The sequence below is a fragment of the Amycolatopsis sp. NPDC104587 genome (assembly GCF_055583645.1).
Genome location: NZ_JBVJNO010000017.1, coordinates 1 through 97405 on the forward strand (window position 1 = coordinate 1; position 97405 = coordinate 97405).

Below are 97405 nucleotides of genomic sequence, written 5' to 3' on the forward strand. Positions count from 1 at the left end.
GGCTGCACTTCTACAATCAACACCGACCCCACAGCTCAACCGGCGGCAAGCCGCCGGTCACCCGGCTGACCAACCTCCCTGGACATCACATCTAGAACAGCGTCAGGGGGTCAGTGGCGCTTCGAGCAGCGCGGCCGCAGCGGCACCCTCGGCATGCGGAGCCGGGCCGGTGCGCTTCCACAGCCGCAGCAGGAGGTCCAGCGCGGGAGCTTCGACGCTCGCGGCGTCGCCGGCGGCCGGGCCCAGCGCGGGCGGCTCTCCGGGGTGGACGGTCCAGACGTCGCCGGTGTCGGTCGCACGCAGCGTGACGGGCCCGGGCAGCCGCGGCGAAGGGTGCCAGCGCGTGACGCGGGGAAGCATGACGGCGAGGACCTCGTCGACGCCGTCGGCGGCCACGGCCGGGTCGAGCGTGAAGCCCGCGCCCGCGGCCGCACGCGCGTCGGCGAGGTGGACAGCGGTTTCGTGGACCTGACGGCGGTACCAGAACGCCTTGGTCTTCTCGGCGCCGCCGAAGTGCCAGCACTGGTCGCCGGGGTCCGCGGCTTCCAGCGCGGCCAAGAGCTCTCGCGCGGTTTCGGCGTACCAGGACGCCGGATCGCCACCCGGGCCGTCGGCGAAGCTCTGCCGCTGCGCCTGCCCGGTCGTGACGATCGAGGTGGCCCAGCGGTGGACGTTCCCGAGGTGCGTGCCGAGGTCGGCCAGCGTCCACGCGCCGCAGTCCACGACCGGCGCGGCCGGGTCGGCGGTGCGCAGCACCTCGGTGAACCCGGCGATCAGCTCCCGCAGCACGGGGAGGTAGTCGCGGGCCGGGAACGGCATCGTCGTCACGGGTGCTCCTGGGGAGAACCGGGGCCACGCGCGGGCGTGGCCCCGGCGCCGGTCACAGGTCGGGGAACCAGAGCTTCAGCTCGCGCTCGGCCGACTCCGGCGAGTCCGAGCCGTGGACCAGGTTGAACTGGGTCTCCAGCGCGAAGTCGCCGCGGATCGTGCCCGGAGTGGCCTTCTCGACCGGGTCGGTGCCGCCGGCCAGCTGCCGGAAGGCCGGGATGGCGCGCGGGCCCTCGACCGCGAGCGCGACCAGCGGGCCCGACGTGATGAACTCGAGCAGGTCGCCGAAGAACGAACGCTCCTTGTGCTCGGCGTAGTGCTCTTCGGCCAGGGCCTGGGGCACGGTGCGCAGCTCGAGGGCGACGAGCTTGAGGCCCTTGCGCTCGATCCGCGAGATGACCTCGCCGACGAGGCCGCGCGCGACGCCATCGGGCTTGACCAGGACCAGCGTGCGTTCAGTCACGACGGAATTTCTCCTTGGTACGGGTTGAGTGTCGGTGCGCGTGAGCGTAGCCGACCTCTTCAGCGGCCCTGCGGGTGCAGCTTCTTCGACCACAGCGACGCGCCGGTGGCGTCCCGCAGGTCGACGGTCAGGTCGCCGCTCGCGCCGTCGACGTTCAGCTCGCCGAAGTGCTGGAAGCCGTCGATCGGGGCCGTGTTCGCGACCGGTGGGGCGTGCACGAACACCGCCTCCGGGCCGAACGTCGGGTCGAGTGCGTTCGGCCCGAACGCGCCCGCGTTCAGCGGTCCGGACACGAACTCCCAGAACGGGTCGAAGTCCTGGAAGGCCGCGCGGTCCGGCGAATAGTGGTGCGCCGCCGTGTAGTGGACGTCCGCGGTCAGCCAGACGACGTTGCGGACGCGGCGGCGCTGGATCTCCCGCAGCACCCAGGCCAGCTCCGTCTCGCGGCCACCGGGTGCGCCCGGCAGGTTGTTCGCCACCGCCTCGATCGCGGTGCCGTCCGGGACGACCAGGCCGAGTGGCATGTCCGCCTGGACGATCTTCCACGTCGCCGTGCTGCGGCCGAGCGCGTCGGCCAGCCAGCGGGCCTGGCGGTCGCCGAGGATGTAGCCGGGCTTGGTCTGGTCGGCGGTGTTGGCGTTGCGGTAGGTCCGCATGTCCAGGACGAAGATCTCGACGCGGGAGCCGTAGGTGAAGCTACGGTAGACCCGCCCGTCGACCGCGCGGCGCGAGTCGATCGGGTGCCACTCGTGGAACGCCTGGTACGCCCGCGGCGCGAGCACGTCGACGCGCTTTTCGGTGTAGGCCGGGTTGTCGAGGATCTTGCCCGGGTACCAGTTGTTGAGGACCTCGTGGTCGTCCCACTGGACGTAAGCCGGCACCTGGGACACGAACCGCTTGAAGTTGTCGTCGAGCCGGTTGTAGGCGTGCTGGCCGCGGAACTCGTCGAGCGTCTCGGCGACCTTCGCCTTCTCCGTCGTCATGACGTTGCGCCAGGTCCGGCCGCCGGGCAGCGCGACGGTCTCGGTCAACGGGCCGTCGGAGTACACCGTGTCGCCGCTGTGCAGGAACAGGTCCGGGCACCGAGCGGCCATCGCCGAGAAGATCGTCATGCCGCCGAGCGCCGGGTTGATCCCCCAGTTCTGGCCCACGACGTCGCCGGACCACAGGATCCGGGCGTCGCGGCGGCCCACCGGCGCGGTGGCGAAGCGGCCGGTCAGCGGCCGGCTGGTGGCGCGCCCGTCCAGGGACTCCGCCGTGACGCGGTAGTGGAACTCGGTGCCGGGCGCCAGGCCGGCGACGCGCACCTGGCCGGTGCCGCCGGTGGCCGGGCCGACGACGGGGCCGGTGATCCGGCGGGCGTGCCGGAACGACGGGTCGCGGGCGACCTCGACGACCAGGCGCGCGGGCTGGTCCGCGCGCGACCAGACGATCGCGGACCCGGGCGTGACGTCGCCGGACTGGACACCGTGGGTGAGCACCGGCCGGTCACGGCGGACCAGCGGTGTCGCGGCGAAGGCCGTCGAGGGCAGCACGAGACTGGCGGCGGCGCCGGTCAGGCCGGCCTTGAACAGCGTGCGGCGGGAGTGGTGGGTCGGTTCGGTCATGCGCGGATTCAATCCCGCCCCGGCCAACGCCGGATGGCGCGCGGGTGAACGGATCCCGGGGGGTTTTCCCCCATGTCCGCGGGGCTCGCCGTCGGTAGCGTGGTGATCACGACAAGGGGGTCAGATGAGACCAATCAGGAGAACCCTGGCGGTTCTGACGGCGGCGCTCACCATCACCACGCTGGGCACCGGCGTCGCGGAAGCCGGCGAAGACGGCGCGAAGGCCGTCCTTCGCTACACCGAACACGGCGTCCCGCACATCATCGCGAAGGACTTCGACGGCCTCGGGTACGGCTACGGCTTCGCGGCGGCGACCGACAACGTCTGCGAGCTCGCGAACATCTACCTGACGGTGAGCGCGCAGCGGTCGAAGTACCTCGGCCCGGAAGGCGACGGTTACCCGTCGCTGTCCGACGCGGGGAGCAACCTCCACAGTGACCTGTTCTTCCAGCGGATCAACGACTCGGGTGTGGTCGACCGGCTGGCCGCGGCGCCCGCGCCGCAGGGCCCGCGGCCCGAGGTGCGGCAGCTGGTTTCCGGGTACGTCAAGGGGTTCAACGCCTACCTGGCGCGCACCGGCCGGTCCGGGATCTCCGACCCGGCCTGCCACGGCGCCGCCTGGGTCCGGCCGATCACCGAGCTGGACTTCTACCGGCACTACTACGCGATCGCGATCACCGGCGGCCAGGGCGTCGTCACCGAAAGCCTGTTCACGGCGCCGCCGTCCGGTCCGACGCCGGCGCCGGGCACCGCCGGGCAGCTCGGGGCGGGCCTGCGCCGGGCGCTCGGGAGCGGGGGCCTCGGCAGCAACGGCATCGCGATCGGCGCGGACTCGACCCGGGCGGGCCAGGGCAGTGTGCTGCTCGGGAACCCGCACTACCCGTGGCAGGCCGGCCGCCGGTTCTGGCAGAGCCAGCTGACCGTCCCGGGCCGGTTCGACGTCGCCGGCGCGAGCCTGCTCGGCATGCCGTTCGTCCAGATCGGCCACACCGCCGACGCGGCGTGGACGCACACGGTGTCCACTCCGGTCACGTTCGGCTTCTTCGAAGTGCCGCTGACGGCGGGCGACCCGACGACCTACCTCGTCGACGGCAAGCCGGAGAAGATGACCTCCCAGGACGTCACCGTGCAGGTCCACCAGGCCGACGGCTCGGTCAAGCCGGCGAGCCAGCGGTTCTGGTCGACGCGCTACGGCTCGGTCATCGGCGACTTCCAGGGTGTTCCCCTGCCGTGGTCGGCCAAGTCGGCGTACGCGGTTCGTGACGCCAACGCCACCAACCTGCGCGGGCTGAACACGTGGTTCGAGCTCGACCAGTCGCGCAGCACGGCCGACGTCGTCCGGGCGCTGAGCCGCACGCAGGGCGTGCCGTGGGTCAACACCGTCGCCACCGACCGCGCGGGAAACGCGCTGTACGCGGACATCCAGGTCGTCCCGCACGTCACCGACGAGCTGGCGAGCCGGTGCAACACACCACTGGGACAGCAGACTTTCGCGGCGTTCGGACTGTCCATCTTGGACGGCTCGAAGACGGCGTGCGGCTGGGGTGCCGACCCCGGCGCGGTCGAACCGGGGATCTTCGCGCCCTCGCGGCTGCCGCAGCAGACCCGCCGCGACTACGAGCTGAACGCGAACGACAGTGCGTGGCTCGCGAACGCCCGCGCGCCGATCACCGGGTACCCGCACATCGTCGGGGACATCGGCACCGAACGCTCGCCGCGCACGCGGGAAGCGCTGCTCACCGCCGAGCGGGGCGGGTTCACCACGGACTCGATGAAACAGCTGCTCTTCGCCGACCACAGCCTGGTCGCCGACCTGGCCGCGGGGGACCTGGCGAAGCTCTGCGCGTCGTTCCCGGATGGCCAGGCGCCTTCGGCGAGCGGCCCGGTGCCCGTCGGGCCCGCGTGTGACGCGCTCGCGAAGTGGGACCACCGGTACTCGCTCGACAGCCGGGGTTCGCTGCTGTTCCAGCGGTTCGCCGCCCGGCTCGCCGACCTGCCGCGCTTCACCGTGCCGTTCGACCCGAAGGCGCCGCTCACCACGCCGAACACGCTCAACACCGCGGACGCCGGGGTCCGGCAGGCGTTCGGGGACGCGCTGGTGGAGCTGCGCACGGCCGGGCTCGCCCCGGACGTGCGGCTGCGTGACGGCCAGGCCGTCACGCGCAACGGCGAGCGCATCCCGATCCACGGCGCGCAGGGTTTCCTCGGGGTGCTGAACGTAATGACGACGCAGTGGGACCCGGCGCGCGGGAACGTCGAAGTGGCGCACGGTTCCAGCTACATCCAGGTGGTCGGCTTCCACGGGCGCGCGTGCCCGGACTCCTCGACGCTGTTGACGTATTCGCAGTCGGCGAACCCGAGGTCGCCGTACTTCAGCGACCAGACGAAGCTCTACAGCCGGGGTGAGTGGGTGAAGGAACGCTTCTGCGAACCCGACATCCTGCGCTCCCCCGCGCTGCGGATCGTCGTCCTGCGCTGAGGTGCCCGGCGGGGGCGGGCGCTCAGCCCGCCTCCGCCGCCAGGACGCGCAGGTCGTCGAAGGCTTCGGTCAGGTGCTCCGCCAGGCCGCGCCCGGAGTCTTCGAGCCACGCCACGACGGCGTGGTGGAAGGTCGCCCAGCCGGTCTGGGCGGCCAGCGCGGCGAGCCGGTCGGCGACGCCGCGCTCGCGCAGCGCCTCCGCCAGGGCGTCGGTCATCGCCGCGGCCTTGGCCAGATCGCGTTCGCGCAGCGCCGGGGTCGCCGCGATGACCGCGAGCCGCGGCTCGGCGAACGGCCGGTTGCCCTCGATGATCCGCGCGGCCTTCCGGAAGGCCCGCAGCAGGACCTCCAGCGGCGGGAGCCCGTCGCGCGCGTCGGCCACCGACCGGGTCAGGTCCGCGCGCAGGGTCGCTTCGCCGTCGAAGAGCACTTCGCGCTTGTCCGGGAAGTGCCGGAAGAACGTGCGCTCGGTGACGCCGGCCCTGGCCGCGATCTCGGCCGTGGTGGTCTGGTCGAACCCGCGTTCGGCGTACAGCTCCAGCGCCGCCTGTTGAAGGCGGCGGCGCGCTTCTTCTCCGCTGCGTGGCACCCCGCCAGCGTACCCGTAGTGACAGTTACTGACACTACGAGGTACGGTTCGTAGTGTCAGTAACTGTCACTACCTCGGGAGCACGTCCATGCACGTCTTCGTCACCGGCGGTTCGGGCCTCACCGGCCCGGCCGTCGTCACCGAACTGATCGAGGCCGGCCACAGCGTCACCGGCCTGGCCCGCTCGGCCGCGGCCGCCGACCGGCTGACCGCGCTGGGCGCCACCCCGCACCCCGGTTCCCTGGAAGACCTCGACAGCCTGCGTCGCGGCGCCGAGGCCGCCGAAGGTGTCCTGCACATGGCCTTCGGCGGCGACTTCGCCGATCCGGACGACATGGAACGACGCGACCGGACGGCGATCGAGACCCTCGGCGCGGTGCTGGAGAACACCGGCAAGCCGTTCGTCAGCACCTCGGGCACGCTGGTCATGCCCGCCGGGCGCGAGAGCACCGAGAAGGACGAGCCGGACACGGCCGGGCTCGCCGCCTTCCGGATCGCCGGCGAGCGCGCCTGCCTGGAGTTCGCCGCCCGGGGGGTGCGCGCGAACGTCGTGCGGCTCGCGCCGACGGTCCACGGTCCCGGGGACCACGGCTTCATCCCCATGCTCATCGACACCGCGCGCAAGACCGGGAAGTCCGCCTACGTCGGCGACGGCGCCAACCGGTGGCCCGCCGTGCACCGGCTCGACGCGGCCGTCCTGTTCCGGCTGGCGCTGGAGGGCGCGCCCGCGGGCAGCGTGCTGCACGGCGCGGCCGAGAACGTCCCCTTCAAGGACATCGCGGAGACGATCGCCGACGGCCTGGGCCTGCCCGCGGTCTCACTCACCCCTAAGGCGGCCTCGACGCACTTCGCCAGCCCGTTCTTCGCGCTGGCCTACGCCTTCGACGCGCCGGTCAGCAGCGGGTTCACCCGCGAGCTGCTCGGCTGGGCGCCGACCCGGCCGGGCCTGCTCGACGACGTCGCGACCGGCGACTACCTCTAGGCCTGGGGTTGCTGCTGGCTCGCCAGGGTGCCGGCCGCCATCCGGCGGGCGACGTCCTTGCGCAGCCACAGCAGCCACAGCCAGACCGCCAGGAAGATCACGCCCAGCACGGCGATCGCGGGCAGCCAGAACACCAGCGCGATCAGCACCACCTGCAGCGCGAGCAGCAGCGGCACCGCCCACGGCCGCTTCACGAACCCGCAGGTCACGATGAGCAGAACGGCCACCGCGATGACCGTCCACCCGGTGCCGGTGCCGATCCCGCCGCCGAGCTTGTTGACCACCGGCAGCGCGAGGGCGACCGTGATCGCCTCCATGATCAGCGTTCCCGACATCACGCCGCGGAAGCCCTTCATCGGGTCCTTCGGCTTGGGAGTCGCTTCCGTCATGCCGGCTCCTTCCCGAACAGCGTGCGCGCTTCGCCCACGGTGACCACCGAGCCGGTGACGAGCACCCCGCCACCGGCGAGCGGCTCCTCGGGGTCGTCGCTGGTCTCCACCAGCGCGATCGCCGTTTCGATCGCCGTCTCCAGGTCCGTCTCGGCGACGACGCGGTCTTCGCCGAACACCGAGATCGCCAGCTGGTTCAGCTCCTCCAGCGGCATCGCGCGCGGCGAGGAGTTGCGCGTCACGACGATGTCGGACACCACCGGCTCCAGCGCGTCGAGGATGCCGTGGGCGTCCTTTTCGGCCATCACGCCGACCACCGCGACCAGGCGGCGGAAGGCGAACTCCTCGGCCACGGTCGTGGCGAGCGCGCGGGCGCCGTGCGGGTTGTGCGCGGCGTCGATCATGACCGCGGGCGCCGAGCGGACCCGCTCGAGCCGTCCCGGCGTCTCGACCTCCGCGAACGCCTCGCGGACGGCCTCGAGGACCAGCTGCTTGTCCTTGCCCGCGCCGAAGAACGCCTCGACGGCGGCGAGCGCGAGGGCGGCGTTCGCGGCCTGGTGGGCGCCGTGCAGCGGCAGGAAGATCTCGTCGTACACCCCGCCGAGGCCCTGCAGCCTCAGCAGCTGCCCGCCGACGGCGACCTCGCGCTCCAGCACGCCGAACTCGCTGCCCGCGCGGGCGACCGCGGCGTCGACCTCGACGGCGCGTTCGAGCAGCACCTTCTGCACCTCGGGGTCCTGCTCGGCGATGACCGCGACCGAGCCGGGCTTGATGATGCCCGCCTTTTCGCGCGCCGCGCCGAGGATGTCCGGACCGAGGTACTCGACGTGGTCGATGCCGATCGGGGTGATGACCGCGACGTCGGCGTCCGCGACGTTCGTGGCGTCCCAGGCGCCGCCCAGGCCGGCCTCGATCACCGCGGCCTCCACCGGCGCGTCGGCGAAGGCGGCGAAGGCCATGCCGGTGAGGATCTCGAACTTGCTCATCGCGACGCCGTCCGCGGCCGCGCCGTCCACCATCGCCACGTACGGCGCGATGTCGTGCCACAGCTCCGCGTACCGGGCGGCGGAGATCGGCCGGCCGTCGAGCGCGATCCGCTCGGTGACCAGCTGCAGGTGCGGGCTCGTGTAGCGGCCGACGCGCAGGCCCATCCGGGTCAGCAGCGCGTCGATCATCCGGGCGGTGGAGCCCTTGCCGTTCGTGCCGGCGACGTGCAGCACCGGGTAGCCGCGGTTGGGCTCGCCCAGCAGCTGCGTCAGCGCCGAAATGCGGGTCAGCGACGGCTCGATCTTCGTCTCCGGCCAGCGCTGGTTCAGCTCGGCCTCGACGGCCATCAGCTCCTGGCGCGCCTCGGGCCCGTCCGGGCTGCCGTACACCGCGGGCTCGCCCTGGTCGTCGAGCTCGTGCAGCTCGGTGTCCTCGGGCACGCTCAGGTCGGGCACCGGGCCGGTCGCGAGGTTGTCGCCGAGCTGGCCGACGCCGCCGATCCCGCCGCGCGAGCCGCCGCCCACGTCGAACGCGGTGTCCCGCGCGTCCAGCTCCGGGTCGTGGTCGTCCGAGTCCTCGTACCCCTCGGCACCCAGCTCGTCGACGCCCGCGAAGCTGTCCAGATCCGACAGGTCCGGCCTGCGACCTGTCTCATCCTGCGGCACTGAATCTCCTCCGGCCTGGGGTTTTGGCACTTGCTTGCGAGTCTACGTGCGTGACAGGTGGCACTCTCGACCCATGCCGTTCAACCACAACGACCACTACCACCCGCTGCTGCTGGACCAGCTGCCGCCCGGGCCGGGGATCGCGCTGGACGTCGGGTGCGGCACCGGCCGGTTCGCGCGCCGGCTGGCCGCGACCGGCATGGCGGTGGAGGCGGTCGACGTCTCGGCGGCGATGGTCGAAGCGGCGTCGGGCCTGGGGTCGCCCGGGCCGGGCGAGATCGTGTACCGGCAGGCCGACATCACCACCGACACGCTGCCCGAGCAGCACTACGACTTCGTTTCGTGCCTGGCGTCCCTGCACCACATGCCGCCCGGGACGCTCACCAAGCTGCGCCGCGCGCTGGTGCCGGGCGGGGTGCTCGTCGTGCTCGCCCTGGCGCGGCCGAGCACACCGGTGGACTGGGCGCGGGCGGCCGCGGCGGTCCCGTTCGACGCGCTGGCCCGGCTGGTCGTCTACGCCGGCGAGCGGCTGAACGGCGGCGCGGAGGACGGCCCGCGCGCCCCGGTCGTCGACGACTACCCGACGCTGGCCGAGCTGCGGCGCGAGTCGGCCCGGCTGCTGCCCGGGAGCACGGTCCGGCCGTTGCTGTTCTGGCGCACCTTGGTCACTTACCGTGAACGTGAAGACGGTGACCCGACAGGCGGGTGAAGTCCGGCCCCGAAGCGCTCCGCGCTCGCTAGATCTGGAAGGAGTGTTTCCGGAACCAGAACGGGGTCTTCATGCGCAACACCCGGCTGCTCCTCGCGGTCGTCTCGGCAGCCATGCTCCTCACCACCACCGCGACCGCCGCGTCGGCGGCCCCGCGGATCCACCACTACGTCGCCCTGGGTGACTCCTACACGTCGGGCCCGTTCATCCCGGTCCAGCGGACCGACCCGCTCGGCTGCGGCCGCTCGACGGCGAACTACCCGTCCGTGCTGGCGGACACACTGAACGTCGGCGACTTCGACGACGTCAGCTGCGGCGGCGCCGACACGACGAACATGACGCGGCCCCAGGCGGTCCCGTTCAACGGCACCAACCCGCCGCAGCTGGGCGCGCTGCGCGTCGACACCGACCTGGTCACCCTCGGGATCGGCGGCAACGACTTCGGCGTGTTCGGCAGCATCGTGTCGACGTGCCCGGGGCTGCGCGCGAGCGACCCGACCGGCAACCCGTGCGAAGAGCACTTCACGACCAACGGCGTCGACACGATCCAGAAGGCGATCACCCAGACCGGCGCCCGGGTCGAGGCGGTGCTGACGGCGGTCCACGAGCGCTCGCCGGGCGCGCGGGTGCTGGTCGTCGGCTACCCGCGCATCGCGCCGGAGAGCGGTTACTGCCCGGACGTCCTGCCGTTCGCGGACGGCGACTACGCGTGGCTGAACCAGGTCGAGCGTGAGCTGAACCAGGCCCTTTCGGACGCGGCCGACGCGGACGGCGACACGACGTTCGTCGACACGTTCGGCCCGTCCCGCGGGCACGACGCCTGCGCGCGCGGCGGGTCGGCGTGGATCAACGGCAAGGACCAGAACGTGTTCGTCGCGGCCGCCTACCACCCCCTGAAGGCGGGGATGGCGGGCGTGGCCGCGGTGGTGCTCAAGTCCGTGCGCTGACGAAGTCCAGCACCAGCCGGGCGAACTCGTCCGGCAGCTCGGCCGGGGCGCCGTGCCCCGCGTCGATCCAGGCGGCGCGCGCGTCCGGGATCGCGGCGAGCAGCGCACGCTGCTGCTCCGCCGTGACCACCCGGTCGTGCGCGCTCCCGAGCACCAGCACCGGCGCGGTGATGGCGCCGAGGACCGGCCGCAGGTCGACGGCCCGGTCGGCCTCGACCTGCCGGCCGGCGCCGGGTTCGATGACCGATTCGAGCGTCTTGACCAGCTGTTCGTTGCTCTCGGCGGTGGCCTGGTCCCAGTAGCGCGGGCCGAAGGCCATCAGCGGGAGCATGCGGGCGAAGGTGCCGGTCACGAGCAGGTCGAGCCAGTAGCGGAACTCGGCGTCCTGCCGGACGTCGGTGACCGGCCACGCCGCGTGCAGCACCGCCGACCGCACCCGGCCGGGCCGCGTGCCGGCCAGCTGCGCCGCCACCACCGCGCCGAGCGAGTGCCCGACGACGTGCGCGCTGTCGATTCGCGCGTGGTCCAGCACGGCTTCGGCCTGGGCAGCGAGGTCTTCGACCCGGATCGGGCCGCCGTCGTCGGTGGTCAGCCCGGAGCCGGGGAAGTCCGGGGCCAGCACGGTGTAGCCCGGTGCTTTCGCGGTCAACGGGCCCCACTGCTCGCGGGAGGCGGCGGTGCCGTGCAGCAGGAGCAGCGCCGGACCGGCTCCGGTCCGGTCGTAGTGGACGACGGTGTTCCCGGCTTCGACGTTCGGCATGGTCGCCCCCTCAGACGATCTCGCGGAGGGCGGCGGTGAACGCGCGCGGGTCCTCCTGCTGCGAAAGGTGCCCGCAGCCGGCGATGACGTGCACCCGGGCGCCGGGCGTTGCCGCGGCACAGGCGCGCGGGACCTCAAGGGGGATCTCGGCGTCGAGCTCGCCGTGCAGGTAGGTGATGGGGACCTCGAGGTCCTTGAGACGGGGGCGCGGGTCGTAGGTGGTGCACTCGGTGAACAGCTCGTCGATGTAGGTGCCCGAGTCGAGCAGCTGACGAACGGTCCAGGCGACGAGCCCCGGCCGGTTTCCCGCGACCCAGTTGGGCACCCAGTCCTCGAAGGTGCCGACACGGTCGTCGACCAGCCGTTTGCGCAGGTCGAAGACCTTTTCCCGCATGCCGGCGCTCGGCCAGTACCCCGGGCTGTCGACGGCGACGACCGCTTCGACCAGATCGGGCCGGGCCAGTGCGAGTTCGGTGGCGAAGACACCGCCGATGCTCGACCCGGCAACAACGGGCTTGATCTTCAGCGTCTCGATGACGGCCGCGAGGTCGCCGGCGACTCCGGCGATGGTGTTGCCGTCCGCGGGCCGGTCCGACCGGCCGCAGCCACGCCAGTCGAGGGTGACGACGCGGTGGTCCCGCACGAGGTCCGGCAGGCACGACTGCCAGACGCGGCCGCTGGTCCCCCAGCCGTGCACGAACAGCAGAGCCGGGCCTTCGCCGGCGTCCTCGCAGTAGAGCCGGGTGTGGTTGACGTCCAAGTAAGGCATGGCTCGAGCTTCACGTCCGGGCGCGCGCGGTTCGAGGGGCAACCGGCTCCTACACTCATCACGAACGCTGATGAATGGGGCTTCGGTGGAACTACGGCAGCTGCGCTACTTCCTCGCGGTCGCGGAGGAGCTGCACTTCGGCCGCGCGGCGGAGCGGCTGCACATCGTCCAGCCCGCGGTGAGCCAGCAGATCCGGCGGCTGGAGCGGGAGCTGGGGGTGTCGTTGTTCGCGCGTTCGACGCGTTCGGTGGCGCTCACCGAGGCGGGGCAGCGGTTCTTGCCACACGCGCGGGCGGTCCTGGCGGCGGCCGACCGGGCCTCGGATTCGGTGGCGGAGTTCCGCGCTGTCTCGTCGCTGGTCCGGTTGGGCACGAGCGAGGGTCTGGGTGACCGCCTGGACGTGGTGTTGAGCGCTTTCGCCGCGCTCGCGCCTTCGGCTTCTTTGGAGCTGCTCCACGCGCCGACTGCGCAACGCCTTCAGCGAGTCCGCGACGGTTCTTTGGACGCGACGATCGTGCGGGGTTCCTGGCCTGGTTCCGGGCTCGACTTCACTCCCTTGTGGACGGACGAAGTGATGGTGGCGTTGCCCGCTTCGCATCCGCTGACTGCTTCTGCCGAGGTTTCCTTCGCGTCCTTGGCTTCCCTGCCGGCGCGGTTGAGCCCACCTTCGCGGAACCAGCCGTTGTACGACCTGGTGGTTTCCTGTTGCCGTTCGGCGGGGTTCGAGCCGGTGCTGGGTCCCGACTTCACGACGGCTCAGGACACGTTGGGAACGCTGGGTTTCGGCCGTCCACACTGGACGGTGTTCTACCGTGCGCACGCCAACTTGCTGCCGGTGCCGGGAGTGGCGTTCCGGCCACTGCGCGACCCGTCACCGGTGATGCCGACGTACCTGGCGACACCTTCGGACCGGCGGTTGACTCCGGAGCTGGTGGCGTTGATCGAAGCGGCGCGAGCGACTGAGGCTGGCTGAGGAGCCTTCGCGGCGCGTTGCCCTGACCCCGGGTCGCGGATGGGCCATCATGTCCAGGTGGCCGACGCCGAGCCGAGCAGCAAGCCTGCCGAAAAAGAGCAGAAGCCGCCAGAGGGCTTGTCCCAGTTCATCGGCAAGGTGCTCGACCAGCTGAGCCTGAGCGCCTGGATGCCGGCCGCCATGCTGGTCGGCTGTGGCGCGGTGCTGCTCCAGCTTCGAAGCCGGGGAGACTTCAACCTGGGGAAGGCAATCGTCGACTTGACCTACAAGCCACTGGGCATTCTCGTCGTGCTGCTGTTCGCCCTCGTTTTGGCGGCGCTGGTCAGTCAGGCCTTCTCGTTCTCGGCGATCCGGTTTTTCGAGGGCTACTGGAAGGGGCCACTGGTCTGGCTGGGTGTCTACCGGCTCATGGTGCGTCGCAAGGCCGGAAAACGAGCCAAGATCGCCACAAAGCTGGACAAGCAGACCCAACGGGCGTTCCAGATCGCCCGCCCCCAGCTGCTCAAGCACGGCGTCAGGCGATCAGTGATCGACGCGGCCGAGGATGAGGCCTACTCAAGGCCACTCACACCCCGGCGCGAACAACTCGCCGCCGAGTCCCTGTGGCAGGAATGGCTTCCGCCGGACGTGGCCGGACGCCTGTCGAGGATCGACCAGGCGCAACACGACTACCCACCTCCGCATCTGATGCTGCCCACCAAACTGGGCAACATCCTCCGCGCCACCGAGGACGAGATCACCGGCGATGGCCAAGACCCTCAAGACCTCGTGCTGCGGCGGGGAGACACGATCCCGGCCCGGCTGCGGCTGCACCACGACCAGTTCCGCACCCGGCTCGACATGTATTGCACGCTGATCTTCGTTTACTTGGCCTTGGCAGGTCTGAGCCTGACCCTGCTGGGGTCCGGCGGCAACCCGGTGACCGGTACCGCGGTGACGACGGCGGCGTTCCTGGTCCTGGCCGTGACCAGCTACTCCGCGGCGATCGCCAGCGTGCGCGGGTACTGCACGACTCTGAGGGTGATCTTCTCGACGGAACCTGATTCAGCGCCCCAGGGATGACGAAGACAGTCTCATCGGCAGCTTGTGCTTGGGGCAGTCCGGCTTGCCGAAGGAGCTCTTCCGCTCCTTGCAGCCTGGCAGCCTGCACTCGTACTGCTTCATGTGCGGCCCAGGTGCGCCAGGAACCCGGTCTTCGACCACCGACCGACTCTGCTCCGATGCGGGCCGAGTTGTCAACGCGCCGATCGGCGGTAATAACTGCCCTGCACACCGCACGCCCGGTGTGAGGTTCACAAACGAAGCCCGACACCCCCGAAGGAGCGCCGGGCTTCGTTCGCCACCAACTTCACGAAGCCGGCAGAGCCGCCAGCCTCGCCGTGATGCGGTCGATGTCGGACACCGCCGTTTCCTTGCGCAGCTTGATCTTGTCGATCACCGGGGCCGGGGCCTTGGCGATGAACGCCTCGTTGCCCAGCTTCGCCTCCGTCTGGGACAGCTCCTTCTCCGCCGCCGCCAGGTCCTTCTGCAGGCGCTTGCGCTCTGCCGCCACGTCGACCGTGCCCGACAGGTCCAGCTCCACCGTCACCACGCCGGCCGCCAGTGCGACCTCGAGGGACGCGCTCGCCGCGAACTCCTCCGACGGCGCCGTCAACCGGACCAGCGACCGGACCGCCTCCTCGTGGCCGCCCGAGTAGCCCGCCAGGCGGGCCGCCACCTTCTGGCCCGGCTTCAGCCCCTGGTCCGCCCGGAAGCGGCGGATCTCCGTCACCAGCTTCTGGACGTCCGCGATCCGCGCGTCCGCGGACGAGTCCGCATAGCCCTCGAAGGGAGCGGGCCAGGCCGCGACCACCAGCGACGCACCGCCGGTCAACGCCGTCCAGAGCTTCTCCGTGATGAACGGGATGAACGGGTGCAGCAGCCTCAGCACCGTGTCCAGCACGTGGCCCAGCACCGACCGCGTCGCCGCGACCCGAGCGTCATCGCCTTGGTACAGCTGGACCTTCGCCAGCTCCAGGTACCAGTCGCACAGCTCGTTCCAGGTGAACTGGTAGAGCGCGCCCGCCACCTTGGCGAACTGGAAGTCCTCGAACAGGCCGTCCACTTCGGACACCAGCGCGCCGAGGCGGCCGAGGATCCAGCGGTCGGACTCCGTGAGAGAAGCAGCGTCAGGCAACGGCGAAGCGACCGAAGCGCCGTTCATCATCGCGAACTTCGTGGCGTTCCACAGCTTCGTGCAGAAGTTGCGGGAACCGGCCGCCCACTCGTCGGCCAGGGCCATGTCCGCGCCCGGGTTGGCGCCGCGGGCCAGGGTGAACCGGGTGGCGTCGGCGCCGTACGCGTCCATCCACTCCAGCGGGTCGATCACGTTGCCGCGCGACTTCGACATCTTCTTGCCCTGCGCGTCGCGGATCAGCCCGTGCAGGTAGACGTGGTCGAACGGCTGCTTGCCGTCCATCTGGTGCACGCCGAACATCATCATCCGGACGACCCAGAAGAACAGGATGTCGTAACCGGTCGACAGGACGCTCGTCGGATAGAACTTGGCCAGGTCCTCCGAGTCGGACGGCCATCCCAGCGTCGACATCGGCCACAGGCCCGAGGAGAACCACGTGTCGAGCACGTCCGGGTCCTGCGTCCAGCCCTCACCCGTCGGCGGCTGCTCGTCCGGGCCGACGCACACCACTTCGCCGTCCGGGCCGTAGTACACCGGGATCCGGTGGCCCCACCACAGCTGGCGCGAGATCGTCCAGTCGTGCATGTTGTCGACCCAGTCGAAGTACCGCTTGCCCAGCTCCGCCGGGTGGATCTTCGTCCGGCCGTCGCGGACCGCGTCGCCGGCCAGCTTGGCCAGCTCCTCGACCTTGACCCACCACTGCAGCGACAGCCGCGGCTCGACGACCGTGTCGCACCGAGAACAGTGGCCGACCGCGTGCACGTACGGGCGCTTCTCGGCCACGATCCGGCCGGCCTCCCGCAGCGCGGCGACGACCGCCGGGCGCGCCTCGAACCGGTCGAGGCCCTCGAACGGCCCCGGCGCGGTGATCTCGGCGCGCTCGTTCATGATCGTCAGCATCGGCAGGTCGTGGCGGCGGCCGATCTCGAAGTCGTTCGGGTCGTGCGCCGGGGTCACCTTGACCGCGCCGGTGCCGAACTCGGGGTCGACGTGCTTGTCGGCCACGATCGGGATGCGCCGCCCGGTCAGCGGCAGCTCGACCTCGGTGCCGACCAGGTGCGCGTACCGCTCGTCGTCCGGGTGGACGGCGACCGCGGTGTCGCCCAGCATCGTCTCGGCGCGGGTCGTCGCGACCACGATCGCGTTGTCGCCGTCGCCGTAGCGGATCGACACGAGCTCGCCGTCGTCGTCGTTGTGGTCGACCTCGATGTCCGAGAGCGCCGTCTGGCAACGCGGGCACCAGTTGATGATCCGCTCGGCGCGGTAGATCAGGCCCTCGTCGAAGAAGTTCTTGAACACCGTCTGGACGGCCTTCGAGAGGTTCTCGTCCATGGTGAACCGCTCGCGCGACCAGTCGACGCCGTCGCCGAGGCGCTTCATCTGGCCGAGGATCTTGCCGCCGTACTCGGCCTTCCACTCCCAGACGCGCTCGACGAACTTCTCGCGGCCCAGGTCGTGGCGCGAAAGGCCCTCGCCGGCCAGCTGGCGCTCGACGACGTTCTGCGTCGCGATGCCCGCGTGGTCCATGCCCGGCAGCCACAGCACCTCGTAACCCTGCATGCGACGGCGACGGCTCATCGCGTCCATCAGGGTGTGGTTGAGCGCGTGGCCCATGTGCAGCGAACCGGTCACGTTCGGCGGCGGCAGTACGATCGAGAACGGCGGCTTCCCCGACGAGGCGTCGGCCGTGAAGTACCCGGCCGCTACCCAGCGGTCGTACATCGGTGCTTCCTCGGCGGCCGGGTCCCAGGCACCCGGAAGGTCGGTGGTCTGCTGCGGAGCGTTCTCGGTCACAATGGACAAGTCTACGAACCCGTCACGGCGGGTCACCCAGGGGGAAGGCACTCGGGATGGCAGAGCCCCAACAGCCGCAGGATCCGGACGACCGGCGCCTGGAGACGCACCCGGACCTGGCGAACCCGGACTGGCAGCGCTACGCCGAGCGGGACGCCTGGCTGGGCGCGAAGAAGGAGCTGAAGAAGCGCCGCAAGCGGGAGCGCCGCGCGGGCGGCTTCCAGCAGCCAGGGCAGAGCCGCTGGCCCGGTGTGCTCGCCCTGCTCCTGGTGGCCGGCCTGGTCGCCGCGGCGATCATCGTGCACCAGATCCAGGGGATCGGCGTCAACGAGTTCGTCTTCTTCGGCTGAACCCGTAACGCTCGTCCCCCGCCGTCGATGATCAGGCATCGACCCTGGGGGAAGCACGTGGACGACGACAACCTGCTCGACTCGCACCCGGACCTGATGGACCCGGAGTGGCGCAAGCACGCGCAGACCGACGCCTGGCTGGGCGCCAAGAAGGACCGCAAGCAGCTCCGGAAGCAGCAGCGCAGACGCGGCTCCCGGAAGCCGCGCACCCGCTGGTGGATCCTCGCCGTCTTCGTGGCGATCCTCGGCCTGACCGTCGCGGGCATCGTGCTGGCAGGCCGTCCTCCGGCGCGTGAGGCGATCCCGGAGACGCCCAACCCGACCCAGGTGGCGCAGTTCGCCCACGTCGACCTGGCCCACCCGTACGCGAACACTCCCGCCCAGGACTGGACCAAGGGCCTCGGCGGCATCACCTCGCCCGCCGCGGCCGCGATCGGCTCGTTCAAGGCCGAAGCGGTCGCGGACGCCTACGCGCGGGCCCGGCAGGCCATCACCGCGGCCCATCTCGACCCGGCCGTGCTGTTTTCGCACGACCCGAAGGCGTTCCTCGCGCTCCTCGCCCCGGACCAGCGCGGGCAGATGACACCCCGGCTCGCGGCGAAGCCGTCGAAGGACCAGGCCGGCTTCAACGCCTACCTGACCGAGATCGCCGACGGCTACCACCTGCTCGACGCGGGCCCCCGCACGTTCGGCACGCTCACCGCGCACGCCGGCGAGAAGCCCGGCGAACTGGCCGTCGACGCGAAGTACGTCGTCGCCTACGCCTTCGACAACGTCCACCCCGAGGGGCTGACCAGCCCGAACGAGATCGTCAGCTTCCTGCGCGTGGACGAGACGTACGTGGTCGCCACCGGTTCGAGCGTCGCGAAGTCGAGCCACGGACTGTGGCTGGACGGCGGCCAGAGCGCGACGTGGTCGGTCGGGTGCGCCGCCGCCAACGAGGGCTTCCTGGCGCCGGACTACGCGAACCCGCGGACCGGCCCGTCGACCGGCGGCCACGACGCGCCCGGCTACTACGACCCGAAGTACCCGGTGCCGACCTTCGACGACTGCCACTGACCCGAGCGCACTCCCGGACGGGGGTGCGTCACATCCAGATGCACAGTCTGAGCTGTACAGTTAACCTGTGTGCATGGGCGAAGTACCTGCGCACGTGGCCGAGACCGCCGGCTGGCTCCGCGGCGTGGTCGCGCAGCTGCACCGGCGGCTGCGCCAGGTCGACAACGCGGGGATCCTGACCCCGTCGCAGTCGGCCGTCCTCAACCGCCTCTACCGCGAAGGCCCGGCCACCCAGGGTGAGCTGGCCGCGGCCGAGCACGTCCGGCAGCAGTCGATGGCCGCCACCCTCGGAGTCCTCGACGAGCTGGGGTACCTCGCCCGCAACGCCGACCCGGCCGACCGGCGCCGCGTGGTCATCGGCCTGTCCGAGGCCGGCACGGACACCGTGCGCGGCGTCCTCCAGCACCGCGACGAGTGGCTCGCCCAGGCGCTGCTGGACGAGCTGACCCCCGCCGAGCTCGAGGTCGTCACGCGCGCGCTGCCACTGCTGCAGCGCGCTGCCCAACACTGAAACCGAAGGAGTCCTGACGAGCACCGTCACCGCACCCGCCAAGTTCGGCGCCCGCCTGGTCACCCCGCTGGTGGCCGGCGCGGTGCTCAACCCGATCAACTCCACGCTGATCGCCGTCGCGCTCGTGCCGATCGGGCAGAGCTTCGGCGCCGGCCCCGGCCAGACCGCGTGGCTGATCTCGGCGCTGTACCTGGCCACCGCGGTCGGGCAGCCGGTGGTCGGCCTGCTGGTGGACCGCTACGGCGCGCGGCGCGTCCTGCTCGGCGGGGCGACGCTGGTGATCATCGCCGGGATCGCCGGCATGATCCCGCTCTCCGTCGGCTGGCTGACCGGGGTGCGGGTCGTCCTGGGGCTCGGCACGTGTGCCGGGTTCCCGGCCGCGATGGCCGTGCTGCGCCACCACGCCGAAGCCGGCGGCCAGGGCGTGCCAGCGCGGGTGCTGTCGGTGCTGTCGATGTCCGCGCAGACGGTGATGGTGATCGGCCCGACGCTCGGCGGGGTGCTGATCGGCCTCTTCGGCTGGCCCGCGATCTTCGCGGTGAACATCCCGCTCGCCGGGCTCTCGCTGGTGCTGGCGCTGTTGTGGGTGCCGAAGGACGACCGCGGCGCGCGCACGGCGAAGCCGATCGACGTCCTGGGCATCACGCTCTTCTCCGCGACGCTGCTGGCGCTGCTGTTCTTCCTGATGAACCCCGGCGCCGAGGCCTGGCTGCTCGCCGTCGTCGCCGCGCTCGGGATCGCGTTCGCGCTGGTCGAGCTGCGGCGCGCGGACCCGTTCCTCGACCTCCGGATGCTCGCGGCCAACCGCGCGATCCTGCGCACCTACCTGCGCCAGGCGCTGAGCTTCATGGCCATCTACGCGATCATGTTCGGCTACGTCCAGTGGCTGGAGACCACGCGGCAGCTGTCGGAGGAGGCTGCCGGGCTGATGCTGCTGCCGATGTCCGGCACGGCGGTGTGCGCGGCGGCGTTTTCCGGGCGCGCGTCCGGGATCAAGGCCCGGCTGGTCACCGTCGCGGTGGCCCTGCTCGGCGGGTCGGCGCTGCTGCTGCTCGTCCATGACGGCACCTGGGTCGGCGCGCTGCTCGCCCTGGCCGCGTTGTTCGGGCTGGCCCAGGGCCTCACCAGCGTCGCGAACCAGACGACGCTCTACCGCGAGGCGCCCGCCGAGCAGATGGGCACGGCCAGCGGCCTGTTCCGCACGGCCCAGTACCTCGGCGCGATCGTGGCCTCGACGCTCATCGCGCTGTGTTACGGCCCGCACGCCGATTCGGCCGGCCTGCACCGGCTGGCGATCGCACTGGTCGTCATCAGCGTGCTGCTGCTGGCCGTCACGGTCGCCGACCGCGGCCTGCGCGCCGCAGTGAATTCCGCGTGAGGTGACGCATCTTTCTCTGAGAAAGTGGCGTTTGGTTGGCGTGAGGTGACGCATCTTTCCTAGGGAAAGTGGCGGGTTGGTGGGGTGACGCACCCCAGGTTCGCGCGCACGGTCCTCGAGGCGCACGATGGAGGCATGACCCGTGAAGCGCCGGCGCAGGACGTGGACGAAGCCCGCCTCGAGGTGGGCAAGCCGAAGGGCTGGGCGGCCGGGATCCCCGGCGTGGCCGTGTCCCTCGCGCGCAGCGTCGAGCAGATGGGCACCGGCCGGACCGTCAAGGCGCTGCGGCTGCTGAACCAGCGTGAAGGCTTCGACTGCCCCGGGTGCGCGTGGCCCGAGCCCCGCGAGGTCGACGGCGAGAAGCGCAAGCTGGCCGAGTTCTGCGAAAACGGCGCGAAGGCCGTCGCCGAAGAAGCCACGAAACGGCGGGTGGGCCCGGAGTTCTTCGCCGCGCACCCGGTCGAGGAGCTGCGCGGGAAGACCGACTACTGGCTGGGCCAGCAGGGCCGGATCACCGAGCCGTTCGTGCTGCGCGAAGGCGCGTCGCACTACGAGCCGATCTCCTGGGACGACGCGTTCGAGCTGGTCGCGGCTGAGCTGAAGGCCCTGACCGACCCGAACGAGGCGTTCTTCTACACCTCGGGCCGCACCAGCAACGAAGCCGCGTTCCTCTACCAGCTCATGGTGCGCTCGTTCGGCACGAACAACCTGCCGGACTGCTCCAACATGTGCCACGAGTCCTCCGGCGCGGCGCTGGCGGCGACCACCGGCATCGGCAAGGGCTCGGTGAGCCTGGCCGACATCCACCAGGCCGACCTGATCGTCGTCGTCGGGCAGAACCCGGGCACCAACCACCCGCGGATGCTCTCGGCGCTCGAGGTCGCGAAGGGCCACGGCGCCCGGGTCATCGCCGTGAACCCGTTGCCCGAAGCCGGGTTGATGCGGTTCAAGAACCCGCAGAACGTCCGCGGGGTGGTCGGCAAGGGCACCCCGCTGGCCGACGAGTTCGCCCAGATCCGCCTCGGCGGCGACCTCGCGCTGTTCCAGGCGGTCGGGCACCTGCTGCTGGCCTGGGACCAGGAGGCGCCCGGCTCGATCGTCGACCGCGACTTCGTCGAGCGGGTCACCGAGGGCTTCGACGACTACGCGAAGCACCTGCGGGAGATCGACTGGCCGGAGGTCGAGCGCGCGACCGGGCTGCCGCGGGAGCAGATCGAGAAGGTGGCGCGGATGATCGCCACCTCCGAGCGCACGATCTACTGCTGGGCGATGGGCCTGACGCAGCACAAACACGCCGTCCCGACCATCTCGGAGATCGCGAACCTGGCGCTGATGCGCGGGATGATCGGCAAGCCGGGCGCGGGGCTGTGCCCGGTGCGCGGGCACTCGAACGTCCAGGGCGACCGGACGATGGGCATCTGGGAGAAGATGCCGCAGTCGTTCATGGACGCCCTCGCCGGCGAGTTCGGCATCGACGTCCCGCGCGAGCACGGCCTCGACACGGTCGACTCGATCCGCGCGATGCGCGACGGCCGCGGCAAGGTGTTCTTCGCCGTCGGCGGCAACTTCGCGTCGGCGACCCCGGACACGGAGGCGACGGAAAAGGCGCTCGAGTCGTGCTCGCTCACCGTGCACGTCTCGACGAAGCTGAACCGCTCGCACGTCGTGCACGGCCGCACCGCGCTGGTCCTGCCGACGCTCGGCCGCACCGAGCGCGACGTCCAGGCCAGCGGCGAGCAGTTCGTCACGGTCGAGGACTCGATGTCGCAGGTGCACACCTCCCGCGGCCGTCTCAAGCCGGCGAGCGAGCACCTGCTCTCGGAGGTCGCGATCGTCTGCCGGCTCGCGGAAAAGCTCTTCGGCGCCGGGCACGCCGTGCCGTGGCGGACGTTCGAGACCGACTACGACCTGGTCCGCGACCGCATCTCGCGGGTCGTGCCGGGCTGCGAAGACTACAACCGGCGCGTCCGCGAGCCGGACGGGTTCGTGCTGCCGCACGCGCCGCGCGACTCCCGCGAGTTCACCGGCACGGCCAACGGCAAGGGCAACTTCACGGTGTCCGAGCTGCAGTACCCGAGCGTGCCCGAGGGCCGGCTGCTGCTGCAGACGATGCGCAGCCACGACCAGTACAACACCACGATCTACGGGCTTTCGGACCGCTACCGCGGCATCGAGAACGCCCGCCGCGTGGTCCTGGTCAACCCGGACGACCTGGCTTCCCTCGGCCTGACCGACGGCGCGCTGGTCGACCTGGTCTCGGAGTGGCGCGACGGCGACCGCCGCGCACCGGAGTTCCGAGTGGTGTCCTACCCGACGGCCCGCGGCTGCGCGGCGGCGTACTTCCCGGAGGCCAACGCGCTGGTGCCGCTGGACTCGGTGGCGGAGAAGTCGAACACCCCGGTGTCGAAGGCCATCGTGGTGCGCCTCGAGCCCCGGTCCTGACGGCTCAGCCCTTGTAGTCGCGCTGAAGGGTGTTGGTCATGTCGGTGACCACGGCCTGGACGTTGTCGAGGGTCGCGGGCGGGATCAGGGCGGCTTCCGTGCCGCCGTCGGCGATCGCCAGGCCCAGCACCACGTTGCCGGTGCGGACCGCCGCCCACTGCTCGGAGAACCCGGCTTCGTCGCCGACGCCGGTGGCGAGCCGGACGCCCGAGTGGTCGGCCAGTGCGTCGGTCATCAGCTGGGTGGCCTTGGTGGCGCCCTGGGCGGCGTTGGAGTCGGTGTAGCGGACGACGGCGATCGTGACCAGCCGGTAGTCCTGCAGGTTGGGCTTCCCGCCGCCGAGGTCGCGGGCGAACAGCCGTTTGCAGCTGGTCAGGGCGTTGTCGTCGCTGGAGCGGTCGGCGGGCACGACCAGGCTGTCGGCCGTCTTGACCGAGCTCGCCGGGATCTCGACGGTCCCGGGCGCGAGCCGGGCGAGCGTGTCCGCGCCGGGCAGCTTGCAGGCGTCGACGGCTTCGGGGTAGTTCGAAACCCCGGAGCCCGACTGGCACCCGGCGCAGAAAAAGGCCGAAAGGACCACCGGAAGGACCCACCACCCGCGGGCGATGCTGCTGCGCATAAATCCCGGACTTTCCGTATTTCCCGAAATTGACTTTCCGGGTGCTCACCGATCGGGTGAACCACTCCGGACCGTCGCGGTGCTGCCGCCGGACGGTTCCCGGAACACTGCCTCACCAGTGGGGCAGCGTCAAGACCAGTGCCACGGGTGGTCCACCGTGGTCCACCCCGGCCGGAAGTCCTCGCGGTGGTTTTCCGGAAATCCCGTCCGCATTTCGCGGAACCGGACAGAAAGGGGGAAAGTAATGAGCAGCCGGTCAATTGACGCAGACGACACCGCTCGACGTGATCGGTTCGTCGCCCGCGGCCGGCGCGCTCCCGCCGCCGGCCGCGCCGGGCCCGTTGTATACCGTTCCGAGGACGACCTCGATGTGCCCCGGCGGCACCGACGCCGACTCCTGCGCGTCCAGCCCGCCGAGCAGCTTCGCGACCTCGGCGCCGCGCTGGGCGAGGTCCGCGCCGAAGCGCACGAGCGACGTCCGGCGGGTGGCGGTGTTCCCGGTGTCCCCCTGGGTGAAGCCGTGCTCGCCCAGGTACCCGGCGACGCGGGCCGCGAGCCCCTCCCGCGGGCCCGCGTTGGCCACGTCGACCGTGACCGGCGCGGCCTGGGCCGACGGCGGCGCGGCGGGCCCGACCAGGCCCGCCGCGAACGACTTCACGGCGGCCGGGTCGACCTGCACCGCCGTCGCGCGCGGGTCGGCCGGGTCGTAGCGGTAGTCCGGGTTCACCACCGGGATCGTCTCGAACTGGATGCCACCGCCGCTGACACCCCGCATCTGCGCGACGAAGTCGAGCAGGTTCCACGACGCGTCGAGCACCACCGACCGCTTCACGGCGTCGATCAGGCCGGACAGCTTGCCGGGGTCGGCCAGCGTGCCCGCCGACAGCACCTGCCGGGCCAGCCCGGCGAGGAACACCTGCTGGCGCCGGACGCGGTCGAAGTCACCACCTTTGAGGTGGTCGCGCTGCCGGACGAAGGCCAGCGCGTCCGCGCCCGAGATCCGCTGCCGGCCGGCCGGGAAATCCGCGCCCGAGTTCTTGTCCTTGGTGGCTTCCTTGAGGCAGACGTCGACACCGCCGACGGCCTTGCTGATCTCGGAGAAGCTGAGCAGGTTCACCTCGGCGAAGTGGTCGATCTTGACGCCGGTCAGGTCTTCGACCGCCTGCCGCGTCGCGCGCCGGGCGGCGGTCAGCGCGGACTGGTCGATCTTCGCCTTGTCGGTCTCCCCGGCCGTCCGCAGCCGCCGCGCCTCGCCCGCCTTCGCCCGGCCGAACGCGGCGTTGATCTTGCCCTTCCCGCCGGGCATCGCGACGTAGCTGTCGCGCGGGATGGAAAACGCTTTCACCTCGCTCGTCCCGTTCGGGATCCGCAGCACGATGAGCGTGTCGGTGAGGTCGTCGCCGTTGGCGCCGACCCGCAGCTCCCGCAGGACGTCGGGCGCGAGCGGCCTGCCCTGCGGGTCGGTGCGGGCGTCCCGGCCGACGAGCAGGATGTCGAGCGAGCCGTCGGCGGGCTGCTCCCCCGGCTTGGCTTCGCCGTCGGCGTCGATCACGCTGTCGCGCGTGACCTCGTCGAGCGCGCGGAGGTTGGTGTAGCCGTACGCCGTGCCGCAGAGAACGACCAGGGCCAGCCCGGCGACGACGATCTTCCCCAGTGGATGCACGCCCTACCGACGCGCGCGGCCCGTCGCCTGCTGCACGCGTGAGGCAGGTCACATCCGCAGGTGGGAGGCGCCGTTGAGGTCGAGGATCGCGCCGGACGCCCAGGTCGCTTCGGCGGAGGCCAGGTAGACGACGGCCGCGGCGACCTCCTCCGGCGTGCCGACCCGCCCGAACGGGCTCTGCGCGCGCAGGGCGTCGTCGACCCGGTCCGCGACGCGCTCGGTGGCGGTGAAGCCGGGCGCCACCGACGTCACGGCGATCCCGTGGGGCGCGAGGGAGAGCGCGAGCGACTGGCCGAACGCGTGCAGCGCGGCCTTGCTCGCGCCGTACGCCGGGTGGTCGGGCTCGCCCCGGAACGCCCCGCGTGACCCGATGTTGACGATCCGGCCCGGCGCCCCGCGGTTGACGAGGTGCCGGGCGACGCAGTAGCTCACGTTCGCCGCGCCGACGACGTTGACGTCGAGGGTGCGCCGCCAGATCCGCTGCCAGTCCGCGTAGGACACCGAGGCGACCGGGTGCGCGGTTTCGGCCGACGGCGCGACGGCGGCGTTGTTCACGAGCACGTCGACGCCGCCCAGCCCGGCTTCGGCCGCGTCCGCGATCCGTTGCGCCGCTTCGGGATCGGCGAGGTCACCCCCGACGAGCACGTGCCCGTCGCCGGGCAACGCGGCGAGCGTCTCCTCGGCGTCGGCGGCGCGGTGTCCGTAGTGGACGGCCACGCGGTGCCCCTTCGCCGCGAAGGCGAGGGACACCGCCCGCCCGATTCCCCGGGACGCGCCGGTGACCAGCACGCCCCCGCTCATCCGAAGAGCTGCACGAGCTTGAGGAACAGCTGGTAGACGCCGTAGGCGAAGGGCAGCACGACCCACGCCCAGGCCAGCACGATCAGCGGCACCCGGTTGGTCTTCGCCGACGGCTCGGTCATCACGCCTCACTCCTCGCGGCCGCGCCTGCGGGCGCCGGCTCGTGGAACTTCTCGTTCACCGGCCGCACCAGCTCGTTGGCCACGAAGCCGACCACGAGCAGGCCGATCATGATGTAGAACGACGTCGTGTAGAGGTCGGGGCCGGACTTGCCCGCCGCCTTCTCGCTGTCGGCGATCGCGTTGACGATCAGCGGGCCGAGCACACCGGCCACCGACCACGCGGTGAGCAGCCGGCCGTGGATCGCGCCGACCTGGTAGGTGCCGAAGAGGTCCTTGAGGTACGCCGGGACGGTCGCGAACCCGCCGCCGTAGAACGACAGGATCACCATGGCGCACAGGATGAACACGAGCTTCGACGAGTTCTGCGTCAGCGCGATCACCAGGTACAGCACCGCGCCGGCACCGAGGTAGGTGCGGTAGATGTTCTTGCGGCCGACCAGGTCCGAAGTGGACGACCAGACGAACCGGCCGAGCATGTTGCACAGCGACAGCAGCGCGACGAACCCCGCCGCCGCGGCCGTGCCGACCGGGGTCGACGTGCTCTTGAAGAAGTCCACGATCATCGGGGACGCCTTCTCCAGGATGCCGATGCCCGCGGTGACGTTGAAGCACAGGACGACCCACAGGCACCAGAACTGCGGGGTCTTGATCGCGTTCGCGGCCGAGACGTTCGCGGTGCTGATCATCGCGTTGCCGTGGTCGGTCTTCTCCTGCCAGCCCGCCGGCTTCCAGTCGTCGGCAGGCACCCGCACGAGCAGCCAGCCCATCGACATGAACACCGCGTAGACGATGCCGTGCACCAGGAACGCCGTTGCGATGGTTCCCTCGGTCGGCGAGGTGCCGAGCATCGAGGACGACCACGGCGACGCGATCAGCGCGCCGCCGCCGAAGCCCATGATCGCGATCCCGGTGGCCATGCCCGGCCGGTCCGGGAACCACTTGATCAGCGTGGACACCGGCGAGATGTAGCCGATGCCGAGCCCGATGCCGCCGACCCCGCCGTAGCCGAGCACGACCAGCCAGAACTGGCCGGTGGCCACCCCGAGCGCGGAGATGAGGAAGCCGCTGGCGAAGCAGCACATCGAGACGAACATCGCCCAGCGCGGGCCGTTCTTCTCGACGAGCGTGCCGCCGAACGCGGCGGACAGGCCGAGCATGACGATGCCGAGCTGGAACGGCAGTGAGCTCTGCGTCCCGGTCAGGTGCATCGTCTTCTCGAGCGGGGTCTTGAACACGCTCCACGCGTAGGCCTGCCCGATCGACAGGTGTACCGACAGGGCCGCCGGCGGCACCAGCCAGCGCGTCCAGGTGGGCGGTGCGACGATCCGGGAACGGTCCAGGAAGCCGGGAGCCATCGGATCCCTCCGTAGAGTGGGGATGATGGAGGGAATGTATTACTAAATACCCGGTGTTGCACCATGCGAGTGTCAAACTTTCCGGCGGAGAAGGGTGTGGGTCATGGGCAGGGTGACCGTGCGCAGGCCGGTGCGGCGGATTTCCGCGACCGGCGACCGGCGCCGGCCCGACTCGCTCGCCGCCGAAGAGCCCCTGGAGCTGCGGGTCGGCGGCAAGGCGCTGGCGGTGACGATGCGCACGCCGGGCCACGACGTCGAGCTGGCCCACGGCTTCCTGCTGTCCGAAGGGGTCATCGGCGGCCGGGAGGACGTCTCGGTCGCCCGCTACTGCGACGGCGTCGACGACCAGGGCCGCAACACCTACAACGTGCTGGACGTCGCGCTGGCGCCGGGCGTGCCACCGCCGGACACCGGGGTCGAGCGCAACTTCTACACGACGTCGTCGTGCGGGGTCTGCGGCAAGGCCGCCCTCGACGCGGTCAAGCTCAAGACCCGTTTCTCCCCCGCTTCGGCCGGCTTCGCGGTGAAGAGCGAGACCCTGTCCGGCCTGCCGGACAAGCTGCGCTCCCGCCAGAAGGTGTTCGCCAGCACCGGCGGCCTGCACGCGGCGGCCCTGTTCACCCCGGACGGCTCGCTCGACGTCGTCCGCGAGGACGTGGGCCGGCACAACGCGGTCGACAAGGTGCTGGGCTGGGCCGTCCTCGAGGGCCGCACACCCGCGCCGGGGCACGGCTTGCTGGTGTCCGGGCGGGCGTCGTTCGAGCTGGTCCAGAAGGCGGCGATGGCCGGGATCGGCCTGCTGGCCGCGGTGTCCGCGCCGTCGTCACTGGCGGTGGAGCTGGCCGAGGAGAACGGCATCACGCTGATCGGCTTCCTGCGCGGCGACTCGATGAACCTCTACACCGGCGACCACCGCGTGCTGACCTGAGCGCCCCAATGTGGCCTTCGGTGCGTCAGACGCAACCAAGGCGGCCTTCGGTGCGTCAGACGCAACCAATGTGGCCTTGGGGCGCTTCCCGCGTACTCACTTAGGCGGTCTCGACCCAGTTGCCGTGGAAGCCGTTCGGCACCCGGTCCGGCAGGTGCACCGCGGCGACGGTCTCCAGCGTGCCCGCGTCGAGCAGCGTGAGGTCGCTGCGCTGCGTCGCCGGGTCGAAGACGAAGCCCATCAGGACGCCGTCGTCCTCGGCCGCGTCGTCGTGGCACGGGACGAAGACGAACTCGCCGGGCTGCCGTCCGTCGCCGAACGCGCGCTCCTGGCGCGAGCCGGTCCGGAAGTCGTGCTTGAACAGCGATCCGCCGGGCTGCGCGCCGTCTTCGGTCGAGATCGAGTAGCCGTAGCGGTGCGGCCGGCCGACGAGCCGTTCGTCGACGCGCGGGAACTCCTGGCCGCGGTCGTCGAGCCGCTCCTCCAGGACCTTGCCCGCGCTGAGGTCGACGGTCCAGCGGTCGAGCGTCGGGCCGCCCTCACCCGGGCCGTGCAGCTCGCGGTCGAACATCTTCGGGTGGCGGACGACGTCCAGCACGATGCCGTCGCCTTCGTCGTGGGCGTTGAGCGGGTGGAAGACGTAGCACGGCTCGACGTCGAACCAGCGGACGTCGCGGTTCTGGCCCTCCCGCGGCATGACGCCGATCCGGGCCGGGTACTTCGGGTTCCAGCGGTAGGGCAGGCCGCCGTTCGCGCCGATCTTGCTCGCCATCATCGCGGTCACCGGGTCCGGCACGCGGACCTTGCCGACCATCGCCGACAGCACCAGCTTCGCGGGGGTGCGCAGCGCACTGGGCACGTTGGCGGCCACCGCCATGTCGGTGTTGAACGTCACCGGCAGGTCGTAGAAGACGACGTACTTCTCGGTCAGGGAGAAGTCGTGCATCATCGGCGACCCGGTGACCTCGACGTCGACCGTGCGGCGGACGTGCCCCTCGACGTCGATCACCGAGTACTGGACCTTGTTGCCCATGCCGAAGAAGTACGACACGGCGTGCAGCTCGCCGGTGCGCGGGTCGCGCTTGGGGTGGGCGGTGTAGCCGCCCGGCAGCGTGCCGTCGAAGTCGCACTGGCCGACGGTGTCGAGCTCGTCGGTCAGCTCGTAGATGGGCGCGCCCGCCTCGACCAGGGCGAGGGTCTTGCCGGCGTGGCCGACGACGTTGGTGTTGGCGCCGAGCGCGTCCAGCCCGCAGAACCGGCTGGCGTCCTCGCCGTTCAGCGTCGCCGAGACCGACGGGTTGCGCACCCAGCGGTTGCGGTACCACTCCGCCTTGCCGTCGCGCAGGCGGACGCCGTGGACCATGCCGTCGCCCATGAACCAGTGGTAGGCCGCCGGGTCCACTTCGGACAGCGGGTTGGGCCCGTTGCGCAGGTAGCGGCCGTCGAGGAAGTCGGGGATGTGCCCCGTGACGGCCAGCTCGGTGATCGTGTACTCCCGGCTCACCGGGCCGAAGTTTCCTTCGAGGAACTTGTTGCCCATGCCGAACCCCTCCGAGGCTGTCATAACTTGGTTATGACACCATTTATAACAGGGTTATGAGATACTGGCAAGCATGAGCCCGAAACCCCGAGCGAACGACGTCAAGGAGCGGCTCGTCGAGGCCGCCATCCGGCTGCTCGACGACGGCGGCCCCGAAACCCTGCAGGCCCGCAAGCTCGCGGCCGAGGTCGGCGTCTCGACGATGGCCGTGTACACCCACTTCGGGGGCATGGCCGCGCTGGTCGACGAGGTCGCGCGGACCGGGTTCCTGCGGCTTTCGGCACGCTTGGGCGAGGTCGGCGAGACCGACGACCCGGTGGCGGACGTCTTCAGCCTGGCCCGGACCTACCGGCAGGCGGTCGCCGAGCAGCCGCAGCTGTTCGCCGTGACGTTCGGCCAGTCGGCCCCCGGCGGCAAGCGGGCCACGCTCTCGGACCTCACGACCGAGGAAGGCCGCGAAGCCGCCCAGGAGGGCCTGGAGGCGTTCGAGCACATCGTCCGGGCGACCGAACGGGCGATCGACGCCGGCCGCTTCCGGCCCGCGGAGAAGTACCAGGCGGCGGCACAGCTGTGGAGCGCGCTGCACGGTTTTGTCACGTTGGAGGCGTCCGGGCACTTCGGCCTCGACGAACAGGGTATAGACCACATCTTGATACCCCTGGGAATCACGCTGGCCGTGGGCCTGGGAGACACTGTGGAGCGGGCCGAACGCTCGACCGAGGCCGCCAAAGCGGCTTGGCGCGCGAAGACCCGAAACGCCGGGCAAGGTGAGAACGACTAACCCGGCGGGTGGGACGCGAGGGGAACGCGGAGCGGGTGCGCGGCGTCCTAGGGAAGAGCAGGCGGGGACGGAGACAGGTGAACGAGGAAGACGGGGATCGCGGGGACGCGGCGGGGGCCGAGCCCCAGACCGCGGCCGGGGCGGCGGTCCGGGACGCGCGCAGGTGGCTCAGCCGCCGGTCGGCCCTGATCGCGGGGGCGTCCGGGCTCGCGGTGGCCGGCCTGGCGGTCGGCACGGCGACCGGCAAGCTGCCGTTCAGCCCGGCGCTGCAGCGCGCGCTGGGCGTGGCGTCGTCGAACCCGACGACGCAGCTGGGCAGCACGCGGGTCGAGCGGGTCTACTCCCAGGCCCGCGGGCGGATGGTCGACCTGGTGTTCGTGCTGCCGTCGAAGACCCCGCCGAAGGGGCTCCCGATGTCGCTCATGCTGCACGGCCTGCACGGCAACGCCCGCAGCGCGGCGCCCACCGGCACGCTCAAGCAGCTCGCCAGCGACGTCGCCCGCAAGGCGGTCCCGGCGTTCGGCTTCGTGGCCGTCGACGGCGGCGACAACTACTGGCACCAGGTGCACCCGAACGACGACCCGATGGCCATGCTGCTGGAAGAGGTCCCGCAGTGGCTGCGGGCCCGTGGCTTCGCCGGCGACACCGGCCTGCCGTTCGCCTGCACGGGCGTGTCGATGGGCGGGTTCGGCGCGCTGCTGTACACGCGCCGCCGGGTCGAGCGGCGCCAGCCGCCGGCCGCCGTCGCGACGCTGGCCCCGGCCCTGATCCTGTCGTGGCAGGAGATGGCCAAGCGGCACATCTTCACCGGCATCCAGGACTGGACGGCGCTCGACCCGCTGCGGCACGTCGACGAGACCAAGGGTGTCGCGAACGGCATCTGGTGCGGCACGGAGGACCCGTTCATCACCGGCGTCCGGCGGTACATCGACGCGGCCCACCCGGCGGTGGCGCACACCGCCCACGGCAAGCACGGTGACACGTTCAACCGGACCGTGGTGCCCAGCCTGGTCAGCTTCCTCGGCAAGCACGTCCCCCGCGCGGACTGACCGCCCGCGGCAGCTTTGTCCACATCCCCCGATTTCCCTCCCCAACCCCGCATCTTTCTCAGGGAAAGTGGCGTCTTGAGGTGGGACCTCAGCAGGTGAAGTGGACCCGGGTGGTCGTGCGGCCCGGGATCCAGTACGTGCGGACCAGGTCGGCGAGCCGGTGCACCAGCAGGAGCCCGCGCCCGCCCAGCGTCGCCGCCGGGGGCGGGACGCGGCCCGCCAGCGGCTCGGTGATCGTGCCCGCGTCGGTCACCTCGGCGACCAGCTGGCGTTCTTCCGTCCACAGGCGCAGCACGCCGGTGCCGCCGCCGTAGAGGACGCTGTTCGTGGTCAGCTCCGCAATCGCCAGCGCGAAGTCGTCCCGGCGGGGCCGGCGCAGGCCGTGGCGGGCGGCCCAGATCTCCGCGAAGCGGCGCAGCGACGCCAGCTGGGCGACGTCGAACCGGCGCTCGACCGCGACCGGCGGCGGCACCAGCGGCCGCGTGACGTCCGCCCGGGCGCCGTCGGGGTCGAAGCGCGCGCTGGGCGCCCGGCCGCTCGAGGCCCACAGCTCGGGGTGGGTGCGCTCGACGTCGGCCAGGACCTCCGGCGGCAGCGCCGCGACGTCGTAGGGGCACAGCACGGCGACGTCCCGGCCGGCAAAAGCGTGGTTGACGACCACCTCGTGCAGCACGCACTCCGGGTACTCGACGTCGGTGCGGGCGGCCCACATCGGCTCCCCCACGATCCGCACCGGCCTCGCGTGCTCGCCGGCGAAGGCGAGCAGCACCGACGGCAGGATGGCGCCGGGATTGCGGCCGGCCTCGCACATGTCGATCAGCCGGACGTGGGACGCCCGGTCGCCCAGGGCATTCTCGAGGAGCTTCAGGTTCCGCTCCGGCACGGCCACAGCCACGGGTTCACCCTGGTCGAGGCCTTCGACCAGGAACGGAACGACGCCATCGAGATACTCAGTGTCACCACGGTAGAGCAGTGCGGGATGCCGGAACGGTCCGCGCGCATCTGCCACGGGAAATTCTTACCCAAAAGCGGGTGAACTCAATCGGGCCGGAAAGAGGGAATTCACTCCACCCAGCGGCCGACGACCGAAATCAGCCAGAAGCCGACCAGGGTCGCGAGCGCGAACAGCAGCACCCAGCCGAACAGCTGACGTCGTTCGGTCACCCCGCGCGCCTGCCACAACCCGTACCCCGCGACGAGGAACAGCGGGACCGGGATCAGCGGCAACGGCGACAGCCGTGCCACCACGCCCACGACACAGGTGCCGGTGAACACGGCCAGCACGCCCATCAGGACGCGGTTCAGCCACGTGTACCGGTCGAAGACCGACGCGATCACGCGCTCGCTCAGTTCGAGGAACCCCGGAGCCGTCCCGGCCGGGGCGCCCTCGGCGGGCGCCGGGGCCGGCTCCGGCGGAGGCGGCGCCTGCACGCCTCCACCGGGGACCGTGCCCCCGGAGCCCGGGAAAGAGTCAGCAGTCATTCAGCTTTCCTGTCGGGTCTCCGGGCCGGGGTGGCCCGGAGACACCCGGGTCAGGCCGACTTCTCGCCGCGCTCGCTGCGCGTGCGCCTCGTCGGCTGCCGGGCGACGATCGTCGGGTTCACGTTCTCCCGGACCGTCTGCTCGGTGATGACGACCTTCGCCACGTCGTCGCGGCTCGGGATGTCGTACATCACCGGCTGGAGCACTTCTTCCATGATGGCGCGCAGCCCGCGGGCGCCGGTCCCGCGCAGGACCGCCTGGTCGGCGATCGCCTCGAGCGCGGTCTTGGTGAACTCGAGCTCGACGTTGTCCATCTCGAAGAGCTTCTTGTACTGCTTCACCAGGGCGTTGCGCGGCTGGGTGAGGATGCTGACCAGCGATTCCTTGTCCAGGTGGTTGACCGTCGCCACGACCGGGAGCCGGCCGATGAACTCCGGGATCAGCCCGAACTTGATCAGGTCCTCCGGCATCGTGTCGGAGAAGACGTCGCTCTCCTCGATCTCGGACTTCGTGCGGATCTCCGCGCCGAAGCCGAGGCCGCGCTTGCCGACCCGCTCGTTGATGATCTTCTCCAGCCCGGCGAACGCGCCGGCCACGATGAACAGCACGTTCGTCGTGTCGATCTGGATGAACTCCTGGTGCGGGTGCTTGCGGCCGCCCTGCGGCGGGACCGAAGCGGTCGTGCCTTCGAGGATCTTCAGCAGCGCCTGCTGCACACCTTCGCCGGAGACGTCCCGGGTGATCGAGGGGTTCTCCGACTTGCGGGCGATCTTGTCGACCTCGTCGATGTAGATGATCCCGGTCTCGGCCCGCTTGACGTCGTAGTCCGCCGCCTGGATGAGCTTGAGCAGGATGTTCTCGACGTCCTCGCCGACGTACCCGGCCTCGGTGAGCGCCGTGGCGTCCGCGATCGCGAACGGGACGTTCAGCAGCTTCGCCAGGGTCTGCGCGAGGTAGGTCTTGCCGCACCCGGTGGGGCCGAGCATCAGGATGTTCGACTTCGCGAGCTCGACCGACTCGTCCTTGGAGTCCTTCGGCCCGGCCTTGTCGTCCGCCTGGATCCGCTTGTAGTGGTTGTAGACCGCTACCGCGAGGGTCCGCTTGGCGTCGTTCTGGCCGATGATGTACTGCTCGAGGAACTCGTGGATGTCGGCGGGCTTGGGCAGCTCGTCGAGCTTGACGTCGCCGGCCTCGGCCAGCTCCTCCTCGATGATCTCGTTGCAGAGGTCGATGCACTCATCGCAGATGTAGACCCCGGGGCCGGCAATGAGCTTCTTCACCTGCTTCTGGCTCTTCCCGCAGAAAGAACACTTCAGCAGGTCTCCGCCGTCACCGATCCGTGCCATGGCCGTTGACCTCGTCCCCTCCGGCGCGGGTTTCCGCGCCTGACGTGTGTTGCCAGTGTGCGGCCCCGGTCACGGACGACCTGGCGGAGCCTCACGCATTGCCACTGACGGTACCCGTCCGATGCCCTGGGCGGGAACACCCACAAGCTCCGGGAGCACGTCAGAGGACGACCCTAAACCAGGAGGCCGGTGTGTGTCGTCTTCTCGACACACACCGGCTCGGCGGATCTACAGCGCCGACGCCTTGCGGTACGGGAGCACCTCGTCGATGATGCCGTACGCCTTGGCGTCCGCGGCGGTCAGGATCTTGTCCCGCTCGATGTCGGCCCTGATCTGGTCGGGATCCTTGTTCGTGTGCTTGGCCAGGATGATTTCCATCTGGCGCCGCATCCGCTGGATCTCGTTCGCCTGGATCTCCAGGTCGGAGACCTGGCCGTAGCTGCCCTCGGTGGCGGGCTGGTGGATCAGCACCCGCGCGTTCGGCAGCGCGAACCGCTTGCCCGGGTTGCCGGCGGCGAGCAGCACTGCGGCCGCCGAGGCGGCCTGGCCGAGGCAGACCGTCTGGATGTCCGGCCGGATGTACTGCGCGGTGTCGTAGATCGCCATCAGCGAGGTGAACGAGCCACCCGGCGAGTTGATGTAGATCGTGATGTCGCGGTCCGGGTCCTCGTGCTCGAGGTGCAGCATCTGGGCCATCACGTCGTTGGCCGACGCGTCGTCCACCTGCACGCCGAGGAAGATGATCCGCTCTTCGTACAGCTTGTTGTACGGGTTCGACTCCTTGACGCCGTAGCTGGTGCGCTCGACGTACGACGGGAGGATGTACCGCGACTGCGGGACGGAAGGTGACCGGAAGTCACCCGGGAGCCTGAAGTTGCTCATGGTGAAGTCTCCTTGGTGCTTCGGCTCAGTTCGAGCCCGGACGAGCGATGTTGGCGGTGAGGACGTGGTCGACGAACCCGTAGTCCTTCGCCTCCTGCGCGGTGAACCAGCGGTCGCGGTCGCCGTCCTTGATGATCTGCTCGACCGTCTGGCCGGTCTGGTCGGCCGTGATCTTGGCCAGCTCCAGCTTCCACTTGTTGAACAGGTCGGCCTGGATCGCGATGTCCGAGGCCGTGCCGCCGACACCGGCCGAGGGCTGGTGCATCAGGATCCGCGCGTGCGGGAGCGCGTAGCGCTTGCCCGGCGTGCCCGAGGAGAGCAGGAACTGCCCCATCGAGGCCGCCATGCCCATCGCGTACGTCGCGACGTCCGGGCGGATCAGCTGCATGGTGTCGTAGATGGCGAACCCGGCCGTGACCGAGCCGCCCGGCGAGTTGATGTAGAAGCGGATGTCGGACTCGGCGTCGTCGGCGTCGAGCAGCAACAGCTGCGCGGTGATCCGGTTGGCGATCTCGTCGTTGACCTCGGAACCGAGGACGACGATGCGCTCCTGGAGCAACCGCTCGAACACCGAGTCGGTGAGGGTGAGCCCTGCGGTTCCGGTCCGCGCCTCGGGCGTGTGCTGCGTCACGTCTGCCTGCCTTTTCGCCGGCGGCGGCCCGGTGCTGACGGCCGCCGCTGTCGTTTCAGATGCTTGAGATCTTGTATCCGACCCTAACGAACTTGGGCGGTGCAGAATGCCTGACACCGCCCAAGTTCGCTCACAGCTTCACTCCGCGGGAGTCTTCGCCGCCTCGTCGGTGACCTGCGTCTCCTGGGTTGCCTCGTCGGCGGCCGGCTCGTCGTTGCCGAACAGCTCCGAGAGGTCGACCTCGGCGCCCGAGCCGTCGGTCACGGTCGCCTTCCGGACCACGGAGGCGAGCGCCTTGCCGCGGCGGACGTCGGCGTAGATCGCGGTCAGCTGGCCGGACTGCTGGGCCCGCTGGACGTACTCGTCCGGGCTGATCCCGAAGCGCTGGGCCTGGTAGATGATCCGCTCGGTGAGCTCGCCGTCGTTGACCGACACCTCTTCCTTGTCGGCGATGGTGTCCAGCAGCAGCTGCGTGCGGACGGCCTTCTCCGACTCGGTGCGGGTCTCGGCGTCGAACTCTTCGAGCGTGCGGCCTTCGGCCTCGAGCGCCTGCGCGAACTGCGCCTCGTCGTGGTCGAACGGGTGGATCGCGTCGTGCTTGCGGTTCTCGATCTCGGAGTCGAGGACCTTCTCCGGGATCGGGACCTCGGTGCGCTCGAGGAGCTCGTCGAGCACCTTGTCGCGCGCCTGGACGCCCTGCTGCATCTTCTTGACGCGGGCGAGGCGCTCACGCAGGTCGCCCTTGAGCTCGTCGATCGTGTCGAACTCGCTCGCCATCTGGGCGAACTCGTCGTCGGCCTCGGGCAGCTCGCGCTGCTTGACCGACTGGACGGTCACGGTCACCTCGGCGTCCTTGCCTGCGTGGTCGCCGGCGACGAGCTGGGTGGTGAACGTCTTCGTGTCGCCGGCGTTCGCGCCGACGATCGCCTCGTCGATGCCGTCCACGAGCTGGCCGGAGCCGATCTCGTAGGACAGGCCGCTGGTGGCGGCCTCCTCGACGGCCTCGCCGTCGACGGTCGCGGCGAGGTCGATCGAGACGAAGTCGCCGGTCTCGGCCGGGCGCTCGACGCCGGTCAGCGTGCCGAAGCGGGCGCGCAGCTCGTCGAGCTGCTCGTCGACCTCCGCGTCGGTCAGCTCGACGTCGTCCACGGTGACCGCGAAGCCTTCGAGGTCGGGCAGCTCGATCTCCGGGCGCACGTCGACCTCGGCCGTGAACTCGAGGACGTCGCGGTCCTCCAGCTTCGTGACGTCGAACTCGGGGTTCCCGAGCGTGCGGACCTCGTTCTCGCGAACGGCCTCGATGTACTTGGCCGGGATGGCCTCGTTGACGACCTCGTCGAGCACCGGGCCACGCCCGATCCGGCTTTCCAGGACGCGAGCGGGCGCCTTGCCGGGCCGGAAGCCCGGGATGCGCACCTGCTGGGCGATCTTGCGGTAGGCGCGGTCGAAGTTCGGCTTGAGCTCGTCGAACGGCACCTCGACATTGATCTTGACTCGCGTCGGGCTCAGCTGCTCGACGGTGCTCTTCAAGGTCTTCTCCTCGAGCGGTAACGATTGTGGTGAGACAATCCTGCGGAAATGGCCCCTGGTCACCTGCAGACCGGGACGTCCGAGTCTAGGCCAGTGGCCCGCGCCGCCGGGCCGGGGGCCACCTGCGGCGTCAGGCGCCGAGCATCCGGCCGATCACCCAGCGCATCTGGCCGCTCGCGTGCTCGGCCGAGCCGCTGGGCTGCACCAGGTGCGAGAGCAGCAGCCGCATGAACGCCTCGACCGCGACCGCCCACTCCGAGGGCGTCAGCCGGACCCCGGGGTAGGCCCGCGCGAAGACGGCCGCGACGGCTTCGACGGCCCGCCCGAGCACGGCCTCGGGCTGCGAGGTGAGCAGCGGGAGGAAGTCGTCGCGGGCGCCCTGCGCGCCGCCGAGCGCGAGTTCGAGCAGCGGGTTGGCGCGGGCGGCTTCGAGGGTGTGCCGGAACGCGGCGGTGACGCCGGCGACCGGGTCGTCCGGGTGCGCGGCGACGTCCCCGTTCACCCGCTCGACGAAGCGGTCGGTCTCGCGCAGCATCAGCGCCCTGGCGAGCTCGGTCTTGGACCCGAGCTCGTTGTAGACGGTCTGCCTGCTGACGCCGACCTGCGCGGCGAGCTTGCCCATCGTCACGGCGGCCCAGCCGTCGGCGTGGATGACGTCGGCCGCCGCGGTCAGCAGCTTTTCCCGGGTGGGCGCCGGGGCCGGGTGGGTGACCGCCTTCACACGGCGAGCTTACCCGCCGGTCCCGTTCCGCTGGCCGACACCTTTTTTCGAAGCCTGCCGTAACGTTTACATCCGGCTTTGAGTTGTCTACGGTGACTCCCGCCTGGCCAGGAGCTTCTCGACCGAGGAGACCACTCGATGACCGCCGCCGTCACGCAGCCGCACGAGTCCGCCACCTCGGCGGTGCCCTCGTCCGGCACGGTGCACGCACGCGCGGTGCCGGCGCCACGGATCCCGCTGCCCGCCGTTTCCGTGCCCACGCTGGCGTTGTTCGCCGCCGCGCTCGCGGTGTGGGGTTCCTCGACCTGGCTGCTGTTCGCGGGGCTCCTGCCGGCGGCGGTGACGGTGCTGCTGAACACGGCCGTGACCTTCGCGATGTACACGGTGGTGCACGAGTCGGCGCACCACTCGGCGGGCAAGCTGACCTGGGTCAACGAGGTGCTCGGCCGGCTCGCCGTGCCGTTCGTCGCGGCGTACGCGGCGTTCCCGGCGCTGAGGTTCGTCCACGGTGAGCACCACCGTCACACCAACGCGGGCCACGCCGACCCGGATGCCTGGGTTTCGCGCGGCCCCGGCTGGCAGCTGCCGCTGCGCTGGTCGACCCTCGACTTCTCTTACGCACGCTGCTACGTCGCGCGGCTGCAGTCACGGCCGCCGCACGAGCTGGCCGAGGGGCTGGTGGTGCTCGTCGCGGCGCTGTCGGCCGCCGTCGCGCTGATCGCGAACGGCCACGGTGTGGAGCTCTTGGTCGTGTACGTGCTGCCGCAGCGGTTGGGGCTGGCCCTGCTCGCCTGGTCGTTCGGCTGGCTGCCGCACCACGGTCTGCCCGCCGCCGCGAGCTCGTGCGGCCGGTTCGGCACCACCCGCGTCCGCATCGGCCTCGACCGGCTGCTGACACCGCTGATGCTGGCCCAGAACCTCCACCTGGTGCACCACCTGCACCCGGCGGTCCCCTTCCACCGCTACCGGCGGGTCTGGCTCGAGAACCGCGACGCCTACTTGGCCCGCGACGTCCCGATCAGCACCGCGTGGGGCCGAGACCTGACGGCGGCCGAGTACCGGCTGGGGGTGGGGCTCGGGATCACGCCTGAAGTCACCGTGCCCGCGCCGGCGCCGCCGCCGCTCGGGCCGAGCCGGTTCCACCGCCTGCGGGTGGCCGCGGTCCGGCCGCTGACCGCGGACGCCGTCGCGGTCACCTTCGAGATCCCGCCGCACCTGGCGGCGGAGTTCCGGTTCACGCCGGGCCAGCACGTGGCGGTCCGCGCGGTGGTCGACGGGCGGCCGGTGCGGCGGACGTACTCGATCTGCGCCCCGGCGGGGTCCGGTGAGCTGCGGATCGCGGTGAAGCGACGTCCGGGTGGGGCCTTCTCCGGCTTCGCGACCACGACGCTGGCCGCCGGTGACCACCTCGACGTGCTGCCGCCGTCGGGCGGGTTCACGCTCACGCCCGATCCTTCGCGGACCGCGCACTACGTCGCGCTGGCCGCGGGCAGCGGCATCACGCCGGTGCTGTCGATCCTCGTCAGCGCGCTGTCGGCCGAGCCGCACAGCCGCGCGACCCTGTTGTACGTCAACACATCGGGGGCGACGACGCTCTTCGCGCGCGAGCTGGGCGCGCTCGCCGACGGGTTCGGCGGCCGGCTGCATGTCGTCCACTACCGCACCGACGAGCGCGACCCGGACCTGCACACGCACCGGCCGCGGCAGTTCGACACGGTCGGCGCGGCGCTGGCGATTTCGCACGAGCGGTACCAGCGCGGACGCCTCGACAGCACCCGGCTGCGCGCGCTGCTGCAGAACCGCCTCCACCCGGCGAAGGTCGACGAGTGGTTCCTCTGCGGGCCCCGCGGCCTGATGGAGCTGGCCCGCCGCACCCTGGCCGACGCGGACGTCCCGGAGGAGAACGTCCACTTCGAGCTGTTCCGCGGCGCGGCCCCGTTGCGAGACCCGGCGGGCGCGCCGGCCCAGGTGTCGGTGACCCTGGGCGGCACGCCGACGACCGTCGCGGCCGAAGCGGGCGAAACGGTGCTGGACGCGGCGCTGCGAGCGGGTCTCGAGGTGCCGTACTCGTGCACCGGCGGCGCGTGCGGGACGTGCCGCGCGACGACCCCGGAAGTCTCCGTCGACTACGACCGCCGCTGACCCGCCTTTCGGTCACCCGGTCCGGGTCGGCGCGCCCGCCGGCGGCGCCCCCTGCCCGCCCGCGTCGCCGTCGGTCACCGACGTCGCCGTCGCCGTGTCGCCGGACTCCGTCGCCACCACCGTGACCGTATCTCCCGTCGCGAGGCCCGTCGCCTGGGCCGACGTGATCGTGTACGTCTTCGAGAAGCCGTCGTCGCTCTTCGCGGTCAGCGACGTCGCGCTCAGCGCCGACACCTCGCCGGTCTGCGTGATCTTCGTGACGTAACCGCCGTTCCCGTCCGAGGCGACGTACTCGCCGTGCAGGGTCGACCCCAATGCGCCCATGCCGCCCGGGCCGCCCTGCATCCCGCCCGGTCCGGCGGCCGTCGTGCTGTCGGTGGCGGCGGACGACGACGCGGCCCAGACCGCCGCTCCGCCGCCGGCCACGATCACGGCCGCGACGGCGCCCGCCGCGACCTTCTTCCCGGTCGACCAGGCCGGCCGGGAAGGCGCGCCCGGCGCCGGTGCGCCGCCCCACGCCTGGTCCGAAGTGGACGGTGCCTGCGGTGTGGTCATGTCGTGCTCCTTAACGAGATGCTGCGGTGGGATCCACGGTGGGGCCGCTCGCTGTGCGCGGACTGTGGTGGGCGTCAGCCGTTCCTGTGACCGGAGGAATCGGGCAGCGGCACCGCACAGCCGCCTCACAGGCAGCACACAACCCGCACACACGGCGCGGACGGACGCTGAACCCATGGCCGCGCGAACCACCACGTCGCACCCCCGCCGGGGGCGGCTTTCGCTGCGCGCGAAACTGACCGGCTCGATGGTCGCGCTGCTCACCGTGGTGTGCCTGATCGTGGGTGTGGTCAGCGAGCTCGCGCTCGACGTGTTCCTCACCCGCCAGATCGACCAGCAGCTCTCCGCCGCGGCGACCCGCTCGCAGGTGTTCGCGAGCAACGCCGGCCCGCACGACGGCGGCCCGCAGCCGGACGGGCAGCACCCGCTCGGCCAGAACGTCGGCACGGTGAGCGCCACCTTCTCCGGGCCGCTGCTCGTCCGCGACGACAGCATTTCCGAACACGGCGAGCGGCTGCTCCTCACCTCGGCCCAGCAGGCCGTCATGCTCTCGGTGCCCGCCGACGGCAAGCCGCACACGGTGTCCTTCGCCGACCTCGGCGCGTACCGGCTGATGGCGCTGCCGGTCACCGGGAGCGGCGACGTCGTGGTCACCGGCCTGCCGCTGAAACCGGTCGACGACACGCTGCTCACGGTCGGGCTGATCCTGTTCGGCGTCGCCGCCGCGGGCGTGCTCGGCGCGGCCTTCCTCGGCGCGTTCGCGGTCCGCCGCACCCTGCGCCCGCTCGACCGCGTCGCGGCCACCGCCGGGCGCGTCACGGAGCTGCCCCTCGACCGCGGCCAGGTGGCGCTGTCGATCCGCGTCCCCGAGCCCGACACCGACCCGCGGACGGAGGTCGGCCAGGTCGGCTCGGCGCTGAACCTGATGCTCGGCCACGTCGCCCAGGCGCTGGAAGCGCGTCACGACAGCGAGCTGCGCGTCCGGCAGTTCGTCGCGGACGCCAGCCACGAGCTGCGGACGCCGCTGGCCGCGATCCGCGGGTACGCCGAGCTGGCCGCCCGCGGCAGCGCGCTGGTGCCGCCGGAGGTCGCGCGTTCGATGGGCCGGATCCAGTCCGAGGCCGTCCGGATGACGGCGCTCGTCGAGGACCTCCTGCTCCTCGCCCGCCTCGACGGCGGCCGCCCCCTCGACGTCCGCGAGGTCGACCTGACCCGCCTGGTGGCCGACGCGGTCGGCGACGCCCAGGTCGCCGGCCGCGGCCACCGCTGGCAGCTGGAGCTGCCCCCGGCCCCGGTCCTCGTCCTCGGCGACGTCCAGCGGCTGCACCAGGTGCTGGCGAACCTGCTGGCCAACGCCCGCACGCACACCCCACCGGGCACCACGGTCGTGACGACGCTGGCCCGCTCGGCGGACGGCAGCGCGGTCCTCACGGTGACCGACGACGGCCCGGGCATCGCGCCGGACCTGCTGCCGGACGTCTTCGAGCGGTTCGCCCGCGGGGATTCGTCGCGCTCGCGGAACGCGGGCAGCACCGGCCTCGGGATGGCGATCGCGTCCGCCGTCGTGGTTGCCCACCACGGGTCGATCGAGGTGCACAGCCGGCCCGGCCGGACGGAGTTCGCGGTGCGCCTGCCCGTGGCCGTGCCCGCACAGCGAGTGCACAGCATCGGCACAACCCGGCCCCAGCTGGAGACCGGAAGCTGACTCCATGACCGCTCTCGCGTCTCGTGAAACCCCCGCCGTGACCCCTTCTCCGCCGGCCCGCCGCACCTGGCACGGGCCCGCGCTCGCCGTCCTGCTGCTGGCGACGGCGGCGCTGTACCTGTGGGGCCTCGGCGCGTCGGGCTGGGCGAACGCCTTTTATTCGGCGGCCGCCCAGGCCGGTTCGGAGAGCTGGAAGGCGCTGTTCTTCGGCTCGAGCGACGCGGCGAACGCGATCACGGTCGACAAGACCCCGGCGGCGCTGTGGGTGATGAGCCTGTCGGCACGCGTGTTCGGCGTCAGCGCGTGGAGCATCCTGGTGCCCCAGGCACTGATGGGCGTCGGCTCGGTCTGGCTGTTGTACGCGACGGTCCGCCGCACATCGGGCCCGGCGGCCGGACTGGTGGCGGGCCTGGTGCTGGCGTTGACGCCGGCGGCGGCGCTGATGTTCCGCTTCAACAACCCGGACGCGCTGCTGGTGCTCCTCCTGGTCGCCGGCGCGTACTGCGTGGTGCGCGCCGTCGAGAAGGCGAGCCCGCGCTGGCTGGCGCTGGCGGGCGTCGCGGTCGGCTTCGGCTTTCTGGCGAAGATGCTGCAGGCGTTCTTGGTCCTGCCGGCGTTCGCGCTCGCGTACCTGGTGGCAGCGCCGACATCGCTGGGTCGCCGTCTGCTGCACTTGCTGGGTGCCCTGGCGGCGACGCTGGTGGCATCGGGCTGGTACTTGGCGGTGGTGGCCCTCTGGCCGGCGGCCGATCGCCCGTTCATCGGCGGTTCGCAGACCAATTCTTTGTGGGAGCTGGTGTTCGGCTACAACGGCTTCGGCCGCCTCACGGGCGACGAGGTAGGCAGCGTCGGCGGCGGTGCTGGACGTGGCTGGGGTTCGACGGGCCTGACCCGGTTGTTCGGCAGCGAGATGGCGGGCGGGATCGCGTGGCTCCTGCCCGCGGCGTTGCTTGCCCTCGTGGCGGGGTTGTGGTTCACCCGCCGGGCGCCGCGCACGGACCGTTCGCGCGCGTCGCTGCTCCTGTGGGGCGGCTGGCTGGTGATCACGGCGTTGGTCTTCAGCTACATGGGCGGAATCATCCATCCGTATTACACGGTGGCGCTGGCTCCCGCAGTGGGCGCGCTGGTCGGAACGGCGGCAGTACAGCTGTGGCGGCTCCGGTCCAACCCGGCCGCTTCGGGCCTCCTCAGCGGCGGCGTGGCTCTCACGGCGCTCACGACGTATCTACTGCTGGCGGGTTCGTCCTGGCAGCCGTGGCTGGCACCGACGGTCCTCATCGGCGGCCTCTTGGCGGCGGTGGGGTTGTTCTTCGCGTCGCACCTGACGCGCTGGGCAGCATCGTTCGTGGCGGCGTTCGCGCTGGTGGCGCTGTTGTCGGGAACGGGCGCGTACACGCTGGCAACGGCATCGACAACCCACAGCGGAGCGATCCCCTCAGCGGGCCCGTCATCCGGCTTCGGCTTCGGCGGCCCGGGCGGCCTCGGCGGCGGCCGAGGCGGCGGCCCCGGCTCTCTGCTCTCGACCACCCTCCCCGGCGCCCAGCTGACAGCGTTGCTGAAGCAAGACGCGTCAAAGTACACATGGACGGCAGCAACGGTGCTGTCTAACGCAGCAGCGGGCTACCAGCTGGCCAGCGACGCGCCGGTAATGGCAGTGGGCGGCTTCAACGGAACGGACCCGTACCCGACGCTGGAGCAGTTCCAGCAGTACGTGGCAAGCGGCCAGATCCACTATTTCCTCGGCGACGGCATGACGATGCAGGGCAGCACGGGCTCGGACGCGGCCCAGCAAATCGCCGACTGGGTAGCGTCGAATTACGAAGTAACGACGGTCGACGGGGTCACGGTCTACGACCTCACCACGGCCGCTTGAGGCAAGGACCGACGAAAGCAGGATGGCCCACTTCGAGCGGCACCGACAGGCGCTGGTCGGCGCGGTGCTCTGTGGCGGACCGGAGCACTGCCGTGTCCTGGTCAAAGACCTCGTGCCGGTCACACTCGCGCCGCGGACCGAGCTGCGGCCGCTCGGCGCTTCGTACCCACGAAGCTCCGGACGTCGGCAGCCGAGTGCCCGGCGTGATCGATCCGCAAGGTGGTGAGCGCATCTTCGACGCCTTGGCCGCTGCCATGGGCACGGCGAAGTTCGCGGATGTGCTCGCGCCAGCGCACGCAGTCGGTCTGCCACGCCCTGAGATACGCCACACACAGTTCCGGCGTGATGAGGTGGCTGCGGCCGATCGAGGCTTTGAGCGCAGCGACCATCCGCTCGCGCCGCACCGGCTCGATTGTCGATCGGTCCACGCGCTCGATGATCGCACCGACGAGCCGCCGTCGCGCGGCCAGGAACTCCGCCCAATAGGCCCGGTCGGCGTCGGCCAGGCGAAGACCGTCGTCCAGCAGCGCGAACACGCCTTCGGCCAAGGTGTCACCCAGCTCCTCGCCGCGGGCGCGGGCAGGGTCGCGGTAGGGGTCGTAGTCGTACTGGAACGCGGTGCCGGTGATCGCCGACGGCCGGATCCGCGCCCCATCGAGCAGGAAGAACCAGTCCTCGTTGTAGATGTTGGGGAAGAACGACGAGAACGCGGCTTCGCCGATCACCAGCGCGCCCCCGCCGATGAAGACGCCCTGTGCGACACCGACGTCGCGCAGCGCGTGGCAGACCACCGAGTTGTCCGGCATGCCCGCATTGGCCAACCCGACGGCGGAGTAGCCATCGATCGCGATCACGTCCGAGGGCTCGGGCAGGAGAATGTCGTCATCCAGGAACATGATCTGTTCCCAGCCGGCGAGAATGGCCAGCAGCAAGCCGACATTGCGCTTGAGACTGGTGTCGACCGGCCGGTGGAACCGGGTGAGGCGGAGGAGCTCGTCCGTGGCGAACCCGGGCACGACACCGAAAGGCATCAGATCGATGTCGATGGCCAGCGTCCGGACCCCGGCGCTTTTCGCGGCCAACGCGGCTGCCGACGCGTTGCTCCGCAGATTGCACATCAGGACCAGCCAAGCATCGTGTTCCCTGGCTACCTCTGTCGCTTGCCGCAGATAGGCCGCCGGACGACCGCTGGGTACGACGACCGCATCCACTCTTCCCGGCGAGCCGTGACCGTTCGGAACGTGGTGCAGCAGGCCGCGGTGAGACCCGTGGTGAAATGCGGTCACGCTGTCTCGGGCCATTCGTGAAGCCGGCTCTCGCCGAGCGTCCAATCGGGAGTCAGTACCTGCCCTTGAATCACCATCACTCGGCTGACGATGCTGAACGCCTCGGCGGCACCGAACCGTTCCCGCACGTACCTGGTGTTCCGATCCCGGAACCGGACGTCCGTCAGCGCTCTGACCGCGCCCAGCGTGCCCCGTCCGTACATGCCATTGCAAACGGTCACAGTGCGCTTCCGGTTGAACGGACTCACCCCACGATAGAAAAGCGCGACGTCTTCGAGCAGACGCCCCGAGGAATCGAGAGTCGGCTCGAACAGCCTCAGGCCTCCGCCCTCCTTGACCCGGAACCCGCCGTACTCGGAGCCGCGGTCCCGGGCGAGCTGGGTCACAGGAAGCTCGGCCCGCTCGACCACGTCCCGGGTGACGACGTTCCAGTCGACGCCGCCGAGCAGGACGAGATGACTTGTGTAGTGATCCGCAAACAGTTCTTCGCTGGTTCGGAAGCTCACCTGGCTACCGGGGTTGCACGCCCGGATATGCCCGAACAGCTCGATCAGCGCGTCCGGGTCCGCATAGGTGTAGAGCGACACGAAGTCGGCGCTCTCGGGGTCCGCATACGGCAAGTTCGCTCGCAGCTCTTGAGGCAGCGGAGCGCAGACGATGGTGACTTCCTCGTCCCGGGGGAACGTCCAGAGGTCACTGCGCTCGGACCGCTCCGCAGCGGGCTCGTTGCCGTTACACAGCCAAAGCAGTTCCTCCAGCAGGTCGTTGCGGGTGCCGCGCTCTTCGTCCGTCAGTTCCTCGAGGGGTAAGACACGCAGAGACTGGCCGTCCCGGGATCGTCGTGTCGCGAACAACCTTGCGTAGACCTCGAGCCGGTGGACCGGCGGGCGCACGGGCCTCTCGGTGCTCTCCCACGACGAGATCAGCGAGACGCTGAGCGGCCGGTGCTCGCCGAGCGCCTCGGCGAGCTGCGCTTGGGTGAGCCGCATATCGGGCCAGTGGTCCTCGCGCAGCGCCCTGAGCCGACGGGCGAGCGCGAGCGGTGCGGCTGATGACACGGCGCTGCCTTTCAGTCGGAAATTCCCGAAGTCCACGCCACGGATCTGAATCTTTCCCAGCCACCCCTTCGGGCTCTTGTTCTCACGATTCCTGGCACCAAGAATAGCAATTGACGATGCCTTCTCCAGTGAAGCGCACGTCCGCGAGGGACACGGCCAGGGGGAGGACGACGTGGCCAGGGACGGCGCCGACCGGGCCAACGAAATGTCGGGGATGGCCGGCACCGTGGTCCAGGCCGGATCGATCGCCGGAGGCATCCACCTCCATCCGACGCAACCCGCGTCGCAGTCGCCACCGCACGAACTTCCTCCGGACGTGCACGCGTTCACCGACCGGGTTGAACAGCTGGAGCAACTCGACTTGCTCCTCGCCGCTTCCGACCAACCGACGCCGACGGCGGCTGTCGTGATCTCCGCGGTGTCGGGCACGCCCGGCGTGGGGAAAACCGCGTTCGCCATCCACTGGGCACATCGGGTCAGCGACCGCTTCCCCGACGGCCAGCTCTACGTGAATCTTCGGGGCTTCGGGCCGCACACGCCGGTTTCGACCGCAGACGCTCTCGCCGGGTTCCTCCGCTCGCTGGGCGTCCCCAGCGAGGATCTGCCGCTCGACGTCGACGAGCGTGCCGCGCGGTTCCGCAGCCTGCTCGCCGGCCGGCGCATCCTGATCGTGCTGGACAATGCGGCCGGTCCCGAACAGGTCCGGCCGTTGCTACCGGGAACCTCGTCCTGCGTCGTCCTGGTGACGAGCCGCAGCGTGCTGCAGGGGCTGGTGTCCCGGGACGGCGCACGACGGGTGAACCTCGACCTGCTTCCTCCCGAACAGGCGACCGACTTGCTGCGGATGCTGATCGGCGCGCGGGTGGACGCCGAGCCCGACGCCGTGGCGACGCTCGTCCAGGAGTGCGGGCGGCTTCCGCTCGCGTTGCGCATCGCCGCCGACCTGGCGGAGATGAACCCGGAAGCGACCCTTGCGGAACTGGCCGGCGACCTCGAAAACGAGCAAGAGCGACTGGCCGCCCTTGACTCGGGCGACGATCCGATCACGGCGGTGCGCGCGGTGTTCTCCTGGTCTTACCGGAACCTGCCGGCCGAGCAGGCGCGGGCATTCCGCCTGCTCGGTCTCCATCCCGGACGCGATTTCGAGCCGGTGAGCGCAGCCGTTCTCCTGGGCACGACCGCCCGGCAGGCGAGGCGGCTGCTCGACTCGCTGGTGCGGTCGCACCTGGTCGAGCGTACGCGGACCGGCCGGTACCAGATGCACGACTTGATCCGGGTCTACGCCGCCGACCTCGCCAACAACGAGGAGTCGGCGGGTCAGCAAGAGGCCGTCCGGCGAAGGCTCTTCGATTTCTTCCTCGCCACGGCTTCGGTCGCCATGGACATCCTCTACCCGCAGGAAAGCGATCGCCGCCCCCGCGTTCCCACCGAAGGTGCCGCCCCCTTGGCCGGCGACACGCAGGCGGTGCAGTGGCTGGAGGCCGAGCGAGCCGCGCTCCTGGCGATGGCCGCGCACACCTCGCACAGCAGCTGGGCCATCTTCACGGTCGCCCTGTCCACGATCCTCTACCGGTTCTTGGACAGCCACGGACATTTCGAGGACGCCGTCACCTTGCACACCGCCGCGATGGCAGCGGGTCAGGAAAGTGACGAGCCGGTCGCAGTCGGCCGGGCCCTGCACAACCTCGGAAGCGTGTACCAGCGCCTCGGCCGTTACCAGGAAGCCGTTTCTTACCTGGAGCAGTCGCTGGCATCGACGAGACAAGTCGGTCAGCCGATGGTGGAGGCCTTTGCGCTCAGCGACCTCGGCCTGGTTTTCACGCTGCTCGGCCGTTATGACGCCGCCCTCACGCATCTGTCCGCGGCGTTACAGCTGTTCGAACAAGAACGTGATCGGACCGGATCCGGCCAAGCGCTGAACAACATCGGACTCGTCCTGATCCGGCTGGGCCGGTTCGACGAGGCAGCCGATCACATCCAGCAGGCCCTTTCCGTGTTCCGCGAGACGAACGACGGACCGCGGAAAGGGTACGCGCTCAATGACGTGGGCATGGTGCTTCAGCGCCTGGGCCGCTTCGGCGAAGCGCACGATCATCACAACGAAGCGTTGGCTTTCGCCCAAGAGACGGGTGATCGAGCGCTGGTGGCCGCCGCACTCAACGGACTCGGAAACACCAATCGGCAGCTCGCGCGAACGGAACTCGTGCTGGATCTGCATGAGGAAGCACTCAAAATCGCCCGGGACATCGGTGACCGGTACGAAGAAGCGCAGGCGTGCGAAGGTGTCGCGTCCTTGCACCAGCTAGCCGGAAGTGCAGACCTGGCCCGCGAATACTGGCTGCGGGCACGAGTCATCTACGCCGACCTCGGGGCACCCGAAGTCGAAGAGGTTGAGCAGCGCGTGCGTGAACTCGAGAGCTAGTTGTCGACAAGGAGCGGACATGACAGTACTCGAGCTGGGAATGTGGCTCGGCGGCGTGCTTCTCCTGGGAGCGGTGGTTGCTCGCCTCCGGCAGCCGGTTCCGTCCTTCGCCGCTCTCACCATGTACCGCAGAGACGGCGGGTCCATCGTGATGCCTCGCCCTGGTATCTGCAGGACCGCCGTTTCGGCGCCCTCGCCACTGTTTGACGGCGTCATCGTGCCGTCAGCGCGTGGTGCGGATTCGCTCCTGCGCGCCGCATGCACAGCGAGGAACGCCGGCGCGACGCTCGTCGTGCTTGCCAGTGGTCGCACGACTGCGAGGGCGACCGAACTCCTCCTCGGGAAGGACCGCTGCATCGTGCTTGAAACGCAACCGGGCCCCGAGGAACCGCTGCTCCGGACATTCCGCCATCCGTGCGTCACCACGGCCACGGACATCAGCCGGAAGCGGAACACCGCCCTCGCACTTGCGCACCGCCGCGGGTGGCGAACCGTGCTCTTCGTCGACGACGACGTGCAAGCGATCGAAGCGCAGGATCTTCGATACGCGTCAGACCTGCTCGCCGGGGCGGACCGTGGCGGGATTCCTCGACGGATGGTCGGCTGGGCTTTTGATGAGTTCGGCGACTTTTCCGTCGTAGGACACGCTTGTAGGCAAGAAACCACCGACAGGGTGTCTTACGTCGGAGGCGGCGCGATGGCGATCACCTGCGACCGGCAGGCACCGCTCTTCCCACCGGTCTACAACGAAGATCTGCTCGTCGGCCTGACCATGCTGACCGAGGACCCCTCATCGGTCTGTGTGGTGGGAACGCTCGAACAGGACGCCTATCCACCCTTTGCCGATCCCGCCCGCGCTTCAGCCCAAGAGTTCGGCGAGGTCTTGACCGAAGGGTATGGGCGACAGCCCGATCCGGCCGAACTCCACACTCCGCGGTACTGGGAATCGGTGCTCCAAGACCGCCGTAGGTTGGTGCAGGAAGCCGCAGCCGACCTGGAACAGCGAGGAGTGACCCAGGGCGTGCTCGCGATGCGGGTCGTTCTCGACACGCACGGATCCGACTGGCCGGAACTTCTTGCCGGCTTCGTCGGTGACTGGGCTCACGACAGGCTGGTGTGGCAGAAGTACTTGAGCTCCTTACAAGCTTAGCTGAAACGTATTCGACTGGATGGGAAGTGGTGTTCGATGCCCGAGCCGGTACTCATCTCCATCGCGGCCGCATTGGCCAGCCGATCCGTGATCGGCCTGTACAAGCTGGTGAAGAAGAAGTTCTCCGACGATCCCGAAGCGACGGCTGTACTCGAGGCTGCGGAAGGCGCGGCCGAAGATACTCCGGCAATGAAGAAGCTACAAGAGAAACTAAGCGAGGCACAAAAGAAAGATCCGAAGTTCGCCAAAGACCTACACGATGAATGGGAACGATCTCGGGTGGAGAACAAGGCGGAAACGGACGGTGTCGTGAACTCCGTGACCGGCAGCGTCTCGGGCAACGTGGTGCAAGCCCGCGATATCCAGGGAGGAGTCTCCTTCTGAGGAGGATGACGTGATCTCACCCTCCTCCGCATCGCTCCGCAGAGCTGAATCCCACGCACCGCGCCAGAGCCGCTGGCAGCGGAGCGGGACCGCGGCCGCCGGGCGCACAGCTAGACGCCGAGCAGCTCGGTGAGCACCGCGGACAGTTCGCCGCCGTGCCACGAATTCGTCGAGAACCGCTCTTGGGCGATCCCGCGCCAGGGAGCTGTTCCCTTCGTGATCGCCGGATCGGTCGTGAGAATCCCGATTTCCCGCACCGCGATGTTTTCTTCGGCCAGCGTCTTCTTGACCTGACCGGCGTCCTCGGCCACCACGACCAGACCCCAGTCACCCCAAGTTTCGGCGAGGTCGAACGCCCGCACGCCGCACTGCGCGGCGACTGCCGCCACGGGCTCGTCGAGCGTGAACTCCCCGGTGACCGCCGCGCCGAGACTGTTCGCCTCGCACAGGGTGCGGACCGTGGCGAACAAGCCGTCGGAGACGTCCATCGCTGTCCGCACCTGCCCGGCCTCGGCCAGTGCTTTCCCCGCCTTCAGCTGAGCCATCGGACGACAGGCGCGGTCCCAGATCTCGTCACGAGCAGGTGCCGGGAGTGTCGCCCGCCCGGTCTCCAGCAGCGCGGCGGCCCAAAGGTAGCCGGGGGAGCCGACCAGCATGACGTGGTCGCCGGCCTTCGCTCCGGAGCGCCGCAGCCTGCTACCCGGAGCGCATCTCCCGATGGCCGTCGCGGTCAGCTGGAGGGCGCCGTCGCGGAGGTCGCCGCCGGCGACCTTCGTCTCGTGCGCGCGGCAGCAGTCGTCGACACCGTCGAGCAGCCGCGTGAACGCCGCGACCGTCGTCGTCCTGGGCAGCGTGTAGTTGACGACGAGTCCCAGCGGCTCCGCTCCGGCGGCGGCCAGGTCGGACAGGTTGATCGTGGCCAGCAGCCAGCCCGCGTGGTAAAGGTCGGGTTCGCGCAGGAGGTCGACGACCGGTGTGGGGCAGCTGTCGGTCGTGGCGACGAGGTCGCTCGGCCTCTCCACTGTCGCCAGGAACGCGCTGTCGTCGCCGAAGCCTTCCGTGCCCCCGTAGCGAGGTTGCAAAACGCGTTCCTGGATGCCTCGCTCGCCCAGGTCGCCGAGGCTGAGCTCAGTTGTGCCGGACATGATCCGCCAATCGGGAAGCGACGACCGCGTGGTCGGTCGAGTAGTTGTGCGGCATTTCGCCGTAGGGCAGCTCGCTCCCGCTCGAAGCGAACAGCATCAAGTTGCAAATCCTGGCTCCTGGATACAACAGGACGGGATGCCGGAGGTGGTTGATGATCTCCAGCGTCAGCACCGCGCCCGTCTCCCGCCCGAAGCCGGGGCTGACCTGACCGCACAGCACGACACTGATCCCGAGCCGCGCGTAGTCGCTGATGCCGTCGACGAGGCCGGCGAGGGTCTCCGGGAGGCCGATTTTCTCCAAGGTCGGGGCGAGCACGACTTCACCGGGTTCCACCGCGAGCCGCCCGTGGGCGTCGAGCTCCTTCGGGACCAGCTCGGGATGGGTCGACCGGTCCGCGACGTCGACCGGACCGGTGGTCACGAGTGTGAACGCCTCGTGCCCGAGCCTCAGGCTGAGCGCTGCCGGGCGCACGAGCGTGGCGTCGAACGGCTCGACCCGCAGTTCACCGGCTTCCTGGGCCAGCCGGATCGCCCGATCGGTCAGCACACCTCGGCCACGCCGCGCCGGGCGCCGGCGCTTCATGACCTGGGCCTTCAGCTCCATGAGCGTCATCGTGCGACCTCGTTGTCGAGGCTCGGAAGCAGCGCGCTCACGAGCCGGACGAAGTCGGCCTCTTCGAGGTCGAAGTTGGGCTGGTCGTCGCTTTCCCCCGGCTCGCAGTAGACGACGGTCGTGGGCGTCCGGCGCGGGCCCTGGACCACGACCGTTGCCGTGAGCCCGGCGTCGATCGGGCGCACGGTGTGCACGACCAAGGTGTCGCACGTGTAGACCTCACCGCCGTGGACGTGCGGCACTCCACGACGCTTCAGCCGGACCTCGCCGTCCGCGACGAGCGCTGCCGGGTTCGCGGGATCGGCGCCGTAGCGGTATCGCCAGTACGGCTTCCCGCCCTCGGCGGTCTCCGCGAAGTCCACCATGTGCATCCCCGTCCCGGTGAGCACGTAGGAGGCGAACTCCCACCGGTGGCTGTGCGGGTTGGACTCGCCACGCGAAGGTGTCTCGCCGCGCGGCCAGATGTGCAGGCGAACGCGGAACTCCGGTTCGACGCTCGTGTGGAGGACGATTTTCGCGAAGCCGTTGGGATGCCAGTACGAACGCTTCGCCGCCTCGGCGACCGCCGTCTCGTCGGCGATCAAGTCCCGCAGCCAGGCGGCGAGTCCTCGCCGGTCGGCGCGGATGTGCTTGGCCGCCGCTTCGAGCTGGGCCAAGCCGGCGGAAAGACCGTTGCCACGCAGCGATTCCGCGATCCGGTGTGGGAAGGCGTGATCGGCCGAGCAGTCGGCGGCAACGACGAACGGGGTCGTGCTCATGGTGCGGGGGTTCTCGATTCTACGGCTGGACAGGCGGGAGAAACGGAGGTGCGGTGAACGCCAGCGCGGCCGCGCGCAGGGCGGTGACGGCGTCGAGGGTCATCCAGATGGGAAGGTCGCCACTACCCCAGGCCCACAGGCCTGCCCCGGCTTCGTAGCGTTCCCAAAGCGAACTGAGCGCGCGGTTCAGGCGGATCGCCGGCACTTGCGGTGCCTCGGCCAGAGCCTGGACGACCCACGCGGAGGTAAAGTGCTTGATGTTCACCCGGACGGATTGCCGGCCGCCGGGTTGCGGCAGCGCCAGGTCTTCCATGATCCCGTCGTCCGGGTGCGTGCGGTCGACCAGCCATTCCGTCGCCACCTCGACGGCGTCTCGGACGTCAGGGCGGTCGTCGCCGGTCCGCAGCAGTTCCCGCAACGCCACGACGGCACGCGCGGTGTGCGCCGTGGACGGTTCCGGCGCCACCAGTCCCGGTTCCTTCTTCTCGCCCCATAAGCGAACGCCACCGAAGTCCAGCCGCGCGGCCAGGAGTTCGTCGGCCAGGCGGCGGGTCAACGGAGCTCCGGGACCGATGCGAGCCGAGGTGCGCAGCGCGGTGGCAAGCAGGAAGGGCCGCGTCCGGCTGTACTCGTCGAGCGAGTTCTCGAGGTGCTGTAGTCCTTCCTCTGCGGAAAGCACGGTGCTGGCCTGGCTCAGTGCATCCACCACGGCCGCGGTGACTTCGGGGCGCCGGCCGGCGGACCGACCCTGCCACCCGAAGTCGGACTGCTTCGCGTAGAGGCTCTCGACGACGGTGTGTAGGTCGATGTAGGAAGCACCCAACACGACCGTGGCGCTGATCCCGTAGGCGGTGGCGAGCGTGGTCTGCTCGCTTCGCTGCTGGAGGTTGTGCCGCCAGCCGACCGCGCGGCCGTTCTCGTCACGGATCAGATGTCCGGCGAGGCTGTGTCCCGCCCGCCGGAAGACGTCGAGCAGCGAGCCGGCGGTCGATAGGAGTGCGCCGCCCCCCGGCGTGGGCGATCGAGCCGCCTCCACCATCTGGACCAGGGCGTTCGCCGCACGGAAATGATCGTCGAGCAGCCGGGCGTTTTCCACCGAAGGCAGATAGCGCCCGGTCTCCCACTGGGTCAGGTTCGCCCGGCTCACGCCGATGATCCGGGCGACGTCCGCCTGGGTCAGGCCGGCCGCCGTGCGCAGCCGCCGCAACTCTTTGCCCACTTCTTCGACGGTCAGCGTTACCACATCAGTATCTATCGGCGGCACCGCCGCCGACATAGAATGTAGGTAGGCACCGGCCACTGATCTTACCTACCCCGGTAGGCAAATGTAGGAAGGTGACAGTTCGTGGACACAGGGCGCACCTTATCTCATCTCCGGCGCATTGACGCCGCAGACTCGGCCGGACTCGTCCGAAAGGGTTGCGGCCGCAGCTCACACCCCACCTTTTTGCCGGTTGATCCGGCAACCCGACACCTTCAGGTCACCACGGTGAGTGTCCGGGGGCCCGTCAACTGCTGGCGGGTCGCCTGATCGGGTCGTCACTCGGAAGCCGAGCGTCACCTCCGGGGGTATCAGATGCCACGTCATATCCCTCCTACGTTCAGCCAACGTCACCGGTTCGATCCGGTGCCCTGCGAGCCGGGCCGGAGATCACCGCCGTGACGACGCCGTCTGGCCGGACTTCGACAACTCACGAGCTGAATCCCGCCTTGTGTGTCAGCTGACACACAAGGCGCGGCTTTCCGGAGGTTTCCTGGATCCACCGAGGAGGAGGGCACTCATGGACCCCTACACCACCGCACCGCGCAGCCGCTGGCGCCGGGGCGTCTACGCGGCCGGGATCGTCATTCCCTTCACCGCTTCCCAGCTCTGGGCACTTCTCGTGCTGCTGCGGCTCGCGCCGCTCGATGGGCTCGTCGGGCAGGCCTTCGTGCTGATCCTGCTGGGCTCCGTCGTCGCTGTCTGGGTGGGGTGGCGCTGGACCTGGCAGCTCGGCCGGGACAAGGACCGGCGCGCCCCCGAGACCCGGATTCCGACATGACCTCGGCGCCGGTGATCGTCGTGGCCCTGGTGGCCGGGGTTGCCGCCGGACGTCTCTCACGCCACCTCGGCGGCTTTTTGCGCCGCCGGTTGACCGGAAGGAGCTCGGAAATGACCAGCAGGCCGGCGTCGTTCCCCGTCCGCCTCTACCACTGGCGGTGGGAGATCCTCTCCCTCACGCTTCTCCCCTACGGCGCCGTCGTGTTCGCGCTGTGGGCCGGCCCGGTGTGGTCCGGCGCCACGCTCGCGGCGGTCCTCGCGACGGCGTTCCTGCGCCGCCGCCAGGTGCGGGCGCGGGTGCAGGCCGTCCGGCTGCAGCACCGGCTGCGGGCGACTTTCCCGCGGCTGCGCCTGCGGCCGGCGATCCTCTGGAGCCGGCCTCGTGGTGGTGACATCGTGGTGTCGCTGTACGGCCGTGAGGCGTTCGAACACCTGCACCGCAACCGATCCGTGCTCGCGGCGGCGTGCGGGGTGCCCGAGGTCTACGTCGACCGGCACCCGCGCTACGCGAGCCTCGTGACGCTGACGATCAGCCCGACCGAGGCCCGCCGTGAGCCGAGCCGCGCGCTTCCGCCGAGCAACGTCGTGCCGCTGCGCGTGCACAGCTGACCACGACGCTCAAACGACCACCGGCCGGCCGGTGAACTGTTCACGATCCAGCTCCAGCCGTTCCAGCCGGCGCGCGCACCACAGAGCTCGTGAACGCTCTCGGTGGATTTCGCCGAGCAGCCAGTGGCACATCGAGTCGCTGAGTTCTTCGGCCGGGCGGATCTTCCCTTCGCCGACCAGAACCCGCAGCCTTGCCTCCGCACGGCGGAAGGTCGCGAGGTCCGTCACGACGAACCCGCCGGCCGGAGATCGGCGGCCGCTCAGGCGGAAGTGCACCACCAGGGCGCCGATGAGCCCGGCCAGCGCGACCGTCCCCAGCACCAGGAGCAGCACGATGGCCGCGGTCGACACGGGCGCTTCGGCGGTGGTGCTCGCATGACCGACCGGCGCCAGGACCGGACCATGGGCCGATACGGCGGCAAATGCCGGGAATCCCATCTCGCACCACCTTGTGAGTGTTGTCGGGAGAGTGGACCACGAGCCGTCGCGAGTGATCGACAGAACGTAACAAACGTCCATCGATGATGACCGAAAGGTCATCCGGGGCACAGCAAGCGCACAGGGCGATCACACGATCACCAAAGCGGGACCGGCGACCGTATGAACCATGACAGCCACCGCCACCGCAGCACGGCCCGGGACCGTCCCGGTCGACCTGGCCGGTCCGCAGCCCGTCCTCGACGTCGTCATCCCGGTCTACAACGAAGAGGCCGACCTCGAACCGTGCATCCGCCGGCTGCACGCGCACCTGGCCGAACACGTCTCCTACCCGTACCGGATCACCGTCGCCGACAACGCGAGCACCGACACGACGCTGCAGGTGGCCGAACGACTCGCCCGCGAGTTCCCCGAGGTGGCCGTCCACCACCTCGACGAGAAGGGCCGCGGCCGCGCGCTCAACGCCGTCTGGCGGGCCTCCGACGCCGCCGTCCTGGCCTACATGGACGTCGACCTCTCCACCGATCTCGCCGCGCTCGGGCCGCTCGTCGCCCCGCTGCTCTCCGGGCACTCCGACCTCGCCATCGGCAGCAGGCTCGCCCGGGGGGCGCGAGTCGTGCGGGGGCCGAAGCGCGAGTTCATCTCCCGTGCCTACAACCTGATCCTCCGCTCGACGCTCGGCGCGAAGTTCAGCGACGCCCAGTGCGGCTTCAAGGCCATCCGCGCCGACGTCGCGCGTGAGCTGCTCCCCCACGTCGAGGACACCGGCTGGTTTTTCGACACCGAGCTGCTCGTGCTCGCGCAACGCGCCGGGCTGCGGATCCACGAGGTGCCCGTCGACTGGGTCGACGACCCCGACTCGTCGGTCAACATCGTGAAGACCGCCACCGCGGACCTCAAAGGCATCGCCCGTGTCACGAAAGCCACCTTCACCGGCGAAATCCCGATCAGCCGATTGCGCGAGCAGCTCGGCCGGCAGCCGATCGGGGTCGAAGCGCCGGGGGTGCCGCCGCGGCTGGTGACGCAGCTCGTGCGGTTCGCCGCGATCGGCGTCTCCAGCACGCTCGCCTACCTCGTGCTGTTCCTGCTGCTGCGGACCGCCGTCGGCGCGCAGCCGGCCAACTTCGCCGCGCTGCTGGTGACGGCGGTCGGGAACACCGCGCTGAACCGCCGGCTCACCTTCGGCATCCGCGGCCGCTCCGGCGCCGGGCGGCACCAGTTCGAAGGGCTGATCGTCTTCGGCCTCGGGCTCGCCCTGACGAGCGGCTCGCTCGCCCTGCTCAACGGATCCACCACCCCCGGCCTGGTCCTGGAGATCACCGTGCTCGTGCTGGCGAACCTCGCCGCCACGGTGCTCCGGTTCCTGCTCCTGCGCGGCTGGGTGTTCAACCCGCGCCGCCAGGCCGCCACCCAGAAGGAGTACTGATGACCTCCGTCCTGTCCGACCCCGTGACGCAGGAACCGCGTCACCGCAAGGATTCCGCGGCGCACGCGCCGCCGCGCTGGGTCCGTCCGGCCGTGTTCGGGCTGCTGGCCGCGACCGCCGTGCTGTACTTCTGGAACCTGACCGCGTCCGGCTACGGCAACTCGTTCTACGCCGCGGCCGTGCAGTCCGGGACGCAGAGCTGGAAGGCGTGGCTGTTCGGCTCGCTCGACTCCGGCAACGTGCTGACGGTCGACAAGCCGCCCGCGGCGCTGTGGGTCGGCACGGCGTTCGCGCGGATCTTCGGGTTCTCGAGCTTCACCGTGCTGGCGCCGCAGGCGCTGATGGGCGTCGCGTCCGTCGGGATCCTTTACCTGACGGTGAAACGGACTTCGGGCCCGGTCGCCGGGCTGATGGCCGGGGCCATGCTGGCGGTGACGCCGGTCGCGGCGCTGATGTTCCGGTTCAACAACCCGGACGCGCTGCTCGTGCTGCTGATGGTCGCGGGCGCCTACTTCGTCGTGCGGGCCACGGAAAAGGCGTCGCCCGGCTGGCTCGCGCTGGCCGGCGCCGCGATCGGGTTCGGCTTCCTGACGAAGATGATGCAGGCGTTCCTGGTGCTGCCGGCGTTCGGGCTGGTGTACCTGATCGCCGCGCCGACGTCGCTGGGAAAGCGGCTGCTGCACCTCGGCGGCGCGGTGGTGTCGCTGGTCGTTTCGGCGGGGTGGTTCGTCGCGCTGGTCGAGCTGTGGCCGACGGCGTCGCGGCCCTACATCGGTGGGTCCGAAGGGGACAGTCTGCTCGAACTCGCGCTGGGCTACAACGGGTTGTCGCGCATCTTCGGCGGCGGCGAAGGCGGTGGGCCGGGCGGTGGCGGCGGCATGGGCGGCAACACCGGGTTCGGTGGCGCGTCCGGCCTGTTCCGGATGTTCGGGTCCAGTTTCGGCGTGGAGATTTCGTGGCTTCTGCCGGCCGCGCTGATCGGCTTGGTGGCCGGATTGTGGTTCACACGCCGCGCGCCGCGGACCGACCGGACGCGCCTGGCGCTGGTGCTGTGGGGCGGCTGGCTGGTCGTGACGGCGCTGGTGTTCAGCTACATGAGCGGCATCGTCCACCCGTACTACTCGGTGGCGCTGGCGCCCGCGATCGCCGCGCTGGTCGCGATTTCGGGGCGCGCGCTGTGGCAGGGCCGGGCGAACCTGGCGCCGCGGGCGGTGCTGGCGGCGATGGTCGTGGTGACGGCGGTGTGGTCGTTCATCCTGCTCGACCGGACGCCGGACTGGTTCCCGGCGCTGCGCTGGATCGTCGCGGCGCTCGGGGTGCTGGTCGGCACGGTGCTGGTGATGGGCGTGCCACCGGTCCGCCGGCTGGTCGCGGCCGTCGGGGCGGCGCTGGTGCTGACGCTCGGTTTGTCGACGGCCGCGTACGGAGTCGAGACGGCGTCGGTGGCCCACAGCGGTTCGATCCCGACGTCGGGCCCGACGTCGAGCGCGATGGGCGGCGGCTTCGGCGACTCCGCTTCGAGTGCGGTCGGCTCCTTGCTGTCCGCGACGACGACGAAGTGGGCCGCGGCGACGACAGGTTCGCAGAGCGCGGCGTCGTTGGAACTGGCCAGTGGTAAGGCGGTGATCGGCATCGGCGGCTGGAGCGGTTCGGACCCGGCGCCGACACTGGACGAGTTCAAGGCGTACGTCGCGGCGGGCGAGATCAAGTACTTCATCGACGGCGGGCGTGGCGGCGGCCCGGGCGGCGGATCGTCGGACATCAGCGACTGGGTGACGGCGAACTTCACCGCCACGACGATGGACGGCCAGACGGTGTACGACCTGCAGAGCTGACGAAAGTCACCAAAGGGCCGTGGGCGGAAACGCTCACGGCCCTTTGGCACGCAGGTGATGGCTGACATCGCCGAGCAGGTCGATCTTCACCAGGCGCTCCGCGAACGCCCACACCCCGTCCACAAAGCTGAACGAGTCCGCATACGACCCCGCGGCGATCGGCTGCAAAACCAACCCCGGCACCGCCTGCAACACAGTCACATAAGCCCGCGCGGAAGCCGACGTCCCGCTCACCGAAACAACCACATTCGTCGTCACGTGCTTGGTTCGCGGCGTCCCGTCCTCGTACAAGATCACCGAATCCCGCAGCATCGCCGAAACCTCCGCCGCGCCGCGAAACGCGCCGCCGCTTCCCACGAACGTCCCCGACGCGAACAAGGCCCCCACTCCCGCGAAGTCCCCCGCGTCGACCAGGAACGCGTACGACGCGATCAGGTCGGAAATCGCCCGGTGATCGTCCACGGAAACGATCTTACCGGGATTTTCGGTACCTTGGCGGTGAACGGCGGCAGGGGGCCGCCGGCCAGGCCACCGTGGCCGGGTCCCTCGTGCTGGACGGCACCGCAACCGCCGAAACAAAGACAGCCGACATCGGCCTGCCGCCCGTGCCCGGCATGCTCGGCGACCGCCGCGCCAACGAGATGGCATCTACGCGGAATGACTGAAACTCAGCCAGGAACCCGGCTACCCGACCAACTACGTCGAGTTCCTCAAGCCCGTCGAAGCGCCGCTCAAGACGATCTCGAAACTCCAGCTCGGTAAGTGCCTTCGCCGCCTTCGGGCAGGGCATTCTCTTCGACCCGCGGCGGGCGGACGTCGAGTCCGAGGTGCACACCATGGACGGCGACCCGCCGAGCAGCTACCACTTCTGGCACGCCGTCCAGCGGGCGCACATGCTGCTCGACATCGACCGCCGTCGGTGGGCTCGGCTCGACCCGGTGCTCGGGTTCGCCTGGGCGCTGCAGTCGATCGCGAAGCCGGACCACGACTTCTGGTCCTCGCCCTATCCGGAAGGCATGCACTGACGCACAGGAAAGTCTCAGACGGCCCACAGGTAACGAGCGGATCATCGAGGGCAGAGGGGACGAGGAGGCCGCGATGATCACGACACGACCGGAGTACCCGCGCTGGCACACCGCGAGCGCCCAGGGGCCCCGTGAGCTCAACGCCGACGCCGTCGGGGCGTACGCCGCGGCCGGTGGGCCGGGCATCGTCTTCGCCCTCGCCGACGGGGTCGGGGACGAGCCCGCCGCCGCCCGGGCGGCTCGGACCGCCGCCGCGGCCGCCGCCCGGACGCCGGTCCACAAAGGACCCGTCGAAGCGGTGCTCGCGGCGCAGCGGGCGGTGCGCGAGCAGACGCTCGGGGACGCCGTGCTCGTCGTCGCCATGCCGGCCGACCACGGCGGGTACCGCATCGCCTGGGTCGGCGACGCCCGCGCGTACACCTGGGACGGCGCCACGCTGACCCGCCTGACCACCGACCACACGCTCGCCGAGTACTTCCGCGCCCGCCACCAGCCGGTGACCCCGCGGATGGAACACGTCGTCACCACCAGCGTCCGCACCACCAAGCCGGCGGAGATCGGCACGGCGGAGACGTCGGGTGCGGGCCTGCTGCTGACCAGCGACGGTGTCCACAAGCCGCTCACCGGCAGCGGGATCCGTGCTGTGCTGGCCGATCCGGGCGCCGGCGCGGCCGAGCTCGTCGGCGCCGCGCTCGCCCGGGGCGGCTCGGACAACGCGACCGCCCTCTACGTCGAACCCCTGGAGGCCGACAGCACGACGGTGCGATTTCCCGTCGCCGCGTGAGCCGGAAATCATGGACAAAAGTCGGCCAAACGGGGGGAACCCGTAGCCGAGTGCTCACGGAGTGTTTAACCTGGTAACCCGACGTGGTCGTGGTTCACTGGGGGAGTACACACTGATGGTCGAAGCGGATCATTCCGGTTCCGTTCTGCTGACCCGCCGCCTGCTCTGGAACGGCGTCACCGGCAAACCGCCGCGCCCCCAGCCCGTGGTCCTGCTGCTCGGCCCGGTCGGCGCCGGCAAGTCGCACGCGCTGTCCGAGATCACCGGCCACCTGGGCTGGGGTGTCGTGCACGCCCGGTTCGACTTCGCCGGTGACGAGCCCACCCCGGTCGACGTGCTGATCCGGCTCGCCTACGACCTCTCCCGGAAGTGGCGCCACCGCGCGCGGCCGCGGTTCCTGCGCCTGGCCGTCGCCCTGATCGCCGTCAACACGGAGCTCGGCACCAGCGACCGCGGCCGGGACCGCATGAAGCTGGAAGACGAACTCCGGAAGTTCAAGCGCAACCGCTGGTCCGGCCGCTTCGATCCCTGGCTGCGCATCTTCGCGAAGACCGCCGTGCCGGCCCCCTTCGGCGCCGCGTTCGCCGACGAGGTCCCGGGGCTGCTGCAGACCCTCCGCCCGCGGCTGGGCCACATCCTGCGCTCGCTGACCGAGTTCGACCGGTTCACCACCGGGGACGCCCTCGACGCGCTGGTCGACCTCAACCGGCTCGCGCGCGGGCCCGAGCCCGACCCCGACGGGGTCACCGCGTGGCTGACCGAGGCGTTCCTCGCCGACGTCCGCGAGAACCACCGCCGGATGTCCGTCCCGGAGCGGCGCAGCCCGTGCGACTGCGTCAACCCGGAGAAGGTGTCCCACGTGCACAACTGGGTGGTGCTGCTCGACGACGTCGACCACCCGGGCGGGCTCGCGTTCCTCAAGGCGCTGACGGCGGCCCGCGAGGCCTACCGCCGCAAGCACGGCGACCGCGGCACCGGCGATCCGTTGCTGGTCGTGGCGACGAGCGGGAAGTGGGACGGCGAGTGGGAGCGGGAGCTGGCCCGCGCCTGGCGGCCGCCCTGGCAGCCGGGCGGGACGGCGGCCCGGGTCGTGCCGAGCTGCCGCGACGCCTCCTACGACGACTGGGCCGAGCACCCGGACGGCGCGCGCCCGCCCGCCTACTACCCCGTGCTGCTCGAGCCCCTGACCGTCCACGAAGTCGCGGCGCTGCTGGGCAAGGCCGTCCCCCGCACGACGGCCGAGTTCGTCCACCGGGCCAGCGGCGGCCTGCCGAAGGCGGCGAAGCAGCTCGCGGCGGCCCTGCGCGACACCTCGGTCCGCCCCGGCGCCCGCGACGTGCTCGGCACGTCCGGCCCCGACCCGTGGCGCCGCTGGCTCACCGACCTCCGACTGTCCAGTGTGGACACCGAGGCGCTGGTGACGGCCGCGCCGTTCGCCACCGCGCCGTGGCTGGTCCCGCTGCCCGAACACGGGCTGGTCGGCCAGCCGCACGTCGGCCCGATCCTCACCGAGCTGCGCGCGTCGTTGTGGGTGAACGCGCCGGGCCACGGCGGCGGCACGCCCGACCACGTCACGCTGCACCCCTGGCTCGCCGGCAACCTGGTGTCCGCGCTGGCCCGGCGCAACGGCGACGGCGGCCCGACCTACGCGGCCCAGTTCTCCGCGCTGCGCGGCGCCCCGGAGGCCGACGACGTCCGGCTCGCCTACTGCCTGCTCGCCCTCGGCGACTTCCCCGCCGTGGTCGACCTGTTCGAACGGGACTTCCCGAAACTCCCGCACCAGGAGTGGATAGACCGGCTCACGGTCGTCGTCCACGCCCCGGACGCCCAGCCGCTCGACGAGAACTACGAACGGCTCTTCGGCAAGCTCGTCGACGCCGACATCGAGCGAAACCCCGACGACCGCACGGAAATCCGCAACAACCTCGCCCGGCTGGTCGCCGCGAGCTGGCTCAGCGCGAACCCGTTCGCCGTGCGCGGCCCGGACCAGAACAAGAGCATCCGCACCGCGCTGACCAACCTGTCGTCGATCTCGCAGCGCTCGGACACCCAGGCCCTCGAAGACACCGCCAAGCTCGCCTTCGACGGCCTCTGGCCCTGACGGACGGAACGCCGATGCCCCGCACCGCCCTGCTCGACCGCTTCACCCCGCGGACCCGCGCCGCCGAGCCGCCCGTCCGGCCGCGCAGCGTGCTCCACCGGCACTGGATCGCCGTCACCGCCGTCGTGGTGCTCCTGGTCGGCGTGGTCCTCGTCTGGCAGCAGCCCTGGCAGCAGTGCGGCGCCGGGCTGACCGAGGAGAACGACGTCTGCGTCGGTCTCTCCCTCGACTCCGGGCCGCTGCGCGACGACGATCCCCTCGCCGAGCTCGAAGCGGTGATCGCCGCCCGGAACGCCCAGGCGGGCGCGACCTACAAAACCGTGGTGGTGCTGGAGAACCTGACCCCGGACCCGGACGTCGACAGCACGCCGATCGACTTCATCCGCCACGAGGTCCAGGGCGCGATCGCCGCCGCGTGGCCGCGTCCGGACAGCACCGGCGTCAAGCTGCTCCTGGCGAACTTCGGCAGCAACGCCGAGCACTGGCGCGCGGCGGTCGACCAGATCGTCGCGAACGCCGAGCCGCTGCGCATCGCCGCCGTCACCGGTGTCGGCATCAGCCTGCAGAGCACGCGCGACGCGATCGCGGAGCTGTCGCGCAACGGCATCGTCACGATCGGTGCGACGGTCACCGCCGACGACCTGAACGTCGACGCCGACGGCAAGCGCATCAAGAACTTCTTCCGCGTCGGCCCGACCAACAGCGACGAAGCGCACGCCGCGGTCAACTACATCGCGACGCTCCCGAAGCGCAGCGCGATGCTCATCGCCGACGGCAACGAAGCCGACACGTACGCGGGCACGCTGAGCAAGGCGTTCACCGAGCAGCAGTCGGTGCCGATCAAGGCCTCGCAGCGGTACACCTACCCGGGGCAGCTCACCGGCACGAACCGCGACGACTACTTCCAGAAACTGTTCCGCCGCATGCACTCCGAGATCTGCAACACCCAGCCGGACGTCATCTACTTCGCCGGCCGCGGCGTCGACCTGCGGTCGTTCATCTACGCGCTGTCCAACAGCGGTGCGTGCGAGCAGCTCCGCTCGGTCAAGGTCATCTCCGGTGACGACGCGGCGACGCTCGTCGGCACGAAGCTCCCGCTGACCGGGGACATCGCCGTGACGCCGATGTACACCGCGCTGGCCTACCCGGACCAGTGGACGAAGTTCACCGGCAACGACGCCGCGCTGGCCTACCGGCAGAACTACGCGGACTTCCTCAACAGTTTCGCGGGCACGCACGCGTTCGAGGCCGGCGGCCTCTCCGACGGCGCGGCGATGATCGAGCACGACGCCGTCGCGACGGCGCTCAGCGCGGCCGACAACGACCCGTCGTCGAACTCGCAGTCGGTGGCGAACTTCGTCTCGCAGATCAACTGCACCTCCGCCGTGCCGGGCGCCACCGGCTTCATCGCGTTCCGGCAGGACAGCGGCAACCAGATCGACAAGGTGCTGCCGATCCTGAGCATCGGGGCCGACGGTGCGGCGAACCTCGTCGACCTCGTGTGGTCGCAGGGCCGGCCACTCGACACGTCGCCGTCATGCACTTCGTGACCGCTTCAGCTGCCGGTATTCGCGCAGCACGAGCACGATGATGACGACGTCGAGGGCGGCGAAGAACGGCAACGCGATCGAATGGGTGTGGATCGCCCGGATCACCTCGTAGACGACAAACGCGGCGAGGATGATCGCCGCGACCGGGTAGGCCCGGACGATCTTGCGCGCCAGCGCCCAGACCAGCCCGAGCTTGATCAGGCCATGGGCGAGCAGATACGCGACGGCGAAGGTCTTCGTATCGCCGTGGAGGAAGTTCTCGGTGGCCGACTCGAGGTGGCGGGCGAGGGTGCCGGACGGGTCGCCGAGCAGGTCGCGCGTGATGACGGCGTGGGTGAACCCGCTGACGGCCGACGCGGGGATGAACGCCAGGATCAGCGCCCCGACCACCTGCAGGGCCCCGTCGAGCCCCTTGATCGCGATCGCGATCCGGAAGAAGCGCTCGGTCGCCGTCGTCTTCGCCTCGGTCATGCCTCCAGCTCAGCACAAACGCCAGGTCAGCGCACCTGGAGGCACCTTTCGCACCGTTCGTGGCGAGTCGTCCGGCCCGTCGGGTCCGTGCCGTAGAAGGGGAAGCACGCGGCGCCGCAGACGGCCAGGAAGATCGGCCCGCACCGGAGGGGGTGCGGGCCGACCTGGTGGGCGACGGCCAGCGCTCGCCGCCGTGCGCCCGCTTCGGGGAGCCACCCGTGGTCCGGCAGGGTGGCCCGGACCCGGGCGTCCAGCTCGTCGGCGCGGCCGACGAGGTCCGTGCCCAGGTCGGCGAGGCGCTCCCCCAGGTCACGGAGGATGTCCGGCCGCGGCGCTTCCTCGTCGAGCGTGCGGGCGAGCCAGGCCAGGTCGAGCGCGAGCGACGCGTGGAGGTCGCGGATGCGGTCGAGCAGCCGGTGGTCCCGGCCGGCGTCGGTCAGCACCGGGCCAGCCACGCGTCCCGGCAGCCGGTGCAGGTCGGGTCGAACCAGTTCCCGCCGAGCTGCGGAACGTCGCACACCGCGACGGTCACCTCTTCCCCGCACAAAGTCACGAACGTTTCTTCCGGACGCGGAGGGAATGCGCCGTCGAGCGCGTGGCGCTTTCCCTCCGCTTGCTGCCACCTCAACATGACTCCAGTGAATCCGTCCTGTCCGGTGGACACCAACACGCTGAGTGGGTGATGGACAACGCTTTGTAGGATCGGTCGCATGAAACCGACTTCTTCCACACCTCGCGCGCGGACACTGGCCGCCGGTCTCCGCGAGATCCGCGAGTCGCGAGGGATGGGACTGCGCAAGCTGGCGACGATCCTCGGCTTCACGCCGCAGCTGCTGTCGTTGTGGGAGAAGGGGTTGCGGGTGCCGCCGGTCTCGGCGGTGGCGCTCATCCTCGGCTTCTTCAAGATCAACGGTGAGCAGCAGAAGCACCTGCTGGAATTGGCACAGAGCGCCCGCGAGCCCGACTGGATCACCACGGGATCACCCGAGATTCCGGCGCCGCTGAGCGGCCTGCTCGAATGTGAGCGATCGGCGACTTCGGTCACCAATTGGGCGCTGGGCATCATTCCCGGACTGCTTCAGACCGCCGATTACGCGCGGGCGCTGCTGAGCAATTCGAACATTACGGTCGAGCAGGCCGACGCCCGCCTCAAAGTGCGGCTCGACCGGCAGAAGATCCTCACCCGGCCCGACCCGGTCCGGCTGAACGCCGTGGTCTACGAGACCGCGTTCCGCGAGCCGGTCGGTGACGAGGACACCATGTCCGACCAGTTCGACCACCTGCTGGCGATATCCCGGTTGCCGAACGTTTCGCTGCGGATCCTGCGCGCGGGGCAGGGCTACCACCCGGGGCTGCTGGGCAGCTTCCTGATCTACGACTACGAGGATCTGCCACCGGTCGCATTCCTCGAAAACTACAGCGGGAGCGCCTTCCTCTCCGAGCGAGAACACATCACGGCCTATCGCAAGCTCGCTAAGATGGTGTCCGGCAATGCCCTTAGCGAAGAAGCCTCCCGCGCCCTGATCGCGGAGGCGACCCGATAGCCGGAGGCCTCATGACGTGGCGCAAGTCCTCGCACAGCGGTAATGAAGGCGACTGTGTCGAGGTGGCGATCGAGCGCACCGTCGGGGTGCGGGACAGCAAAGCCCCCGCGTCCGGTCAGCTCACCGTGTCCCGTCAGGCCTGGTCAGCAGCCCTCCGCACCCTTCGCTGACACCTCGGCCCGCACCACGTCCGCGGCCAACGCGACCGCCGTCTCCGCGGCTTCCGCGCCGAGGGTCGGGCCGTTCGCGTACAGGCCGTCGATGATCACCATGATCCGGTCGGCCAGCCGCCCGGGCTCGCGCGCCGTCGTCTCGGCCGCCAGCTCGCGCAGCTGCGTCCGCACTCGCCGGAAGTGGTCGATCGCCGCGCGGTGGACCGGGTGCGCGCGGTCCGGGAACTCCGTCAAGGCGATGCGAAGCGGGCAACCGCGCGCGCCGGGCTCGATGGCCCGCACCCCCACCCCGCGCACCAGCGCCACCAAGCGTGGTTCCGGACCGCCCCGGCTCTCGGCGACCAGTGCGTCCCAGTCACCGCTGTGGTGCGCCAGGTACGCGACGACCAGGTCGTCCTTGCCCGCGAACTGGCCGTAGAGCAGGTTCTTGCCGCACCCGCACTCGTCGATGATCCGCTGCATCCCGACGGCGTGCACCCCGTGCCGGTCGAACAGCCGCGTGGCGGTTTCGAGGATGCGCTGGCGGACGTCCGGCATCCGGGGATCGTAGTGGCCGGGGTTAGACGAGGTGCGTGACGTGTCCGGCCAGGACCGTCGCCGTCACCGGGAGCGCCCTCAGGTCGGCCGGCGAGAGCACCGACGGGTCGGCCGCCGTCACCATCAGGTCCGCGACGTCCCCCACCGCGACGCCCCGGCGTCCGCCCGAAGACGCCGCCAGCGCGTCCGCCAGCGACAACGCCTGTTCCGGGTGCCAAGCCGGCCGGTCGTCGTCGGTCCGGGAGATCGCCGACGCGATCCCGTCCCACGGGTCCAGCGGCGCCACCGGGGCGTCCGACCCGAACTCCAGCCGGGCCCCCGACTCCAGCAGCGACCGGTACGGGAAAGCCCGCGAAGTCCTTCCGTGCCAATACCTTTCCGCGACGTCACGGTCGTCCGGCTGGTGCGCCGGCTGGACCGCCGCGATCACGCCCAACGCCGCGAACCGCGAGACATCGGCCGGCGAAAGCAGCTGCGCGTGCTCGATCCGGCCCGGACAGCCGACCCGCTCGAACGCGTCCAGCGCGATCGTGTTCGCCTGGTCGCCGATCGCGTGCACCGCCGGGACCAAGCCGTGCGCGGAAGCCCGCTCCAGCAACGGAACCAGCTCGGCCGGCGGCAGCTCCAGCAACCCCGGCGAGTCCGAACCCGGATAAGGGTCGTGGCAGTAAGCCGTCCGGGTGTTCAGCGAACCGTCCACGAAGAGCTTGAACGGCCCGACCGTCAGCAGCCCGCCCGAACCCGGCAGGACGTCTCCGGTGCGGTGGCCGCGCTCGATCGTCTGGTCCAGCAGGTGCCGGGCGATCACGCACGAGATCCGGGCCGCGGGCGCGCCCCGCCGGGTCCAGTCCGCGACCGTGTCCGCGTATTCGTAGTCGACGATCTCCGTCACGCCCCGCGCGGCCGCCGCGGACACGGCTTCCGCCACCCACTCGTCCTGGACGTCGACCGCGGCCGTCGGGAGCTGGGCCGTCGCGCTCATGCAGTCGTTCTCCAGCAGCACTCCCGTCGGGTGCTCACAGCCGATCAGCTTCAGGGCGGCCGGGCTCAGCCACAGCGTGTGCAGGTCCGCGCTGGACAACGCGACCGCGCGCCCCGGCAGCGCCCGCTGCAGCAGCTCCTTGTGCGGCTTGTCCGGCCAGAGCCCGTCGCGGAAACCCGCGCCCACGACCAGTTCCGTCTGCGGCGCCGGCGTCGCCAGCAGGTGGGCCAGCAGCAGCTCGACCGCCTCCGTCGCCGACCGCGCCGCGTCCAGCGGGATCCGGCGCCGGGACGTCGCCCACTGCACGACGTGGACGTGCGCGTCGACCAGCCCCGGCAGCAGCGTGCCGCCGTGCCCGTCCACCACTCGCGCCGCGAAGGCCCCGGACCCCGGCTCAGTGATCGCCGTGACCCGGCCGTCGTTCACCCGGACGTCCGCGAGCTCGCCACGAAGTCCCGGCCGCACACGGCGCAGCAGTAGATCATCCATGCCGACCACCCTGCCAGCCGGACCCGTCCGGGTGAAGCACGGAGTGAGATGGGAATGAGATGGGTATTAGCTACCGTTGTACGAGATGGCAGCCGTCGCCCGCCGAAGGGTCAGGGCCGGTCCATGGGCGCCGCCCTCATAAGCCGCGCAGGGTTCGACTCCCTCGGTTGCCGCGAGCGAGTGGGCGAGGTGTGTGCGCAAAAAGCGCGCACCACCTCGCTCGCCGTGTTTCCTGGGGGTCGAACCCCCAGACCCCCGCCAGGGGGCAAGCCCCCTGGACCCCCGGTGTGGTCGCCTTTCGCTTTCAGCCCACCGGGATGTCACGCCTGCGCAACGCCGTCAGGCCGCCCGCTCCCGCCACCAGGGCGATCGCCGCCAGCCAGAGCACCGGCGTCAGCGAGAACGTCCCGCCCGGCAGGCGGGCCAGGTGCTGGAATGGGGAGATCCCCAGCAGCACGTCGTTCCACTGCAATGCCGAACCCACCAGTGACAGCAGCAGGAACGCGCCCAGCAGCCCCCACGCCGCCGTCGCGCAACGCGGGAAGACTCCGGTCAGCAACGCCGCCAGCCCGGCCAGCACCCACACCGCCGGGAGCTGGGCCAGTGCCGGTGGAACCAGCGAAGCGCCGTAGGCCAATCCGGTCGTCAGGCCCGTCACCGCCAGCACGAACGCTGAGCCCAGCACCATGATCACCAGGTGTGACGCCGCCCAGCCGAGCCGGCCGACCGCCGTCGCCAGCAGCGGTTCCGCCCGGCCCGCCGCCTCTTCCGCGCGCAGCTTCAGCGTCGCCTGGATGGCGTAGCCCGCCACCGCGAGGCCGTACAACGTCATCGTCCCGGCCAGGTACGCGTCCACCACCGCGCCGCCTCCGCCGAGCCGCGCGAACACGTCCCCGACGGCCTTGTTGTCCCGCAGCAGGTCCGAGACGTTCTGCGCCACGCCGCCCATCAGCAGGCCGACCAGCGCCAGGCAGACGGTCCAGACCAGCAGCGTTCCCCGCTGCAGCCGCCAAGCGAGCGCCAGCGGCGACCGCAGTGACGCCTTCGCCGTCGCCCGCCCCAGCCGTGCCGGGAGCAGCGCCGCGCCGAGGTCCCGGCGCGCGGACAACGCCACCGCCAGCACCACCAGCACGCCGGTGAAGGCCAGAGCCAACACCAGGACCCACCACTGCTCCCCCGCGAACGGCCGCAGCCGGTGCGCCCAGCCGATCGGCGACAGCCACGCGAGCCGGCCGGCCGACGCGCTGCTGTCCCCCGCCGCGCGCAGCAGGAACGCCAGCACCAGCGCGCCGATCCCGATCCCGCGCGCCCCGCTCGCGCCCCACGTCAGCTGCGCCGCGATCGCGCCGACCCCGGCGAACACCCAGCCCACCAAGGAAAACCCGAGCCCGAGCGCGAACGCACCCGCCGCCGGCTCGCCCTGGGCGGCGACGCCGAGCCCGACCAGCAGGCCGTAAACCAGGCACGCCCCGCAAGCGAACAGCACCGCCGCCGCCAGCCCGGCGTGCCGCCCGACGACGGTGGCGCCGGTGAGCTCGCGGCGGCCCGCCTCCTCCTCGGCGCGGGTGTTCCGCACGACCGTCAGCAGCGCGATCAGCCCGACGACGACCGGCACGAACCCGCACTGCCAGGCCAGCAGGTTGCCCACCGACGAGCCGTACAGCGGGCCGTTGCGCACGACGAACGTCGCGCTCGACGCGTTCAGGTCGTAGAAGTGCTGCCGTGCCGCCGCATCCGGGTAGGCCGCCTTGATCGACGACAGGTACCCCAGCGGCGCGACCGCGAGGCAGACGACCCACAGCGGCATCAGCAGCCGGTCGCGGCGCAGCACCAGCCGCAGCAGCGCCCAGGTCCCGGTCATCGCGCCGCTCCGACCGGCGCGTCCTGGCGGTAGTGCCGCAGGAACAGCTCCTCGAGCGTCGGCGGCCGGCTCACGAGGTTGCGCAGACCGGCTTCGGCGAGGTGCCGCATCAGGTCGTCCAACGCCGTCTGGTCCACGGACAGGTGAACGTGCGAGCCGTACGTGCTCAGGTCGTGCACCCCCGGCAGCGACGCCAGGTCCGCCGGCACCCGCGCGAGCGACGCGTCGATGGTGATCCGGCCGAGGTGGCGCAGCTCGTCCAGGGTCCCCGACTCGACGGTGCGGCCGGCCCGGATGATCGTGACGCGGTCGCACAGCGCCTCGACCTCGGAAAGGATGTGCGAGGACAGCAGCACGGTCCGGTCACCGCGTTCCCGCTCCTCCGCGACGACCTGCCGGAACACCTCTTCCATCAGCGGGTCGAGGCCGGACGTCGGCTCGTCGAGCACCAGCAGCTCCACATCGGACGCCAGCGCTGCGACCAGCGCGACCTTCTGCCGGTTGCCCTTGGAGTACGTCCGGCCCTTCTTGCGCGGGTCGAGGTCGAAGCGCTCGACGAGCTCCGCGCGGCGCGTCCTGTCGAGGCCGCCGCGCAGCCGGCCGAGCAGGTCGATGACCTCGCCGCCGGTGAGGTTGGGCCAGAGCGTGACGTCGCCCGGCACGTACGCGAGCCGCCGGTGCAGCTCGGTCGCGTCGGTCCACGGGTCGCCGCCGAGCAGGGTGGCGCGGCCGCCGTCTGCCCGCATCAGCCCCAGCAGGACGCGGATCGTGGTGGTCTTGCCGGCGCCGTTGGGTCCGAGGAACCCGTGCACCTCGCCGGTGTGGACGGTCAGGTCGAGCCCGTCGAGGGCCTTCGCGGGACCGAACGCCTTGGTGAGGCCGTCGGCGGTGATCGCCTCAGCCATCGTCATTCCTTTCGTTGGTACGCGGCCAGCGCTTCGCGGGCCTTGTCGAGGACGTCGGCGTCGCCGAGCGGGTTCAGGAAGAGGTGCCCGGCGGCCAGCGACATGCGCAGCATCGCCTCGTGCGTGCCCGGCTCCTCGCCGAGCGCGCGGGCGACGTGGTCCTGCAGGATCATCAGCCCGCCGGTCATCGCGGCGAGCGCGGCGGCGACCCCGCGCGGGTCGGGCATGTCCAGGTGCTGCTCGCGGAAGTAGCGCTCGGTGCCGTCGACGATGTCGACGAACTGCGCGGCCGCGGCTTCGGAGCCGTCGATCATCGCCCGGCCCAGGTAGCGGCGGAACAGGAGCTGGCGCGCGTCGAACGTCGGGACGAAACCCGGGTCCGCGTGCCCCTTCTCCAGCGCCTCCTCCTTGAACTTCAGCAGCTCGTCGAAGACGTGGGCGTCGCAGGCCTCGCGCAGGCCGTCCTTGGAGCCGAAGTGGTGGCGGATGAGCCCGCCCGACACCCCGGCCTCCTTCGCGATGTCCAGGACCGACGTCTTCTCCATGCCGCGTTCGGTGAACAGGCGGATGGCGGCGTCGCGGATCCGGGCCCGCGCGGTGAGGTCTTCGGTGTTCATGAGCGTCCTATACGTTCGGATAGCCGACTACACAGCAATGTAGTCCCCTATACGCACGTATAGCAAGGCGGAGCTTTCACGTGAAAGCTCCGCTTCGAGTGGCCTCCTAACTGGTGATCCGGTTAGGCCATTCGGCTCGCAACCAATTGCGGTTGATGGGCTAACTGTCTGATTGCTGACGAAGATCTCACGTTGTGTACTTCACGGACGTCTACTTGTCGGACGCATCTCTTCACGAAGGGTCGTTTCAGTGACACAGCACAGACCGCGCTGGAGACGGCGGGCCGGGATCACCGTCCTCGCCACCGCCCTCGGCGCCTCCGTCCTCGGCATCGCCGTCCCGGTGGCCTCCGCCCAGCAGGCCCCGGCCACGGCGGGCGCCACCGACGGCAAGACCCTCGACGAGCACGACCGCGCCCTCGTCGCCGAGGCCGAGAAGGCCGGAAAGCCCGACGTCACGCTGCTGATCGCGGCGGAGAAGGGCCAGACCGGCGCGGCCGTCACCGAGCTCAAGGCGCTCGGCGGGGTCGTCCAGTCCACCGACACCAAGCTCGACTACGTCAAGGTCAGCGTCCCCACCGCCAAGGCCGAGAAGGCCGCGAAGCTCAAGTCGGTCAACGCCGTCGACGTCGACGGCCTCGTCTACCGCGACGACCCGAAGCCCGAGGGCGCGCAGGACCCGGCGCCGCAGCCCGCGCCCGGCAAGAACACCCCGCGCGTGAACCCCTACCTCCCGACCGGCGACACCTACGCGGCGCAGTTCGGCCAGGTCCTGCCCAACTGGGACGGCAAGGACACCACGGTCGCCGTCCTCGACTCCGGCGTCGACCTCGACTCCCCCGCGCTGGCGAAGACCAGCCACGGCGAGCGCAAGATCGTCGACTGGTACAACGCCAACGCCACCAACTCCGGTGACGGCACCTGGGTCGCCCAGTCCACCGCCACCTACACCGGCGCCTTCACCGCGAACGGCAAGAGCTGGACGGCCCCGGCCACCGGCGGCCCGTACACGTTCGGCGTGTTCAGCGAAACCGCGGGCGACCTGGGCGCCGCGGACAGCGAGACCGGCGGTGACGTCAACCGCGACGGCGACCGCGCCGACTCCTGGGGCGTGCTCGAGGACACCGTGACCAAGGAGGTCCGCGTCGACCTCAACGGCAACGGCGACTTCACCGACGAGAAGCCGATGACCGACTACGCCAAGAAGTACGACTACGGCTACTTCGGCACCGACAACCCGGCGACCGACGTCGCCGAGCGGATGGCCTTCGTCGTCCAGACCGACAAGCCGGGCTTCGTCGGCATCGGCATCGCCGGCGCCGAGCACGGCTCGCACGTCGCGGGCATCGCCGCCGGCAACGACCTCTTCGGCGGCAAGATGGACGGCGCGGCCCCGGGCGCGAAGCTCCTGGCGGTCAAGGTCTGCCTCACCGGCACCGCCTGCACGTCGTCGGGCCTGATCGACGGCGTCGTCTACGCGGCCAGCCACGGCGCCGACGTCATCAACATCTCGATCGGCGGTCTGCCCGCGCTCAACGACGGCAACAACGCCCGCGCGGAGCTCTACAACCGCACGATCGCCGAGTACAACGTCCAGATCTTCATCTCGGCCGGCAACAGCGGCTACGGGGCGAACACCGTCGGCGACCCGTCGGTGGCCACGGACGCGATCTCGGTCGGCTCGTACATCACCAAGGAGACCTGGCTCTCGAACTACGGCTCGAAGACCCAGAACGCCGAGTCGCTGCACCCGTTCTCCTCGCGCGGCCCGCGTGAGGACGGCGGCTTCAAGCCGGACATCATCGCGCCCGGCGCGGCGATCTCCACCACCCCGCGCTGGGAAGCGGGGGGCCCGGTGGCCGGCACGTACAGCCTGCCCGCCGGCTACGCGATGCTGCAGGGCACATCGATGGCGTCGCCGCAGGCGACCGGCGCGGCGGCACTGCTGGTGAGCGCGTACAAGGCGACGCACCAGGGCCAGCGGCCGCCGGTCGCGCAGCTGCGTTCGGCGATCAAGTCGACCGCGCGGTTCGTGCCGGGCATCGGCGCGTACGCCCAGGGCGCGGGCCTGTTCAACGTCCCGGCCGCGTTCGTCGCGCTGTCGCTCAACCCGAAGCCGGACGCCGTCTCGACGTCGGTCGAGGTGCACACCGCGCTGTCGGGGCTGCTCGCGAAGCCGAACACGGGCGTGGGCATCCACGACCGTGAAGGCGTGACCACGGGCACGGCCTACACCCGCACGTACACGATCACGCGCACCACGGGCTCGGAGCGCCCGGTGCCGTACTTCGCGCGGTGGACGGGCAACGACGGCACGTTCTCCTCGGCGGCCACGGTGGTCCTGCCGCTGAACACGCCGGTGAAGTTCGACGTCAAGGTGAACCCGAAGACCGCGGGCGTCCACTCGTCCCTGCTGTACCTGGACAACCCGCTGACCGTGGGCATCGACGTGCAGACCCTCAACACGGTCTTCGCGCCGCAGGAGTTCACCGCGGCCAAGGGCTTCCAGGTCGACGTCTCCGGCAAGATCGCCCGCAACCAGGCGACCAGCTACTTCGTGCGGGTGCCCCAGGGCGCCAGCGCGCTGAAGGTCGACCTGGACGCCGGCGCCGGCGCGCCGGGCAAGGGCCAGGTGCGGTTCCTGCGCTACGACCCGACCGGGGTCCCGGCCGAGGCCAGCACGTCGACGACGTTCTGCTACCTGCCGGACGCCGGGGCCGGCTGCCCGGGTGGCACGCCGACCAGCCGCACCATCGCCAACCCGCTGCCGGGTGTGTGGGAGATCGTCGTCGAAGCGCGCCGGACGTCCGATGTGGACAATGCGGCGTTCAAGCTGTCGGCTTCGGTGCTGGGCACGGCGATCTCGCCGAACCCGGACACCATCGCCTCGGCCACGCTGAACACGCCGATCTCGCGTTCGTACACCGTGACGAACACGCTCGGCGCGTTCACCGGCAAGCTGAACGGCGCCACGCTCGGCAGCGCGAAGGTCGCGCGGCCGTCGATCGCCGAAGGCGCGCAGCAGCAGTACCAGATCGCGGTGACGCCGGGTTCGACGTCGCTGACGGCCACGATCGGCAAGACGTCCGACGTCGGCGCCGACCTGGACCTGGTGCTGTACAACTGCACGAGCGGCCCCTGCGTGCAGGCGGCGGTCAGCGCGGACGGTGACTCCGAGGAGTCGGTGACCGTGGCCAACCCGGCCGCGGGCTTCTGGGTCGCGCTGGTCGACGGGTACGCGGTGCCCGCGGGCACCACGCAGTACGACTACCTCGACGTGTTCACCAACCCGGCGTTCGGTTCGGTCGACGTGGCCGACACGAACGCGGCGCACGCGTCGGGCAGCTCGTGGACCGTCCCGGGCACGGTGACGGTCAAGGCCCCGCCGGCCGCCGGCCGGATCCTGCGCGGTCAGCTGACCGTGCAGACCGACACCGGTGTCACCGTCGGGAGCTCGCTGGTGCAGGTCAACGCAGTGAGCTAGTCCCGCTCATCGGAAGCCGCCCCGGGGTTCGCCCCGGGGCGGCTTTCGTGTTTTCGTGGCTGCCGGCCGGGACCAGTGCCGGTCGTGGTCTGCCAACCTGCCACCACCGGGGCCTGGCCTGCTCCGAAATTCCGGCCAACGAGACCCGGGAGACCACGGTCGCGTTCTGACACCGAACGTCGAGCGGCGCTGCGGCGATGGCTGCAGCCCCACCCGGGCAACAAAGCCAGTCCCGCTCAACGGGAGCCGCCCCGGAGCGGCTTTCGTGTTTTCGCGGCTCTCGGGCAGTTGTGGTGACCAGGCCCGGCATGACTGACGCCACCGGTCGAATCCATGAACCGGGGGCGGCTGCCGGCCATCGATGCCCGGCCCAGCCGCGTGCCGTCCGCATCGAGACCGGCTGCGCGAGGTGTGGTCGACCAACCTCGCCACCGTCGGGCCGTGCCGGTCGCGGTCGCCCGCGTAGCCGGGGCATCAAGTCGCCTACCTGCCAGGGCCGGCGGTGCGCCGCTGCGGCGAAAGCCCGCGCCCCGCGCCGGCGGGGCCCGCATCGGCTGCCGGTGCGAACACCCAAGGCCGGCCAGTCCCGCTCAACGGGAGCCGCCCCGGAGCGGCTTTCGTTCTCCTGGTCGCTTCCCGACGCAAGTTTGCGCATGTCCGGAAAACTGTTGCCCGGGCTCGGTTCCCGTCCGTATGGTCGGGACCACTCCCACGCAACGGCGCGACGAGGGGCTCCCCATGCGACGGTTCACGACGATCTTCGCCGCCCTTTTCCTCCTGGTGGCCACCCTGACCGCACCGGCCGCGCACGCCGCCGCGGCGCTCTCGGGCCGGACCCACCTCTTCTACTACCCCTGGTACGGCAACAGTTCCGGCGCCTACCGGCACTGGCAGCAGGGCGGCCACACCCCACCGGACGACCTCGGCGCGAACTTCTACCCGGTCCTCGGCCCCTACGACTCCGGCGACGGCGGTGTGGTCGAGCAGCACATGCGGTGGGTCGAACAGTCCGGCGCCGGGGTGCTCGTCTACAGCTGGTGGGGTCAAGGGTCCTATGAGGACGGTCTGGCCGCCGGGGTGCTGGCCGCCGCGGCGCGGCACGGGATCCGCGTTGCCTGGCACCTCGAGCCCTACGCCGGGCGCACCGCCGCGTCCACGGTGGCGGACGTCAACTACCTCACCGGGCGTTACGGCACGAGCCCGGCGTTCTACCGCGAAGGCGGGCGCGGCGCGTTCTACGTCTTCGAAAGCCTGCGCATCACGGACTGGTCGGCGCTCGACCAGGTGCGCTCGTCGGCGATCGTGCTGGCGCAGACCACGGACACGAGCAAGGTCGCCCACTTCGGCGGCATGTACACCTACGACGCGATCGCCGGGGCGACGGCGCCGGGCTGGCGTGAGGCGAGCGCGTACTGCAAGGCCAACGGACTCGTCTGGGCGCCGTCGGTGGGCCCGGGCTACAACGACGACCGAGCGGTCCCCGGCAACACCACCCCGACACTGTCGCGCGACAACGGCGCGACCTACGACCGCGAATGGCAGAACGCGCTGGCTTCGAACGCCGACTGGGTCTCGGTGACGTCGTTCAACGAGTGGCACGAAGGCTCGATCATCGAACCGGCCCGCTCTTCCCCGCCGCCGTTCGGGTACGACACGTTCTCCGGCGCCTACGGAACTTCGGGCGCGGCTTCGGAAACGGCCTACCTGGACCGGACGCGCTACTGGGCGTCGCAGCTGGCCGGCCCGGTGACCAACCTGGCGCTGGGCAAGGCGGCGTCCGCGAGCGGCTCGCAAGGCGGGTTCCCGCCGGGGAACGCCGTCGACGGGAACGCGTCGAGCTACTGGGAGAGCACGAACAACGCGTTCCCCCAGACGTTCACGGTGGACCTCGGCGCACCTCGCACGGTAGCGCGCCTGGTGCTGAAGCTGCCGCCATCCTGGGGCACGCGGACCCAGTCGATCTCGGTGAACGGCGCCGCCCCGGCGGGCTACGTCTTCGACCCGGCGAGCGGGAACACGGCAACGATCCCGGTCCCGGCAACAGCGAGCCAGTACGTCCGGCTGACCTTCACCGGCAACACCGGCTGGCCCGCGGGGCAACTGTCCGAAGTGGAGGCCTACGCCTCCTGAGCCCGCGCCAAGAACGGCGCCGGATCCGCCAGCACCCGATGCACCACCCGCCCCGCGGCACCCAAAGTCGCCGCGTCACCACCGAGCCGTGACGCCGACAACACCGGCGGCGCACCCCGCAGCCCACCCAACCGCGCGGCCAGCACCTCCGACACCGGCCCGGCCAGCCACGGGTACAGCTGCGTGAACACCCCACCCAGCACCACGCGGTCCAGGTCGAGGAGGTTCACGGCCGACGTCAGCGCGATACCAAGAGCCTGCCCGGCCGTCGCGCAGGCCGACAACGCGACCTCGTCGCCGCGGTCCAACGCCGCCAGCAACGACGGCACCGACGTCGCCTTTCCCGCCGTCAGCAACGCTTCCTGACCCGCGTACGTCTCCAAGCAGCCGCTTCCGCCGCAACGGCACGGTGGTCCCTGCGGCGCCACCACCACGTGCCCGAGCTCGCCGGCCAGGCCGCGGGCGCCCGAGAACAGCGCGCCGTTCACCACCAGGCCCGCGCCGATGCCGACTTCGCCGGACACGTACAGGAAGTCACGCTCGCCGTCGCCGTACCAGAGCTCGCCCAGGGCCGCGAGGTTCGCTTCGTTGTCCAGCTCCACCGGGACCGGCAGGCGCAGGAGGTCGGCCGGGTGGACGTCCTGCCAGCCGAGGTTGGGGGCGCTGAACAGCACGCCGTCGCCGACCGGGCCGGACACCGCCAGCACCGCGCCCGCCGGCTCCAGCCCGAGGCGGTGGGACTCCGTCAGCGCCTCCGCGGCCAGGGCCTGCAGCTCCGCCATGACCTTCTTCGGCCGGGAGCCGCGGTTGTCCCGCGAGCGCCGCGCGGCGAAACGGACCACACCGGTGAGGTCGAGCACGCGCACCGCGAGGTAGTCGACGTTGATCTCCAGCCCCAGCGACGCCACGCGCGCCCCGCTGAGCACGACCTCCACCCCCGGCCGGCCGCGCTCGCCCGCCCGCGCGGGGCCGGTCTCGGCGAGCAGCCCGGCGTCGATGAGGTCGCCGACGAGCTTCGAGACCGTCGACTTGGTCAGCCCGGTGAGCTCGGCGAGGGCCGCCCGGGTCAACGGCCCGCCGCGGCTGACCGCGCCGAGCACGACCTCGAGGTTGCGGGCGCGCATCTCCTCGTGCCGCACGGCCTGGGTCATCGCGTCCCTCCCTGCGAAGCACTCTAACCGGCCTCTTGACGCCCGGGACCGCCGCGGCGCATATTTAGTCTACAACGTGAACTAAATGAAGGGACAGTCATGAGCGACTACGCCCCCCGGCCGGCCGACAAGTTCACCTTCGGCCTCTGGACCGTGGGCTGGACCGCGAACGACCCGTTCGGGGTCGGGACGCGGCCACCGCTCGACCCGGTGGAGAGCGTGCACCGGCTGGCGGAGCTGGGCGCCTACGGCGTGACCTTCCACGACGACGATCTCCTCGCCACCGAGCCCGACCGCGACAAGGCGATCGAGCGGTTCCGCAAGGCGCTCGCCGAGACCGGCCTCAAGGTGCCGATGGCCACGACCAACCTGTTCACCCACCCGGTGTTCAAGGACGGCGGCTTGACCAGCAACGACCGCGACGTCCGCCGCTACGCGCTGCGGAAGGTGCGGCGCAACCTCGACCTCGCGGCCGAGCTGGGCGCGGAGACCTACGTCGTCTGGGGTGGCCGTGAGGGCGCCGAGTCCGACGCCGCGAAGGACGTCCGCGCGGCGCTGGCCCGCTACAAGGAGGGCCTCGACCTGCTCGCGGACTACGTCGTCGAGAAGGGCTACTCGTTGCGGTTCGCCCTCGAGCCGAAGCCGAACGAGCCGCGCGGTGACATCCTGCTGCCGACGATCGGGCACGCGCTGGGCTTCATCTCCCAGCTGGAGCGCTCCGAGATGTTCGGGCTCAACCCGGAGGTCGGCCACGAGCAGATGGCCGGGCTCAACTTCGTGCACGGCATTTCGCAGGCGCTGTGGCAGGGCAAGCTCTTCCACATCGACCTCAACGGCCAGCACGGCCCGAAGTACGACCAGGACCTGATCTTCGGCCACGGCGACCTGAAGAGCGCGTTCTTCCTCGTCGACCTGCTGGAGAACGGCGGCTACGAGGGCCCGCGGCACTTCGACTACAAGCCGCTGCGCACCGAGGACTCCGAGGACGTCTGGGTGTCCGCGGCCGCGAACATGCGGACCTACCTGATCCTCAAGGAGAAGGCGGCGAAGTTCCGTTCCGACCCGGAGGTCGCGGAGGCCCTGGCGGCGTCGCGGGTCCCGGAGCTCTCGACGCCGACCCTGGCGCCGGGCGAGTCGTTCGACGACCTGCTGAAGGACGACTTCGACCTCGACGCGGCCGCGGCCCGTGGTTACCACTTCACGCGGCTGAACCAGCTGGCCCTGGAGCACCTGCTCGGCGTGCGGTAAGCGGCTACCCTCGGGTGATGTTGAGCAACGCGCGGTTCGAAGCCCGCATCCCCACCCAGGACCTGGCCCGAGCCCGCCGGTGGTACTCGGAGAAGCTCGGCCTCGAACCGGCTGAGGAGCGGGAAGGCGGCCTGCGCTACGAAGGCGCGTCGGGCGTCTTCTGCCTCTTCGCCTCCGCCGGCGCGTCGGACGGGTCCTTCACGCAGATGGGGTTCTACGTCGACGACATCGAGGCGGCGGTCGCCGAGATGCGGGCGCGCGGGGTCGTGTTCGAAGAGTACGACGGCGCCGTGGACGGGATCATGGACGTCCGCGGCAACTACCCGAGCAAGGGCCGCGGCGAACGCGCCGCCTGGTTCCGCGACAGCGAGGGCAACATGCTCGGGGTCGCCGAAGTGGTCCGCTGACGGAAGAGGGGGCCGCCGTGACAGCACGGCGGCCCCCTCTCCGGGTTACGACACCGTCAGGGTGTCGATGTCGAACAGGGAACCCGCGCCGCCCCGGAAGACCAGGTGGAGCGGGCCGGAGCCGGACGACACCGTGGTGGTGACCGTCTGGAACGTCTCCCAGCTTCCGGTCGAAGGCACCGCGACCGTGCCCAGCAGGGCGCCGGTGGCCGAGCCGTCACGGATCTCGATCGTGCCGCCCGCGCCCGCGGACGACACCACCGCGCTGAACCGCGTGATGCCCGCCGTGCTCACCGAGGCGTACCCGGCCCAGTCGCCGTTTTCGATGTAGCCCAGCGTGTTGCCGCCGCTGGCCGGGCCGTGCGGGGCGATCTGCACGCCCGAACCGGACGTGAACGACTCACCCTCCACTGTGGACGAGTGCGCGACACCGCAGTCGGCCGCGACCACCCCGGCGGCGTACCGGATCCCGCCGAGCAGCTCGGTCCGGAACGCCGTGTCCGAATAGGACTCGATCGTGTGGCCGAGGCCGGTGTAGAACGCCCGGCCGCTCCCCTGCGAGTGGCACCAGGTGATCGGGTGGTCGGCGCCCATCTCACCGCCGGTGTAGCTGGACTCGTCGAGCGTCTGCAGCACGTGCACCTGCGCCCGCGGGTTCGTGCGGTAGTTGTACAGCTCGTCGGTCCGGGTCCAGACCGCCGGCAGGTGGGCGGTCGCCGGGTGGGTGCCGTCCTCCGTCACGAACCGGGCCTGCTGGATCGCCGGGTGGCTCTTGAACCAGGCGCCGACGAGCTGCCCGTACCACGGCCAGTCGTACTCGGTGTCGGCCGCGGCGTGGACGCCGAGGTACCCGCCACCACCCTCCACATAGGACTGGAAGGCCGCCTGCTGGTTGGCGTCCAGGACGTCACCGGTGGTCGAGAGGAAGATCACCGCCTTGTACTTGGCCAGTTCGGTGGCCGTGAACACCGACGCGTCCTCGGTCGCCGTCACCCCGAACCCCTGGGCCGCGCCCAGCTCCCGGATCGCCTGGATCCCGGCCGGGATCGCGTCGTGCCGGAAGCCGGCCGTCTTGGAGAACACCAGCACGTCGTACGCGGGATCCACCTGGGTCGGCATGCTGCTCAGGCTAAACGTGTCGATGTCGAACAGGGAACCGGAACCGCCGCGGAACACGAGGAACAGCGGCCCGGACCCGCCCGACACCGATGTCGTGACGTTCTGGAAGACCTCCCAGTCGCCGGTCGGCGGCACCGCCACGCTGCCCAGCAGCGTCCCGGTGGCCGAGCCGGACCGGATCTCGATCGTGCCGCCCGGCCCGGCGGAGGAGATTCGCGCGGAGAACGTCCGCGCGCCCGCCGTGCTCACCGAGGCGTAGCCGGCCCAGTCGCCGTTTTCGATGTAGCCCAGCGTGTTGCCACCGCTGGCCGCGGCGTGCGGGGCGATCTGGACGCCGGAGCCGGAGGTGAACGACTCGCCTTCGATCGCGCCCGCCTGCGTCGCCGTAGTGAAGGTGAACGAGTCGAGGTCGAACAGGTTGCCCTGCCCGGTGACGCCCTTGAACACGAGGTACAGCGTTGTCGTGCCGGCCGGCCGGTTCGTCAGGTTCGCCGTGACGTTCTGGAACACCTCCCAGTCCCCGGTGTTGGGCGCCGCCACGGACCCGAGCAGCGTGCCGGTCGGCGAGCCCGCGCGGACCTCCAGCGTGCCACCCGGGCCCGCCGAGGACACGCGTGCGCTGATCGACGTCGCGTTGCCCAGCGCGTACGGCGTGAACGAGATCCAGTCGCCGTTGTCGGTGTACCCGACGGTCCGGCCGCCTTCGGCCGCGCCGTGGTCGGCGAGCTGGATCCCGGACTGCGCCGAGAAGTGCTCACCCTGCCGGTGCCTCGGCTGCAGCTTGTGCACGCTGTGCGACGTCAGCCCGCCGTTGTCGGTGTACTGCGCGTCGAACACGCCGAAGATGTTCGCCGCGGCGTCGTGCTCACCGTCGACCGGGACCGCGATCGAGCCGCTGCACCCGGTCGCCTGGGTGATCTGGTGCTGGTGGCTGTCGTGGCCGAGCAGGTAGGTGACCTTGACCTTCGAGCAGTCCAGCGGCCCGTCCTCGGGGTCGCTGCCGGTCACCTGGAACGGCACGGTGTCCCCGAAGGAGAACAGCTGACCGTCACCCGGAGTGGTCAGGTTCACCGTCGGTGCGGTGTTCCCGACCGTGACGACGAGGCTCGCCGTGCCGGTCAGGCCGTCCGGATCGGTCACCGTGAGCGTCGGCGAGTAGGTGCCGTTGGTCGTGTAGGTGTGCGCCGGGTTCGCCGACGTCGACGTGGCGCCGTCACCGAAGGCCCAGCGGTAGCTCAACGCCCCGCCTTCGGGGTCGGCGCTGCCCGCGGAGGAGAAGTTCACGGTCAGCGGGTTGGCCCCGGACGTCTTGTCGGCCGCGGCCTTCGCGACCGGGCTGCGGTTGGTGCCCGCCAGGTACTCGACCCGGTAGAGCGCCTGGTTGTCACTCCCGGTGCCGTAGTCGAGGACGTACAGGGCGCCGTCGGGGCCGAACGCCATGTCCATGACCTGCGTGCCGGTCCACGGGAAGTTGTCGATCGTGCCGCGGCTGCCGTCGGCGTTGACGGTGACCGCCTTGATCCACTTGCGCCCGTACTCCCCGGCGAAGAACTTGCCGTCGAGGGACTGCGGGAACTTGATCGTCGACGTCGAACTGGCGTCGTACCGGTAGACCGGCCCGCCCATCGGCGACTCCGAGCCGCTGCCGAACTCCGGCGGTGAGCCCTCGTCGCCCGCGTACTTGATCCACGCGGGTTTCGGCGCGGGCAGCTTGGCGAGGCCGGTGTTGCGGAACGAGGAGTTCGTCGGCCCGCCCGCGCAGTCGTACTTCGCGCCGGACGGCCCGCTCGGGAAGGTGAAGTGGTTGTAGGTCTCGGTGGTCGTGTTCGAGCCGGTGCAGTACGGCCAGCCGAAGTTGCCCGCGCTCGTGATCCGGTCGAACTCGACCTGGCCCTGCGGCCCGCGGTCGGGGTTGGTGACACCGGCGTCCGGGCCGTAGTCGCCGAGGTAGACCACGCCGGTCGGCTTGTCGACACTCATCCGGAACGGGTTGCGGAAGCCCATCGCGTAGATCTCCGGCCGCGTGTTCGCGGTGCCCGGCGCGAAGAGGTTGCCCGACGGGACGGTGTAGGTGCCGTCGGCCTGCGGGTGGATGCGCAGGAGCTTGCCGCGCAGGTCGTTCGTGTTACCGGACGAGCGTTGCGCGTCGAACTGCGGGTTGCGCGTGGTCCGCTCGTCGATCGGCGAGTAGCTGTCGGAGGAGAACGGGTTCGTGTCGTCGCCGGTGGTGAGGTAGAGGTTGCCGGCGGCGTCGAAGTCGATGTCACCCCCGACGTGACAGCACTGGCCGCGGTCGTTCGCGACCTTGAGGACGACCTTCTCACTGGCGAGGTCGAGGGTGTTGTCGGTCTTCAGGACGAACCGCGAGAGGTGCAGCTCGCCCTTGAACGGCGCGAAGTCGGCCTCGGTGCCGTCGGTCGGCGCGTCACCGTCCGGTGTGGACAGCCGCGGCGAGAAGTACAGCCAGACGAACCGGTTGGTGGCGAACCCGGGATCGGCGGCGACCCCCTGGAGGCCTTCCTCGTCGTGGGTGTAGACGTTCAGCTTCGCCGCGACCGACGTCGCGCCGGCCGCGGTGGTGACGCGGACGGTGCCGTCGCGGGAGGTGTGCACGACCGAACGGTCCGGCAGCACGGCGAGCGACATGGCCTCGCCGAGCTCGGCCGCGCCGGTGGCGAGGGCGACCTGCTGGTAGTCCGCGGGCGGGATGTCCGCGCGCGCCGGGGTGTCGAGGGTGAGCAGGAGGCCGGTGCCCAAGAGTGCGGCGCCGAACAGCCTCGCCCACTTCGGTGGGGACGGAGACATGCTGGATCCTTCCTGATTTTGCGCGTGCTTCGCCCCGGAGTGGCGCGAAGCCGGTTTGATCACCTTCCGACGGGGTTGGCGGCCACCCGCCTGTGGACAACCGCAGCTTTCACGTGAAAGCTGCACCTCCCCTTGTGGACAACCCGCACTTTCACGTGAAAGTGCGGGTTATCCACAGGGGGTGGGGTTATTTCGAGGAGAAGGCGGCGTCGAAGGCCGCCGTGGGTGGGGTGAAGTTGAGCTTGCGGACGAACTCCAGCGCTTCCGGGGCGCCGATGAGGCGGTCCATGCCCGCGTCTTCCCATTCGATGGAGATGGGGCCGTCGTAACCGATGGCGTTCAGCATCCGGAAGACGTCTTCCCACGGGACGTCGCCGTGGCCGGTCGAGACGAAGTCCCAGCCGCGGCGGGGATCCGCCCACGGGAGGTGGGAGCCGAGCCGGCCGTTGCGGCCGTTGAGCTGCTTGCGGGCCTCCTTGCAGTCGACGTGGTAGATGCGGTCCTTGAAGTCCCACAGGAACCCGACCGGGTCGAGGTCCTGCCAGACGAAGTGCGACGGGTCGAAGTTCAGCCCGAACGCCTCGCGGTGCCCGATCGCCTCCAGCGCCGCGACGGTGCTCCAGTAGTCGTAGGCGATCTCGCTCGGGTGCACCTCGTGGGCGAAGCGCACGCCGACCTCGTCGAACACGTCCAGGATCGGGTTCCAGCGCGTCGCGAAGTCGGCGTACCCGCGCTCGATCATCGACGGCGGCACCGGCGGGAACATCGCCACCGTGTGCCAGATCGACGAGCCGGTGAAACCGACCACAGTGGACACCCCGAGCTTCGCCGCGGCGCGGGCGGTGGTCTTCATCTCCTCCGCCGCCCGCTGCCGGACGCCCTCGGCCTCGCCGTCGCCCCAGATCCGCGCCGGCAGGATCGCCTCGTGCCGCTCGTCGATCGGGTGGTCGCAGACGGCCTGGCCGAGCAGGTGGTTCGAAATCGCCCACACCTTGAGGTCGTACTTGGCCAGCGTCTCCAGCTTCGCCTCGACGTAGCCGTCCTCCGCCACCGCGCGATCGACTTCGAAGTGGTCTCCCCAGCAGGCGATCTCAAGGCCTTCGTAGCCCCAGCCGCTCGCCAGCTCGCACACCTCCTCGAACGGCAGATCGGCCCACTGCCCGGTGAACAGGGTCAACGGTCGTGCCATGTCTGACCTCCTGGTGAGTCCTACTCGGTGCGGATGGCCGCCAGCAACAGGTCCTTGACCTCGGTGGCGTGGATCTTTTCGCGGGCAAGCGCCGGGTCCGAGCAGAGCAGGACCGGCCCGTCCTCGGGCGCGTCCGGCAGCCGCCCGTGGCTGCCCTTCACCGGCGCGGGGTCGAGCGGGACGACCTGCATCGAGTACCGCAGGCCGAGCTTCTTGCGGGCCAGCGCGGACGCCGCCTTCAGCTTCACCTTCGGGTCGTTCGGGTCGAAGAACAGCTCGGCCGGGTCGTACCCGGGCTTGCGGTGGATCTCGACGGTCTTCGCGAAGTCGGGCGCGCGGTCGTCGCTCAGCCAGTAGTAGTAGGTGAACCACGCGTCCGGCTCGGCGATCGCGACCAGCTCCCCGGCCCGCTCGTGGTTGATCCCGATGCCCGCCTGGCCCTCGCGGTCGAGGACGACGTCCACTCCGGACAGTCCGGCGACGATGTCCCGCACCCGCGGGATGTCGGCCGGGTCGGCGACGTAGACGTGCGCGACCTGGTGGTCGGCGACCGCGAACGCGCGCGACGTCCACGGGTCGAGGTACTCCATGCCGGCCTGGACGTACACGTTGAGCAGGCCCTCACGGCGCAGTGCCCGGTTGATGTCGACCGGACGGCTCGCGTTCGTGATGCCGTACTCCGACAGTGCGACGACGGTGTGCCCACCCGCGGCCGCGAAGTCCAGCAAGGGCTTCAAAGCCGTGTCGATCTCCCGCGCGGCCGCCGCGGCCTGAGGCGCGTCCGGGCCGAAGCGCTGCAGGTCGTAGTCCAGGTGCGGGAGGTAGACCAGCGTGGTGTCCGGCTTGTCCTCCGCCATGATCTTCTGCGCCGCCGCGATGATCCACTTCGACGACGTGATCGCCGCCGTCGGCCCCCAGTAGGTGAACAGCGGGAACTCGCCGAGCTCGCCGACCAGCCGGTCGTGCAGCTGCGGCGGGTGGGTGTAGGCGTCCGGGGACTTCTTGCCGTCGGCGTGGTAGATCGGCCGCGGGGTCACCGTCAGGTCGACGTCCATGCCCATCGCGTACCACCAGCAGACGTTGGCGACGCGGTGCCCGGCCCGCGCGCGGCGCGCGGCGTCCCAGAACTTGTCGCCCTGCACCAGCCGGTTGTGCTGGCGCCACAGGAAGATCTCGCCGAGGTCGCGGAAGTACCAGCCGTTGCCGACGATGCCGTGCTCGGCCGGCTGCAGGCCGGTCAGGAAGGTGGACTGCACCGAGCAGGTGACCGCCGGGAAGACCGTGTCCAGCTGCGCGGTGAAGCCGGGTTCGGCCATCTTGCGCAGGTTCGGCATGTGCGGGAGCAGCCGCGGCGTCAGGCCGACGACGTCGAGAACGAGCAAACTCATCGGGTTACCTCTTCCAAGCCCAGTTCGATCAGGGAACGCCGGGTCCAGTCCAGCTCGGCGGCGATGCCCGCGACGAGCCCGGCGGTGTCGGCGGGTGCGTCCGGGAGCACCTGCCAGGTGTAGGTCTCGACCTCGACGTGGTCGGTGCGCGCGGTCGCGCCGCCGAACAGTTCGGCCAGGGTCCCGGCCAGCACGGGCCGGGTCGACGTCAGCGGCGGCGCCGGCTCGGCGTGCAGCGGCACGTGGAAGTGCACGCGCCACGGTGCCTCGCCCGGAAGCTCGCCCGCCAAAGCGAGATCGAGGTCGTCGGCGCCCGGCGGGGCGCCTTCGTTGCTCTGGTGGAGGAACCGGGGTTCCACAAAGGACTCCAGGGCCTTCCGCGTCGCGGGGTCGGCCGGGTTCGCCGCTTCGAGCGCGGCCGACGCCTGAAGCTTGACGACGTCGAGCCCGGCGGCCGCCAGGCGGCCGAGCGCGGCCGCCGGGTCCTCGAACCCGACCGCGAGGTGACACGTGTCGAGGCAGACGCCGAGCCACTCTTTGTCCACTTCGGACAGCAGTGACGCCGCCTGCGTGGTCGTCTCGATGACACAGCCGGGCTCCGGCTCGAACGCCACCCGCACCGGCCGGTCCTGCTCCGCCAGCCCCTTGGCCAGCACGTCGAGCTGCCCGCGGTCGTCCCGCCATTCGGTGCGCCAGCCCAGCGGCAACGTCGAGACGCTGCCGCGCACGGCGTCCTCCGGCATCAGCTCGGCGAGCAGCCGGGCGAGATCGAGGGTGTACTGCGTCCGTTCGGGAGTCGACCAGTCCGGCCGGTACACCTTGTGCTTGACCACCGGGTCGTGGAACCCCTGGTACGGGAACCCGTTGAAGGTGACGACCTCCAGCCCGCGCGCCGCCAGCTCGGCCCGCAGCCGGGCCACCGCCGCCGGGTTCTCGACCAGCTCGGAAGCCACCGGCCGGGCCAGCCACAGGCCGAGCCCGAGCCGGTCGACACCGAGGCGTTCCCGCACCGGCTCGCCGAAGCGGGCCAGCTGGGCGAGCACACCGTCGAGGTCCTCGGCCTGGTGCACGTTGGTGCAGTAGGCGAGGTGGACGAGCGTGCCGTCGGGGTGCCGGAACCTCACTTGCGCGCACCTCGCAGGATCGAGTTGCCCGCGAACTCGGCTTCCGGCGACACGCCGTCCAGCGACAGCCGGCCGCTCTGGCCGTAGAACTCGACCGGGTTGCGCCACAGCACCTGGTCGACGTCATCATCGGTGAAGCCGGCGGCCAGCATCGCGTCGCCGGTCTTGCGGGTCTTGAGCGGGTCGCTCTTGCCCCAGTCCGCCGCCGAGTTCACCAGCACCTTCTCGGTGCCGAACTCGCGCAGGATCGCGACCATCCGCTCTTCGTCCATCTTGGTGTCCGGGTAGATCGAGAACCCCATCCAGGAGCCTGACTCCTTGACCATCGCGACGGTCATCTCGTTGAGGTGGTCGAGCACCACGCGCTCCGGCGCGATCCCCGACTCGCGGACGACGGCGATGCTCCGCTCGGTCCCGGCGGCCTTGTCGCGGTGCGGGGTGTGCACCATCGCCGGGAGGTCGTGGTCGATCGCCAGCGCGAGCTGCGCGGCGAACGTCTTGTCCTCCTCGGCGGTCATCGAGTCGTAGCCGATCTCGCCGACCGCGACGACACCGTCCTTCTCCAGGTAGCGCGGCAGCAGGTCGAGCACCGGCGCGCACCGGGGGTCGTTGGCCTCCTTGGGGTTCAGCGCGATCGTGCAGTGGTGCGCGATGCCGAACTGGCTCGCGCGGAACGGCTCCCAGCCGACCAGCGCGTCGAAGTAGTCGGTGAAGCTGCCGACGTTCGTGCGCGGCTGGCCCAGCCAGAACGCCGGTTCGACGAGCGCGCGGACGCCCGCCGCGTGCATCGCCGCGTAGTCGTCGGTGGTCCGGGAGCTCATGTGGATGTGCGGGTCGAAGATGCGCATCAGGCGTCCTGTTCGTTCAGCAGCGGGAGGAGGTCGGCGGGCACGTCGCGGCCCGCGGCGGTGCGCTCGGCGGCGAACGACCGCATCATGCGCAGCAGCTCCTCGTCGGTCCGGCGGTCCAGCCCGGCCACCTCGGCCAGGGGGATGCCCATGAAGACGCACTTGAGCACGCCGTGGCGGTAGGCGGAGTCGTCGAGGTGCGTGGCCGCGTACTCCCCCATCGCCGCGGTGACGAGCCGGGTGTCGTTGGTGCGCAGGGCGTCCGCGACCAGTTCGAGACCGGCGTCCCCGAGGTCTACAACGGACAGTCCACGGAGGACGGCCCGCTTCTCGGCGGCGTCGCCGTAGCGGTAGAGATCGGGCATTTCCGCCGCAGCCCCGGGAGCCGCCCGAAGCAGCTCCACCCGCGCGACGTCGTCGACCGTCCAGCCCGGGGTGTCCGACGGACCCCGGCCGACCCGGCGGCCGACCCCGGGGAACACCGTGCGCAACGCCGTCGCGTCGGTGGCCACCTTTGTCAGAGCTTCGTCGAGCCAGGCGTTCACGCGATCACCGCCTTCCGCAGGAACTCCAGGGACTCCCGCGCGATCCGCGGGGCCGCGTGGCTGTCGCGCGGCAGTTCGACGGCGACGAGCCCGGGGTACGGCGACAGCGCTTCCAGCACCGGCGGGAAGTCGATCTCACCCTTCCCGAACTCCAGGTGCTCGTGCGTGCCGCGGCGCATGTCGTCGATCTGGACGTTCACCAGCCGCGGCAGCGCGCGCCGGACGCAGTCGGGCACGGACGCCGTCTCGTTGCACCGGCAGTGCCCGATGTCCAGCGTCAGCCCGAACCGCTCCGGGTCACCCAGCCGCCGGGCCAGCTCGAAGTACCCGTCGAGGTCCTCGACGAGCATGCCCGGCTCGGGTTCGAAGCCGAGCTCGACGTCGTGGTCGTCGGCCGCCTTGAGCACGTCGGCACAGCCGTCGACCAGGTACGTCCAAGCGTCCTCAGTGGACAGCTCGGCCGGCTTGTTCCCGCTCCAGAAGGACACCGCCTCGGCGCCGAGGTCCGCGGCGATCTCGACGGCCCGGGTCAGGAACTCCACGCGCGAGGACCGGTCCGGGTCGAGGAACGTCGGTGAGTGCTTGCGCCACGGGTCCAGCAGGAACCGCGCGCCGGTCTCGACGACCACGGCCAGCCCGAGCCGGTCCAGGTCCGCGCGCAGCGAGGCGACGCGCCGCGCGAGGTCCGGCCCGAACGGGTCGAGGTGCTGGTGGTCGAGGGTGAGCGCGACGCCGTCGTACCCGAGGTCCGCGAGCACGCGCAACGCGTCCCCGAGCCGGTGGTTGGCGAAGCCGTTGGTGCCGTAGCCGAACCTCATGTCGGGGACACCTTCCGGCTCAGCGCCCGGGCGATCGGGAACGCGGCGGCGACGGCCAGCGCCGAGCGCCACGCCCCGGTCCGCGCGATCAGCCCGGCCTGCAACGGGATCATGCCGTGGATCCCGGCGCCCACAGCGCGGCGGATCTTCGGCGCGACCGGGTCGCGGACGGCGTCGTACTGCGCCCGCCCGGTCGTCACCGCGTACGTCCCGAGCAGCGCCGACGCCAGCGGCCCGACACGTCCGGCGGCGACCCGCACCCCGGCCGTCGCGGCCAGCGTGGCGGCCGGGAGCGCCGGCTTCGCGCCGTGCACCTCGGCCCGCGACAACGTCGTCACCGCGAACGTGTGCGCCCCGACGGTCAGCGCCGCCGGTGTCGCGGCCCGGGCCCCGCCCGCCCCGAGCAGGACGTCGAGAGTGCGGGCCGCGGCCATCGCGGCCGGGCCGAACACCGTCTCCTTGAGCACGAAGTCGTACGCCCAGACGGTCGCGGCCAGCGGCAGGGCGACCCGCAGGGCCCGCTTCCCGCCGGCCGCCGCCGCGATGCCCAGCCCGGTCGCGGTCAGCCCGGTGGCGACGCCGAGCGCGGTCTCCGGCTTGATCCGCCCGGACGGGATCGGCCGCTCGGGCCGTTCCATCGCGTCGAGGTGGCGGTCGGCGTAGTCGTTGAGCGCCATGCCCGCCCAGTAGATGCAGACGGACGCGCCGGTCAGGGCCAGTGTGCGGCGGCCGAAGGGCCAGCCCGAAGCCGCGGCTCCGGCGACGACGTCCCCGGGCACGGTCAGCGCCGCGGGAGCGCGGACGAGTTCGACGAAGGCCTTCACCGGTGCGCCCACTCACGCAGCGCCGCGTACTGCGACGCGAGGTCGTGCGGGCCGTCCCCGGCCGGGTCCTTGAAGAAGAAGCCGAACTCGGCGACCGGGCCCGCGACGCCGTCGCGACAGGCCTTGCCGGTGAGCCGGGCGAGGTCGAGCACCAGCGGCGCGGCGAGCGCGGAGTCACAGCCCTGCCAGGTGAGCTGCAGCGTCATGCGGGTGCCGAGGAACCCCTCGAACAGGACGTGGTCCCAGGCCGTCTTCCAGTCGCCGAGTGCGGGGACGTTGTCGATGTGCACCTCGCCGTCGACCTCGCGGCCGAGGTTCTGCGAGAGCACCTGCTGCTTGGACGCGTTCTTGCTGGCCGCCGCGCCGGGGTCGGCGAGCGTGGCGCCGTCCCCGCCGCCGAGCAGGTTCGTGCCCGACCAGGCCAGGACGTTCAGCCCGCGCTGGGCGAACATCGGCGCGAGCACCGAGCGCAGCAGCGTCTCGCCGGTCTTGCCGTCGCGGCCCGCGTAGGGCAGCCCCGCGGTGCGGGCCAGCTCGTCCAGCGCCGGCAGCCGCGCGCCCGTGGACGGCGTGAAGTCGACAAAGCCACAACCCGCGCGGAACGCGGCGTAGGCGTACAGCGCGCTGGGCGGGAGAGTCTCCAGCGCGTCTTCCAGCGCGGCCAGGGACTCGTGCGCCGGGTGCGGCGCGCACGGCGGCTCGGTGGAGGAGACGTTGATCACCACGACGTGGTCCAGACCCTCCCGGAACTCGGTCAGGTCGGCGATCAAGTGATCCGCCGCCGCGCGGCCGCCCTCAGCCGGTGCTTGGCGCAGCCGGGACTCGGCCGCTTCCAGCTCGGCCGTGACCGGGCCGGGCAGGGTCGCCGGCAGCACGCCCGCCGCCGCCAGCTGCTCCGCCCGCTTGACCAGCGGTGTGTCGACGACGTCGTGCCCTCCGAAGACCAGGTCGTCCAAGCCGGGCAGCTCCGCCCCGGCGAAGTCCGGCAGCTCGGTCACGCAGCCCGTGCGCGCGGCGAGTCCCGCACGCATCGCGGCCACCCCGGCGACGGCCGTCGTGGCCACCGATCCCCGGGCTCCGATCAGCCAGACACCGATCTTCCCCATGTTGTTGCCTCCCAGTTCAGCGTCAGCCCGTGCCCGTCGCTCGTTCGCCGGGCGTGCCGAGGCCCACCCGAACTACATCGCCCATTTGGATCAAGCGTTTCCACCGGGTCATCCGCTGTCCCTCTCCGCTTGCTCCGGCACCAGCGCCGGATCGTCGAAAACCGCCTGCAGCGCGACGTGCGCTCCGCCGCGCGAAGCCGCCGAGAACCCGAGCCAGGACAGCTCGACGCGGCAGCCGCCGATACCCGGGGCGACCACCCGCGCCTCGAGCTCGGCCATCATCGGGCCCAGCAGGTACGGGCCGAGCTGCGCGAAGTAACCGCCCAGCAGCACCACGCGCGGGTTGAAGACGTTGATCAGCACGGCCGCGCCGACCCCGAGACCGGTGCCGACCTGCGCGAGCGCGTCGAGAGTGCGCTTGTCCTTGCGCTGGGCGCGGCGGCGGATCATGTCGAGCCGCTGCTCGAGGTCGAGAGACGGGTCGTGCACCGGGTCGTTGGGCGCCGCCGCGAGCCGCAGCATCCCGGCCAGCCCGACCAAGGTCTCCCAGCAGCCCCGGCGGCCACAGCCGCAGACGCGGCCCGCCGGGTCGAGCTGGATGTGCCCGATCTCACCGGAGAAGCCCTCGGCGCCGCCGAGCAGCCGGCCCCCGGAGATCACGCCGCCGCCGACGCCGATCTCCCCGGTCAGGTAGACCAGGTCAGCGGTCCCGGCGACACTGCCCATCGCGTACTCGCCGAGCGCGCCGAGGTTGGCGTCGTTGGCCGTGCGGATCGGGAACGTCAGCGGGCCCAGCCGCCGCGTCAGCCGCTCGGTGAACCCGCCGACCACCGGGACGTCGGTCCAGTGCAGGTTCGGCGCGAAGGCGACGGTGCCGCTCGTGACGTCGACCAGCGCCGGGATGCCGACGGTCACCCCGGCGGGCAGCACGCCGAGCCGGCGGCACTCCCGCAGCGCGCGGGCGGTCAGCTCGGCGCCGGCGTCGAGCACCTTCGCCACGGGAAGCGCTTGCACGTCGAGCGCGACACGTTGTTCGAAGAGCACCGTGCCGGTGAGGTCGAGGGCGAGCGCGGTCAGGTAGTCGACGTTGATCTCGACGCCGATCCCGCCGACCCCCCGGCCGTCCAGCCGGACGATCGTCCCCGGCCGCCCGACCGCGCCGGCGCGTTCCCGCTCGCCCTCACGGGCCAGCCCCCGCCCGACGAGCTCGGAGACCAGGCTCGACACGGTTCCCTTGTTCAGGCCGGTGTCCGCGGCGATCCCCGCCCGCGACCGGGGGCCCCCGTCACGCAGGTGCCGCAGCACGAGCGAGAGGTTGCTCCGGCGGACAGCGGTCTGGTCGGCCGGGCGCACCGGTTTGAGCGAGAAGGAGGAGTCCACGCCGACACACCCCGGTTCGTCTGGTGGGACAACAAATTAGGGCGGCCGGAACGAACAGGTCAACGAGGTGGCCGGGCGCGCAGGGTCACCAAAAGGCACACAAATCAGGCTGACCAGCGAAACTATCGAACGCGCGTGACAAAAGGGTCCCACGGATGGAGCACTGGTTCGGGTGCGCGGCCACCGTAATCCCGCGGCCGATCGAGACCCGCCGTTAGTCGTGTCCCGGTGACCGGGACGAGGCCGGGCGCACAACCAAAATGTCCGGCGACACGGAAACTTGCGGGCGCCGACGGCGCGAAACTATCGCCGCCGCACCGAAAGTTTCCGCAACCGCCTGCGTCAGGGAGCGAAGGTGAGGGTGCCGAGAGCGGCGACCAGCGGGGCCAGCTCCGGCAGCGCCTCGGCTTCCGCCAGCGCCTCGGCCAGCGCCGTGTCGTGGGTCGGGCGCGCCGCCGTCAGCAGGGCCTGGCCGGCCGGCGTCACCTCGGTGTAGATGCCGCGGCGGTCGTCCGCGCAGAGGTAGCGGGCCAGCAGCCCGCGGTCCTCCAGCCGCGTGACCAGCCGGGTCGTCGCCGACTGGCTGAGTACCACGGCGTTGGCGAGCTGGTTCATCCGCAGGTGGAAGCCGTCCTGGCGGGCCAGCACATCGAGCACCGTGTATTCGCTCACCGACAGCTCGTGGTCGCGGTTGAGCGCGCGCTGCAGCTTGTCTTCGATCCGCGCGTGGAGCGCGGCCAGCGTGCGCCAGCCCTGCGCGCGCGCTTCGACGGCGTCGTCGTCCAGTGACACGGTTCACCTCTCCCGGACTTGCCGCATACGTTTGCGCGCGGCACTCTAAAGCTTGTGCAATATACGGCGCGTGCAACTATCTCGGACGCTCGTAGTTGCTCACGCCCACAAGTCTACTCCGGAAGAAGGAAGTCCATGCCCGCCGCTCTGCTCGCCCTCGCGATCAGCGCTTTCGGGATCGGCACCACCGAGTTCGTGATCATGGGCCTGCTGCCCGAGGTCGCGGGCGACTTCGGTGTCTCGATCCCGTCCGCAGGCCTGCTCATCTCGGGGTACGCGCTCGGTGTTGTCGTCGGCGCGCCCCTGCTCACCGCGCTCGCCTCGCGCGTCCCGCGCAAGACGGTGCTCGTCGCCCTGATGGGCCTGTTCATCGCGGGCAACCTGCTCTCGGCGCTGGCCCCGAGCTACGGCCTGCTGATGACCGGCCGGGTTGTCGCGGCCCTCTCGCACGGCGCGTTCTTCGGTGTCGGCTCGGTCGTGGCGGCGTCGCTCGTCGCCCCGGCCAAGCAGGCCAGCGCGATCGCGCTGATGTTCACCGGGCTGACCGTGGCGAACGTGCTCGGCGTGCCCGCCGGCACCGCGCTCGGCCAGGCCTTCGGCTGGCGCTCGACGTTCTGGGTGGTCAGCGCCCTGGGCGTGGCCGGCGCGATCGGCATCCTGGCGCTCGTGCCGCACCAGCCGAAGAGTGACAACGTCGGCCTGCGCGGTGAGCTGGCCGTGTTCCGCCGTCCGCAGGTGTGGCTCGCGCTCGCGATGACCGCACTCGGCTTCGGCGGGGTGTTCGCGTCGTTCACCTACATCGCGCCGATGATGACCGAGGTCGCGGGCTTCTCCAGTGGTGCCGTCACCTGGCTGCTCGTGCTCTTCGGCGGCGGCCTGTTCGCGGGCAACCTGCTCGGCGGCAAGGCGGCGGACCGCAAGCTGATGCTGAGCCTGTACGTCATCCTCGCCGCGCTCGCGCTGATCCTGGCCGCGTTCGTCTTCACCGCCCACGGCAAGGTGCCGGCCGCGATCACCATCGCGCTGTTCGGCGCGGCCGGGTTCGCCACAGTCCCGCCGCTGCAGGCGCGCGTCATGGCGAAGGCCGAGGGCGCTCCGGCGCTGGCCTCGGCCGCGAACATCGCCGCGTTCAACCTCGGCAACGCCGGCGGCGCGTGGCTCGGCGGCCGGGCCATCGAATCCGGCCTCGGCTACACCGCGCCCAACTGGATCGGCGCCCTGCTCGCCGCGGCCGGCCTCGCCGTGGCGCTCTTCTCCGGCCTGCTCGACCGCCGGACCCCTGTCAGTTTCCCCGCCGGGGAACGGGTACCCGCCCGATGAACCACCCACCGAAAGGAACCCTCGTGACCAGCGTGCCCGTCATCGAAATCGCCGACGGCGTCCGGATGCCGCAACTCGGCTACGGCGTGTTCCAGGTCCCGGACGACGAGACCACCGCCGCTGTGAAGGCCGCCCTCGAAGCGGGCTACCGCAGCATCGACACGGCCACCGTCTACGGCAACGAAAAGGGCGTCGGCCAGGCGCTCGCCGAGTCGGACGTCGCCCGTGAAGACCTGTTCGTCACCACCAAGCTGTGGAACTCCGCCCAGGGGTACGACGAGACGCTCAAGGCGTTCGACGCCAGCATGGCCAAGCTCGGCCTGGAGCAGCTGGACCTCTACCTGATCCACTGGCCGACACCCGAGCGCGACAAGTACCTCGCCACCTGGAAGGCGTTCGAGAAGCTGCACGCCGACGGCCGCGTCCGCGCGATCGGCGTGTCCAACTTCCAGCCCGCGCACCTCGAACGCCTGCTCGACGCGGCCGACGTCACCCCCGCGGTCAACCAGGTCGAGCTGCACCCCTACCTGCAGCAGCAGGAGGTCCGCGAGTTCGACGCCAAGCACGGCATCACGACCGAAGCGTGGAGCCCGCTCGCCAAGGGCGGCTCGTTGCTGGGCGACCCGGTGATCGCGGACCTCGCGGTGAAGCACAGCCGCACGCCCGCGCAGATCGTCCTGCGCTGGCACCTGCAGCTGGGCAACGTCGTGATCCCGAAGTCCGTGACGCCGTCGCGGATCGCGGAGAACTTCGACCTGTTCGGGTTCACCCTCGCGGAGGAGGAGCTGGAGCTGCTCACCCCGCTGGACCGCGGTGAGCGCACCGGTCCCGACCCGGACACCTTCAACGCCGCCTGACCCCGTCGGGGGGGGGGGGGGGGGGGGGGGGGGGGGGGGGAGGCGCGAAGCAAAACGGGCGGGCGCGATGGGGGGCGGGGAGCG

87 protein-coding genes are annotated in these 97405 nt (G+C 70.8%); 36 read left to right on the top strand and 51 right to left on the bottom strand.

Going from position 1 to position 97405, the window contains the following annotated elements; genetic code table 11:
• Positions 1-102 precede the first annotated feature (102 nt).
• Genes ACZ61C_RS39910 through ACZ61C_RS39920 form a run of 3 tightly spaced genes read right to left on the bottom strand, consistent with a single transcriptional unit; the run spans position 103 to position 2898 of the window.
• Complete coding sequence (locus tag ACZ61C_RS39910) at positions 103-828, bottom strand: maleylpyruvate isomerase family mycothiol-dependent enzyme (protein WP_465313129.1); 726 nt, start codon at positions 826-828, stop codon at positions 103-105.
• A gap of 52 nt (positions 829-880) precedes the next feature.
• On the bottom strand, positions 881-1291 hold the full coding sequence (ndk, locus tag ACZ61C_RS39915) for a nucleoside-diphosphate kinase (protein ID WP_465313130.1): 411 nt from the start codon (positions 1289-1291) through the stop codon (positions 881-883).
• 59 nt (positions 1292-1350) lie between these two features.
• Positions 1351-2898: an alkaline phosphatase D family protein gene (locus tag ACZ61C_RS39920; protein ID WP_465313131.1), complete on the bottom strand. Its 1548-nt coding sequence runs from the start codon at positions 2896-2898 to the stop codon at positions 1351-1353.
• A gap of 124 nt (positions 2899-3022) precedes the next feature.
• On the opposite strand from ACZ61C_RS39920, the gene ACZ61C_RS39925 reads away from it, so the two are divergent.
• A complete protein-coding gene (locus tag ACZ61C_RS39925) occupies positions 3023-5377 on the top strand; it encodes a penicillin acylase family protein (protein ID WP_465313132.1) in 2355 nt (784 codons plus the stop codon).
• A 22-nt stretch (positions 5378-5399) separates the two neighbouring features.
• On the opposite strand, the gene ACZ61C_RS39930 is transcribed toward ACZ61C_RS39925, so the two are convergent.
• Positions 5400-5966: a TetR family transcriptional regulator gene (locus ACZ61C_RS39930; protein ID WP_465313133.1), complete on the bottom strand. Its 567-nt coding sequence runs from the start codon at positions 5964-5966 to the stop codon at positions 5400-5402.
• 88 nt (positions 5967-6054) lie between these two features.
• Here ACZ61C_RS39930 and ACZ61C_RS39935 point away from each other — a divergent pair, with 88 nt between their 5' ends.
• On the top strand, positions 6055-6948 hold the full coding sequence (locus ACZ61C_RS39935) for an SDR family oxidoreductase (protein ID WP_465313134.1): 894 nt from the start codon (positions 6055-6057) through the stop codon (positions 6946-6948).
• On the opposite strand, the gene ACZ61C_RS39940 is transcribed toward ACZ61C_RS39935, so the two are convergent.
• Both ACZ61C_RS39940 and folC read right to left on the bottom strand, forming a co-directional pair.
• A complete protein-coding gene (locus ACZ61C_RS39940) occupies positions 6945-7337 on the bottom strand; it encodes a DUF4233 domain-containing protein (protein ID WP_465313135.1) in 393 nt (130 codons plus the stop codon). The two genes, ACZ61C_RS39935 and ACZ61C_RS39940, sit on opposite strands and share 4 nt — an antisense overlap.
• Positions 7334-8989, bottom strand: a complete 1656-nt coding sequence (folC, locus tag ACZ61C_RS39945) for a bifunctional tetrahydrofolate synthase/dihydrofolate synthase (RefSeq protein ID WP_465313136.1) — start codon at positions 8987-8989, stop codon at positions 7334-7336. Before folC ends, ACZ61C_RS39940 begins: the two co-directional genes overlap by 4 nt.
• A gap of 73 nt (positions 8990-9062) precedes the next feature.
• On the opposite strand from folC, the gene ACZ61C_RS39950 reads away from it, so the two are divergent.
• Together ACZ61C_RS39950 and ACZ61C_RS39955 are read left to right on the top strand one after the other, a co-directional pair.
• Entirely contained in the window at positions 9063-9698 is a 636-nt protein-coding gene (locus ACZ61C_RS39950; protein WP_465313137.1) for a class I SAM-dependent methyltransferase, read from the top strand.
• A 71-nt stretch (positions 9699-9769) separates the two neighbouring features.
• A complete protein-coding gene (locus tag ACZ61C_RS39955) occupies positions 9770-10645 on the top strand; it encodes an SGNH/GDSL hydrolase family protein (RefSeq protein ID WP_465313138.1) in 876 nt (291 codons plus the stop codon).
• On the opposite strand, the gene ACZ61C_RS39960 is transcribed toward ACZ61C_RS39955, so the two are convergent.
• Both ACZ61C_RS39960 and ACZ61C_RS39965 read right to left on the bottom strand, forming a co-directional pair.
• A complete protein-coding gene (locus tag ACZ61C_RS39960) occupies positions 10629-11405 on the bottom strand; it encodes an alpha/beta fold hydrolase (RefSeq protein WP_465313139.1) in 777 nt (258 codons plus the stop codon). The two genes, ACZ61C_RS39955 and ACZ61C_RS39960, sit on opposite strands and share 17 nt — an antisense overlap.
• 10 nt (positions 11406-11415) lie before the next feature.
• Positions 11416-12174 (bottom strand): alpha/beta fold hydrolase, encoded by a 759-nt coding sequence (locus tag ACZ61C_RS39965; protein ID WP_465313140.1) that lies wholly within the window; start codon positions 12172-12174, stop codon positions 11416-11418.
• Between the two features lie 85 nt (positions 12175-12259).
• Here ACZ61C_RS39965 and ACZ61C_RS39970 point away from each other — a divergent pair, with 85 nt between their 5' ends.
• Together ACZ61C_RS39970 and ACZ61C_RS39975 are read left to right on the top strand one after the other, a co-directional pair.
• Positions 12260-13147, top strand: coding sequence for a LysR family transcriptional regulator (locus tag ACZ61C_RS39970; protein ID WP_465313141.1), 888 nt, complete (start codon positions 12260-12262; stop codon positions 13145-13147).
• 57 nt (positions 13148-13204) lie between these two features.
• On the top strand, positions 13205-14209 hold the full coding sequence (locus tag ACZ61C_RS39975; RefSeq protein ID WP_465313142.1) for a hypothetical protein: 1005 nt from the start codon (positions 13205-13207) through the stop codon (positions 14207-14209).
• A 286-nt stretch (positions 14210-14495) separates the two neighbouring features.
• On the opposite strand, the gene ACZ61C_RS39980 is transcribed toward ACZ61C_RS39975, so the two are convergent.
• The gene (locus ACZ61C_RS39980) at positions 14496-17117 is read right to left on the bottom strand and encodes a valine--tRNA ligase (RefSeq protein WP_465313143.1); all 2622 of its coding nucleotides are present in this window, start codon (positions 17115-17117) and stop codon (positions 14496-14498) included.
• Between the two features lie 56 nt (positions 17118-17173).
• On the opposite strand from ACZ61C_RS39980, the gene ACZ61C_RS39985 reads away from it, so the two are divergent.
• The 5 genes from ACZ61C_RS39985 to ACZ61C_RS40005 all read left to right on the top strand — a co-directional run bounded on the left by ACZ61C_RS39985 (position 17174) and on the right by ACZ61C_RS40005 (position 22857).
• Positions 17174-17467 (top strand): hypothetical protein, encoded by a 294-nt coding sequence (locus tag ACZ61C_RS39985; RefSeq protein ID WP_465313144.1) that lies wholly within the window; start codon positions 17174-17176, stop codon positions 17465-17467.
• A 57-nt stretch (positions 17468-17524) separates the two neighbouring features.
• Positions 17525-18526 (top strand): hypothetical protein, encoded by a 1002-nt coding sequence (locus ACZ61C_RS39990; RefSeq protein WP_465313145.1) that lies wholly within the window; start codon positions 17525-17527, stop codon positions 18524-18526.
• A gap of 73 nt (positions 18527-18599) precedes the next feature.
• The gene (locus ACZ61C_RS39995; RefSeq protein ID WP_465313146.1) at positions 18600-19037 is read left to right on the top strand and encodes a MarR family winged helix-turn-helix transcriptional regulator; all 438 of its coding nucleotides are present in this window, start codon (positions 18600-18602) and stop codon (positions 19035-19037) included.
• A 70-nt stretch (positions 19038-19107) separates the two neighbouring features.
• On the top strand, positions 19108-20415 hold the full coding sequence (locus tag ACZ61C_RS40000; protein ID WP_465313147.1) for an MFS transporter: 1308 nt from the start codon (positions 19108-19110) through the stop codon (positions 20413-20415).
• 135 nt (positions 20416-20550) lie between these two features.
• Positions 20551-22857: an FdhF/YdeP family oxidoreductase gene (locus ACZ61C_RS40005; RefSeq protein ID WP_465313148.1), complete on the top strand. Its 2307-nt coding sequence runs from the start codon at positions 20551-20553 to the stop codon at positions 22855-22857.
• Positions 22858-22861: 4 nt separating this feature from the next.
• Here ACZ61C_RS40005 and ACZ61C_RS40010 read toward each other — a convergent pair whose 3' ends face one another.
• The 5 genes from ACZ61C_RS40010 to ACZ61C_RS40030 all read right to left on the bottom strand — a co-directional run bounded on the left by ACZ61C_RS40010 (position 22862) and on the right by ACZ61C_RS40030 (position 27417).
• Positions 22862-23476: a hypothetical protein gene (locus tag ACZ61C_RS40010; protein WP_465313149.1), complete on the bottom strand. Its 615-nt coding sequence runs from the start codon at positions 23474-23476 to the stop codon at positions 22862-22864.
• A gap of 256 nt (positions 23477-23732) precedes the next feature.
• Positions 23733-25139, bottom strand: coding sequence for an LCP family protein (locus tag ACZ61C_RS40015; protein ID WP_465313150.1), 1407 nt, complete (start codon positions 25137-25139; stop codon positions 23733-23735).
• Between the two features lie 48 nt (positions 25140-25187).
• Positions 25188-25940: an SDR family NAD(P)-dependent oxidoreductase gene (locus ACZ61C_RS40020; RefSeq protein ID WP_465313151.1), complete on the bottom strand. Its 753-nt coding sequence runs from the start codon at positions 25938-25940 to the stop codon at positions 25188-25190.
• Complete coding sequence (locus ACZ61C_RS40025) at positions 25937-26062, bottom strand: MFS transporter small subunit (protein WP_465313152.1); 126 nt, start codon at positions 26060-26062, stop codon at positions 25937-25939. Before ACZ61C_RS40025 ends, ACZ61C_RS40020 begins: the two co-directional genes overlap by 4 nt.
• A complete protein-coding gene (locus ACZ61C_RS40030) occupies positions 26062-27417 on the bottom strand; it encodes an L-lactate MFS transporter (protein ID WP_465313153.1) in 1356 nt (451 codons plus the stop codon). The genes ACZ61C_RS40025 and ACZ61C_RS40030 overlap by 1 nt, the downstream gene beginning before the upstream one ends.
• A gap of 103 nt (positions 27418-27520) precedes the next feature.
• On the opposite strand from ACZ61C_RS40030, the gene fdhD reads away from it, so the two are divergent.
• Positions 27521-28345 carry a formate dehydrogenase accessory sulfurtransferase FdhD gene (gene fdhD / locus ACZ61C_RS40035; protein ID WP_465313154.1) on the top strand — a complete coding sequence of 275 codons (825 nt, stop codon included), beginning with the start codon at positions 27521-27523 and terminating at the stop codon, positions 28343-28345.
• A gap of 100 nt (positions 28346-28445) precedes the next feature.
• Here the strand turns inward: fdhD and ACZ61C_RS40040 are convergent, their stop codons facing one another.
• Complete coding sequence (locus ACZ61C_RS40040) at positions 28446-29885, bottom strand: carotenoid oxygenase family protein (RefSeq protein WP_465313299.1); 1440 nt, start codon at positions 29883-29885, stop codon at positions 28446-28448.
• Between the two features lie 73 nt (positions 29886-29958).
• Here ACZ61C_RS40040 and ACZ61C_RS40045 point away from each other — a divergent pair, with 73 nt between their 5' ends.
• Both ACZ61C_RS40045 and ACZ61C_RS40050 read left to right on the top strand, forming a co-directional pair.
• On the top strand, positions 29959-30666 hold the full coding sequence (locus ACZ61C_RS40045; RefSeq protein ID WP_465313155.1) for a TetR/AcrR family transcriptional regulator: 708 nt from the start codon (positions 29959-29961) through the stop codon (positions 30664-30666).
• Between the two features lie 77 nt (positions 30667-30743).
• Positions 30744-31715 carry an alpha/beta hydrolase gene (locus tag ACZ61C_RS40050; RefSeq protein ID WP_465313156.1) on the top strand — a complete coding sequence of 324 codons (972 nt, stop codon included), beginning with the start codon at positions 30744-30746 and terminating at the stop codon, positions 31713-31715.
• Between the two features lie 88 nt (positions 31716-31803).
• On the opposite strand, the gene ACZ61C_RS40055 is transcribed toward ACZ61C_RS40050, so the two are convergent.
• The 7 genes from ACZ61C_RS40055 to ACZ61C_RS40085 all read right to left on the bottom strand — a co-directional run bounded on the left by ACZ61C_RS40055 (position 31804) and on the right by ACZ61C_RS40085 (position 38307).
• Positions 31804-32724, bottom strand: coding sequence for an anti-sigma factor RsbA family regulatory protein (locus ACZ61C_RS40055; RefSeq protein ID WP_465313157.1), 921 nt, complete (start codon positions 32722-32724; stop codon positions 31804-31806).
• Between the two features lie 53 nt (positions 32725-32777).
• The gene (locus ACZ61C_RS40060) at positions 32778-33197 is read right to left on the bottom strand and encodes a hypothetical protein (RefSeq protein WP_465313158.1); all 420 of its coding nucleotides are present in this window, start codon (positions 33195-33197) and stop codon (positions 32778-32780) included.
• Positions 33198-33247: 50 nt separating this feature from the next.
• Complete coding sequence (gene clpX, locus ACZ61C_RS40065; protein WP_465313159.1) at positions 33248-34543, bottom strand: ATP-dependent Clp protease ATP-binding subunit ClpX; 1296 nt, start codon at positions 34541-34543, stop codon at positions 33248-33250.
• 228 nt (positions 34544-34771) lie between these two features.
• On the bottom strand, positions 34772-35425 hold the full coding sequence (locus ACZ61C_RS40070; RefSeq protein ID WP_465313160.1) for an ATP-dependent Clp protease proteolytic subunit: 654 nt from the start codon (positions 35423-35425) through the stop codon (positions 34772-34774).
• Between the two features lie 25 nt (positions 35426-35450).
• Entirely contained in the window at positions 35451-36056 is a 606-nt protein-coding gene (locus ACZ61C_RS40075) for a ClpP family protease (protein ID WP_465313161.1), read from the bottom strand.
• A 138-nt stretch (positions 36057-36194) separates the two neighbouring features.
• Positions 36195-37586, bottom strand: a complete 1392-nt coding sequence (gene tig / locus ACZ61C_RS40080; protein ID WP_465313162.1) for a trigger factor — start codon at positions 37584-37586, stop codon at positions 36195-36197.
• A gap of 130 nt (positions 37587-37716) precedes the next feature.
• Positions 37717-38307, bottom strand: a complete 591-nt coding sequence (locus ACZ61C_RS40085; protein WP_465313163.1) for a TetR/AcrR family transcriptional regulator — start codon at positions 38305-38307, stop codon at positions 37717-37719.
• 138 nt (positions 38308-38445) lie between these two features.
• Here ACZ61C_RS40085 and ACZ61C_RS40090 point away from each other — a divergent pair, with 138 nt between their 5' ends.
• Positions 38446-40449: a fatty acid desaturase gene (locus ACZ61C_RS40090; protein ID WP_465313164.1), complete on the top strand. Its 2004-nt coding sequence runs from the start codon at positions 38446-38448 to the stop codon at positions 40447-40449.
• Between the two features lie 12 nt (positions 40450-40461).
• On the opposite strand, the gene ACZ61C_RS40095 is transcribed toward ACZ61C_RS40090, so the two are convergent.
• Positions 40462-41004 carry a hypothetical protein gene (locus ACZ61C_RS40095; RefSeq protein WP_465313165.1) on the bottom strand — a complete coding sequence of 181 codons (543 nt, stop codon included), beginning with the start codon at positions 41002-41004 and terminating at the stop codon, positions 40462-40464.
• Between the two features lie 175 nt (positions 41005-41179).
• Here ACZ61C_RS40095 and ACZ61C_RS40100 point away from each other — a divergent pair, with 175 nt between their 5' ends.
• Positions 41180-42709, top strand: a complete 1530-nt coding sequence (locus ACZ61C_RS40100) for a sensor histidine kinase (protein WP_465313166.1) — start codon at positions 41180-41182, stop codon at positions 42707-42709.
• A 4-nt stretch (positions 42710-42713) separates the two neighbouring features.
• Positions 42714-44582: a glycosyltransferase family 39 protein gene (locus ACZ61C_RS40105; RefSeq protein ID WP_465313167.1), complete on the top strand. Its 1869-nt coding sequence runs from the start codon at positions 42714-42716 to the stop codon at positions 44580-44582.
• A 119-nt stretch (positions 44583-44701) separates the two neighbouring features.
• Here ACZ61C_RS40105 and ACZ61C_RS40110 read toward each other — a convergent pair whose 3' ends face one another.
• Together ACZ61C_RS40110 and ACZ61C_RS40115 are read right to left on the bottom strand one after the other, a co-directional pair.
• Entirely contained in the window at positions 44702-45793 is a 1092-nt protein-coding gene (locus ACZ61C_RS40110) for a hypothetical protein (RefSeq protein ID WP_465313168.1), read from the bottom strand.
• Between the two features lie 71 nt (positions 45794-45864).
• Positions 45865-46962 (bottom strand): helix-turn-helix domain-containing protein, encoded by a 1098-nt coding sequence (locus tag ACZ61C_RS40115; protein ID WP_465313169.1) that lies wholly within the window; start codon positions 46960-46962, stop codon positions 45865-45867.
• A gap of 136 nt (positions 46963-47098) precedes the next feature.
• Here ACZ61C_RS40115 and ACZ61C_RS40120 point away from each other — a divergent pair, with 136 nt between their 5' ends.
• The 3 genes from ACZ61C_RS40120 to ACZ61C_RS40130 are packed head-to-tail and all read left to right on the top strand — an operon-like array spanning position 47099 to position 50882.
• Positions 47099-49348 (top strand): ATP-binding protein, encoded by a 2250-nt coding sequence (locus tag ACZ61C_RS40120; RefSeq protein ID WP_465313170.1) that lies wholly within the window; start codon positions 47099-47101, stop codon positions 49346-49348.
• A 19-nt stretch (positions 49349-49367) separates the two neighbouring features.
• A complete protein-coding gene (locus tag ACZ61C_RS40125; RefSeq protein WP_465313171.1) occupies positions 49368-50498 on the top strand; it encodes a hypothetical protein in 1131 nt (376 codons plus the stop codon).
• Positions 50499-50534: 36 nt separating this feature from the next.
• A complete protein-coding gene (locus tag ACZ61C_RS40130; protein ID WP_465313172.1) occupies positions 50535-50882 on the top strand; it encodes a hypothetical protein in 348 nt (115 codons plus the stop codon).
• A 110-nt stretch (positions 50883-50992) separates the two neighbouring features.
• On the opposite strand, the gene ACZ61C_RS40135 is transcribed toward ACZ61C_RS40130, so the two are convergent.
• Genes ACZ61C_RS40135 through ACZ61C_RS40150 form a run of 4 tightly spaced genes read right to left on the bottom strand, consistent with a single transcriptional unit; the run spans position 50993 to position 54674 of the window.
• The gene (locus tag ACZ61C_RS40135) at positions 50993-52027 is read right to left on the bottom strand and encodes a thiamine-phosphate kinase (RefSeq protein WP_465313173.1); all 1035 of its coding nucleotides are present in this window, start codon (positions 52025-52027) and stop codon (positions 50993-50995) included.
• Complete coding sequence (dcd, locus tag ACZ61C_RS40140) at positions 52011-52640, bottom strand: dCTP deaminase (RefSeq protein WP_465313174.1); 630 nt, start codon at positions 52638-52640, stop codon at positions 52011-52013. The genes ACZ61C_RS40135 and dcd overlap by 17 nt, the downstream gene beginning before the upstream one ends.
• Complete coding sequence (locus ACZ61C_RS40145; protein WP_465313175.1) at positions 52637-53398, bottom strand: hypothetical protein; 762 nt, start codon at positions 53396-53398, stop codon at positions 52637-52639. Before ACZ61C_RS40145 ends, dcd begins: the two co-directional genes overlap by 4 nt.
• Positions 53399-53417: 19 nt before the next feature.
• Entirely contained in the window at positions 53418-54674 is a 1257-nt protein-coding gene (locus ACZ61C_RS40150) for a helix-turn-helix domain-containing protein (RefSeq protein ID WP_465313176.1), read from the bottom strand.
• Between the two features lie 505 nt (positions 54675-55179).
• On the opposite strand from ACZ61C_RS40150, the gene ACZ61C_RS40155 reads away from it, so the two are divergent.
• Positions 55180-55440: a hypothetical protein gene (locus tag ACZ61C_RS40155; RefSeq protein WP_465313177.1), complete on the top strand. Its 261-nt coding sequence runs from the start codon at positions 55180-55182 to the stop codon at positions 55438-55440.
• A 110-nt stretch (positions 55441-55550) separates the two neighbouring features.
• Entirely contained in the window at positions 55551-56048 is a 498-nt protein-coding gene (locus tag ACZ61C_RS40160; protein WP_465313178.1) for a hypothetical protein, read from the top strand.
• A gap of 9 nt (positions 56049-56057) precedes the next feature.
• Here the strand turns inward: ACZ61C_RS40160 and ACZ61C_RS40165 are convergent, their stop codons facing one another.
• The gene (locus tag ACZ61C_RS40165) at positions 56058-56399 is read right to left on the bottom strand and encodes a hypothetical protein (RefSeq protein ID WP_465313179.1); all 342 of its coding nucleotides are present in this window, start codon (positions 56397-56399) and stop codon (positions 56058-56060) included.
• Between the two features lie 256 nt (positions 56400-56655).
• On the opposite strand from ACZ61C_RS40165, the gene ACZ61C_RS40170 reads away from it, so the two are divergent.
• Together ACZ61C_RS40170 and ACZ61C_RS40175 are read left to right on the top strand one after the other, a co-directional pair.
• The gene (locus tag ACZ61C_RS40170; RefSeq protein ID WP_465313180.1) at positions 56656-57912 is read left to right on the top strand and encodes a bifunctional glycosyltransferase family 2/GtrA family protein; all 1257 of its coding nucleotides are present in this window, start codon (positions 56656-56658) and stop codon (positions 57910-57912) included.
• A complete protein-coding gene (locus ACZ61C_RS40175) occupies positions 57912-59747 on the top strand; it encodes a glycosyltransferase family 39 protein (protein ID WP_465313181.1) in 1836 nt (611 codons plus the stop codon). The genes ACZ61C_RS40170 and ACZ61C_RS40175 overlap by 1 nt, the downstream gene beginning before the upstream one ends.
• 33 nt (positions 59748-59780) lie before the next feature.
• Here the strand turns inward: ACZ61C_RS40175 and ACZ61C_RS40180 are convergent, their stop codons facing one another.
• A complete protein-coding gene (locus ACZ61C_RS40180) occupies positions 59781-60209 on the bottom strand; it encodes a nuclear transport factor 2 family protein (RefSeq protein WP_465313182.1) in 429 nt (142 codons plus the stop codon).
• A 374-nt stretch (positions 60210-60583) separates the two neighbouring features.
• Here ACZ61C_RS40180 and ACZ61C_RS40185 point away from each other — a divergent pair, with 374 nt between their 5' ends.
• From ACZ61C_RS40185 to ACZ61C_RS40200, 4 genes are all read left to right on the top strand, one after another.
• Positions 60584-60772, top strand: a complete 189-nt coding sequence (locus ACZ61C_RS40185) for a hypothetical protein (RefSeq protein ID WP_465313183.1) — start codon at positions 60584-60586, stop codon at positions 60770-60772.
• A 73-nt stretch (positions 60773-60845) separates the two neighbouring features.
• Positions 60846-61556 (top strand): PP2C family protein-serine/threonine phosphatase, encoded by a 711-nt coding sequence (locus tag ACZ61C_RS40190; protein ID WP_465313184.1) that lies wholly within the window; start codon positions 60846-60848, stop codon positions 61554-61556.
• Positions 61557-61671: 115 nt separating this feature from the next.
• A complete protein-coding gene (locus ACZ61C_RS40195) occupies positions 61672-63657 on the top strand; it encodes a hypothetical protein (protein ID WP_465313185.1) in 1986 nt (661 codons plus the stop codon).
• Positions 63658-63671: 14 nt separating this feature from the next.
• Positions 63672-65207 (top strand): ABC transporter substrate-binding protein, encoded by a 1536-nt coding sequence (locus ACZ61C_RS40200; protein ID WP_465313186.1) that lies wholly within the window; start codon positions 63672-63674, stop codon positions 65205-65207.
• Here the strand turns inward: ACZ61C_RS40200 and ACZ61C_RS40205 are convergent.
• From ACZ61C_RS40205 to ACZ61C_RS40215, 3 genes are read right to left on the bottom strand one after another with little or no spacing between them, the layout of a single operon-like run.
• The gene (locus tag ACZ61C_RS40205; protein ID WP_465313187.1) at positions 65193-65678 is read right to left on the bottom strand and encodes a DUF2127 domain-containing protein; all 486 of its coding nucleotides are present in this window, start codon (positions 65676-65678) and stop codon (positions 65193-65195) included. The two genes, ACZ61C_RS40200 and ACZ61C_RS40205, sit on opposite strands and share 15 nt — an antisense overlap.
• A gap of 26 nt (positions 65679-65704) precedes the next feature.
• Positions 65705-66121 (bottom strand): hypothetical protein, encoded by a 417-nt coding sequence (locus ACZ61C_RS40210; RefSeq protein WP_465313188.1) that lies wholly within the window; start codon positions 66119-66121, stop codon positions 65705-65707.
• Positions 66115-66390 (bottom strand): HC3 family zinc finger protein, encoded by a 276-nt coding sequence (locus ACZ61C_RS40215; protein WP_465313189.1) that lies wholly within the window; start codon positions 66388-66390, stop codon positions 66115-66117. The genes ACZ61C_RS40210 and ACZ61C_RS40215 overlap by 7 nt, the downstream gene beginning before the upstream one ends.
• On the opposite strand from ACZ61C_RS40215, the gene ACZ61C_RS40220 reads away from it, so the two are divergent.
• Together ACZ61C_RS40220 and ACZ61C_RS40225 are read left to right on the top strand one after the other, a co-directional pair.
• On the top strand, positions 66389-67222 hold the full coding sequence (locus ACZ61C_RS40220) for a helix-turn-helix domain-containing protein (RefSeq protein WP_465313190.1): 834 nt from the start codon (positions 66389-66391) through the stop codon (positions 67220-67222). The genes ACZ61C_RS40215 and ACZ61C_RS40220 overlap by 2 nt on opposite strands.
• 11 nt (positions 67223-67233) lie before the next feature.
• Positions 67234-67392 carry a DUF397 domain-containing protein gene (locus tag ACZ61C_RS40225; protein WP_465313191.1) on the top strand — a complete coding sequence of 53 codons (159 nt, stop codon included), beginning with the start codon at positions 67234-67236 and terminating at the stop codon, positions 67390-67392.
• Here the strand turns inward: ACZ61C_RS40225 and ACZ61C_RS40230 are convergent.
• The 5 genes from ACZ61C_RS40230 to ACZ61C_RS40250 all read right to left on the bottom strand — a co-directional run bounded on the left by ACZ61C_RS40230 (position 67366) and on the right by ACZ61C_RS40250 (position 72786).
• Positions 67366-67932: a TetR/AcrR family transcriptional regulator gene (locus ACZ61C_RS40230; protein ID WP_465313192.1), complete on the bottom strand. Its 567-nt coding sequence runs from the start codon at positions 67930-67932 to the stop codon at positions 67366-67368. The genes ACZ61C_RS40225 and ACZ61C_RS40230 overlap by 27 nt on opposite strands.
• A 22-nt stretch (positions 67933-67954) precedes the next feature.
• The gene (locus tag ACZ61C_RS40235; protein ID WP_465313193.1) at positions 67955-69403 is read right to left on the bottom strand and encodes an amidohydrolase; all 1449 of its coding nucleotides are present in this window, start codon (positions 69401-69403) and stop codon (positions 67955-67957) included.
• A 304-nt stretch (positions 69404-69707) separates the two neighbouring features.
• Positions 69708-71264, bottom strand: a complete 1557-nt coding sequence (locus ACZ61C_RS40240) for an ABC transporter permease (RefSeq protein ID WP_465313194.1) — start codon at positions 71262-71264, stop codon at positions 69708-69710.
• On the bottom strand, positions 71261-72169 hold the full coding sequence (locus ACZ61C_RS40245) for an ABC transporter ATP-binding protein (protein WP_465313195.1): 909 nt from the start codon (positions 72167-72169) through the stop codon (positions 71261-71263). Before ACZ61C_RS40245 ends, ACZ61C_RS40240 begins: the two co-directional genes overlap by 4 nt.
• A 2-nt stretch (positions 72170-72171) precedes the next feature.
• On the bottom strand, positions 72172-72786 hold the full coding sequence (locus tag ACZ61C_RS40250; RefSeq protein ID WP_465313196.1) for a TetR/AcrR family transcriptional regulator: 615 nt from the start codon (positions 72784-72786) through the stop codon (positions 72172-72174).
• Between the two features lie 250 nt (positions 72787-73036).
• Here ACZ61C_RS40250 and ACZ61C_RS40255 point away from each other — a divergent pair, with 250 nt between their 5' ends.
• Both ACZ61C_RS40255 and ACZ61C_RS40260 read left to right on the top strand, forming a co-directional pair.
• Positions 73037-76270, top strand: coding sequence for a S8 family serine peptidase (locus ACZ61C_RS40255; protein WP_465313197.1), 3234 nt, complete (start codon positions 73037-73039; stop codon positions 76268-76270).
• A gap of 738 nt (positions 76271-77008) precedes the next feature.
• On the top strand, positions 77009-78400 hold the full coding sequence (locus ACZ61C_RS40260) for a discoidin domain-containing protein (RefSeq protein WP_465313198.1): 1392 nt from the start codon (positions 77009-77011) through the stop codon (positions 78398-78400).
• Here ACZ61C_RS40260 and ACZ61C_RS40265 read toward each other — a convergent pair.
• Positions 78388-79551, bottom strand: a complete 1164-nt coding sequence (locus ACZ61C_RS40265; RefSeq protein ID WP_465313199.1) for an ROK family protein — start codon at positions 79549-79551, stop codon at positions 78388-78390. The genes ACZ61C_RS40260 and ACZ61C_RS40265 overlap by 13 nt on opposite strands.
• A gap of 99 nt (positions 79552-79650) precedes the next feature.
• Between ACZ61C_RS40265 and xylA the strand changes: the two genes are divergently transcribed.
• Both xylA and ACZ61C_RS40275 read left to right on the top strand, forming a co-directional pair.
• Positions 79651-80799: a xylose isomerase gene (xylA, locus tag ACZ61C_RS40270; protein WP_465313200.1), complete on the top strand. Its 1149-nt coding sequence runs from the start codon at positions 79651-79653 to the stop codon at positions 80797-80799.
• 17 nt (positions 80800-80816) lie between these two features.
• A complete protein-coding gene (locus ACZ61C_RS40275) occupies positions 80817-81206 on the top strand; it encodes a VOC family protein (protein WP_465313201.1) in 390 nt (129 codons plus the stop codon).
• Between the two features lie 45 nt (positions 81207-81251).
• Here ACZ61C_RS40275 and ACZ61C_RS40280 read toward each other — a convergent pair whose 3' ends face one another.
• From ACZ61C_RS40280 to ACZ61C_RS40330, 11 genes are all read right to left on the bottom strand, one after another.
• Complete coding sequence (locus ACZ61C_RS40280) at positions 81252-85130, bottom strand: carbohydrate-binding protein (protein ID WP_465313202.1); 3879 nt, start codon at positions 85128-85130, stop codon at positions 81252-81254.
• Between the two features lie 187 nt (positions 85131-85317).
• On the bottom strand, positions 85318-86319 hold the full coding sequence (locus tag ACZ61C_RS40285; RefSeq protein ID WP_465313203.1) for a sugar phosphate isomerase/epimerase family protein: 1002 nt from the start codon (positions 86317-86319) through the stop codon (positions 85318-85320).
• Between the two features lie 20 nt (positions 86320-86339).
• On the bottom strand, positions 86340-87707 hold the full coding sequence (locus ACZ61C_RS40290) for a nucleotide pyrophosphatase/phosphodiesterase family protein (protein ID WP_465313204.1): 1368 nt from the start codon (positions 87705-87707) through the stop codon (positions 86340-86342).
• The gene (gene eboE / locus ACZ61C_RS40295) at positions 87704-88831 is read right to left on the bottom strand and encodes a metabolite traffic protein EboE (protein WP_465313205.1); all 1128 of its coding nucleotides are present in this window, start codon (positions 88829-88831) and stop codon (positions 87704-87706) included. The genes ACZ61C_RS40290 and eboE overlap by 4 nt, the downstream gene beginning before the upstream one ends.
• Complete coding sequence (locus ACZ61C_RS40300; protein ID WP_465313206.1) at positions 88828-89679, bottom strand: TatD family hydrolase; 852 nt, start codon at positions 89677-89679, stop codon at positions 88828-88830. The genes eboE and ACZ61C_RS40300 overlap by 4 nt, the downstream gene beginning before the upstream one ends.
• Positions 89679-90224, bottom strand: coding sequence for an EboA domain-containing protein (locus ACZ61C_RS40305; RefSeq protein ID WP_465313207.1), 546 nt, complete (start codon positions 90222-90224; stop codon positions 89679-89681). Before ACZ61C_RS40305 ends, ACZ61C_RS40300 begins: the two co-directional genes overlap by 1 nt.
• Positions 90221-91042: a sugar phosphate isomerase/epimerase family protein gene (locus ACZ61C_RS40310; RefSeq protein WP_465313208.1), complete on the bottom strand. Its 822-nt coding sequence runs from the start codon at positions 91040-91042 to the stop codon at positions 90221-90223. The genes ACZ61C_RS40305 and ACZ61C_RS40310 overlap by 4 nt, the downstream gene beginning before the upstream one ends.
• Positions 91039-91866, bottom strand: coding sequence for an SCO3242 family prenyltransferase (locus ACZ61C_RS40315; RefSeq protein ID WP_465313300.1), 828 nt, complete (start codon positions 91864-91866; stop codon positions 91039-91041). Before ACZ61C_RS40315 ends, ACZ61C_RS40310 begins: the two co-directional genes overlap by 4 nt.
• Positions 91863-92972 (bottom strand): inositol-3-phosphate synthase, encoded by a 1110-nt coding sequence (locus tag ACZ61C_RS40320; protein ID WP_465313209.1) that lies wholly within the window; start codon positions 92970-92972, stop codon positions 91863-91865. The genes ACZ61C_RS40315 and ACZ61C_RS40320 overlap by 4 nt, the downstream gene beginning before the upstream one ends.
• 108 nt (positions 92973-93080) lie before the next feature.
• A complete protein-coding gene (locus ACZ61C_RS40325; protein WP_465313210.1) occupies positions 93081-94352 on the bottom strand; it encodes an ROK family protein in 1272 nt (423 codons plus the stop codon).
• Between the two features lie 342 nt (positions 94353-94694).
• On the bottom strand, positions 94695-95144 hold the full coding sequence (locus ACZ61C_RS40330) for a MarR family winged helix-turn-helix transcriptional regulator (protein WP_465313211.1): 450 nt from the start codon (positions 95142-95144) through the stop codon (positions 94695-94697).
• A 135-nt stretch (positions 95145-95279) separates the two neighbouring features.
• Here ACZ61C_RS40330 and ACZ61C_RS40335 point away from each other — a divergent pair, with 135 nt between their 5' ends.
• A complete protein-coding gene (locus tag ACZ61C_RS40335; RefSeq protein ID WP_465313212.1) occupies positions 95280-96464 on the top strand; it encodes an MFS transporter in 1185 nt (394 codons plus the stop codon).
• 23 nt (positions 96465-96487) lie between these two features.
• On the top strand, positions 96488-97321 hold the full coding sequence (locus ACZ61C_RS40340; protein ID WP_465313213.1) for an aldo/keto reductase: 834 nt from the start codon (positions 96488-96490) through the stop codon (positions 97319-97321).
• The last annotated feature ends 84 nt before the right edge of the window (positions 97322-97405 follow it).

Bases quoted from the DNA above. Each gene is read 5' to 3' on its own strand.
- ACZ61C_RS39920 (WP_465313131.1), bottom strand. From the start codon at position 2,898: ATGACCGAACCGACCCACCACTCCCGCCGCACGCTGTTCAAGGCCGGC.
- ACZ61C_RS39925 (WP_465313132.1), top strand. From the start codon at position 3,023: ATGAGACCAATCAGGAGAACCCTGGCGGTTCTGACGGCGGCGCTCACC.
- ACZ61C_RS39935 (WP_465313134.1), top strand. From the start codon at position 6,055: ATGCACGTCTTCGTCACCGGCGGTTCGGGCCTCACCGGCCCGGCCGTC.
- ACZ61C_RS39940 (WP_465313135.1), bottom strand. From the start codon at position 7,337: ATGACGGAAGCGACTCCCAAGCCGAAGGACCCGATGAAGGGCTTCCGC.
- ACZ61C_RS39950 (WP_465313137.1), top strand. From the start codon at position 9,063: ATGCCGTTCAACCACAACGACCACTACCACCCGCTGCTGCTGGACCAG.
- ACZ61C_RS39955 (WP_465313138.1), top strand. From the start codon at position 9,770: ATGCGCAACACCCGGCTGCTCCTCGCGGTCGTCTCGGCAGCCATGCTC.
- ACZ61C_RS39960 (WP_465313139.1), bottom strand. From the start codon at position 11,405: ATGCCGAACGTCGAAGCCGGGAACACCGTCGTCCACTACGACCGGACC.
- ACZ61C_RS39965 (WP_465313140.1), bottom strand. From the start codon at position 12,174: ATGCCTTACTTGGACGTCAACCACACCCGGCTCTACTGCGAGGACGCC.
- ACZ61C_RS39985 (WP_465313144.1), top strand. From the start codon at position 17,174: ATGGCAGAGCCCCAACAGCCGCAGGATCCGGACGACCGGCGCCTGGAG.
- ACZ61C_RS39995 (WP_465313146.1), top strand. From the start codon at position 18,600: ATGGGCGAAGTACCTGCGCACGTGGCCGAGACCGCCGGCTGGCTCCGC.
- ACZ61C_RS40005 (WP_465313148.1), top strand. From the start codon at position 20,551: ATGACCCGTGAAGCGCCGGCGCAGGACGTGGACGAAGCCCGCCTCGAG.
- ACZ61C_RS40010 (WP_465313149.1), bottom strand. From the start codon at position 23,476: ATGCGCAGCAGCATCGCCCGCGGGTGGTGGGTCCTTCCGGTGGTCCTT.
- ACZ61C_RS40020 (WP_465313151.1), bottom strand. From the start codon at position 25,940: ATGAGCGGGGGCGTGCTGGTCACCGGCGCGTCCCGGGGAATCGGGCGG.
- ACZ61C_RS40025 (WP_465313152.1), bottom strand. From the start codon at position 26,062: ATGACCGAGCCGTCGGCGAAGACCAACCGGGTGCCGCTGATCGTGCTG.
- ACZ61C_RS40030 (WP_465313153.1), bottom strand. From the start codon at position 27,417: ATGGCTCCCGGCTTCCTGGACCGTTCCCGGATCGTCGCACCGCCCACC.
- fdhD (WP_465313154.1), top strand. From the start codon at position 27,521: ATGGGCAGGGTGACCGTGCGCAGGCCGGTGCGGCGGATTTCCGCGACC.
- ACZ61C_RS40040 (WP_465313299.1), bottom strand. From the start codon at position 29,885: ATGGGCAACAAGTTCCTCGAAGGAAACTTCGGCCCGGTGAGCCGGGAG.
- ACZ61C_RS40045 (WP_465313155.1), top strand. From the start codon at position 29,959: ATGAGCCCGAAACCCCGAGCGAACGACGTCAAGGAGCGGCTCGTCGAG.
- ACZ61C_RS40060 (WP_465313158.1), bottom strand. From the start codon at position 33,197: ATGACTGCTGACTCTTTCCCGGGCTCCGGGGGCACGGTCCCCGGTGGA.
- clpX (WP_465313159.1), bottom strand. From the start codon at position 34,543: ATGGCACGGATCGGTGACGGCGGAGACCTGCTGAAGTGTTCTTTCTGC.
- ACZ61C_RS40070 (WP_465313160.1), bottom strand. From the start codon at position 35,425: ATGAGCAACTTCAGGCTCCCGGGTGACTTCCGGTCACCTTCCGTCCCG.
- ACZ61C_RS40090 (WP_465313164.1), top strand. From the start codon at position 38,446: ATGACCGCCGCCGTCACGCAGCCGCACGAGTCCGCCACCTCGGCGGTG.
- ACZ61C_RS40095 (WP_465313165.1), bottom strand. From the start codon at position 41,004: ATGACCACACCGCAGGCACCGTCCACTTCGGACCAGGCGTGGGGCGGC.
- ACZ61C_RS40100 (WP_465313166.1), top strand. From the start codon at position 41,180: ATGGCCGCGCGAACCACCACGTCGCACCCCCGCCGGGGGCGGCTTTCG.
- ACZ61C_RS40105 (WP_465313167.1), top strand. From the start codon at position 42,714: ATGACCGCTCTCGCGTCTCGTGAAACCCCCGCCGTGACCCCTTCTCCG.
- ACZ61C_RS40125 (WP_465313171.1), top strand. From the start codon at position 49,368: ATGACAGTACTCGAGCTGGGAATGTGGCTCGGCGGCGTGCTTCTCCTG.
- ACZ61C_RS40130 (WP_465313172.1), top strand. From the start codon at position 50,535: ATGCCCGAGCCGGTACTCATCTCCATCGCGGCCGCATTGGCCAGCCGA.
- ACZ61C_RS40135 (WP_465313173.1), bottom strand. From the start codon at position 52,027: ATGTCCGGCACAACTGAGCTCAGCCTCGGCGACCTGGGCGAGCGAGGC.
- dcd (WP_465313174.1), bottom strand. From the start codon at position 52,640: ATGACGCTCATGGAGCTGAAGGCCCAGGTCATGAAGCGCCGGCGCCCG.
- ACZ61C_RS40145 (WP_465313175.1), bottom strand. From the start codon at position 53,398: ATGAGCACGACCCCGTTCGTCGTTGCCGCCGACTGCTCGGCCGATCAC.
- ACZ61C_RS40150 (WP_465313176.1), bottom strand. From the start codon at position 54,674: ATGTCGGCGGCGGTGCCGCCGATAGATACTGATGTGGTAACGCTGACC.
- ACZ61C_RS40155 (WP_465313177.1), top strand. From the start codon at position 55,180: ATGGACCCCTACACCACCGCACCGCGCAGCCGCTGGCGCCGGGGCGTC.
- ACZ61C_RS40160 (WP_465313178.1), top strand. From the start codon at position 55,551: ATGACCAGCAGGCCGGCGTCGTTCCCCGTCCGCCTCTACCACTGGCGG.
- ACZ61C_RS40170 (WP_465313180.1), top strand. From the start codon at position 56,656: ATGACAGCCACCGCCACCGCAGCACGGCCCGGGACCGTCCCGGTCGAC.
- ACZ61C_RS40175 (WP_465313181.1), top strand. From the start codon at position 57,912: ATGACCTCCGTCCTGTCCGACCCCGTGACGCAGGAACCGCGTCACCGC.
- ACZ61C_RS40185 (WP_465313183.1), top strand. From the start codon at position 60,584: ATGGACGGCGACCCGCCGAGCAGCTACCACTTCTGGCACGCCGTCCAG.
- ACZ61C_RS40190 (WP_465313184.1), top strand. From the start codon at position 60,846: ATGATCACGACACGACCGGAGTACCCGCGCTGGCACACCGCGAGCGCC.
- ACZ61C_RS40195 (WP_465313185.1), top strand. From the start codon at position 61,672: ATGGTCGAAGCGGATCATTCCGGTTCCGTTCTGCTGACCCGCCGCCTG.
- ACZ61C_RS40200 (WP_465313186.1), top strand. From the start codon at position 63,672: ATGCCCCGCACCGCCCTGCTCGACCGCTTCACCCCGCGGACCCGCGCC.
- ACZ61C_RS40205 (WP_465313187.1), bottom strand. From the start codon at position 65,678: ATGACCGAGGCGAAGACGACGGCGACCGAGCGCTTCTTCCGGATCGCG.
- ACZ61C_RS40220 (WP_465313190.1), top strand. From the start codon at position 66,389: ATGAAACCGACTTCTTCCACACCTCGCGCGCGGACACTGGCCGCCGGT.
- ACZ61C_RS40215 (WP_465313189.1), bottom strand. From the start codon at position 66,390: ATGCGACCGATCCTACAAAGCGTTGTCCATCACCCACTCAGCGTGTTG.
- ACZ61C_RS40225 (WP_465313191.1), top strand. From the start codon at position 67,234: ATGACGTGGCGCAAGTCCTCGCACAGCGGTAATGAAGGCGACTGTGTC.
- ACZ61C_RS40230 (WP_465313192.1), bottom strand. From the start codon at position 67,932: ATGCCGGACGTCCGCCAGCGCATCCTCGAAACCGCCACGCGGCTGTTC.
- ACZ61C_RS40235 (WP_465313193.1), bottom strand. From the start codon at position 69,403: ATGGATGATCTACTGCTGCGCCGTGTGCGGCCGGGACTTCGTGGCGAG.
- ACZ61C_RS40240 (WP_465313194.1), bottom strand. From the start codon at position 71,264: ATGACCGGGACCTGGGCGCTGCTGCGGCTGGTGCTGCGCCGCGACCGG.
- ACZ61C_RS40245 (WP_465313195.1), bottom strand. From the start codon at position 72,169: ATGGCTGAGGCGATCACCGCCGACGGCCTCACCAAGGCGTTCGGTCCC.
- ACZ61C_RS40250 (WP_465313196.1), bottom strand. From the start codon at position 72,786: ATGAACACCGAAGACCTCACCGCGCGGGCCCGGATCCGCGACGCCGCC.
- ACZ61C_RS40260 (WP_465313198.1), top strand. From the start codon at position 77,009: ATGCGACGGTTCACGACGATCTTCGCCGCCCTTTTCCTCCTGGTGGCC.
- ACZ61C_RS40265 (WP_465313199.1), bottom strand. From the start codon at position 79,551: ATGACCCAGGCCGTGCGGCACGAGGAGATGCGCGCCCGCAACCTCGAG.
- xylA (WP_465313200.1), top strand. From the start codon at position 79,651: ATGAGCGACTACGCCCCCCGGCCGGCCGACAAGTTCACCTTCGGCCTC.
- ACZ61C_RS40275 (WP_465313201.1), top strand. From the start codon at position 80,817: ATGTTGAGCAACGCGCGGTTCGAAGCCCGCATCCCCACCCAGGACCTG.
- ACZ61C_RS40280 (WP_465313202.1), bottom strand. From the start codon at position 85,130: ATGTCTCCGTCCCCACCGAAGTGGGCGAGGCTGTTCGGCGCCGCACTC.
- ACZ61C_RS40285 (WP_465313203.1), bottom strand. From the start codon at position 86,319: ATGGCACGACCGTTGACCCTGTTCACCGGGCAGTGGGCCGATCTGCCG.
- ACZ61C_RS40290 (WP_465313204.1), bottom strand. From the start codon at position 87,707: ATGAGTTTGCTCGTTCTCGACGTCGTCGGCCTGACGCCGCGGCTGCTC.
- ACZ61C_RS40300 (WP_465313206.1), bottom strand. From the start codon at position 89,679: ATGCGCATCTTCGACCCGCACATCCACATGAGCTCCCGGACCACCGAC.
- ACZ61C_RS40310 (WP_465313208.1), bottom strand. From the start codon at position 91,042: ATGAGGTTCGGCTACGGCACCAACGGCTTCGCCAACCACCGGCTCGGG.
- ACZ61C_RS40320 (WP_465313209.1), bottom strand. From the start codon at position 92,972: ATGGGGAAGATCGGTGTCTGGCTGATCGGAGCCCGGGGATCGGTGGCC.
- ACZ61C_RS40335 (WP_465313212.1), top strand. From the start codon at position 95,280: ATGCCCGCCGCTCTGCTCGCCCTCGCGATCAGCGCTTTCGGGATCGGC.